We start from the raw sequence: 99,538 nt of genomic DNA, 5'->3' as shown, positions 1-99,538 counted from the left end.
CCATCTTTCTCGAATGATTTGGTAATGATAAACCCTTCTAATCCTGGTAAAGAAATGTTAGAATTCAATTGCACGCATCTCCTTTTTGTGGTTGTTTATTGGTCTAAACAAAGTTTAACAAAATTAGGAGATTGCGTGTTTTCTTATGCCCCGAAAAGTTATCAGAAAATTATTGGCATCCCAACATATATTTTAGAGCCAATATTTTTCAACGTATACATTTAAAGAAACAGCTGGCTGTTAAGAATTTTCTTGGCAGCTGTTTCTTTATGCCCCTCCCCCCTCTTATAGTCAATTCTTCGTATAAGACCTGTTTAAATTGTCGATTTTATAGTAAAATTATAATAAATTATGTTTATAAAAGGTGATTAATATGAAGGAAGTTAAGAGGCGAGAAATTGAATTATTAGCTAAAACTGCCTATGATAATGACGTACCGCTAAAGCTAGCAAAGGACTTACTTAAGACCGCTGAAAAGCTTTCATATGAAAATCACACACAAGGAAGTCGTGTGAAGGAATATCAAGATTTAATTTATTTTCATTCCAGAAATTAGGTGATATTATGCTATTCAAAAAAATAATTTTTGAAAATTATAAAACTTATTATGGTATTCAAGAAGTTGATTTATATATTCCTAAAGAAGTACGTGAGGAAGGTAAAAACATAATTCTTCTTGGTGGCTTGAACGGCGCTGGCAAAACAACAATACTTAAATCAATTCTTTACGTATTGTTTGGAGAACGTGGTATGAATGAACGCGAGTATAAACAGCTTCAATCTAATATCATCAATAACACCTTTTTTGATGAAGGTGGTCGAGAAAGTGCTGTTACACTTATTTTAGAAAGAGATGACGGTGAGGAATGGCAACTAAAGGTTAAGTGGTATTTTGATTCCAGGAAAAGAGTTTCTCATGAAGAACGTGATTTATTCGTTAGAAAGCCTGGCTCTAGTGTTAACAAACGTGCCAGAATCTTAAATCTGGAATCTTATAACAAGTTTATTGACAAAGTAATCCCCTATCATGCTGCCCCCTTCTTTATCTTTGATGGTGAAGAAATAAAGGATATTATTTTAAGACAAAACAGTAAGGATATGAGAGATGCTATTCACAAAATAACTGGTATGGAAGCTTATACGCAATTATTAAGTGATTTAAAATCGCTCAAATCTTCATATGAAAGAAAATTATCTAATTCCGTGAGTCATACTAAGCTCAATAAATACAATGAAGAATTGAAGGAAATTGATAGTACCTTAGAAAGAATGGAAAGCAAAAGAAACAAAGTCCTTTCTAAATATAAAGAATTTGAAGAAATACTTAATAACGTGAAAAAGGAACGAAACGAAAAAGTTCTTCAAAATTCCAAATCCCGTGAAACAATCGTTAAAAGACAATCCAAATTAGAAATGGAATTAAATATGGCTAAAGAGGAGTTTTCTACCTATTATAAAGAAAACGTACTTAATATTATTTTAGGAAATAAAATCAACAAGTTAAAGAAGCAAATAAAACTTGAAAATGAAATGAATAATAAAAGAATCTTACAGGAAAACTCGTTAACTCCTTACAGAGATTTTATGAGTCAATTATTAAGTGAGGAAATTGACCCCCCTTTAACGAATTCTCAGCTGGATCAGATCAAAAAAATTGGCGAGGAAATTTGGATTAGAGAGAACAACGTAGATAGCACCCCTGATAATACTGAAGAAATACATGACCTTTCAAATAAAGACTATGCTTATTTGACGAATTTGGCTATAAAGGATAAAGTTCACTTAACGAACTTGTTAAATAAAATTGAAAAAATTGAAGAACAACTTAGAAATCTTGAAATAGAGATTCGTGATGCACCAGAAACTGTTGATATTGAGGAAGAAAATAAGAAAATTGATTCTCTAACACAGCAAATTGGAGAGTTTAAACTTAGACTGAAAACCATTAATAAAAGGATAAAGAATGAGGAGTCTAAGAAATCAAATATAATGAATAAATTGACTCGTTTATCCGGTAAAGACGTGAATTTAGAGGATCTGCAAAAGCAGTACGAACTAACACAAAAAACAATTACTACAATGGGTCAATATTTAACAGACGTTACAAACATGAAAGCACAATACATCAAAGAAGAATTCTCAAAGATGCTAAAGCAATTATTTAGAAAACAGGATGAATTTGGTAAAATAGAATTTGACATTGACACATATACCATTCGTTTATATAACGATCGTATGCAAGAAATAAGCATTCAGGAACGTTCAGCTGGTGAAATGCAGATGATTTCTTCTGCTTTGATATGGGCATTAACAAAAGCATCGGATCTTTCCTTACCTATGGTAGTAGATACACCATTGGGGAGATTGGATAGCTATCATAGGAATCATCTAATCAACCATTATTACAAGGAACTTAGTGATCAAGTAATAATTTTATCAACCGACACAGAAATAACTGAAGAATATGTCAAACTTATGGAGGAGCACTCCTATAAACAATATATGTTGGACTATAATGAAGAAAAGAAATACACAGTAATCAGAGATGGTTACTTTGAATTTGTAAAGGATTGATAAAATGTCTAATAAAAGAATGCACCTATCTGCAAAAGGTAAAGAAATTTTGGACCTTTTATCGGAGAATATAGAAGTTGAACGTCCACAGGCAGTAAAAATAGCGCTTGCTAAAGGGCTTTCCATTTCAAATGGTCCTATTTTAGAAGACTATTCACAAGATAAAAATAAATGGACTATACCTGATAACATCATAAAGGATAAGGAATATTTATTATTTAAGCATTTAATTATAAACGAAATTGGTAGTCATTTAGCCGAAGATCAAATTAATAACCACATGCTAGCTTATATAGAAAAAGGACTTAGAGAGATTGAACAAATTATAAATAATAAATCTTCACTAGAAGACCTACGTATAGCAATTTTATAATTAAAATCCCCACTTTGAAGTGGGGATTTTTCACTTTAAATTCTTTCTGATAATGAACTAATATCTACAACTGTTATAGTAGGAGTAGATAGCGCTCCGTTTGGCTTTAATACTGGTCCGTGTACGATGCATTGTCCCTTTTTTAGATTTGCCAGCTTATTTTCCCAATATTTCTTTTCTTGGGCATCTTTAGACAAACTGGAAGCAATATTAGACAATTCTTGTTCAGGTGGTGAAAAGTAAACTTTCTGGGATGAATTTTGCAGTCTTGCTAACTCATCTGTACTTAACTGAGATTTAAGAAATTGAGTTGCATACCATCCTGACCATCCAAACTTTCTACCCTCGGTTAAAATTCTTGCTGATGGAGACTTTTCAGTATGATCGAGATTTTGAGCTTCGTCCATTATTACCGGCATAGGTTGGTCTTTGTTACCGTACTGAACGGAATAATTCCATAAATCCCAAAGAATAAATTCTGTAATCATTAATTGAACATCCCTTGGGAAACCGGTTAACTGAATAACAAAGATTTCACCGTTACTTTGAACGATATCTTTCCAGTTAATTGTATCTTTATTACTAAATGGATTTCGATCAATTAAAGGTCTAATCTGGGATAGAGCTGTTTTTGAATAATTTGATCCTTCCTCTTCTAATAACTCTTTTAATTTTACTAAATCCATTTCACTATCATACGATTCTAATCCTTTTAAGGTAGCATCATAAATTGCATTCAATTGTTGAATACCTAATGAGCTGTATACAGCAGAAAATACACTCTTTATTCTTTCAGCAACATCTGTATTTGACTCTGGTAGCTCAATTCCACCTATATCACGAGTATTTTTAATAAACGGATTGATAGGGAACTTTTCACTGTAAACAATTTTTTGCTGAATTCTGTCACCTAAGTATTCTACAAATTCAGGTTCTAACTGATTAGGTAGAAAACCTTCAGTATAATCAATGACAATGCTTGGTATACCAACTTTGGATTTCTCAAGTAATAAGCATTGCATAAAATATGTTTTTCCTTGTCCTGACTTACCTGAAATTAATAAGTGTCTATTTGCTAAGCCCTTATTTCCATACTCCCAATATATTTTCTGATTAGAATTTTCTGCATTCCCCAGAAGAATACGGACGTCCTCTAAGTTAAATTTAGCAGAGGACTCTTCCTCCCCTCCCCTATTCTCATCTGCATCGGCTTCAGTAATATCATTATTTTCAATAATATGATGAACATCAGTTATATCTTTACTTTTAGTTTCTTCATGAGTCTGTTCATGGGCTTCTTCGTCATATTCTGTTTGGACTGTCTGCGTACTTCGTTGATCTAACTTCTCTGGATCTTGGTCATCATTTTCAGAGTACATATAACCTTTAGATCCATCAGCCTGATATTGATAAGATAACATCTTCTCTTTTATAAAATCATTTGGTTTATGCTGAATCCAATTCTGCATTTTTTGAATATCCTGGACTAAACCTTCAAAACCATCCTGTTCAGTCAAATTAATTAATAAAATATCGTTGTCTAATAAAGCACTTCTGTGATAGGCATCCTTTTGGAAAGAAAGAATTGCTCCTTGACCTATATAATGATTCAAACTATTTGATATCGTGAATTTATCTTTTAGGATTTTTTCTATCACTTCATCTTTTAATTCATAGTCTTTTTCATTCCAAAAGTCACTTTGGTCTAATTTCTGGCAATTTGAGATGATTAATTGAGCAAAGAAATTCCTGTAAAATCTTCCTTGAAAACTTTCACCAGATTCACCAGTTAAGGTATCCATCAATAGTGTTTTTGTTTTAACAACTTGCTTTCTTGCCTTTTCAAGAACATCTCCCTTATTGATGCCTATTTTGACTTCTACAGGATAAAAGTGTAGAGCTAGGTTTCCATCGTTATTTTCGATGCCTATTAATAATAAATCATCGCTATGGCTACCTGTTACCCCTAAATTCTTAGCAGTAAATACACCGCCTGATTTATTGAGACTAACAGCACCAGCAACCCTTAAAATTTCTTCTAAAGATATTGGAATCCATAAAATATCTGGATGGTCAAGGTAAGACAATGAATATTTTATTGCTGATATTATGCTTAATTTTTCGCGATCTAAATATCCCTTACTGCCGATTATTCTTAATAACCATTCACCGTTAAATGTATTAAAAGCTTTTATTGTGTTTAAGACATTTTCATCTGAACCTTCAACATCCTTCTTTTTAAGAAACTCTTTTATTACAGCAAAATACTGATCAGATTTGTCTGTAACTGTTATAGCGTCGTACCTACTTGAAGATGAATATTGGTCACTATAATGAATTACAACAAGATTACCTTCATAATTGTTAAAATACTCTAAATCAATTGTAGGGTCTACAAAAGTAACCCAATAAGATGACTGAAAAATGGCCTCTAGAGTTCGTTCATCAGCTGTTGTTGTTCTGGAATAAATAGCTTCACCCTTACGATAACTGTCATTTCCCCCATTTCTTAAATTAGCTGCTAACTCATTTACATAGTAAGCTGTATGTGTTAACACATTTTGTTCTTCAATAAAATAGGCTTTTGTACCAAACCCACTTCTATAGTTATTCTCATCTTTCATTGAAGGTAAGCTCGAGTAAAGACCTTCAATAGCTATACCAGATTTCATGTCCTCCATAGGTTGAACAGCTTTTTTCTCTTGCGCCTCCATTTTATAAAAAGATATATGCGCATACCGATACTCTGAGCCTGGCTCTTGTTTAAAAAAGTAAAGTTTCTCCCTTATAATTCTTAAAATATCTTCAGAATCATATTTCTTCGTTGCTAATTTGATATTAAATGTTTCTTCAAATTGATCAACAGTTTCAGTACGTGCAAATAAGTCGAAAGCACTCTCTGAATATTTGTCTTTATACAGAGTAACTTCTATTGGCTTTAAATAGTCAATTCCTTCCTTGTCGACTTTAGAAATTAACCATTCAAGAATACCTCTTATAACCTCACGGTCATTGGCAATGTTTATCACATTTAATTTTAATGGAGCCTTTGAATTTTCGATAAATAAGTAGGAAAAATGATTTTCAAACTGTTTAATTTTATCATTTACAACTTTAGCTAAGTATTGATTTGCATCTGAGATGGATACTTGATTAACTGGTTTAAATGTTAACCATTCCATAGCAGCATGTTGGTGTTCTGGCTTAAATAAGTTTTCGTGTTCATCATATATAAATGGGACTAAGGCATCAGGGCTTAATCGATTGACAATACTACTATCAAGCTCTTCATTTCCAGTTAATTCATAATACTTAAGTTTAAAAGCAATCATAAGTGGATGAAATGGTGTAAAGAATATATTATCTTTTGCTTGAACAGTACCTAATTTGAAGAGATCTAGTCCCCTTTTCCCAGCAGCAACACCATTTTCAAAACCTTTAATTTCTTTCTGAAACTCTACAATATACTCATTTGCACGCTTTTTATAATCCTCAGTAACAGTACATAGGCTTGGAATGGAATTGTTGATCTTAAAGTAGTTAAGAAAGCGACTGAAAGCTTCTCTCAATTCCTCACTTAAATCCAAATCAACTGGAGTTAGTTGATCAGATTCAAACCATGCAGCTTTTAACCCTTGTTCAACAATTTGATTTTCCCATTCAAAATATGTTTGGTATTCTGAATGAAAATAAAACTCCCTATTTCCTAGAACTAATCGATTGTTTTCTTTTATCCATTGGATATCCTCGCCAGTTTCTCTTATTAGATTCCAGATTTTTTGACCATTAATTGGTGTAGACTCAGGTATCTCATTCTTTAAAAGAATAGGTACTGTAACATCTAGATATTTTAAATTAAAAAACAATTCATCATGATCATTAAATGCTTCTAGGGATGGAATTATTGATAACTTATGGTCATCAGTAAATAATATCTCCTGGTATTGTTCTTCAAGCTCAATACGCTTTTGTTCCAGACCATAACCTAAGGTTAACTTTTCATCCTCATAATTAATTTCTAAAGCCTCTAATTTTGTGTTTACAAGATATTTTGATTTGTAGTTATCCAAAATATCAGGATGTATCGGTAGTACTGATATAAAAAATTCGGCTCCTTGGGACGCTTTATTATCATGTTTATATGAAAACTTGAAAAATAATGGTTTATTATTATTTGTCTTGATATTAGCTTGAATATTTTTTTGCTTAACTTCAATATCAGCAAGTTTCTCATGAGCTTTTGAAACCTTTAAAAAATTAGATGATAAACTTTTAATATTTCCAACCAAATTAAACGTAGCTTGAACAGTAATTTCTTCTACGTGATCTGGATTGAAAATGACAATATGTCTTTTTCTTTTACCTGCCGTAGTCTCTTTTGATGGCTTATCCCAGTACTTCAACTTTTGAGCAATCTTCAAAGATTCAAACTCTACTTTTAACCTTTTATTTATTTCTTTATAATCTGTATGAAATTTATCTACTTTCGCAAATAAATTATCTTTCCAATCTTCTTTCTCTAATACTTTCGCTCCTTCAGGTGAGAACTTATTTTCTAAGTCCTCTTTATCAAGTCCAAACTCATGTATGTTATTAACGTAGCTAAATAACTCCCTGTTAAGATTAATTCTCTTATGCTGATCTTTACCTGAGAAAGTTGCGAGGTCCGGGTCTTTGAATAGGCCAAACTTATGGAATTCATCATCTTCAATTCCGCCCTTCTCAAGCGTTGTAAAAATATCCTCAAATTCAAAAAAAGTAACTTGTTGATAAGGTTGTTCACTCATTAAGTTTTCTAAATTATCTATTAGAATAATTTGATCCACTTTATCTAATTGACTATTTTCAATTTCAATTTTTAAATTGTTATATAAGGAATTAGGATGTAATGGCATCCCTTCTTTTTGAAGATCACTACTACCTCCCTGTATTGAATCTAATTGTTCTGATACAATACTGATTAATGAAGTGTTTTCCCAATCACCTTTCTGTTCACCTACTAAATTCCGTAGTGTAACCAAGAAGTCAGGTTTAACATTATCTGATGTAAAAGAAACAACTAATCGATGCTCACCAAAAGGTATTGCAAAAGTTTCATATTCTTCTCCAAGTTCATGCTTGTATTTAAATGGAATAACATTTCTTACATTACGTAGTGCGTTTGTTAAGTGTTCTACTTCAGATGATTGGTCAAGTTGTAGATAAAAACGGTCTCCAGGACCAATACCATTTTTCTCAAAGTAATCAATTAATAACGTTGAGATATAACTATAAAATTGGTTTGACATACTGTGCATCACCACTATCACTTTTTTTATCTAAAATATTTTGTTTATCAAATAATTTTATAACTTCCTTTTTTGAATAACGATCTAAGGCTATCCCTCTTTTTTCAAACTCAATAAATAAGTCATTTAATGGAATCCTTTCATTCTTAACAGAAACTGCTGTAATCAAAAGAAGAAAATCATGTTTAATATTAAGTACTTGACCAAGACTACCTCTATTTTTTATAAATTGGTTTGCACCTAGATCTTCAACATTTCCACCATATTTTGAAATAACGGTTGAACTCATACCTAGTTTTAAACAATCATGTAACTCTTCAAATGCTTCTCGTATGGTTGTAGATGAACTGTTATATTCATTTCCTCTCCACGCCATATACTCATGAATCCATTCTTTTAGTTCTACGAGAAACCTTCGTTCATCTAATTTACCTTGTTGTATTAAATTATATATTTCTGTATAAGTTAAAAGATCTATTGTTTCTTCATTTTTTATTTCATTTTCACTTACATTAGCTGCATTATGACTCAATTGTGACATTGTATGTATGTGTGGGAATAGATTATCAAGTTTTGCCTTTATATATTTAAAACTATCTATATCACCACTTGCTGATTTTCGCCTTTTACTTAAACTTTCCCACTCTAAGCTGAAATATAGAGGTTGTAATTCATTATAATTGGCCTCATTATATTGTTCGAATTTGAAAACTAACTGGTTAGCATACATAAAGACATAAAAATGTGTAAGTAAAGGAAAAGAAGTTAAAAAGTAGTCTTTATATTTGCTTAAATAAATAATATCTTCTTGATAAAGATTGGCTAATGGTTTTAATAATGGCTTATATTCTCTTTTTTTAGCAGGTGAGTCTTTTAGTAAATCCAATTGACTTAGAATTAATTCTGTTAATATATCCTCTGATTCTTTTTGGTTAAAAATACCTTTAACCTCTTCCTTATTTAATAACATTGTATCTTTCATAAATTGACCATATTTATTAAATTCGTTTTTGTTTTGCTTATCAACTGTAATTAAATTAAAAAGAAAAGGGTGGATAAGTTTTATGTCTTCCTTATTGAATAAGTATTGATCCAAGAAACGAATAAAATCGTATTGTTCCTCATCAGAATCAAATTCCACACTACGGGCTATATGTTCACTAAACACATTCTGTTCTTCAGACATAAAAAATTCATGACTTTTTAGAGCTGAAGAGTCTAATTCCAAATCACAAATTTTACGTATATATTCCCCTAATACTTTATTGAACCTACCTCTTAGTGCTCTTGTTCTCTTCGACAAAAAGGGTAAAACATCCATTGCTAATAGAACATCATGCTTCTTTTTTTCTCTTAATTGCTTATTCAAATAATCTTTATATAATTCAGGCATCCCTATTACTCCCTTTCAAAAACGAAAGATCCAAAATCATCCTTACTTATTGAATAATATCTTTGGTCAGCTTTGAAATAAACAAGCATTTCATCCTTCTTTTGACCAAATGACATAAGCTTATCGAGAAACTCCATAAACTTAATTGCGTCCTCTTCATCCTTTTTGTTCGGTCTATACCCTTCTTGGACTCTAGTCAAAAGATTGTATAATGGAAAATCAATATCTAGCTGAATTGTATTTTTATTATTTATATCTTGATATGCCAATATTATAGTCGGTTTAAATGTTTCAAGCACTTCATTTTCATTTGGATTTATATGGTCAATAGTTGGCTTTAAATTCATTTTTTGAGCTAATCTAAATTTATCTGATTCTTTATTTATATAAACATAATCCTTTTTAGGGGAACCTTTCCATTTAAAAATGGCCGTTTTAACTTCTTCATAAAATTCTTTTATCTTCTTCATTTGTCCTTTATTAAAATAATATAGGTTTTGTAAAAATTCTATATAGGTTTTATCCGAAACATTTTTTGCGAATGTCGCATTTGTTAAATATGTTAATCGAATAAAGGATTTTATAAAAATGGTAAATGAATATCCAATTAATGTATCTTTACCAACTAGAGGAGTTAACCATTTTTTAGCTATATCTGTTTTAATATTTTCGTCAATAATGGAATACCAATTGCTTAACGTATTTAAATTGATAACAAGGTCATCAATATATATTGACCTATAGTGAATTGGGTCAAGTTTAGAAATTGCATTCAATACATCAGAACGTTCACTTCTATCAAATAGTAAATTCGGTAAAGAATAGTTTAGGACGTCAAACTCAGACATTAAATCTACCTGGTCGATTTTGTCAGGTATCACAACATCAGCGATAAAATTCAAGAATGCTCTTGCAGATATAACCAGCTTTTCTTTAACTATACTTTCTATAATTAGCCATACAACCTGGTTTTGCACTATTTCATTTTGAAGTAATTTGTAATTTTCATGAACCATAGTGTGAATACCATTCTTTTCATCTTCTTTTAGGGCCAGATAAAATGGATTATCTTCATTCTTCATTGTAACCCTTTCCATTAACGTTGAATAGAAAGTCGATATGGGTCCATTATTAGTTAATTCAAATGATTGGTAGTCACCAAAACTTAGTATATCAAAGTTCTCATTACTGAAATGAGCAGAAATGCTCTGAGAAAACAAATTACTTTTAAATATAAATTCTTTAAGTCTTTCATAGGTATATCCTGAATGATTTGATGTTATAAAGTTATGTAACACACCCATGTTTATTGCCAAGATTATATGATCATTAGTTTCATCAATGAATTGATCCGAAAAACCGCTTAGGACTTCAGAAAGTGTTTCCATTGCATCTTTATTCGGGGAAAAACTTTCAGTTGCATCATTGAATATTTTATAATTTTTTACTAAATCTGGTTTTTTCTGTTTTAAATAAGCCAATAAGTGTGATTTACCATCCCCCACATTTCCGCATAAGAGGATCAATTTGCCTTTTTTACTTTCAAGGTTTTTTTCTAAGATTTTTTCAAGGTCTAATTGAACTTTACGATCAACATGTAAATAATCTTTGAAGTGACTAAAATGATTCGCATTTTCAATAGCTTCCTGTGAAGAATCCTTAAGTCTACGGATTTCCCTTAATAAGTAACTATGTCCTTGAGGTAAGTCTTTTCTTAATACCTGCATATTGTTAGTATTGTCTTCTTCATTTTGTTCCTCAGGAGTATCGCTATTCTCAGGAACATTATTTTCTCGTTCATTATTGACAAACTCTAATCCACCACTAGCAATTAATTGTTGTAATTGTTTTTTTACTAATTCTTGTACATTTTCTTGATTGTTTGGAGGTTTTGGTCTTTCATAAACTGGTATTGTTAATTGATTAGTCGTGTACACTTCGTAATACCAAATTGCAATATTGTACATTTCTTTATGTAATTTAAATGCATCTGCAAGTTCATTGTTCTCTCCTGGATGAGCTGCTTTATTCCCAGTAATTCTCACAGTGTCTAAAGATTTTTGAATGTTTCTATCTAAAGTACCATCCTTAGATAGATATGATATTTTTTCAAATAAACTTGATTTATAGGGAGCATCAATGTCATCTTCTTTTTCAAAAACGTCATTTACGATAATTTCAGCAAATTTTCTTGCTTCCACAATGGCACTGCTAGGAGAATCATATAATATTTTTTCCATATCATTTGCATATTGAGCAGCTTTTGTATTGATTTTCTCTAAAAAATCTATAAATTTACTCATAATACCACTCCGAAATTAATAATTTGAATACTATTTTATCATAAATTTATTTTACTTTTTAGACTGGTCTTAACATTAAGATACTTTCTACTTATAACATTAACTAAAACAATTGATTTCATAACATATGTCTGAAAAAGAGCTACATACTAAATTTCGTATAATCATGATAAATAGGAGACAGGATTTCCTATATATAATTAAGGTTAACCTAAGTAAAAATTTTAAAAAATCTTCTGTCCGTTAATTTAAGATCATTACATCACAAAGCTTTATAATACCTTTATCATAGCTATTTCAATTATGCTGATTTAGATCTGTTTTTGTATGCTAATTCTTGCATTAATACCAAAATTCACTCATGTACAAAGAAAAAATAAGAGACCAAATCATGTGCGATTTAGTCTCCTGGTTAGTATGCTATATCGTATGTTTCTCAATAGATTGACTATTCCCAAAATGTTCTGATTTTATCTGTACGATTTTTTGTACAAAAGTTATCCAGAAGACCCTATCCCCTCTGATAATGACCGCTCTTCCCGCCCTCTTTTTCCAATAAATAGGTGGGTCCCAATTCCATGCCTTTATCCATCGCTTTACACATATCATAAATGGTTAATCCAGTCACGCTGGCAGCTGTTAATGCCTCCATTTCAACGCCTGTGGAGCCTTTGGTTTTGACCGTTACATAAATTTCAATCAGTCCTGTTTCCGGAAATTCAAATTGGATGTCCAGTTTGGTCAGCATCAACGGATGGCACATTGGGATGAGATCTGAAGTTTTCTTTCCTCCCATAATGCCGGCAGTCTGGGCCACCGCCAGCACATCCCCTTTTTTCATATTGCCTTCCTGAACTGCCGCCCATACCTCTTCGTTCATTTTTACCTGTGAAAACGCAACGGCTGTGCGTCCGGTTTCTTGTTTTTCCGAAATATCGACCATATTCGCACGGCCCTGTTTATTAAAGTGTGTAAAACCTTCCAAGCGAAAAACCTCCTGTATGTATATTTCCCCATCTATTACCGGTCTGTTTTCCCAGCGTTTTGTGGCATATCTTGTCGCTATCATCAGTTAAAAGTACAGTCGACCCTAAATCCCATTAACCGCCACTAACAGGAGGAATAAAGGCAACAACATCCTGGTCATTTATCCATTCGTCCTTCGTTGCATATTCCTCATTAACCGCAATCATGGAATGAGACAGTTCACTTTTGGCCTGTGGATACTGTTCCTGAAGCCATTCCCGCAGCTGTCCTACCTGCCAGTTGGTTCCTTCATCGATTTGCATTTCCCGTTTGCCTGTTTTCTCAGCAAGTCCGGCAAAAAATAAGATTTTAACCATTCGTCTCCCCTCCATTCTCAGGTTTCCCTTCAGGATAAGCAACGGTTTCCTGCTGGTTGCCGACCCATGACTCTCCATCCGTCCAGAACTCCTTTTTCCAGATCGGAACCATCTGTTTAATCCGCTCAATACCATGACGGGAAGCCTCGTAGGATTCATTGCGGTGCGGGGTGGATACGGCCACAATCACAGCAATATCTGAAATTTCCATCCTTCCAATCCGGTGCTGAATCGTCACCCGTGCCCCCGGCCATTTCTCCTGTATTTCCGTGCCAATCTTCTGCAGCATCTTTTCCGCCATTTCCACATAAGCTTCATATTCCAAATACTGTGTCTGTTTATCTCCTGTCCATTCTCTGACCGTGCCAACAAAAAGATTCACAGCACCGGCCTTTGGATTTGTCACCTGCTGCATAGCTCGATCTATAGATAAAGGTGTTTCTGTTACGACAAAAGGCTTTTGAAAAACGTCCGTGGTCATCCTAATGTCCTCCCTTTTGAATCACTTTCTTATTCAGAAAATAACATACCTTCTGCTTTTCTTCTATCGAAAACGTCTCGTCTTCCCATAAGCAGTCCGAAAACCAGGTGATGCAGGCCACTACATTCGTAAGGCTTTGAAGTAAAGAAAGATCCTGTCTCTCTTTAAGCATCACAACTTTAGGAAAATCTGCTTTCTTAAACCCTTCCACAAAAATAAGGTCCACATCCTGATCCATTTGCTGAATCATTTCATCTAGGCTCATTGGTTGCTGCTTTACGATCGCGGATTTTTGCCGGGATGTGATAGCTGTTACATGAGCGCCGGCCTTGCTGTGCCGCCATGTATCCGTATATTCATGATCCATTTCAAACTCATGTCCATCATGCTTAATCGTTCCCACCCGGTAGCCTTTCTGTACAAAATAATCCACAAATAACTCCATCATGGTCGTTTTTCCGGCATTTTTGTAGCCGACTACCTGAATAACCTTGGTCAAGGCTCCCCCTCCTAACAGGACACATTACGATTGAATCGATTTAAACAGGAAAAAGGAATAAAGTTAGAAATACATAAAAAAGTACGGAATTGTATGTACAGCCCGAGCATCTATGCCGACATATTTATTCCTGCAAAACACCATGTATTACAAAAGAGTTCGACATAAAAAATTACGAGAATGTTCACTTTTTTTTCACTAACTATCGTTTCTTAAAAATCTTTTGTAAACGGAATTTATGGGGTAGGTAACGTGGGAACGGCTATTTCAACCTTTGCCGCTCCAATTATAGCTGAAGCCTTTGGCTGGCGCATGACCATTCGATTTTATTTAATCCTGTTAATTGTATTTGCATTACTAGTCTTCTTATTCGGAGATCGTAAGTAAGAAAAAAATGTAACGCCTTTAATGGAGCAGATTAAGAATGTTTACCGCAATAGTACACTTTGGTTCCTGAGTATCTCTACTTCCTGACATTTGGTTCATTTGTGGCGTTTACCGTTTATTTACCAAACTTCCTTGTTTCCCATTTTGGATTAACCGAAGTGGATGCAGGTATGCGTGAGAACTTTTATAAGGATATGTGGGAAGACATTCGGGAAAATGGCTTCTGGCAGGGAGAAATCTGGAACAAGCGTAAAAATGGTGAGATTTACCGAGAGTGGTTAACCATCAGTACCATTAAGGATGAAACTGGTAAAGAGAATTACTATGCAGGAATGTTTACGGAAATCCCGAAAAATCAATAAGAACGGAAGCACTATCCAGGCATGAATTGTTGTCTCACAGTCCTTTGAAAAGGGTCAGGAGGCAATGATTCATGTTTTTCTTTTCTTTAAATAAAATGATGAATCCAAAAGAGGTGCATACCTAAGACTGAGCTGTATAGAAGGAGAACAGATAGATATAAAAGCCGCCATTTCTTTAAAATAGCTTTCGTCATTCGATGCCCAATGAGAATTAGTAATAAGGATAGCCCAAGCTTCACCCCTGCGAAATAGAGCGGATGAGTAGTCCACAGTGCCTTCATGAGTGGATTTTGCTCTTCAATAACACCAGCGTACAACCCAAGAGACGTAAAACCCCCATCCAGAATATTTAAAATGGCGATCCCATATAAAAGACCCAAAAAATCACCCCTATCATCATATAAGGAAGTATGGGAAAAAAGACCAGTAAATAAACCTGGCATACCCGATGATGACGAGGTGACTTTAACACTTTAAAGCATGTGGGGACAGTCCCCAGATTATTTAAACGCTACCGCATCGATTTCCACGAGAACATCTTTAGGCAGCTTACTGACTTCTACAGTAGCTCTGGCCGGATAGGGCTCTTCCAGAAATTTGGCGTATGTATCGTTGATGGTTGGGAAGTCTTCCATGGACGTTGTGTAGATGGTAAACTTCACAACATTGGAAAAGCTAAGACCAGCCTCTGACAGGATCGCTTTGATATTTTTCATCACCTGCTCGGTCTGATTGACAATCCCGGTGGCAATTTCCCCATTTTCCGGATTTATCGGGATTTGCCCGGAAACATACAGAAAACCTCCAGCCTCCACTGCCTGTGAGTATGGTCCAATGGCCTGCGGTGCCTGATTCGTTTGAATTGCCTTCATTCTATCACTCTCCTAAAACTGGTATTATTCCAGTTATAACGCTAATTTTGAAAATTGTGAACCCCCCTGTATGGATAAAAGGGATTTTTGCGTCTATATATTTTAAATTTATCACGTATTAACTGGCCGTAATACGCCCACTTCAAGTCTTGAGGGTACCCCAAGAAGACTAAGTGGGGGATAAACGGCCAGTAAATTCCTGATAAGTTCAACTAACCATCAGTGGGGAATGGAGAAAACCCCCACTGATGGAAGTTTCACTTTATCGATTCCTGATTCTTCAAAACCCAAAATTCCTGATATACATCAGGAAGCATATGAACACAACATTCAATAACTAAAGCCTGGATAAAAACTTATCCAGGCATAATCATCACAAATGATTCAATCTCAAGACCAATCCTAATGCTCCTTATCCTGACCATCTACATACCGTCCGTAATCCGGCACAGCTATACGATCAAAATGTTCAACCAGATATTTCAGCTGTGAGGAAAGCTCCTCGCCGGACATCGGAATCCCATGTCCGGTAACAGCCACATTCGGTTTTAACTCTTCAAGCTTTCGTACAGACTCACGGGCTGCCTGCCAATCCGGAGTTAAATAACGAGGAGGACCACTGATTTCCTGCTCCTGAACCATAACCTTAAAGAGATTTTCCTGTTTTACCGTAACAAATGCATCACCAGCAATTAATGAGCGGTCCTGTTCACGGAAAAATGATACATGGCCCGGGCTATGTCCCGGTGTATGTACCCATTTCCACTCTTCAAGATGAGGAACACTGCCATCAGCTGGTAAGGCCTGCACATGATTCCCCAGATTCACGGGTTCATTTGGAAAATAAGGGGACATTTTCGCCACCATTCCGCCTTCAACTGTAGGATCAGGCTCAGGATAGCTTTTCTCTCCTGTTAAATATGGAATCTCAGCTTCATGGGCATAAACCGGCACATCCCAATGCTCCACCAGCTCCACTATCGCACCCACGTGATCAAAATGCCCATGCGTCAGAATGATTCCACGGGGAGCTTTATCCTCACCGAAGCGATTTTCCACTTCTTTAATAATATCATCTGCCGACCTCGGCATGCCGGCATCTACAAGCATCCAATTGTCTGTATCAGGCTCACCCAGAAACACCACATTCACTACTTGAATCGGAAAGCAGTAAATATCGGAAGTAACTGCCTGTCCGATCCCACTTGTAAGCGAGGTAACCGGAATAAAACGATGGTCATCACTATATTCCATTTCATCCTTCATTACATTTCCCTCCTTTTATAAAGTGAAACTTCCATCAGCGGGGTATTACCGACAGTTAATGCGTGATCAAGGACTATTTATAGTTTTTCTATTGAGGAAAAAAGTATAAATCATTTCTCGTTTTCAATGGCAAAAAAATAAACAGGAACCCATTCTCCGGCCCTGTTTCCATACAATAAAATTAAATTTTCTGAAGTTCTCCTGCATTCTGAATCTCTTCCGCACATTCATAGCATACTTTCTTTCCTTTAATATCAACCGTGTCCTTCACATTATCACATATGACGCAGGATTCATGTGAGCGGAATTTCTTCAGAACAATCATATCGTCATCCACAAAAATTTCGATCGGATCCTTAATGTTAATATCCATGGTCCTCCTTAATTCAATAGGGATCACGATACGTCCCAGCTCATCAACCTTTCTTACCAATCCAGAAGCTTTCATCTTTTTCAAATTCCTCCCATATTAAGTAATTTTTTTCTGTATATTTACCCATTTCTTTATAAGAGTAAACCACTAATTACATAGTTTATCAAAAAATTCAAACTTTTCCATTAACAGTTTGATTACAATTGTAAATTAAAGCCATTTACCTAGTTAAATTCGCCTAACAACCGAGAATTCATCCATGAAGATTTTCCTCTACCTATACATTTCGTTTAATGAATGACTTGATGTGGGGGTATTACCGGTCATTATTTTCATGTTAAAAAAGCGTACAAGATGACTTGTACGCCAACATCAGGATAATATCGATTGTAAGGCCTCATCCACATTGGTTGTCGGCTGCTGACAGGCAAAATGTTCACATACATACACGGTCGTCTTATCCTCAATTTGCTGGTATTCCCTCGCAAACGGGGCCACTTCGCCGATTTCCTCAGGTGATTCTCCAACAAGGACCGACACATCTGGCAAAAACGCTTTATTCAGCTCAGACAGAAGCCTCTCCCGGTGTTCATCTCCTTGGTTCCCGATAACGACAACCTCTTTCGTTGGAGTTTCAAATAATAACAAGCTTTGCAGGAAATATGTACTCCCAGTGGATGCCCCTTCAATGTCATCCTTAAAACTGTAGTACATCTCCTCCACTCGATCCAGCCACTCGATTTCACCTGTCAGATAGGCCATTTTTTGCAGCATCACTACCGCTACACTATTTCCGGACGGGATAGCTCCATCGTATACTTCTTTTTCCCTCGTCAATAAGGTCTCGCTATCATAGCCGGAAAAATAAAACGCTCCTTCCTCGTCATCCCAAAAGTATTCAAACAGATCCCGGACGATATCTTTGCCCTTCTGCAGATAAGCTAAATCAAAGGTGGCCTCATAAAGCTCAATATAAGCCCATAATAAAAAGGCATAATCATCAAGAAACCCTTTATTCTGTACCTCTCCATCACGATAACGAACCATTAACCGGCCATCTGCAAAAAGCTTCTTCTCCGCAAACTCCATGGCTGTTTGAGCAGCTTCTATATACTGTTTTCTTTCAAATACCTTTCCGGCCCGTGCAAGAGCAGCAATCATGAGGGCATTCCACGATGTCAATATTTTGTCATCCACATGTGGGTACACTCGCTGTTCTCTTTCCTCAAGCAGCTTCAACCGGGCGCCTTCCATTTCTTCCTGCAGTTCCTCCATCGTCATCTTATGGTTCGCTGCAATTCTCTTCCTGTTTACTCCAATCTGGTTTGGAATATTTTTTCCCTCAAAATTACCGGCTGGAGTAATATTATAAACTTGCGAAAAACGATCCCCGAGGTCATCTCCAAGCACATCAAAAATTTCTTCCTCTGTCCATGTATAGTACTTTCCTTCCTCACCTTCTGAATCAGCGTCAATCGCCGATAAGAAGGCTCCCTCTTTATTCCTCATTTCTCTTAGCACAAATTCAATGGTTTGCTCACTGATTTGTTTCCACCTGGGACTCTCCGTAAGCTGATAACCTTCTGTGTATGCCATGATTAATGTCGCCTGATCATACAGCATCTTCTCAAAATGGGGAACCAGCCATTTTTCATCGGTTGAATAACGGGTGAAACCAAAGCCGATATGGTCAAACAATCCCCCATCAGCCATTGATTTTAACGTTTTTTCGACCATTTGCCTGGCCGGGATCTTACCTGTCAGGTGATAATACTTCATTAAAAACATTAAGTTATGAGCCGACGGAAATTTTGGTGCTGCCCCAAAACCCCCATACTCTGGATCAAACATTCGCCCCAGCTGTTTATAGGCTTTATGTGTGTTATCAATCGTGAGCCGTTCCTTTGCCTTTTTCTGCTTCAATTTCTCGAAAGCATTCGTTACACTGTCCGTTACTTCCGCTATATGTTCCGGATCTTCCTTGAACTTCCGGTAGAGCTGTGTGATCACTTCTTTAAAACCCGGCATGCCATACTTGCTCTCTTTTGGAAAATATGTACCGGAATAAAATGGAATCTTATCCGGAGTTAAGAAAACACTGAGCGGCCAGCCCCCGTGTCCGGTCATCATCTGACAGACCTTCATGTAAATGGAATCCAAATCGGGCCGCTCCTCCCGATCCACTTTTATCGATACAAACCGCTCATTAAGCAGAGCTGCCATTTCCTCATCCTCAAAGGATTCATGCGCCATGACATGACACCAGTGGCAAGTCGAATAGCCAATGCTTAAAAACACAGGCTTTCCTTCCTTTTTTGCCTTTTCAAAAGCCTCCTCTCCCCATGGAAACCAGTTCACAGGGTTATAGGCATGCTGAAGTAAGTAGGGAGATTTTTCATCAATTAATCGATTGACTTTAGAGTTAGCGGTCATACGGCATCACCTCCTCATATTTTTCCCTGTTTTCAGTTTACCCTAAAAGACACGAAACAATCGAACCATTCATTCTGTATTCTGATTCCATTTACTGTTTAACAACGTTTTTCCTCCAGTATAGCCGCACTTAAAGGTTTAAAATTTTTCCATTGACGTACTCTAATAAACTTGTTATGATTCTTCTATTATTTTAATAGAATATAAACCTTGTATAAGTTCAGGAATAGGGCCTGAACGTCTCTACCAAGCTGCCGTAAATAGCTTGTCTACAAGGAATGGAAACGTAAGATGGAGTGAAATCTTCTATTCCTTGTAGACAACTTTGGCTGTTAGCGGCCAAAGTTTTTTCATATACTAAACGAAATGGAATGGGAGATGCAGACATCATGAAAAGCTTTTTTCAATTTGCAGAACGGAACACTTCATTTAAACAGGAATCCCTGGCAGGAATTACGACCTTTTTGTCTGTTGCGTATATTTTAGTTGTCAATCCGCTTATCCTGAGTCAGTCGGGAATGGATAAGGGAGCCGTCTTTACAGCTACAGCCCTGACAGCCATCATTGGTTCACTGCTTATCGGTTTACTTTCGAACTATCCGATTGCGATTGCGCCTAGTATGGGGCTGAATTCCTTCTTCACCTTTTCCGTTACGATTGGAATGGGAATAGAGTGGCCTGTGGCGTTAACAGGGGTTTTTATTGCCGGAATTATTTTTATGATCCTGAGCTTACTGAAAATCCGGGAAAAAATTATTAATGTCATTCCTCAGGATTTAAAGCATGCGGTTGCCTCGGGGATCGGTTTTTTTATTGCCTTTATCGGTTTGAAAAATGCCGGAATGGTTGTTTCTGATCCGGATACATTTGTCACGCTTGGGAACTTAACCTCCCCTATGACAGCCTTAGCTGTACTGGGCCTTGTTATAACCATATGGATGCTTGTAAGAGGCATCAATGGCGGGATTTTCTACGGAATGGTCATCACAACGGTCGTCGGGATGGTGTTCGGAATCATCAGCATGCCCTCCTCCATCGTAGGTGATGTTCCCAGTCTGGAGCCTACTTTCGGGGTTGTGTTCGGCCATTTAGATCAGATTCTCACCCCTGAATTACTGGCCGTCATTTTCACCTTTTTATTTGTGGCCTTTTTCGATACGGCCGGTGCGTTAATTGCCCTTACCAGTCAGGCAGGGATTATGAAGGATAATAAAATACCAAATGCAGGACGGGCCCTGCTTGCAGATTCATCTGCTGGTGCTATAGGAGCCATCCTGGGGACATCCACACCGGCAACGAGCGTCGAATCCTCAGCAGGAATTGCTGTAGGAGGACGGACAGGCTTTACATCCGTCATCATTGCTGCCTGCTTTGCTATTGCGCTGTTTTTCTCACCCATTCTGTCCGTCATTACATCGGAAGTAACAGCACCTGCTCTTATTATTGTAGGATCCCTCATGGCGATGGAAATCAGCAAAATCAATTGGAGTCAGCTTGAGGTGGTCATCCCATCCTTTATTACGATTATCATGATGCCTCTGACTTCAAGTGTGGCGACCGGTATCGCCCTAGGTTTTATCCTTTATCCATTAGCGATGGTGGCACAAAAACGCTTTAAGGAAGTTCATCCCATTATGTATGTGCTGTGCTTATTATTTACGTTTTACTTTATCTTTTTAGCCTAGGATATTAAGATACTTTATAAACTGGTTTATCGACAGGACAGGCTTAGCCCATATATATAAAGGATAAAGCGTCCAATTTTCCTCTTCATTAAAAAATAACCCCGTACCGCTTTTTATGTGGTTCGGGGTTATTTTCATGATTATTACCTGTTTTAAAAAGGTCTGACTGCCTGTTTTACAATTCCTTTTCCCCTTTTTGTCCATTAATAGAATAGCTGGCCGTAATATTCGCTGACAGGGAATGGGAAACAGAGCAATACTTATCTTTGGACAGCTGAATGGCTCTTACCACTTTATCCTCGGGTAAATCACCTTCCAGTGAATAATGAATATGAATATCAGTAAATTTTTTAGGATGATCATCTGCCCGTTCCCCTTCTACATCCATTTGAAAGGATTCAGGCTCGAGTCGCATTTTCTTCAGTATGGAAATAATATCAATACCGGTACATCCGGCAACAGCGTTCATTAAGAGTTCAGTCGGACGGGCTCCGCTATTGACGCCTCCCACCTCTTCTGCTGCATCCATTTTAATTTCATGACCGGACGGAGTCACCCCTGCAAAGGCCATGCGATCCGTCCATTGTATACTTGTTTTCATGGAAATCACCTCTTAAGTATAAAATTACATCTTACTATTTTCTTTATACAGTATTTTATCATTACCCCCAAACACTGACTACTTTGACGGGTTATGGAGCTGGCAGGTGTCATTTGTTAACACTTCTTCAGTTTTTTTGTATGACAATACAGATTTTGGGAAAAGTAAGGAGCAGGAGGTGATAAAATGGAAAAAAACAGGAATCGAAATCGCAACAACAACAACAACAACAACAATAACAACCAGGAATTGAATGTGGACGAAAACACAGAGTTTGCAAATGAAAATGATGCACGTGACATGCAGAATCGTAACAACCGTAACAACCGTAACAACAACAACAATAACAACTAAATAAACAACAAAGCGAAGTGGTTCAGCATTTTTACATAATTGCGGAACCACTTCGCTGCAAAAGAAAATTACGTCTCAATATGAAAGCCTTGAGAAACAATATTGGATGCAATTTCCTGCAATTCAATTTCATCTTCATTATATTCGACTTTAATTTCCCCGTCATCCGGATCGACCAGCACCCGTTCAACTCCGGATACATTCATTAGCAACTCTTCCAGCTCCTGAATATTTTCATGGGCTGTAGCTTCTTTAATGAAAAGCGTATTATGAGGCATAATGCACCCCTTTCTCTCTCTGCTTTATCCGCCAGTCACTTTTATCATACCCTGATATTAAAAAATCATTATAAAGTGAAACTTCCATAAGTGGGGGTATTACGGCCAGTTTATGCGTGATAAAAGTTCCCATGAACCTCATCGTATGCAAAAGGATGAAAAGAATGACTCACTCATTACATCTTCTTTTTATACCATAAAATATGAGTTCCGACTTAGATGTATAAAATTCATTAATTTCCACAAACTATGAACAAGCAATCAAACACTAAGGTGGTGAAGGATCAATGGGTATCTTCCAATCCATTAATGGGTGGAGAAAAAATCGCAGGGAAAAGAAACGGGCTCTTATGCAGGCGAAAGGCTTTTGTCCTGAGTGCCGTGGCAGAGGGTTCAATGTAGTCCCCTATAGTGAGGCCTATTATATTCCGCCATTGGATTGCATGGGGTGTGACGGAAGTGGTTTATATTCAGATTGGGAAAAAAATCAATACACATAAAAATGAACGGGTCTGCACCCGTTTTTTTATTCCAGCCTATACATAAGGCTCCCTGCTGAAGGGAGCCTTATATTTTGAGTTCAGTTCGCGAGCTCCGGAATCCTCCAAACCAGAAAATCACAACTGAACAATTGAAGCCTCAGCTGTTTCTTTAGTAACCACCGTATCCATAGCCTGCAGAAGCTCCAATAATAATCAGCAAAATAAACAGCACAACGATTAACGCAAAGCCTCCGCCATATCCATAACCACCGTAACTCATCATCTAGCCTCCTTTTATTATGTCTTTGACACTACACCTTATGCACTGGAATTTCTTCTTGTATAGGACACTTATGGAAATTAGAATGAGAGATCCCAAAATTTTCATTACAGTTTTCTGTCCACCTTACTAATTATTCAAATTATTCCAAACTTTCATACATGTTTGTCTTTTCCTCAACATATAAATCTAGTAAAATCGAAGTGTAAGCGTTTACTAGATTTGATCACAGGTTCATAATATTTTAAAAGGAGGGGTATGAAAATGAACGGGATTGTCTTAGCTGTTTTTGGCTTAATCATGTTTTTTCTAGGTTATCGTATTTATTCTAAATATCTGGCTGAGAAAATTTTTCGACTCAATCCCAACTATGTCACACCTGCGAACCGCTACAATGATGGTGTTGACTTTGTGCCCACAAACAAATGGGTTCTGTGGGGGCACCACTTTACGTCCGTTGCAGGTGCAGCACCGATTTTAGGACCTGCCATTGCCGTATATTGGGGCTGGCTCCCGGCTTTATTATGGGTAGTTCTGGGTACGATGTTTGCTGCAGGTGTTCACGATTTTGGAACTATTGTTTTGTCCGTAAGAAATAAAGGGCAGTCTGTGGGAACCCTGGCAAACAAACTAATTGGTCAGCGGGCCAAAATCTTATTCCTGTTTATTATTCTCTTACTGGTTCTCATGGTGAATGCCGTGTTTGCCTGGGTAATCGCCAATCTCTTTATATCCAATCCATCCAGTGTACTTTCTGTCTTTATTCAAATTCCTTTAGCTATATGGATCGGTTATCGTGTGTATAAAAGAAAAGGCGGTATGTTGATTCCATCCTTATTTGCGCTTGCTGCAATGTATGCAGCGGCTGTACTGGCAAGCTATGTCCCTGCTCTGCAAATTGATCTTGTCAGATACTTTGGCGGTGAGGGAGCGACTGGCCTATTTGGCATGAATGCAACCTCCTTGGCCTTTCTGGTATGGATTGTTATCCTGATGGTTTATGTGTATATTGCTTCAACGTTACCGGTCTGGAAGCTTTTGCAGCCTAGAGATTATATTAACTCCCACCAGCTGGTCGTTGGTTTATCCATCTTATACTTAGGGTTGCTGTTTACCCTTCCGCAGGTAACTGCACCTGCTACGAATGCCAATCCTGATACACCTTGGTTTCCTCTGCTGTTTATAACGATTGCATGCGGGGCAATTTCAGGTTTCCATGGATTAGTCTCTTCAGGTACAACCTCCAAACAGCTTAATAAAGAAACCGATGCACGACAGGTGGGTTACTTAGGAGCCATTGGCGAAGGGGCTCTTGCGCTCATTTCCATTATTGCCGTGGTTACCTTCTTCCCTACCTTAAGTGATTTTTCTGCCACCTATAGCGGATTTGAAGCAGCAAGTGAAACAGGCCTTGGGAACTTTGTCGCCGGGGCAGCCCAACTGGCAACCGGCATAGGTATACCGGAAACCGTAGCAGCCACCATTGTTTCCGTCATTGTCGTAAGTTTTGCCGCGACTACACTGGACTCATCTGTTCGTCTCATGCGGTATATCATTTCTGAATTAGGGGAAGAGTACAACATCCGCCCAATGACAAAAATGCATGTAGCTACCTCGATTGCTGTTGTATCCAGTACGGTCTTGACCCTGCTTCCTGAGGGATCAAGAGGATTTGGTTCAGGTGGATACTTACTCTGGCCGTTATTCGGAACATCTAATCAGCTGCTTGCCGGCATCAGTTTACTGTTAATTGCGATTTGGCTGAAACGACAGGGCCGCAATTACTGGCCAGCCATTATTCCAATGGTCTTCCTCATGTTTATGACCTTATGGGCGATGGCCCAGCAGGTAATTTTCGACTGGTCAGGTTATGGCGGAGGAGAGGCAAATATGCTGCTGTTTGTATTCGGAGCCATTATTCTGATCTTTGCCATTTGGATTATCCTGACCGCCATATCGGTTCTTTCCAGGAACCATAACACAGGAATACCGAATGATTAATACCAGAGCAAAGCCGCGCAGTCGATGTGCGGCTTTTCCCTCTTTGTTCTAACAGGTTTCAGGAGGGAAGGCAGCCCGAACTTATTCACGCATTAACCGGCCGTAATACCCCTTCTTCAAGTCTTAAGAGTAACCATCAGGGCTAAGGGGGGGATAAACGGCCAGTAAATTCCTGATACGTTCAACTAACCATCAGTGGGGGGATGGAAAACCCCTCCCCACTGATGGAAGTTTCACTTTATCGAAAGGAGACTGACGATGAAATCACTGAAGCGAATATTTGAACTGTACGACGAAATCCTGCGTCTCCCTCACAAACAGGAGGTTGCACGGGAGCTCCGTGATGAGGATGATCTCTTTTTACTGCTGCTTTATTCAGATATGTTAGGAATCCCGAATCCAGCCTTTTATTACACACTTGAGTTATACCCTTACATCATTGATCGCTTTCATGATTGGCATTTACGCATGGGTATGGAAAAATCACCTTTTGAGGGGATTCGCTGCTGCTAATAAGGATTTAATCCGCATACGTTCATTGGAGGGGATCACATGAATGAATTGCTGAAAAAACGGATCATTTTTGTCGGTGGCAAAGGTGGTGTCGGTAAATCCACTGCCTCTGCCGCCCTTGCTCTGGCCTTCTCTAAGAAAGAGGAAAAAACCTTAATTGTATCCACCGATCCTGCTCATAATCTTGGAGATATCTTCTATAAAAAAATAGACGATCAGCCGGTCAAAATTCGGGAACATCTCTGGGGCATGGAGATTCATCCGGAAAAGGAGTCAAAGAGATATATTGAATCGGTGAAGGACAACCTTAAAGGACTGGTCAAATCAAGAATGGTTGAAGAGGTTCACCGGCAAATTGATATGGCCAGTGCTTCTCCAGGTGCCGATGAAGCTGCTCTGTTTGATCGGATCGTGTCCATTATTTTAAATGAAGTCGATCATTTTGATAAAATTATTTTTGACACTGCACCGACCGGCCACACCATTCGTCTGCTGAGTCTGCCTGAGCTTATGACCGTATGGATGGAGGGCATGGTAGACAGACGAAAGAAAATCAATGATAATTATACTCAGTTGCTTAATGATGGAGAACCGGTGGAGGATCCCATTTTTGACGTTTTACAAACAAGGAAGGAAAAATTTATCAACGCACGGGACATCCTCTTAGATCCTTCAAAAACCGGTTTTACCTTTGTCCTGATTCCTGAACGTCTGCCCATACTCGAAACCCAAACAGCGGTAAAACAGCTGGATTCCTACCATCTGCACGTACGTACACTCATCGTCAATAAAGTACTGCCTGAACATGCCGATGGAGACTTTTTAAGGAAGAGAAGACAGCAGGAAGAAACCTATTTACAGGAAATCAGGAAGACATTCAAAAAACAGGATCTATTACATATTCCTTTATACGAAGAGGATGTCTCTGATATGGACAAATTAACACAATTCGCCAATCAGCTATGGCAGGAACTAAAGGGGGAAGCTTATCATGAAAGCAATCGTTCATAAAGAACAGGAAGGTCTCAACGGTCTGTTTTATGAGGACATGGATGAGCCGGAAGTAAACACCGGACAAGTCAAAATCAAACTGAAAACCGGGGGCATGAACCGTCGCGATGTCGCCCTGCTCCACCGGCATAAACCGGATCAGCCTCCACTCATTATGGGCTCGGATGGTGCAGGTGTTGTAGAGGCCGTCGGTGAGGGTGTCAAAAATGTAAAAGCCGGTGACGAAGTGGTTATCGATCCTTCCTTGGGCTGGCAGAAGAAAAGCGAGGCCCCACCTGAAGGATTTAAAATTCTCAATATGCCTGATCACGGAACGTTTGCCGAGTATATCACGATTCCGGCTGAAAACGTGGAAAAAAAACCGGAACATTTATCATGGACAGAGGCTGGTGTGCTTCCACTGGCAGCTCTAACCGGTTATCGTGCCCTCTTTACACGGGGTAAGGTACAATCAGGCGACACAGTGATGCTTCCCGGTATAGGAAGTGGCGTGCTGACTTATATTTTAATGTTTGCAAAAGCAGCCGGAGCCAGAGTCATCGTTACTTCCAGAAGTGAAGAGAAGCGGCAAAAGGCACTGGAGCTTGGAGCGGATGTCGCTATTCCAACAGAATCTGATTGGAAGGAAGAACTCAAGGATGAACGGGTCGATCTCTTGATTGAAAGCATTGGCCGGGCCACCTTTAACAAATCCCTTGGTATCATTCGCAAAGGCGGGACGATTGTAACCTTTGGTGCGACGACTGAGGATGAAGTAAACATCGACATCCGCAAATTTTTCTACGGGCAATTTAACCTGCTTGGCTCTACAATGGGCAGTCATGAAGAGTTTAAAGAAATGCTGGCCTTTGTGGAAAAGCATCAAATCAGACCTGTTGTAGACCGAATTTTTTCACTCCCTGATTATAAAGAGGCCTTCAGCTATTTACGTGATTCAAAAAACTTTGGAAAAATCGCCTTTGATATTCATTCATAAGTATAAAACCGGACCCAAATCCATGTGGTCCGGTTTTCTTTTTGGCTGCCCCGTATATTTTGGGAAAAAGTTTGAGATTATAAGAACATGACTATCCTTATAGGGGGAAGACCGATGGAAACCGAACATCATGTCCGATTAACCGCACCGGAAATATCCGGTTTATGGACACAATATATGTTTGACAGTATGTCCCAGCGCTTTTTCGAGTATGCCCTGGAACATATTGAGGACGAGGATATCCGAAGTTTATATAAAAAAGCTTTAGCCTTGTCTGAAAAACACCTGGCACATGTATCGGAGTTTTTTAGACAGGAAAATCACCCTACTCCTCAGGCATTTACAGAAGCTGATGTAAATAAAAAAGTACCCCCCCTATTCCAGGAGCCTTTTTACCTCCACTATTTATATATTATGTGTCTTCAGGGACTTACAGGGTATGGGTTGTCTGTAGGTACGTCGATTCGGTCTGATTTACGAAGCTATTTTATCCAGTGTAATACAGAGACGATGGAGCTGTTTGACCAGACTACACAAGCGATGCTTACGAAGGGCCTGTATAGTCGTCCACCAGTGGTAAACCAGGCAGAACAGGTCTCCTTTGTAACGGATCAGGGCTTTTTAACGGGCTGGTTTGGTCACCGTCGCCCCCTTACTTCCCTCGAAATCGGGGACATAACATTTAATATGTATAAAATGAACCTGCATATCGCATTAAAAATCGCCTTTGCCCAGACCTGTACGGATAAGCACGTTCGAAAAATCATTGAGCGGGGAATGCAGATTTCCAACAAACATACGGAAGTGTTTAAAAGTATATTTAATGAAGAAAAACTGAACTCTCCTATATCATTACAGGCACTCGTGACTGATTCAACCGAAGCTCCATTCTCTGATAAATACATGATGTATCAGATTCAGTATTCCACTCAGATTGCCATAGCTTTCTACGGAACAGCCATGAGCGTGAATGCAAGAAGAGATTTAGGGGCTCATTATACTCGCTTAACCGCTGAATTAGTGGCATTTGCTGAGGATTGTGCGAATCTGATGATTAAAAATGGATGGTTGGAGCAGCCGCCCATGGCGACAGACCGGGAAAAGATTGCTAAGAAAAAATGACAGATCCCTTTCGAATATAGACGGAAGCTCCCGCACTGTAGCCGGATGAGGTTTTTGATCTCTTACCTGCAAAGAGGTTAATCAATAAAAACGTCTTATGAAATGAGCGTTGAAGGGTAGCCATTTAACGCTCATTTCTTCGTTAGTTGTCTCATCTTCCCAACCCATTATATGGTCTTACTTCCCGACCTCACTATCTCCTAAAGCACTTTACTCCATCGAATTGGCTATTTCGATTAAATCATCCATTGTTACGTCAGAACCAGTTCCATCAGGGGGTTCTATCAGTGATAATTCATGATGATGACCATTTTCGTTTTCCCATCTCACACTTGATTCAGATACGTTAGCCTCCATTCCATTTTCCAAAGTAACGGTTTTACTACTTTTTTCATTCGCATACGATACATTTCCATACTTCGTGTTCAGTAATAAGTTTGAGCTGTCTCCTGCATATGTGAAAGTCGTCAAAATGATTTTGCCGTCAGGGTCATTTACAGGTTCACTTGTATAATCAAAATCAACAACGCGCATATTCTCGGGTAATTCTGCAGGGACTACTAAAGTCTCTCTAATTTCTTCAGGTAACTCTGCAACTTTATCCTGAACCTTCTCAGGATAATTAGAAATTGTCTCCTGAGATGGATTGGAGTCACTGGAGCAAGCTGACAGAATTCCAATAACGATCATGATTACAAAGGTTAGAGTTTGTTTCAAAGCCATCCCTCCTCCTTTTATGATTTGTTTAGTTATACGAACACAGGCAGCAATAAGTTTCCTTTCTGTACTAATCTTACTGGAATTTTATACCGATTGTTGACGTAATCCCAGGACTTGAAGCGGGAGGATTACGACTAGTTAATACATGATAATAAAAAAAGTAGTTCAGTCAGGGGATACAAATTCGTTTTGTCCTCCTGAACTGAACTACTTTCTTATCGAATGCTGACTTTTGATGATTTAATGCTTAGCCTGATAATGATCAAATGTATCAAGCGCAAGGGTAACCCCCTGAGAGAAGGATGCCCCTCCCCCAAGTGCCGCACTTACGGCAATGGTTTCCATAACCTCTTTCTCACTTGCCCCATGCTCCACAGCTCCTTTAGCGTGGTACATGATACAATACTCATCCTGGGAATAAATACTGATGCCAAGGGCCATGAGCTGTTTGTGCTTTTCAGACAACGCTCCTTCTTTAAAGCAGGCTTCGGTAAAATCGAAAAAGCCTTTCGTCATTTCAGGCAGACCCTTCTGCAGGCGGGTCGCGCCCTCCTTAAAATCCACAATAAGCTCCTCAATATAATCAATTTCCTCGTGATCATGGTCATGATGATGCTCATGATCATGCGTATGTTCACTCATATCGATCACCTCATATGTAAATGTTTGTACACTCTTAGCATACCTAATCTTCACCCAATCCATGCATTCCCCTGCTAATCCTTTAGCGCTTTAAAGGATGTGGGGACAGTCCCAAGTGTGATGCATATCATTACAAACCGTTATCATCTCAAGCATAATGAAGGTAGGGAAGAAATTGAATGACGCTCCAAATGGTAAGGAGCAGCTGATTCGCATCCTTGACCAAGGAGACTTTTTTGGAGAAATGTCGATTTTCTCTATATATGCATCGTTCAGACATTCAGGAATTAATGGTGAAGCACCCGGCCATTTCGTTAAAAATACTGAGGAATTCAGCAGACGTCTCGACCATACAGAGCATCTCGTGGAACAGCTAAGCTCACAGGATGTGGAGAACGCTTTACAGGACAAGAGAATGATCGAACAAACCGGACAACGAAAAATTAAAATTATTGATATAGATCAATTACAAGACAAAACGGAAGCCTGGTAATAGGGGTAATCAGGAAGTATTCCCCCCATAACATCAAGGCATTTTCCTGAACAAATCCTAATGAAAAGGGTGATGAACATGTTAAACATTCTTCTCGTCTACACGAGTATGGCAGGAAATACGGAAGAAATGGCAGATACAATTGCCGACACACTCAAAAAGCATAAGGACATTAACCTGACCTTCATGGATATTATAGATGAGGAACCGGAAAACCTCAGTCAATACGACGGAATTCTGATTGGCAGCTATACATAGAGGGGCGGCACGGTTCCGGCAAAAACAAAGGGCAAAAGCCAACCCCGGCTTTTGCCCTTTTGTTGCTTTATTTTACAAATTGATGGTTCTTCAAAAAGGAAATGATCCCGTCCATTAATCCCTCAGCCAGCGGTAAATCAGGATTCGAGTACGTATCCAGGTTTTCTGCCCGTTCCTCAGGCGCTCTTTTCAGCACATGATTCATTTCATTAATGATCAGAAGCTTTGAATTTTTGTGGGCCTCATGCAGGTTCTCCGCTTCTTTTTTCGCTACCTGAACATCATGCTCACCATTTATCACGAGCACAGGCATAGGAAGCTTTTGTATTTCTTCAACCGGATTGTATTGCATCCACGAAGACATGAAAGCCTGAACAGATGGACGGAAGGTGCTCTGGAGTGCCTGTGGAATATCCTCCACTTTTTCTCCCTGCTTTAACTGTTCAAGAATTTTTTCGCTTTCCTTCACTAAGTCATCGCTTAACCCATCCTGTAGCTGATCATAGAGCACTTCATCAATGCTCCGGCTTGCACCGGCAATAGAGATGAAGGTATCCACATCTGTATCGGCAGCAGCCAGCATGCCCACTAATGACCCCTGACTATGCCCGATGACACAGACATTTGAGAACTGTTCATCCTGGCTCAGCTTTTGAATCCAGGCCCTTGCATCAGTCACAAAGTCCTCGAATCGCAAGTCCTCTTCTGCTATCAGTGAATCCTGATTCTTGCCCACACCACGTTTGTCGTAACGCAGACTTGCTATCCCATTTTCAGCCAGACCCTCCGCAAGCATTTTCAGGCTATTATTTTTCCCCGGAATGGTCGGTGTGTTTCCGTTACGATCTGTTGGCCCGGATCCTGGAATAATCAGAACGACCGGGTGCGGACCCTTTGCACCATCCGGAAGCAGTAATTCCCCATTTAACTCTCCATTCGGGGTATCCACGCTCATGAATTGTCCCTCATCTTCTGCGGTCTCTTCTTTCCTGTCTTCCGTCTTTTCTAAAGTAAAAAGAAACGACTGCCCATTCTGACTAAAGGTGCCTTCAATAGACTCTGCGTTTTTCTCTCCATCAAAAGTAATCTTCTGTCCCTGCAGCTCCATTTGAAAAAATACCTGGGGCAAATCAATTGAAATATTGGATAGCGGATAATCCTTAACCCCTTGCACAGGGATGCTGATCGTTCCCGTCCAATCATCTTCATTGGAAAATGTAATGACAATCGGTAAAGGCCGGTCAGGAATCTGGATTTGTCCATCCCAGGTCCCCTCCAATTCCTTTTCCTGTTTCTTTTCATTCGAATCCTCTTCTTTTTGATCTTTACAGCCTGTTATAAAAAATGATGTTATAATTAACACGAAGCCGATAAATATTTTCCTTTTCATATGCTTGCCTCCATCATGTTAAAAACCTGATTATTAGTATGTGAGCCCATCATCCTTTCGATACGTCAGACAAGGAGTTAGGAGAAGCCATATAGAAATTAATAGAGGAGGCCTTCCATGTCTCCTGTAGACTCATTGCATTTTCCAAACCTAAACCAGGAAAGGTTATACTGGAAGAAAGGGTAGAATTTATGAAAAAACTTATATTTAGTATTGTTACAATTATTTTAATCCTGATCTTATCTATCTCTTTGTATAAATTTTTCGTTGTGAAAGATCCAGCAGATGAAGTATATCTCATTCCGGATGGATATGAAGGCTGTATAGGCATTTTTTATGATTTTAAAAACCAGGAACCATTACAAATAGAAAATAACACGATTACGTATCAAGTCCCTGATGACGGGATAATAAAAACTTCTTCTCCTGAGAATTTAGGCTGGGCTTATGAGGATCATTCCGGTTTTCGTCAAGTCGATTATTACTATGTGGACAATCAGGGTAATCGGAAACAGTTAAATCACGAAAAGTATATTCATTATGGAGGTAATGCAAGCACCAGCAGAACATTACCAGATGGAACTCACATTAATTTATCATTCAGTCACTTTTATGTAGGAAAAAAACCGGATAATTACTCTTTCAAAGGCTGCTTTCGTACAGATAAAGAATTGGAACAAGTATTAGATAAATAGGCCCGGCATCATTAAGATTGTTTACGCAGATGATCTGACTTAATAAACGCCTGGAACCCCAAGCGTTTACCTGTGTCGTCTTCATATATAGTCGATGATTGATTTTCACGTCATGCGTGTACTTTTAAAACGGCTTTAAAATCATAAGTGCAATGACGATTAAAAAGATAAAATTTTCCAATCTTTCATATCGAAACAACTCTTTTTCCATACGATAATAATCACTTGGAATCTCTTCTCCATCATATTCAACCAGCCACTGTTTTATTGGCTTGGATCTCGGCGACAGCAGCAGCGGACCAAAGGCCAGGGCAATTAAAAAGAGTATGAGGCTGAGCCAGTACCAGGCTTTTTCAAACAAGGACGTATTCATAAAGCCCATGGCAAGACCTGTAATTAAAAGCAACGTACCTCCAATCATCACAAAAGTATGTAATCGATTCCGTATAGCATAAGCGTGTCTTAATTCGGTCATGTTTTTCGCACTGGACACGACACGGATCATAACAAATCCCGGCCCCATACCAAGTATTGCTGAAAATACGTGAATGGTCACCAATAGCATATAGAATGACATCGTGATGCCTCCCCTTATTAAACTACGACATTATTATATCGCAATATAGGTTTAATAAGGGGTGATATGCATCACGCGATCAAGGCTGCTTACTTTGCCTCCAGTTCCTTCTGATGATCCAAGTGTTTTGTGCAGTTTAACAGCTGACACTCCCACTCGCCTTCCGTTCTCTCAAATATGGAGAAGGCTGTATTTTCGAAGCGTTCATCAAAATGTGGATTATCCAGTAAACCTTTAATAAGCATATTCAAGGTCGCTCCATGACTGACAAACAAGATACGTTTTCCCTCATAGGCCTGGCAAAACTCCTCGACACACGCAACACTTCTCTGGGTTACCGCTTCTGTTCCTTCACGCCCCAGGTCCAGCTCCCGCCAATTTTCACCGTACTTTTTCACTCTTTCCAATTCCGTTGTGCCCTCGATTTCTCCAAAGCCTCGTTCCTGAAGTCGAGCATCTTTTATGACGGAAAGCCCTGTATGGCGAGCCACAGCATTTGCTGTATCAGCGGCCCGGGACAGCGGACTTGTCACAATAAGGTCCCACTCCCCTTTTTGAAAACGGGTGGCCAGTACCTCAGCCTGTCTCTGTCCCACTTCATTTAATTGCACATCGGTTTGCCCCTGCGCTTTCCGCTCCACATTCCAATCTGTCAATCCATGCCTTATCAGTCCAATCGTTGTCATATGGCCCCTCTCCCCTATCATGAAAAAATATGAATGTTATTATTATACGATATTTCCGGTGAAAGAAAAATAGGAACATACCTGAATTTTCTGCCGACGATAAGGTCTATATTAATTTCACAAGGGTCCTTCCTCTGGCCTTCCCTTCCAATAAATCAGGCAGAACATCCGGTAGCTCCTCAAGTGTAACTTCCTGCTGAACAAAAGGCTCAAACGTATCTGGTTTAAAGTCTGCAGCCAGATGCGCCCATATCTGTCGCCTTATTTCCATTGGACAGTAAACCGAATCAATCCCCAGCAGGTTTACGCCTCTGAGAATGAAAGGAAAAACTGCTGTGGGTACTTTTGTCCCTGCCGTTAATCCACTGACGGCAACCGCACCACCGTATTGAATCTGACTTAACACGGATGCCAGAGGCTCGCCGCCCACAGGGTCAACAGCAGCCTGCCACGTCTGTTTGCCTAATGCCTTTATTTTCCCGTCAAACACATCGGTGCGGGAAATCACCTGATCTGCCCCTATTTGCTTTAAATACTCATGCTCAGAATCCTTGCCTGTACTTGCCTCCACTTCAAAGCCCAGGGATTGTAAAATGGAAATGGCAAAGCTCCCCACTCCTCCTGTAGCTCCTGTTACCAGTACCTTTCCTTTTTCAGGGGTAACCTGGTTCTCCAAAAGACGCTTTACAGACAGACCTGCCGTAAACCCTGCCGTTCCTAAAATCATCGCTTCTTTGAGAGAAAGGCCTTGAGGAAGGGGCACAATCCAGTCAGCAGGTATCCGCGCATACTCACTGTATCCCCCGGCATGTGAGACACCAATTTCATAGCTGGTGGCAATGACTTCATCCCCTTTCTGAAAGCGGGAATCCATGGATGATTCAACCACACCAGCCATGTCAATCCCCGGCACCATGGGATAGTTTCGAATGATGTTCCCATTAGGTATACCTGCCAGGCTATCCTTGTAATTCACCCCCGAATAATGCACACGGATAAGCACTTCTCCCTCAGGCAGATCCTCGATTGCCTGATTTTTAACGGTTAAAGAAAATTCATCCCCCTGCTTATCTGCAACTAATGATTGAAACGTAATGGTCATCATGAATCTCCTCCTTTTTATTACAATAAAAGCTTCTGGAGACAATCCTTCCAGAAGCTTTTTTTATAAAGTGTAGTCTTGTTGGGTTACCCCCAAAACTTGAGGTGGGCTTATTACGGCCAGTTAATAAGTGTTAAAACTTAATCCATCAAATCATTTTCATTATTAATGGCTTGTAAAACTTGTACTCTGCTATGGTCATCTTTAAAGTACTGAACCAGATTCGCAATCTTATCAATCGCTTCCCAGCTCAAATGATGTTCAATCCCTTCTACATCATCATAAATCTTATCCTTATGTACCCCAATGATTTCCAAAAATTCCTCCAGCAGATCATGGCGATAGACAAGAAGATGACCAAACTTTTCCCCTTTGGAGGTTAAATTCAAGCCTCGATAGCGTTCATAAACTAGATAGCCATCATCGCCGAGCTTTTGCACCATTTTCGTAACCGATGACGGCTGAACGGATAAGTTTTCCGCTATTTCAGATACTCTGGCATATCCTTTTCTATGTATCAATAAATAAATCTGTTCCATATAATCTTCCATACTCGGAGTCGTTCCACCCATTTCACAAAGCCCCTTACATCATACCTTTACCTAAATTATAGATGAAAACAACCATGATAACAACCGGGAAAAGGTGGGGAGAGCGGTTTGGCCATACGGCATAAACTAAATAAGCAAGTATGAACAAAGAAAAACGATGAACTGCTTAGGGCCGAATTGCATAACCTTAATCAGATTTGGAAATTTTAATATAACCATACCAGCGATTTATTTGATTGACAATTTTGGCAACTTGCTATATTTTAGTCTCAGGAAACTTTTTTATAGCTGTAAAAGTTTTACGCACAATTACCTAACCTGATTCATATATATTCATTGTGAATTATTTTTTTAGCTAGAAGTTTCCCTAAGGAAAGACTTGTTTAACAAATTTAATATGACGAACTGTAAAAATAAAACACCGACAGTAAGGGAGAGATGCATATGACAGAGAATGTCCTTCTAGCCCTCAGCTTGACATTGATGGCTGGGCTGTCTACGGGTATCGGAAGTGTCTTAGCTTTTTTTACATCAGACACGAATACTAAATTTTTATCCTTTGCCCTTGGTTTCTCTGCAGGGGTGATGATTTATGTTTCCTTTGTTGAAATTTTTGTAAAAGCGCAGGAAGCATTGATTGAAGCCCAGGGGGAAACGTTAGGAAATTGGATCACGGTGGGAGGCTTTTTTGGGGGAATTCTTCTAATCGCGTTGATTGACAAATTTATTCCTCAGCAGGGAAATCCCCATGAAATAAGAAAAGTAGAAGATATGAAAAAGGAACCGAAAATCATAAATGACCAATCTTCCTTACTCAAAATGGGATCTTTTACGGCCTTAGCCATTACGATTCATAACTTTCCTGAAGGGATCGCCACATTCACATCCGCACTCCAGGACCCCGGCTTAGGCATTGCGATTGCTATTGCGGTTGCCATTCATAATATCCCTGAAGGCATTGCCGTTTCCGTTCCGGTTTATTTCGCAACAGGAAGTAAGAAAAAGGCATTTAAGTTATCCTTTCTGTCAGGTTTATCTGAACCCTTGGGAGCCATCGCTGCTTACCTAATTTTAATGCCTTATTTAAATGATATGATGTTCGGGATCATCTTTGCTGCCGTTGCCGGAATTATGGTTTTCATCTCTCTTGATGAACTCTTGCCTGCTGCCAAAAAGTACGATGAAGCCCACCTTTCCATATATGGATTAATCGCTGGAATGGCTGTTATGGCTGTCAGTCTGCTGTTAGTCTTATAAAGTGAAACTTCCATCAGTGGGGGTTTTCTCCATTCCCCACGGATGGTTAGTTGAACTTATCAGGTTTTTACTGGCCGTTTATCCCCCACTTTGTCTTGTTGGGTTACCCTCAAAACTTGAAGTGGGGGTATTACGGCCAGTTAATACGTGATAACTTAAAGCTCAGGATGCGACTCATAACGATAGAGTCGCATCTTTTTTGTATTCTATCCATTATAATATGCAGTCATGATGGATATTCAGGAAAAGCCACGCCCAGGCTTTGTGCAAAAATTCAATGTATGAAATAATAGAGTAGTTAAAAAGGAGGATGAACATATGTCAGATTTTCAAAAAAATATGGAAAAATATGCAGAATTAGTGCTGCGTAAAGGGGTAAACCTTCAGAAAAATCAAGCACTGATGGTCAATGCCCCAACGGAAGCGGTCGAATTTGTCCGTGTCGTTGCGAAAAAAGCGTATGAGATCGGTGCAAAGGATATACATATGAATTGGACGGATGAAACGCTCACCCGGCTTAAATTTGAGCATGCACCAATGGAAACTCTTGAAACTGTTCCGCAATGGCGCGTGGACATGTATGATTACTATGCTGAGGATGGAGCCGCTGTTCTTTCCATTAAACCATCCAATCCTGACTTACTGAAAGGAATTGACCCAAGCCGTATTGCAGCTGCCAATAAAGCATCCGGAAATGCGATGCAAAACTTCCGCAGCTATACGATGAACGACCGCATAACCTGGTGTGTAGCAGCTGTTCCCGGCCAGGCATGGGCGCAGAAGGTCTTCCCTGGTGAATCACCAGAAACCGCTGTTGAAAAGCTGTGGGAGCAAATCTTTAAGATTACTCGGGCTGATCAGGAGGACCCAATCGATGCCTGGAACCAGCATAATCAGACATTGGCATCAGTCAGAGATTATCTAAATGAAAAACAATACGAAAAGCTTGTCTACAAAGCACCTGGTACCAATCTTGAAATTGCTTTACCTGAAGGCCATGTCTGGAAAGGCGGAGCATCACCGACTGAAAAGGGAACCATTTTCAACGCCAACATTCCGTCTGAAGAAGTCTTTACCATGCCTCATAAATATGGTGTAAATGGAACGGTTCGCAATACGAAGCCTCTCAATTATGGTGGCAATGTGATTGACGACTTCTCCATTACATTTAAAGATGGCAAAGCCGTTGATTTTTCTGCAGGTGAGGGCTATGAAACCCTGAAACATCTGCTGGAAACAGATGAAGGCGCGAAAAGACTCGGGGAGGTTGCTCTCGTTCCGCACGAATCACCGATTTCCCAGTCAGGCTTAATTTTCTTCAACACCCTTTATGACGAAAACGCATCCTGCCACCTCGCATTTGGAAAGGCCTATCCTACCAATATTAAAGGTGGATCAAACATGGATGACGACACCCTCGATCAAAGCGGCGTCAACAACAGCCTGGTCCATGTAGACTTTATGATGGGATCAGACAAGCTCGATGTTTACGGTGTCACTAAAGATGGCAAAGAAGAGCCCATTCTGAACCAAGGTTCATGGGCGATTAACCTGTAAAAGATCATAAGCTCCATCCTGCCCCAAGCCACAAAGAAACCACGTGTCCAACATTAAGGACGCGTGGTCTTTATTTACCTCCGAATTCCATACTCCATAATCTTCACATCTATCTTTGGGGTAAATTTTAATTCCGGATACATCTTCTCCCATTCTTTCCAGCTGAAGTTCCTATGTTCACTGTGGTATTCATTACCCAGGGCGAGTGGATCTATATTCAGTTCCTTCAGTTTCTTAAGAATGTCCTTCGCCTGTTTCTTCATCTGTTTTTCCATACTTTCTTCTATATTTTTCAATACTTTTTTCGTAATCTTACCTCCACGATACTCCCTGAGAATCCCTTTCTGTTTCACATCAATAATTAATTCCATATTCTTCCCAGACCCTTTAAATTGAATTGTTCTATCCGAGCTTATATTACTAACCGTTGCACTTTTTTTATCCCCACGATGAATGGGAAAGGTAGCGTTCTGAAAATCTCCAACCAGTGAATTGAAGGTGTAGGTTTGCTCATAGGGGATTTTTCCAACATAACGGTCATGATCCAATAAAGCAATGCCATCAATACTGACCATGTCCTCCACAGACAAATAAGGTAAATAGGGATCTGCTCCCTTTGAATACAGGGCATACACAAAAAGATGCAGATTCGTTTCAGGAATCGTTCCTCTGTCAATATTCTGCTCCAGCATATCAGACAGGTACATACCTGCATCATTATCCCAGTATTGACGAGTTAAAACCTCCTGTGTGGGGCCTTCTGTTATGGCCAATCTGGCTCTGGAACCGATACTCGGATCACGTACAAAAACATCCTTCAGCTTTTGAATCCCCTCCTTCGCCAATTCCTGATTAAATAAAATAACCTCGAGTTTCCCTGTAGCCAGTGGGCGGTTGGCTTCTGTGTTTAACTTAGCCGAATTTTCGCGCATCAGCATGGCTGTATCACTAAATATCTCTGTCATCACGGTTCCTTCAGCCTGAAAATTTGGAACCGCTATGGTCCCCTGAATTTTATTTCCTTCTGCTGGATCATAACCCACAGCGGTGACAAGAGAAATGTCATCAACAATTTGCCGTTCGATTCCACATCCTGCTGTAAGCAATACAACCGTAGAAAGGACGATTCCCAAAGCCAGTGCTCTCATTTGGATTTCCTCACTTTTTGATAAATAGTGTAAGCAATAAATAGAAATGGAATATAGACAAAAACCGTATAAAAACCCATTCGCGATACGTAATCACTTAATTTCATAATACGTTCATGTCCATTAATCAATGTATTGGCAATAAGTACGATGAGGAGGAAAACAATTACGGTTTTTCTTTGATTCACATGAAAAATACGTTTCATTCCCCGGGTGGCTGCCCACAGTGTAAGGGTCATATTAGGAAGGATAACCATTGCCCATGAGCTGATTCCGATATATTCAAAACGTTCCACAAAGGGCATCTCGATAATTTTCCAAATTCCAAGCGTCGGCCAAATAACCGTGCTAAGCTGCTCTTCATCATAAAAAACGAAGGCCACAATGGTTAAAGCTACGTAGATAAAAATCGTAAACATCACCCCAAAGTGCGCCCATTTATGAGCTTTCTCAGGATGTTTAATAAAAGGATAATAGATGAGCAGAGTAGAAAAACCTAAAAAGCTTAACGTCATTTCCTTTGTAGACAGCAATAAATCTTTAACCGAATGATTTAATACAGGCATTAAATTATGAAAATAGGCAAATTCCAAAGGGAACAGCAGCGTAAGCAGAAGATAAAGCGGGATCACCGTTCCCAGGAAGCATATGCCCGCCACAACCCGAAATCCCCCGTTAATCACATAATAAAAAAGTATGATAAATACAACCCCAAGATAGAGTACACTTATATGAGGAAACATCCACACTTGAATAATCTCAATATAAAGCCGAAGTGTAACTGCCGACAAAATCAGAAAATAAATTGAAATGAGAAATCCAAGCACCCCGCCAGCATATTTTCCAAAAAGGGTATTATGAATATCAAAAATGTCCTCATCCTGTTTCAGCATTTTAAAGCACATCCAGACAACGACATGGACTGCAATTCCAGCGATGATTACCGAAATCCATGCATCATAACTGGCATATTCAATGACGGCACTTTCAAAGCTTAAAATTCCGATCCCCACCTGAACCGAATGAACTAAAAAGAAAACTAAAAAGGACGATACTTTCAGGGTATCTGAAACGGGTTTACCCAACCTCCTCACCTCCTTGTCTATTATTCATCAATATCCTTCTTTTTCGTTGCTTTTTTATAGCTGTACTTCTCTGTTTGCTGTGTCTGAAGCTGTACCGGCCGCTTCGTATTTCTTGAAAACGGAAGGCGGATAATCGCATCCTTCATATCTTTTAGACGAGGAGGATAAATCGGTTCTAAAAAAGGTCTCCCTAAGGATGAAAGTCGCAGCAAGTGAGTGATTAAAAAACAGAAGCCGAGAACAACCCCCAGCATGCCAAATAAATAAGCAAAGATAAGAAATGGAAACCGAATCAGACGAATGGTATTGCTCATTTGATAGACCGGCGTTGTAAAGGAAGCCAAGGCCGCAAGCGCAATAAGGATTAACAGGACGTTACTTGTTAATCCGGCTTCAACTGACGCTGTTCCAATCACAATACCACCCACAATACCAATGGTTTGCCCGACCTTCGTAGGCAGTCTTGCCCCGGCCTCACGTAACAATTCAATCGTTAATTCCAAGAAGACCGCTTCCAGTATAGGCGGAAGCGGAACTACTTCCCTGGAGGTAATTAACGTACCCATTAAATCTTTCGGGATTAACTCATAATGATACGTCAAAGCAGCAACATATATCGGTGTCACCAGAATGGAGAAGATAACTGAAAAGAAACGGATAATTCGAAAAGCAGAGGCAATAAAAGGATTTAAAAAGTAGTCCTCAAATGATATAAAAAACTCAGTAAGATTGGCTGGTGCAATTAAGACATGGGGAGACCCGTCAGCCATGATGACGATTTTGCCCTCAGCCAAAACAGCTGCAGTGCGATCAGGTCTTTCTGTATCCAGCAACTGTGGAAATGGAGATTTTGGATTGTCGGCAATGATTTGTGTAATGTAGGAACTATCAATAAGGTGGTCAATATCGATATCTTCTACACGCTGCATGACTGTGTTGATGTTTTCCTCATTGGCTATTCCTTCAATATATAGCACCGCCACCTTTGACTTGGTCAATCTTCCAACCTTTACTTCCTTGATCATTAACTCCGGGATCGGTAAATGATGACGGACCAGATTTAAATTCGTGTCAATGGATTCGATAAATGCTTCCTTTGGTCCAATAACAGAAAATTCAACTTCTGGTACCGATACATTTCTCGTCTTCTTTAAAGGGGCATTGATGAGCAGACCCTGCTGATCATACTCATCCAGCCGGATCAGAATATAACCTCTTAACAATTTCGTTTGCATTTTTTTAACATCTTTTGTTGTCAGTACCTTTTCCACTGGAATGGATTCTTTAATCTCTTCCAGGGAATAATGCTTATACTCCTGTATATTTTCCAAAATATCTCTGTGAAGAATTTCTGTATCAATCAATGATTTATAAAAGGAAATCCAAATCTTCTGTTTTTTTATTGGCTCCTTAAAGTGCAAAAAATCATTCGATGTATTGCAGATATCTATGAGTTCAATAATATTTGAAGGCTCCAGGAGTGTATTGGATTGTTTTTTCTGTGCTGATTTCTTTTTCCCGAATAGTTTCATTGGCCAATCCTCACATTTTCCATCAGAATTCTGCAGTGGGTTGCTCTTCATATTTTGCCTGAACATGGCAGATTTATTCTTCAATGGTAAATGACAAAAAGAAAAGGCCACCTTCAATTTTTGAAGATAGCCTTTTTCTTTTACGCGTAAGCCTTTTGCCTGGCCTGATTCAGTTTTTCTCCCAAATATTTCGCCACTTCCAGCATTCCATATTGCTCTGCAACGGACTCTGCATCACTGTTGTAATTGGTATTGGTATTGATATCATAGGTATACAGATTTCCGCTTTTATCTTTAATAAACTCAATACCTGCTACCTGTATATTGTTGGCTGAAAGCACCTGCTCATATTGCTGCAAAACAGGGTGATCGAAGCCCTTTTGAATTTGGAACTTCGTCGGGGATGCCGGTTCTTCCCCTGCCGGACAGAATAAATCATCAATCGTGCAGGCATCGGCCGGACAAAGCTCAAAGCCCTCTGAAGTATCGACACGTACCGCATATAAAAACCTGCCACCAACAAATTCACAGCGGGTAATAAAGGATTCTGGTGATTCGATATATTCCTGAATCAGTGTAATACCGTCCACTGGCTCCTCAAAATCCTCACCTTCCACATATTCTTTCAATGCATCCACAGATTGAAAGAGCTGGACGCCAAGACCCTTTCCGGCACGGTTATGCTTGGTAATGAATTTCTGTCCTTCAAATGCCTCCGCCTTCCTGATTAACTCTTCTTTTCCAACCGCTGCGATGGTTTTGGGTGTTCGAACCCCGTGTTTTTCAAGCTCCAAATACTGAAGCACCTTGCTAACCTCTAATTGTAAGGCACGACTCCCATTTATGACCGTGCGTCCATAGGCTTCAAGCCATCCTATCACCGCGCTGGCCAGTTCAGGTGAATAACGATTTCCTCTCGTATGCGAGGAAGCACTCATCCGGTTATAAAAGATGCCCTCAGGGGGTTCCTCGGTCAAATCAATGGACCCGTGATCAAGCAGCCAGTCTTCATAGGGAATCTCCAACTCTTCCAATCTCTTAAATAAATGCTCCGTCCATTCTTCATTTTCATGGATGACATACACCTTACTCATCTAAACACTCCTTAAGATTAGTTTTGAACCTTTGCCCGTAATTCTTCTACCAGTGGCATAACCTGATTGGAAAATCGCTTCAGTTCCTCTAATTGCGGTGAACACTGTAATAACAGTAAGTCTACTCCGGCTTGCTCGTATTCTAAAATTCTCTCGGCAATCTGATCAGGAGTTCCGACAAGATTAGGCCGTAACCCACGATTGGAAACCGAATAATCCTGCAACTGAATCCTTTGCTCAAGCTCGGATTTGGAAGTGAAATCTTTAAAGCCTGCATATCCGCTCATATCCTCAACGGTCGTAATCCGTTCCAGTTCCTTCAGTGCCTCTTCTTCAGTATCCCGGCAAATGACATATGCTGCCATCCCAAATGATTGCAAGGGCTCCTTCCCTGCTGCTGTTCTGCGATTTTTCATATCCTGAATTTTACTGGCGACCTCATCTACCGTTCCTCCATGCATGACATACGCATCGCAGGCTGAGGAAATCACCTGCTTGCCTTTTTCACTCTCTCCCCCTGCATAAAGGACAGGGTTCGGCTTTTGCACAGGTTTAGGGGCCAGTTTCGCATCCTCTACCTGATAGAAGTCCCCATTATAGGAAAACGAATCTTCCGTCCACATTCCTTTAAGAATATCAAGAAATTCAGTTGTCCGGTCATAGCGTTCATCGTGTCTCGTGAAAGCCCCGCCGTATTGTCTGGACTCCCCTTCCCACCAGCCGGACACGATATTTAACGTAAAACGCCCCTTACTGATGTGATCAATATTGGCCGCCTGTTTTGCGGTCACTGCCGGATGATGAAACCCTGGCCGGACAGCCGTCATAATTTCGATTTTTTCCGTCACAGCAGCCAATGCCGCAGCTGTCGTCCAGGCTTCCAGTGAATCGTGCTCAATTCCTTTAATATCATTTAAATATAACTCAGCGATTAAGGTTGTATCATATCCCCACTTCTCTGCTGACTGAATCACTTCTTTTGCATAATCATAGGTAGGCGGCATCTGTTCATCCTTTACATTTCGAAGCCAGCCTCCAAAAATCGGTAACCAGAATCCATATTTCATGTTCTCCACTCCCTGTTGTGTTGTTATGTAAAAAATCAAAGGCGGAAGCGCCCGTTTAGCGACGTACGGACTGAACTGAACCGTAGGAGATAAAGGAAACACGACGAACAGCGTGAGTCGATGTTGACTTATCGGACGGAGGTGAAGGAAGTCACGCTAGTCGCTGGGCGCTGGAGCCGGACGTGGCCTCTCTTGTTTTCTAATCCACAAATAGCTTTTTTTATGATTTGCTGGATAAGAAAAAACTCTCTTCCAATAAGAAGAGAGTTGAAACCACTGTAATCGACTCGTCCTCTTATCTTTCAAGCACACTGACTTGATGGATTTGGCACAGTATTCTTTCAAAAAAGAACCTGCTGCCGAGGCTTCCAAGGGCCATTTCCCTCCACCTCTCTGGATAAGATTCCTATATAAAATTGTTAGAAAAATCATAAATCATAAAAGAAAAAATGTCAACCATACCAATTGGATTACTTCCCTAAAAGGAGTGAAAATTTTACCCCATTTCTTTTTAATATCATTAGAAATCAGGAGACAGCCGCTTACCCAAAAAAGCTTTTAAACGACTGCACCGTAGCTTCTCTGTTGATGGCTGCAATGGATGTAGTCAGTGGAATTCCTTTAGGACAGGATTGAACACAATTTTGCGAGTTTCCGCATTCTTCAAGTCCACCTTCTCCCATAAAGGCTTCCAAACGCTCTTCTTTATTCATTTCGCCTGTGGGATGTACATTTTTCAGACGAATCTGTGCAAATACGAAAGGTCCTAAAAAGTCAGTTTTTTCGTTCACGTTTGGACAGGCTTCAAGACAAACCCCACACGTGAAGCATTTGGATAACTCATAGGCCCATTGTCGGGTATTTTCATTCATGCGTGGACCCGGACCAATGTCATAGGTTCCATCAATCGGAATCCATGCCTTTACACGCTTTAACGCATCAAACATTTTCCCACGGTCGATAAATAAATCCCTTATAACCGGAAAGGTAGTCATTGGGGCAAGGGTAATCGGCTGCTCCAGCTGGTCAACCAATGTTGAACAGGCCTGTCTGGGCTTGCCATTAATCAGCATGGAGCAGGCCCCGCAAACCTCCTCTAAACAATTCATATCCCATTGCACAGGAGTGGTTTGCTTCCCATCCTTTGTCACCGGATTTTGCCGGATTTCCATCAGAACAGAAATAATGTTCATATTGGATCGATAAGGAATGGAAAACGTTTCTTCATAGGGCTCTGACTCAGGATGATCCTGACGGGTAATCCTGACCTCAATGTTATCCATGTCGCTTCCTCCTTGCAGAAAAAGTCGGTTTCACCAGCAAGAGAGGTAAATCGGCTTACTCGTGCCAGGTGCTTCCATCGTGGTCAACATCCAGATTTAAAGGTTCAATCCCTGCTTCTCTCCAGGCTTCCCATAACTCTTCAACCTGACGCTGTGAGCGAACAAACGCGATGCCACAATCTCCGCCACCTGCACCAGAGGATTTACCACTTCCTCCTATTTGCTCCGCTAACTCGGATAAACTTGCCAATATTGGTGTTTCTATTAGCATACCCACTTCTTTTCCTAATTTTACAAGGATGGCGCGATTTTTCTTTAAACTCTGTAAGGACAATGGAAGGTCATTTTCGTCAAAACCTCTGACCAGTCCTTTTACCGCCTCATGGCTTTCTTCCACGAAGGTATGGTAAATGTTTCGATGTTCCTGCTGTCCATGCTTCAGCTGTTTGATCATCGGCCCTGTTGAAGCCGCTTTTCCGGTCCACCCGGTACAGAGGCGAAGTCCATCGGGCGGATTTATAGAGCGAATGGATAAATACGGCCATGGCTGATCAACCAGAGCCCTGACAGAGGTCTGCTGCATTTGATCAAGGAGCCAGTCTGCCTGAAAAGCAGAATACTCGAGCCATCCCCCATAGGTTGATGCAGCTACATCAGCTCCGGATCCGCTCCCCTGCGTCTTAACATGGGCAAGCGTGGCAAGCTTAAAAATCAAATCCTTATTTACGTGAAAGGCATCCGTCTGCTTTTGGGCCAGCGCTAAAATGGACGATACCACAGAAACAACAACGGCGGCACTGGAACCAAGGCCGTATTTTTTACCCGAGGGATCATCGAGCTCACTTGTAACCGTTAGATGGAAGGGAGAAAGGTGTATGGATGCTTCATTCAGATAATCCTTCACAGCCATAATCGTATTTTGAACAAACCGTAATTTTTCATCGGTTTCACTGAATTCAATTGAATGGGAATTGGATACCCACGAAACCGTTTCAAAGCCTAAATCAGGAAGGGAAAATTTATATTGATTACTTGGTGTGATTTCTGCATAAACATAGCGGTTGACAGCGGCTACGATGGCATACTGATTCGGTTCCAGTACGGCATATTCACCTGCTATCATTAATTTTCCCGGGACTTTTATCTTGATGGGCAATGGAATTCCCTCTCTTTCAGATCACTTTAAGACCAGGCTTTTTTACAACTACAATCGATCTTTATCACGCATGAACTGGCCGTATTATCCCTTCTTCAAGTCTTGAGGGTAACCCAACAAGACTAAGTGGGGATAAACGTCCGGTAAATTCCTGATAAGTTCAACTAACCATCACTGGGGGATGGAGAATCCCCCAGTGATGGAAGTTTCTCTTTATATTCAATACCGGGACCAGGTCGACAGCCGTATATGCCTTTCACCATTTCCAGATTTTCCAGCTCATCCCGTATCTTCTGCTCGTCTTCCGGAAGACACAGAATTTTTACGTTAGGTCCTGCATCAATCGTATAATAAGCCTGTATTCCTTTATCTCTCAGATGCTGTACTTCTTCCATGACAGCCATTGTACTACTCTGCCAATAGGTAAATGGCGGATGGGAGCCCAGCATCGTTGCGTGCATTTTTAATGCATTGGCTTCGGCGACCTTTCCTAACCGCTCAAAGTCTTTCGTTCGTATCGCTGTTTTTATTTCTTTTAATTCATGGTCAACTGCTTCAAGCCACCCTGAATAAAACGGAGAGGTCTCCACTGTACGCTTCATCCCTTTACGGCTGGAGATCGGCTTTTCGTTTGATTCCAGCAGCACGGACAATACACGGACATCCCACTCCGTTTTACTCATAATCGGCACGGCATAGGAATCGGAACCATCAGTCCGGCTTCCTTTTTCCCATTCGGCAAATCCTCCAAAAACGGAACGGCACGCAGATCCTGATCCTTGACGGGCAAGGATGGAGAGGGTTTTCCTGTCCAAATCAAGACCCAGTGCCTTAGTTGAAGCTGCAGCCAAAGCGGCAAACCCTGATGCAGACGAAGCAAAACCTGCTGATGTCGGAACATGATTCACCGAACGAACGGCTGCATACATCTGTACACCGGCAAATTGTCTGATTCGGTCCAGATAGCTGGAAATTTTGGCAGACTCTGAATCGCTGGCGGTCTCCCCGTTAAAAATAAACGTATCTGTTTGTAAAGCCTCATCAAACTGAACTTCCGTGGTCGTATAAAAATGATCCAATGTGAGAGACAGACTGTTATTCATCGGTAAAATCAGTTCATCATTTCGCTTACCCCAATACTTAATAAGGGCAATGTTTGTATGTGCTTTCGCTACCGCCTTCATATTAAATCTCCTCTGCTTGCTTCATTCATCGATGCGGATTGGGACATTCCCAGGGTGAAAAACCATGTATCCTTTGCCCCAGCTGCTTTCAGGGAATCGGAAATACGCTCAGCATCCTCCATATTTTTAGCCAGGGCTACGATACAGCCCCCGCGTCCGCCACCTGTTAATTTTGCTCCCAATGCACCGGCATTCCGGGCACAGGTGACGAGCTCATTCAGGTTCCCATCACTGACGCCAAGCTTCATTAATTCCTCCTGGGCTTTGTTCAACAGTCCGCCTAATTTTTCCGGGCGTTCTCCGGCTAAAATGGATTTTGCCTTACGCGTCATGTCACCAATATATTTAATCGATTGCTTGGCTTTCTGGTAATGCTTTTCATATTTTTCCCGAACCGCTGTTACTGCTGCCCGTGTATCTCCAATTCGGCCTGAATCAGCCACAACCAGATTCAATGGTACTCCCATTTCGATCGGCTGAATGGCCTCCCCTTTCTTAAACCAAATAGGGACATCTCGTGACACACATTCCATATCAATTCCACTTGGATTCCCATGGGCGTATTTTTCAGCAATATCAACCAGATACATTAACATCTGGTGTGATAATGTCTTTTCAAAATAAGAAAAAAGGCTGCGTACGACCGAGGTAGCAATGGCCGCACTTGAACCCAGACCACGACCAATCGGAATCATGGATTTGATTGTAAAATGTATATCTTTTGCCGGTTTGGCTAAGAATTTTAACGATTCACGAATACATACAGCAATGCCCTCCAACCGGTCCGGAATCGTACCGAGCGGGCCATTATAAAAGTCACTGGATATGGTAATTTCACCAGCACCTTCTTGTACCGTTGATTTTACCATAAGTAATGGAAATGGAAGAGCAATCGCCGGCTCCCCATATACAACTGAATGTTCTCCAATTAAGATGAGTTTACTATGGGCAGTTCCCTCTCCCTTTATTTGAGAAGATGAACGCATAAACATCCCCCACTTCTATTCAATCAATTCTGTTTTTAAAATAACGTATTAACAATAAATGGTGCTGCATATAATGTCATAAACTGAACACCGTAGTTGACGCCTAACCGGTTAAGGACGCCTGCAACCAGTCCAATAAGCAGAACTCCGGCAACATTCAGCCAGCCTGCATCCATATAGGCGAGGAGAAGAACCAGCCCGAAAAACAAGCCCAGCATCGCCTCATGCGGAATACGCTTAAAGACAAAGCGGCAAATCTGCACCGCATACTTCACCGTTACAAAATACGTAATCAAAATCGCAATTCCGGCACCAATAATTGTCGCCCAAAAAAATTCAGACATTGATAAGATATGATGCAAATTATGGTCCTGTGTAAAAACTGGTGGTGCATTAAACAGTGCATGTCCAGGTCCAATAGCTGTTGGCGATAATGGAATGCCAAGTGCAATTAGTGGAATTAAAGTCCCGCTAATATAAGCCGCATTTGTTAAAGCATCCATCGATGAAATGGCACGTGCAGCCTTTTTGACCGGATCCTTAATCTTACTTGCCACAACCTCACCAATCATAATGGTCATACCCACAGGACTTAAGAAAAAGGTCCCCACACCTAATATGGAAGAAAAGAAGCTTGAAACCGTCTCATTTTTTGTCAGAATACGAAACGGATTCGGAAACCCCTTAATTTTTTTGCTGATTTTAAAGGAAATCTTCTTTGTATCGTGACGCGTTAATTTTGAACGTAAGTCACCATTTAACAATTCAAATAGGGTTAATATCACAGGACCAATAGTAATTCCTAAGAAAAAGGAGATAAATACCGTCGTATCCTCAGGAACAATCCCGACTCCCCAATATAAGTGACGCAGCCCTTGAATTAACAGAGCAAGCGGCAATATAGATACTAAGGCAAGCCACTTATTTTTAGTCATTAAGGCTAAAAAGATAGCTCCAAAAAAGAAAATGGGATCGGTATACTCCTTAATAACCTCCGAAAATTCGGAAAGAACATTTGCCAAAGCAAAACTGATAGGAATCGATACAATCGTTCCAATCACCGAGCCGGAAGCCATTTTTCTAATACTGGTATCCGCCAGTCCGTGTTTCTTCAAGACGAGGGCATGTTCTACCATTGGTGCCGACATCACCCCGCCTGGAATACCGGCAACAGCAACCGGAATCGAATCAGTTAATTTCTTGGCTACAATCGCTGCCATGAAGAACGTTAAAATAATCACAGGTTCAAATCCAGCCAGAACTAAAACAAGAGTTACGGGTGCTAAGACAGCTGTTTCATCTGTACCAGGTGCCACTCCGATTAATGTATAGAGTACAGATGCAATTCCAGCAACGAGCACCATCTGTAAAATTAAACTAATATCCATCATTGATCCTCTTCCCTTATCTCTTCAAATGTACGTTTTGGTTTAATAATAAAACTGCTGATGATAAATCCAAGCACGGCACCTGCCAGTCCATAAAATAAAGGTTCAGAGGCATTGTTTGGAGCAAGAAAATATCCTCCCAATGCTCCAGCCCCACAGATAAGAAGGGCAAGCCCTAAATCCTTTATATGTACAAGATCTTCCCATACTTCTATATTCTGCGGTTCATGGTTATGCTTTTTATTTCCTTTAGTCATACAAAAACCCCATCCTGTCAATTTGCATACGCTCAACTCCTCTATTATACACTCGTTTTTAGCCTGCGGTGGAAAAACCATTCATATTCATCGGCAACACCCCTGTTTGTCCACCTGTAAACAGCTGATTTACCTAAATGAAAAAGTACTCCTTATAGATGATAACTTTTTTTTGGCCAGAAAAAAAGAATGGTGCTTTTTTATTTACTATTGTTTATTTTCAAACGACTCCGCTCCTGGTGCTTTTTGTGGAAATTTTTTATAAAGTGTTGCCTTTCTGAATCATTTATTATATATTGATAGAAAGTTCTTAAGACAACTCCATAACGTACTTTTCTTATCCAGAGAGGTTGAGGGACTGGCCCGATGACACCTCAGCAACCAGCCTGTAACAGGCCCGGTGCTAATTCCAGTAAGGTAGTAGAATACCTTAAAGATAAGAAGAATGTTCCGTTGACAAAAAGAGCCTTCTTCTTATGAAGGCTCTTTTTTATTAAATTTTATGAAAGAAGGGATTTTCATGGTTCAAAGTCAAATAACACAATCAAAAACAAGGGTAAACCCTCCATTTCGGGCTGATCACGTCGGCAGTCTATTAAGGTCCGAGCGAATTAAACAGGGACGAATTCAAAAGGAAAAAGGTGAAATAAGCGCCGAACGTTTGAAAGAGATTGAAGACCAGGAAATCGCACGGATTGTAGAAAAGCAGAAGGAAATTGGCTTACAGGCCGTAACGGATGGAGAATTCCGCCGGGCCTGGTGGCATTTTGACTTCCTTGAAGGTCTGGATGGTGTAGAGGGCTATAATACGGGAGAAGGCATTCAGTTCCATGGAACCAAAACAAAAGCTCACGGCGTAAAAATTACTGACAGCATCGATTTCAGTGATCATCCAATGCTTGACCATTATAAATACGTACATAGTCTGGCCGGCAGCCACACCGCCAAAATGACGATTCCAAGCCCAAATATGCTTTGGTTCAGGGGAAAAAATAACACCCATTTTTACAAGGATGACGACGCTTTATTAACGGATTTAACCAAAGCTTATCAGAAAGCGATTCAGGCCTTCTACGATGCTGGCTGCCGTTATTTACAGCTGGATGATACGTCATGGTCCCTGTTTTTTAATGAAAAAGGCCGTGAAATGATTCGCTCACGTGGTCAGGAACCTGAGGAATTACAAAAGTACTTCGCCAAAACCATTAATAATTCCATCGCAAATCGCCCGGATGACCTACAGATTACCATGCACATTTGCCGTGGCAATTTCCAGTCCACCTGGGCTTCATCTGGAAGCTATGATGCCGCCTCTGAAACGATTTTTGGCGGACTCGATGTTGATGGGCTATTTTTAGAATATGACGATGAACGTTCAGGAGGATTTGATCCCCTGCGTTTTGTCCACCGCAATGATTTAAAGTTGGTACTTGGACTGATTACATCAAAATCCGGTAAGCTTGAGGAAGCAGACGACGTAAAACGCAGAATTGAACAGGCAGGTAAATATGTAAACCTTGACCAATTGTGTCTGAGTCCACAATGCGGGTTTGCATCGACAGAAGAAGGAAACCTGCTCACAGAGGAAGAACAATGGAATAAGCTCCGTCATGTCATTCAGATTGCTGAAGATGTGTGGAAATAGCAAGGTAAATTCGGAAAAGCGGAGGCGGCCGTTTAGGCCCGACGGCATAAGCAGAATATCCGGAGTGGCCGCTTTTGGCCATGGAGGGTATTCTGCTTATGACCGCTTGGGCCTGGGAGCCGCAGCTGGACATTAGAAGAGCGGAGGCGACTGATCAGGTCATGCGGGATAAGACGAAGACATGGAGTGGCATGGTTTTGGCCACGCAATGGCTTTGGCTTATATCCGCCTTGACCTAGGAGCCGCAGCTGGACAAGCGTGTGCTTCCGCTTTTTTTGCCTATTCTAATCCTCCCTTTTCTCCACAAATAACAGGATAAAAGTTGCTAAAGGACCGAGGAATAACGATAGTAAAAACCAGTTTAGACCCGTACGATTTTTTCCTTGCGCCAGCCCGGCATTAATCAAGGCTAGTGTACCCCATCCTACTACAAATTCATTTTCCATCTTTTAACACCTGCCATATAAGAACTAAAGGTTTCATCGTTAATTTGAGTATACATTATGAGAAACATCTTGTCTGCAGCACCTGTCTCTATGGCCGTCATCCTGATCAGTCCTCTTCACCTTTCGATTATGATTTATAAGCGAATGGTTATGATATGTACTGTATGAGGTCATCAACTTGAAGGAAAGGCTGATTCTGTTGTCCAAAATCAGAAGAAAAAAAGTCCTTAAAGAGATTATGCAAATCTTTATGATCACCATTGGAGCCATCATTGCAAGTATAGGTCTGGAATTATTTCTCGTTCCCAATGACATTTTGGACGGTGGAGTCATCGGACTATCGATTATTGCAGGTGCGATTACCAATTATCAGATGAGTGTGTTTATCATTTTATTTAATATTCCTTTTTTATTGATTGGCTTTCGCCGCATGGGAAGGAAATTTACGATGCATACACTGTATGGGATTGTTGTCCTCTCGATTTTCACGGCCATTATGCATCAATTCGAGCCTGTTACGGACGACTTATTCTTAGCCACGATTGTCGGCGCGGTGATTCTTGGAACAGGCGTCGGACTGGTGATTCGTACCGGCGGGGCACTGGATGGAACGGAAATTATCGCGATTTTATTCAGTAAGGAACGCCCGGTATCTGTAGGACAGCTGGTTATGATTATGAATTTTTTCATTTTTATTTTGGCTGCTTTACTTGTCTTCAGCTGGGAAACGGCTATGTATTCCATCATTACTTATTACATCGCCTTTAAAATGATTGATGTCGTTGTTGAAGGTATGGAGGAGCTCAAGTCTGTAACGATTATTTCCGACGTTCCGGATGAATTGGCAGATTCACTCATTCAGCAGTTGGGGCGTGGAATCACCTTTTTTCATGGAGAAGGGGTTTATACAAATGATCCCAAAAAGATCATTTACACCGTTGTCACCCGTATTGAATTGTCAATCGTTCGAAGCATTGCAAATGACATTGATCCTGAAGCGCTCATCGCCATTGAAAATGTAGCAGACGTCTCAGGAAGTAATTTCAAAAAAAGCACTCAATGAAAAACCTAACGGGTTCGGTTTTGGAGTGCAAAACACTAAAAACAATGTGAATAGACCCTTAAATGGTTAGGAATTAACACTGAAAATGACATATAAATTAACACTGAAAATGACATATAAATTAACAGTAAATTTAACACAATAAAAAGGAGCTTGGACAATCAAGCTCCTTTTCCTATGAATTTAAATGGCTTCTTCTTCAACTAAAGCCCTCGTTTGTGGAACAAAGCAATTTCACTCTCACTTTGATGACAAAGGAATAATACCTGAACTTATCAATAATCTTCCTTTGCACAACAATTCTCCCTTAAAGCCTATTTTATGTAATAACAAAAAAGATATTACCGCACCGCTTGTTCAACAATCGTGCCCTTTACTTTAATTGGAATGATAAAAGGGTTGTTATTTTACATCTTGTACTTCACAACCGAACCCGTTATAAAAAACCTGCAGGACTTCATTAAGGTCCTGCAGGTTTTTTATTTCTTACTTAAACCAGGTGGCATTTTCATCCATGTGAACAAAAGGAAGATCTGTATCTACTTCCCCATAAATGCGGTCCATGTTCAGATCATTTCCCGATACCCAATCTCCAAAGTCTATTTCTGCCGGCTCCTGATCACCGCCCAAAGCAAACCACGCTTTCTTTTCTTTTGGAAAGTAGGCTGAGGTATGAATGGTACCCGCCCAGTTTTTATATTGTTTTGAGAAAACTCCCCTATCCGTATCGTTCAGCAGACGGAAAGCATCATAGGAATTCTGAATGGTTGATTTCCCCTGCTCCATTGCCTCTAAACGCTTATAGGAGTCAACCAGGTGATGACGATTTTCCTGTTTCATCATTTCAAAATGGTTCGTACAGACCGTGGATTGACGCACCTCTGTTCCTCTCGGGGATGCCTCGACAACAAAGGCCTGTCCACCCTGATCATAGGCAATATAGCTAAAGGAATGGCGGTGTGGGATTTCCTTTAACATAGCCACAGCTTCTTCTATATTGGCGCAATTTTCAAGTACCATCCGGCCAATCATATGACAGATGAACCCTTCTCCCGGCTTTTTTCGATGCATGAAGTTATAACCTAATACCAGGCCTTTTTCATTGATTCCATCCGGACGCCCTGTAATTTTCTGCTGAGGACCCGCCGTCGCATAGCCATGATCCGTTGGCTGATAGAGTGCATACCGGCCCTCATAAGTCTTCGGATGATAATCATAATTACGAATAAAATAATTTTCCCCTGTCAAAATCGAACAGCCCGAACGAGCGTATGGCAAGCGATAACCACTGAATTCCATTAACACACGTTCTATCGGCCATTCCAAAGCATCCTGCAGACCAATGATTTCCTCCCAGATGCCAGGAGCAAAGCGGCGAATGGCATCCCTCGCTTCCTGTTCATCAACGGAAAATCGTGGTCTTCTCACCTTCCATTGCCGTTCCCGATTTTTTACGATTAAAGAATTCTTTAATTGCTCCCCCTGCATTCGTCCATAATCATAATGGGACCCGCGAAACTGAATGATATCACTGTAGATTTCCTTCATGGTTAAGAGCTCCTTTGCGGTTATTTTACTAATTACCAACAGACAAAAAACTCCCGCTTTTACCTGACGGGAGTTTTTCCTAATCCTGCTTACTTATTCGCAAAAAATTCTCTGGCAGCTTCCAGATATGGGACATCCTCGTCCAGCATATCATCCTCATGATAGATAGCTTCGACTGGACATACAGCTTCACAGGCTCCGCAATCAATGCAGATATCCGGATCTATATAAAACATGTCCTTTCCTTCTTCTATACAATCCACCGGGCACACTTCTACACATTCCCCGGACTTTTCCTCTTTACAAGGTGCAGTAATGACAAATGCCATTTTCAATTCCCCCATTCTTAGACGTAAAAGAATCTATATTCTTTCAGGAAATCTATCTGTAACACCGTAGATATCCCTTTTATGTAACAAATGTACATCTTATAAAACTCCATATTGAAGTCTTCCAATAATAAAAATATCATGATTTTTAAATAATAACAACTATTCTAATTATTCCCTGCGCCTTTGAGGATAAACCATAATCATCCTGTACATGATGAGATACAGCACCAGCAATGGAGCCCCATTAATCATGAACGTATATTCTACCGTATACTTTAATAAAACGTGTAAAAGTAAAGGTATGGTCAGTGCAAAAGCCGTCATTTTCCAAAGCTGCTGATATGCCAGTCTCCGTCTAAACAGCACCTTGATCAGATACGAAACACCCGCCAGCAGCGAAATCCCTGATACGGCTAAAAAAATGATTAAAAAAGGATATATGACAATTAATTGAAGTGCATACATGCTCCTTGGAATCTCTGCATCCTCAAAATGAATAATCATTTGTAAGACATCCGGAATAAAGAGGAGAAATAGAATCACACTGATATAAACAATGGTATTACGCATGGAAATACGATTTAACCGAAACAACGCTTTTTTCTCAGGTAGTAAGAAGCTGTTTTTTAAGGCTGTAAAAAACTCCACGACCAGAACCTCCTGCCCATAGCCATCTATCTTATATTTTATATGGATATTGGAAATCTGTCGAACAGTATCCGGTATAAAAATACAAAAAAGTCAGTCCCCCTTAAATATGTGGAAACTGACCGTATCGCGTTATTTATTCAGTTATGAAAGTATTTTTGCTTTAAAATTTTCTAGCGTTCTTTTTCGTAAACGGCCCATTGGTTTCTGCCCGATTCCTTTGATTTGTAAAGGGCATTATCTGCTTCCTTGAGGAGTTTCTCATACGTTTTTTCCTCTCCGTGATAATAGGAAATCCCAATACTCACTGTTGTGGTAATCGCATCTCCACTGGCCGAAACCTCAAAGGGCTGCTTCATTTCCTTCCGAATACGTTCACTGACTCTTATTGCGTCCTCTTTATCTTCAAGGTCAGGAAGAACGACTTGGAATTCATCTCCACCCATTCTCGAAACCGTATCCGTGTCACGGACCGAATTCTGTACCCGTCTCGCAACCTCTTTAATCACTTTATCCCCTGTATCATGTCCGTACCTATCGTTAATCTCTTTAAAATTATCACTGTCTAACATAAGGACGGCTGTAATCGTTCCTTTCCGCTTCGTTGTATTCATCGCAATTTCAACCTGGTGATGGAAAAAGGTGCGATTTGGCAGTCCTGTTAATTCATCGAACAGCGCCATATTCATTAATTCCTTTTCTTTCTCCTTCTGATTGGATATATCTCTTGAAATAAACACAACCTGGTCAACTTCTCCAGAAGCACTGAGAACAGGCCCCCCACGCGTATCAACCCAGACATACTCTCCATCTTTATTCAGACGCCGATATTCAAACTTAATACTTTGCTTATTTTCTATAATCATTGAAAAAGCATTTTGCACTTTAGCCATATCTTCAAGGTGAATAAAGGAAAGATAGGATTTCCCCGCAAAAAAGTCAGGGTGAATCCCTAAAATATCCTGATGGGCAGGGGAAGCATATTGGATGTAGCCGTCACGATTAACGACTCTAATCATATCATTGGAATGTTCCACAATCATCTGATACCGGTTTTCCGATTCTTTCAGTTGATCCTTTAATTCAATAATTTTTGCCACATCCTTATATACAGCCACTCCTCCAATCATCGTACCGTCTTCCATGATAGGAGAATAGGAGGACAGGACTTCGATGACACTGCCGTCCTTGGTTTTCCTCTGGGAACGATTGGCATCAATAACCTCCCCCTGCTTTAAGCGTCGGAAAAGGTTATCCAGTTCCGCCTTCTGGTTTTCAGGAATAATAGTCACTTCGGGATTATAAAAAACATCATCCCTTGTCCACCCAAACATGGTTGTAAAGGCCGGATTCACAGCCAGGTACTCTCCGTTCTCATCAAACATAAATACCGCATCTGCTACATGATTAAAAACCTTTTCCAGTTCTTCCTTTGTTCGTCTTAATTCTTTTTCCTGATTTTTTCTGTTGGTAATTTCCCGGGTGATGGCAATGACATGCTCACAATTGCCCTCCTCGTTAAAGATCGGGGTAACATTCGACTCTACCCACCCCTGCCTGACTTCAGCCTTATTTTCGTCTAAGGGAAATTTCAGCGGCGTTTCATAGGATATGGTTTCCTGATTTTGTATAGCCTCCTTATATTTCCCCGTAATCTTTTCTGCTGATGTTTCAGGCATGATTTCCTCTATTCTTTTACCATTGTAATCCTTTGGAAACTTAAGCAGATTCATGACCTGCTGATTCACCGTTACGTAACGGAAGGATTGATCCTTACCAACCGACACTAAAAAGACCATATCCGAAATACTATTAAAAATAACATCTAAGTATTTAGCATTTTTCAGATTTGTAATCATTCTTGCAGCTCCTCAATGTTATGGAATCCCTCTATATACAAAAAAAGATTATGACATAACCAGACTCCATTTACTACTTTTAAGCTCTTTTATATGGGATAAATGTTTACCAATTGATCCATATTATGGATGATTCAGGCAAAGACAATCTGGTCCTCCTGATTCAGCGAGGCATCTATATTTTTCGTTTCCTCCTGTAAAACGTATTTTTATCTTTCCAATTTTAATTCATTCTACCCACCGTTACCCTTTCAGAATGGACAATCAAATCTAAATATTGTTCTTTAATACAGAGAAATAAACAGACTTGTCTTCATATTGCCAAATTTTCTTATTTTTGGTACAATTAAATTCACCAGTTATTCTCCAGCGTTAATGATAACTACTCAACTCAGCAAAACTTCACACTTTTTATCCAATCAGTAAGGTACCAGGACTCCAAATATTAATCTAATCTTTTCCACTATTTGTTATTTTTGTTTTTCATTTTTCATAAGGTGTTAGGAATACTTTTCGAATGGAGGGAGTGAATGAAACAGATGATGCGAAAACAGAAAAATTTGTTTCTGAACTTAGAGGAAACCTGTCATCACTGTAACGGGAAAGGCTATGTGGAAGTGTTTTCGGATCGGTTTCGCGAAATTTTAGAGGACCTGGAACTGTTATACCCAACATTTGATCAGGCAATGGCCATTGCCCGTGACAAATACGAAGAGGAAATCAAGAAAGAAACCTGCCCAACCTGTAAGGGGAATAAGGTAATCCCCAACGATAATGGCCGATTACTAATATCCAACAAAGACATGATTGTGGAATTTCTGCAAAAACAGAAGCTCATTTAGAAAAGACCTCACTTAACTTTAAGTGAAGTCTTTCTGTGAATTCCGCTTTCTCCCGCTCCTTTTTTCCTTCCTTCCTACTTTTTACCTCTTATAAAATTAATCTATTAAAAAAACATCATTTGTGCCTTTTGAGGTGAATACTTTGAAAAAGAAAATCGCAATATCCTTCAGTGGTGGCAAGGACTCTATCCTTGCCTTAAATAGAATCATAGCATCTAATGAGTGGGATGTATGCTGCCTTGTTACGACCATTACAGAGGACAATGAACGCACCACCATGCATGGAGTCCGGGAAGCCCTGCTGGATGAACAGGCCTCTGCATTAAACATCCCTCTGCAAAAGGTTTACATCCCGAAAAATTGTTCAAATGACACATATGAAAAAATAATGAGCAGGATGATACAGGAGCTTATCATGGATGATGTAACACATATGATGTTTGGAGATATTCGACTTGAAGATATTAGAAAATACAGGGAAACCATGCTGAAGGATACTACCATCCAGCCTGTCTTTCCTATTTGGGGAGAAGATACTCGGCGATTAATCAATGAATTTCTTAATGAAGGCTATCAAACGATAGTCACCTGTACAGATGGACAACAGCTTGATTCAGCATTTACAGGAAGAGTGATCAACCGCTCATTTTTGAACGACCTTCCGTCACACGTGGATCCATGCGGCGAAAATGGTGAATTTCACACATTTGTATTTGATGGTCCACTCTTCAAGCACAAAATTCGCTTTCGCCCTGATGAAACATTAACCGTCCAAAAGGATTTGTTTAGTGGCAGGGACCGATTTTACTATGCAGACCTGGTGCCATGTATTTAAGTTTATGCCATTTGAACAGACCTCCCTTTTATATTAGGATATTTTTGTACCCTTATAAAAAACACTATATGAAAAAGGTGGGTAAAGCATGATTTTAAAAGAATGGCTGCAGGAATCCAGGTATACAGTCGTTTTTACAGGAGCAGGGATGTCAACAGAAAGTGGACTGCCTGATTTTCGTTCCTCCAGCGGGCTGTGGAAGCAAAAGGATCCAAGCCAAATCGCCAACACAAATGCCCTGAATGACAACGTGGAAGAGTTTATTGAGTTTTATCGGCAGCGGGTTCTTGGAGTAAAGGAATATCATCCGCATAAAGGACATTACATACTGGCTGAGTGGGAACAGCAGGGAAAGGTAAAGTCCATTATTACCCAAAATGTTGATGGATTTCATCAGGAGGCAGGCTCCACCCAGGTTGCTGAATTGCATGGAACTCTTCAAAAGCTCCATTGTCAATCCTGTGGCAGAGAATACAGCAGTGAGGAATATGTTGCCGAGGATTACTATTGTGTTGCATGCGAGGGAATTTTACGCCCTTCCATTGTTCTGTTTGGTGAGTCATTACCTCAGGAGGCGTTTCAGTTCGCCTATGAGGAAGCTGAAAAAGCGGAACTATTTATCGTTCTGGGCTCCTCTCTTTCTGTCACCCCGGCGAATCAATTTCCTTTAATCGCTAAAGATCACGGAGCAAAATTAGTGATTGTTAATCGGGATGAAACACCATTTGATTCCTATGCCGATCTGGTGATTCATGATAAAAAAATCGGTGAGGTTCTGGAAGAGCTTCATACGTAACCTCCTTCAGCCTTTGCGGAAAGCTCTTCTTTCCGCGTAAGGTACGCATTTAAAACAGACAAATACCTTTTCCCCCTCATCATTATAATAAATCGCAGGCTGCTCAGCTTTGTTTTTACAGATCGCACATGTTTTCGGTTTAAACAAACCTTTTAGCTTATTCCACATAAGGATCCTCCTTTTCCTTCCTCTTATTCTATCAAACCATAAAGAACACTGTTAATGATTCGCTGTTGTTTATATTTGGATGCTGAACCAGCGAATCATTGTAATATAAAGTTCAACTAACCATCAGTGGGGGTATTACAGACAGTTAATGCGTGATAAAAAGATGTTCCCTGTTCAATAGGAAACACCTTTTCATCGTATACCTGTATAGCTTTCGCTGCTTAATTCACCTTTTTATCCCCTTCCCAGTGCATTTCACGCAGGCGGTATTTTTGCAATTTTCCAGTCGCTGTTTTTGGCAAAGATTCGACAAACTGTACTTTTTTCGGGGCTTTGAAATGGGCCATATTTTCTCTGCAGTAAGTAATGATGTCATCTTCTGTAACATCTGCTTCCGGCTGTAAGACGACCATTGCCTTTGGGACCTCTCCCCACTTTTCATGCGGAATAGCAATCACTGCTGCTTCCCGTACTTCAGGATGCTTATAGAGAACCCCTTCAACTTCCGTGGAGGAAATGTTTTCCCCTCCCGAAATAATCATATCCTTTGCCCGATCCCGGATTTCAATATACCCATCCGGATGAGTGACGGCCAGATCGCCTGTATGAAACCAGCCATCTTTCAACGCTTCTTTCGTTTTTTCAGGGTTCTTGTAATAGCCTTCCATCACCACATTTCCCCTGGTGACAATTTCACCGAGCTCCTGTCCGTCCCATTTCACTTCCTCTCCATCCTGTCGTATCACCTTTGTTTCACCATTAAAGGCAAGCTCAATGCCCTGTCTTGCCTTAATCACTGCCTGTTCATCAGGAGTTTTAGTGTCAAATTCCTTTTTCCATTCGCAATATAAAATAAAGGGTGAGGTTTCTGTCAGGCCATACACATGAATCATGTTTAGGCCAAGTATCTCCTGGGCTTTATGAATTAATGCAGCTGCCGGCGGTGCACCGGCTGTAGCCATACGAGGCTTTGTCGGAATGTTCGCCTCCTTAGCTTTTGGCTCATTCACCAGCACATTAATAACGGTCGGAGCTCCACACAGCAAGGTAATGTGTTCTTTTTCAAACAACTCTAAAATGTAAGGCGGATCAACCTTGCGCAGAAACACATGTGTAGCACCCGCTCCGGTTATCGCCCAGACACCTCCCCACCCGTTTGCATGAAACATTGGGAGGGTATGAAGGTATACATCCTCATTCTTCACATCAAGATGATACATAAAATTCGCGGCATTGATATAATTGGCCCGATGTGTAAGCATCACACCCTTAGGCTTGGAAGTGGTACCGCTTGTATAGTTTACCGTCAGCAGCTGATTTTCATCGATGTCCACTTCCGGAAGTGTTGCATCTGAAGGAATTTCACTTATAAACGCTTCATAATCGGTTCCATTTAAGGAGGTGTGAAAGCCTTCTACCGAGACAATAATGATTTTCTCCAAAGAAAGGCTGGAAACAATCTGTTCAATCGGACCGGAAAATTCCTCATCTACAATTAACATCCTTGCATCACTGTGCTGAATAATGTACTCCAAATCCTCTGCCGACAGACGGTAATTCAACGGGACCATCGCAGCTCCCAGCTGACTGATTCCATAAAAGCACTCAAGCATATAATGAGTATTCGGAAGCATGACCGCCACATGATCTCCTTTTTGAATACCAGCTTGATGCAAGGCTTTGGATAATTGATCCGTACGTTCGGTAAATTCCCGATACGTAAATGTTTTCCTGTCATCAATCACCGCAATTTTTTCCGGATAATACTTCACGGCTCTTCTTTTCCAATCCAGTGGAGTTAATGAGGTTTTCATATCGATCTGCTCCTTTCTATGAATCTATCAGCCTATGACTGGGCTGTTTCACGTATGAAGTGACCTGAACCCAGCCAGGCAGACAGGGCAAAAATAAGGTAGAGTGCTTGGGTGGCATATTGCCCCTGAAGCAGTAATTGCATCCCTATCCCAATTCCTAATGCGGGTATCATAATCAGAAGGGTACGTGCAATTCGTTCAAAGCCTTTTTTATCAGGCAAGGGCCAGATTCTTGAGAAAAGCACGCCTATAGCTACACCTGTGGCGACAACAATTAAGATTTGCAGAATCACCACAGGGGTTGGAAAGGGCCAGCCTGACATATAATGTCCAATTAAATAAAATAATTCCACAAACAAGGTAATTCCGAGCACCTTTTTAACGGCCAGAATGTTCAGATGTGGGTGAAACAGATAAAATGCTATTAAAATGGTCAGAAAAAATAGAATGAGCATGATTATATCCTCCTTTCTTTCAAAATGTTAAAAAAGGCAGAGTCTATTCCTCCCCTGCAAAACAGGAAAAGGAATAGACTCTTTTTACTTTTCACCTGATTCCGATACTTTTGGTACCCGAATCTCCTCAACCATATCTGAAATCTCTTTTGGTGGGGCCTGCGTCATTCTGGAGATGACAAAAGAAACAACAAAGTTTAAAATCGCTCCGACCACTCCAATTCCGAGTGCATCGATCCCTAAGAAGCTATCCAAAATCTGAGTTTCCGTACCAAATACCTGAACGGATCTCATCAGTAAAATCATGGTAAGGGTAAAGGATAAACCAATGGCTATCCCCCATGTGGCCCCTTCCCGGTTCATGCGTTTATCAAATATTCCAAGTAATATCGCCGGGAACAGACTGGCAGCCCCTAAACCAAAGGCAAATGCCACCACTTCTCCTACAAACCCGGGTGGATTTATACCGAAATAGCCCGCAACGATAACGGCCAGGAAAATCATAATCCGTCCGATTTTCAGCCGCTGCTTTTCACTTGCTTGCGGTCTGAAAATCCGGTAGTACAAGTCATGTGAAACCGCACTGGACATGGCCAGAAGCAAACCTGAGGCTGTCGACAAGGCTGCAGCCAGACCACCGGCGGCGACCAGTGCAATAATAAATGGAGATAGTTCAGCTACTTCCGGGGTAGATAATACAATGATATCCGGGTCTATCGTTACCTCATTTGCTGGTGAGCCCTCTTCTGTAAAGTTCAGCATTCCGTCTCCATTTTTATCATTTAAGCCCAACAGACCGGTTTCTTCCCACTTGCTTACCCAGCTAATATCACGAACCTCAGTTATGGGCGCATCATTAAAAGTGTTAATTAAATTGTATTTAGCAAACACCCCTATGGCTGGTGCAACTGTATAAAGCAGGGCAATAAAGATTAACGCCCATCCGGCAGACCAGCGCGCGGAACGAACGTCTTTAACCGTGTAGAATCGGACAATGACGTGAGGAAGCCCCGCCGTACCCAGCATAAGTGCAAGTGTTACAGCAAACACATTCAGCCCAGACATATTCTGGAAGGGAGCCAGGTATTCATCCATACCAAGTTCAACCTGAAGTGTACTTAATCGTTCAGCAATATCGGAGAATGTTAAGCCTAATTGAGGAACAGGAATACCTGTTAATTGCAGGGAAATAGCAGCTGCTGGAATAATAATGGCTATAATTAAAACAAAGTATTGAATAACCTGTGTCCAAGTAATTCCTTTCATACCACCCAGTACAGCGAAGAAAGCAACAATCGCCATTCCGATGATGACACCGATTGTAATATCCACCTGTAAATAGCGGCTGAATACAATTCCTACACCACGCATTTGTCCGGCTACATAGGTTAATGAAATGAAAATCGTAGCTATTGCGGCAACCGCTCTCGTTTTATTGGAATAATATCGGTCCCCAATAAAATCAGGAACAGTATAACGGCCAAACTTCCTTAAGTATGGTGCCAATAACAGGGCAAGCAGTACATATCCACCTGTCCACCCCATTAAATAGATCGTTCCATCATACCCTAAGAATGAAATAAGGCCAGCCATGGAAATAAAGGATGCTGCTGACATCCAATCAGCTGCGATTGCAGCCCCATTAGCTACAGCAGGGATCTCTTTACCGGCAACAAAAAAGCTGCTTGTGTCTTTAACCTTTGCCCACCAGCCGATGTAAATGTAAATCGCAAAAGTTATTAGAACCAGGGTCAGGGTAATGACTTCCACATCTAAATTCATGACTCATCCCCCTTTGAATCCTTCTTTTCGGTAAGGATGACTTCTTCCACACCGTATTTCTTGTCAAGTCGGTCCATTCGAATAGCATAGGTAAAGACCAGGAAAATAAACACAACAATAGACCCTTGATGGGCAAACCAAAAAGATAATGGCACATCAAAGAAGTAAACATTGCTTAGCGGCTCGGCCAGGATGATGGCTGCAACAAGTGAAACGGAAGCCCAAATGATAAGTAAAGTCACAATTAATCGTATGTTCTTTTTCCAATACTCCCGCTGTTTCTGACTTAGCTGCTTATCACTCATTCCATTTCCCTCCTTATTCAGATTTTCTTCAGTTAATCATTCATTTAAGTACGTACTGATTTGTCCACCCCCTTTGTGTACTATAGTTATTTGGTTTGATTCATGAATATTCTTAAAAATGCAATCGTTTTCATAATTATTGTAAGTTTTTTACTTATAAACCTGTGACAAATGCGGAATAAGACTCCTTCTTAGTCCAGGTATCTATACAACAAACATCATGTGAACATAGGATATCGTAACTGGTGCAAAGGAGGTGTTTTTGAGTGAGTCAAGGAGGCTATGGAACTGGCTTTGCGTTAATTGTTGTTCTCTTTATTCTCCTGATCATCGTCGGTGCCAGTGGCTATGGCGGTGGATACGGAAGCTATGGTAACGGCGGTGGTTATGGGTATGGAGGCTTTGGAGGTGGATGGTGGTAAACCATTCCACTCTAAAGAGTCATCCTTCCTGATGGGACCAGAAAAAGGTCTGTAATTCCCTTCACTACAAAAAATGAGGATCGCCTATCCATCAGGACGATCCTCATTGATTTAAAATACAATTTATTTAGCCTGGTACTTCAGTCTTACGTTCAGACAAAGATTCCTCCTCACTCTTCTTCCCCCACCATGTGGCCAGGATTGGTCCGGAAATGTTATGCCACACGCTGAACAGAGCACTTGGGACCGCTGCAATAGGAGCAAAATGTAACTGCGCGAGTGTAGCACCAAGTCCTGAGTTTTGCATGCCAACTTCAATGGAAACGGCTTTTTGATCACTGAAGTCAAGTTTTAGCAATTTACCCAGCAAGTAACCAATCATAAGCCCAAGAACATTGTGCAGGACGACGATGCTGAAGATTAACAGCCCTGTAGTTACAATGGCTTCTGTATTGACTGCGACGACAGCAGATGCCACGGCAACAATACCAATAACTGAAACGAGCGGGAGCACGGCAATGCTTTTTTCCACTTGTCTGGAAAATAGAAGGCGTACAATAATTCCTAAAACAATGGGTACGAGGACGATTTGAACAATGGAAATGAACATGTCCATAAACGACACAGGCAGCCATTGACTGGCAAATAGCAATGTCAGTGCCGGAGTAAGGATTGGTGCCAGCAACGTAGAAACGGCGGTTACCGAAACGGACAGAGCTGTATTTCCCTTTGCCAGAAAGGTCATGACGTTCGAAGCTGTTCCACCCGGACAACAGCCTACTAAAATAATTCCTGCTGCTACCTCAGCCGGAACCTGAAACGCTGATGCAAGTCCGAATGCAAGCAGTGGCATAATTGTATATTGACCCAGAACCGCAAATAATACACTTTTTGGAGCCTTCAGGACACCTTTAAAATCCTCCAATTTCAGCGTCAGGCCCATACCAAACATAATGATTCCCAGTAATAAAGCAATGTGCGGGGCAATCCACGTAAACCCTTCTGGAAAAAAGAAACTTATTATACCGAAAAGAATGACCCAAATCGCAAACGTATTCCCCGCAAATTGACTAATCCTCTCTAAAATCTTCAACTTATTCACCCCTTTTAAATATGTATTTTTATATAATATAGTAAATTTTTATACATTTCAATGTTATTAGAAAATTTAATAAAATATTGGTGGAATTTGATGTAGAATTCGCTTCTGTGTATCCGCTCTTCTCCATGATAAAAAGAGGATTCCCGCATGCAAGCACAGGAATCCTCCCACCTTTATACAAGTACAGATGTTGTATTTTTCCCTGGATGATGGGCTGGCAACTGATTGCCCTGATGAAAGATCCGATCACGAAAGGTCTCCCCTTTATATTCTTTCTGAACGAGTCCTCTTTCCTGTAAAATCGGAACCACATACTCCACAAAATCCTTAAACGTCCCAGGGGTGATCGCATACGCAATATTAAAGCCATCCACACCCGCTTCTCTCACCCACTCTTCCATCGTATCTGCAACCTGTTCCGGTGATCCAACCGTAAATGCCCCCATTCCACCGATGCCGATGAAGTTTTTGATTTCCTCAACGGTCCATTGCTTATCGGGATCAATTTTGGTAAAACTCTCGACCATAGATTGAATGGCATCATTTTCAATATATTCCAGCACCTGATCCGAATCGTATTCAGATAAATCAATTCCAGTCCATCCACCAAATAGTGCGAGGGCACCTTCGTGACTGATATGATCCTGGTACTCCCGGAATTTAGTCCAGGCTTCATCCTCTGTTTTACCGACAATCGGCGTAAACATCGGCAGGATTTTGACTTCTTCAGGAGCGCGCCCTGCTTCTTTCACCTCCCCTCTTATTCTTTCAACTGTTTTTTTGGCTGCTTTAAGGGTCGGGGCTCCTATAAAAACAAGCTCTGCATTCCTGGAAGCAAACGCTCTTCCTTTTTTCGATGCACCTGCCTGATATAACACGGGAGTCCGCTGCGGTGAAGGTTCACTTAAATGAGCACCCGGCACCTGAAAATATTTTCCCTGATGGTGGATATCATGAACTTTATCAGGATCTGCAAACACGCCTTCTTCTTTATCAAGACGGACTGCCTCATCCTCCCAGCTTGCCTCCCAAAGCTTATAACACACCTGCAAAAAATCCCCTGCAATATCATACCGTTCGTCGTGTTTAATCTGATTTTCCATTCCCATATTCACCGCTGCACTTCTTAAATACGAGGTCACAATGTTCCAGCCCACACGTCCATTTGTCAGATGATCTAAGGTAGACATTTTCCTGGCAAAAGGATAGGGATGTTCATGAGTGACCGATGCCGTAACCGCAAAACCTAAATGCTCTGTGACAGCTGCCATTAAAGGAACCACAAGCATCGGATCATTGACCGGTGTTTGTGCGCCCTGTCGAACCGCAGCATCCCGTGAGCCCTGATAAACGTCATACGGACCGAGGACATCGGCCAGAAAGACACCGTCAAATCTCCCTCTTTCCAATAACTTGGCAAGTTCGATCCAGTATTCCTTATCCTTATACCGGTGGGATTCATCATCAGGATGAGTCCAGAGTCCAGGTGACTGATGACCAGCACAGCTCATGTCAAACGCATTTAAATAGATACGTTTATTCATCATAAAATCCTCCTGTTTTTTCAGTTTTCCCCTATGAAGAATAGGCCGTAATAGTCGTATCCCGCTTGATAATTTCAACAAAATAGTTTAATTGTTTTTTCGACCGCAACAGGATCTCCTCATCTACAATCGGGAGCTCCTGATACTTATTAATCTGATGATCTAAAAAATAAAGCCCTTTTAGGTTATGTGCTTTTAAAGTTGCCAAAACAGGCTTTAAACTGTATTCCAGCGCTAACAGATGTCCGGCACTGCCCCCTGTCATTACCGGCAGAACAGGGGTGGATTGAAAGACATCCTGTGGCAGCAGGTCCAACAGAGCTTTTAAAACACCGGAGTAGGCCCCCTTATAGACCGGCGAACCCACAATGACGCCTTTTGCATTTTGAATGAGTGCTGTGAGCTGCTGAATATCAACGCTGTCATATCGACCCTGAAACAGATCTTCCGAAGAAAAATCACGAACCGAAACAGAGGAAACTGAGAAATTTTCCTGTTCCAGTAACTGTCCTAAGTAGCTCACAACCCTATCTGAACGTGAAGGGTTAGAAGGACTGCCTGATAATAAAACAATTTTACTCATGTGCTCTTTCACCCTTTCCTGAAGTCGTTAGTTTTCGAATTCTGTTATAAGTCAATGCATCTTACCATTAGAAAACCCCCTTTTCTCTGAATGGAGAAAAGAGGGTGTATGTGCACGATCCACTCTTATCTCCCGAGATGAAACTCGCTGGATTTAGCACCTTTCTGACCATGTCAGAGGTTGCTGAAGCTTCACAGGGCCAGGTCCCTCCACTTCTCTGGATAAGAATTTATTTAATTTTAACTAACAGTTTATTGCAATAATTCAGATAAGTCAAGTAGGAATTCAGAAATTCTTTTAAAAGAATCTCTGCTTTTGTAAACCAAAAAAACGCTGAGACAAATCAGTCATTTGTCCCAGCGCTTATATAATGACATGATTAATTTGTAATATCAGTCTGAGGGCCGAAGATTTCAAAATGTATGTCCTCTTCAGACACTTCATACTGAGTAAGACTTTGGTAAATAGCCTTCATAAACCCTTTAGGTCCGCAGAAATAAAAGGCAGCATCATTGGTAGGAACAACAGATTTCAACCACTCATAATCCACATAACCCTTTTTATCATATTTGCCTTCATCTTCCTCTTCAGGACTATCATAGACAAAATAGGTGGTTACCTGTTTATAATCCCGATCAATGGAACGTACACGATCTCTCATCGCATGGAATTTACCGGATCTTGCTGCGTGTATAAAAATAACTTCGCGTTCCGGCTGCCATTCTACTACACTTTCCAGCATACTCATCATTGGTGTCAAACCGACGCCACCACTAAGAAGAACAAGCGGGCGCTGATCATCTGTATCAAGAACAAAATCACCTGAAGGAGCACTAATCGGAATGATATCTCCTTCTTCTACATGATCGTGTAAATAGTTTGATACCACGCCATCCGGATTTTCATCAAGAGCTTCTTCCCTTTTGACACTGATACGATAAACCCCTTCATTAGGAGCAATCGATAAACTGTACTGACGACGGTGGGTATAAGCTTCTCCCTCAATGTCAGCTTTTACTGTTATATATTGTCCAGGTTTAAAAGGTGGGAATGGATGGTTATCTGCAGGCTCCAGATAGAAGGATGTAATCACATCACTCTCTTTCACCTTTTGCTTCACTTTAAAGTTTCGGAAGCCGGTCCATCCACCAGGCTGATTCTCATCCTCCTGATACATTTGATCTTCAATGGAAATAAATACATTGGCAATCTCGCCATAAGCCTTTTCCCAGGCAGCAAGCACCTCATCCGTAGCTACTTCTTCCCCTAATACTTCCCGAATCGCCATTAACAGGTTTTCACCCACAATAGGATAATGCTCAGGTTTTATATTTAAACTTTTGTGCTTATGGGCAACAGGCTGAACAGCCGGCAAAATTTCTTCCAGATTATCAATATGTAGTGCAGCTGCATATACCATGTTTGCTAATGCTTTCGATTGGTCGCCTTTTCGTTGATTGGTCTGATTAAAAATATTTTTTAATTCAGGGTGATTTTCAAACATTCGCTCATAAAAACGCTTTGTAATTTCTGTTCCTCGTTCTTCTAATACAGGAACCGTTGATTTAACAATTTCCTTCGTTTGCTTATCTAATCCTGTTGCCGTTTCTGTATTCAATCAAAGCACTCCCCTTTTCAAAAAAGATGTATTTTGAATAAACCTTTTATTTTATTATTAATATAAGCACTATCTCAATAGGGTTAAGCCGGATTTGTGTTACAATATTGTGAAGCAATTAAATAAGGAGAATCATGTATGCAGCTCAAAAAGTACACCGATTATGCCCTGCGAGTCCTCATTTTCTGTGCAGCCAAAGAAGAAAATGAGTTATCAAGTATAAAAGAAATCTCTCAGACTTTTCATATATCCGATCATCATCTTAGAAAAATTGTCTATGAATTAAATAAGATAGAATTACTGGAAACGGTTCGGGGTCGTAACGGTGGAATCCGCCTGGCCAAACCAGCAAATGAAATCAATGTTGGAACGGTCGTACGCTATATGGAAAATGACTTCGCCTTACTTGAATGCTTTGACAAAGGAGCCGATCACTGTGTCATATCGCCGGCATGTAAGCTTAAGCATACCCTGCATGAGGCAATGAGGGCATTCTGGGAGGTCCTGCAGCAATATACCGTTCAGGACTTGGTTGTAAATGACAGTGAACTGCGTAAGTTAATGAATATTTAACAAAGAGGTTTCCTTGTTTCAGCAAACTTTTTTATGAGCCTGTCAAAACATCATTTATTTCATAGGCTCTTTTCGTTGCTGGAGAATGGTTATATTAATGGAGCCATGAACATCCCACTCGATGAATTACGTAATCGTCTGGATGAGCTGTCAAAAGATGAAACCCTTTATGTAAACTGTCAGGTTGGACTTCGTGATACGTAGCAACGCAAATTCTACAAAATAACGGCTTCCAGGCGAAAAACCTTGATGGTGGCTGGAAAACGTATTCCTCCGTATATAGTAAGTAAGTTCATTAAGTTCATTTCATTCGTGGTTTTCCTTTATCCTTTTCACGAATGAACCTGTAATACCAGGCAGGGTAAAGATATTGTCCCCTGCCTTTTCTATACATAGTAAATAACAAAAACTCTATCAGTCGAAAGCCCCCGGGATTTTGTTCAGGTCTGAGCAATCATCTTGAATACAGGAATAGCATTCCATAAAATAAGGAAAGAATAATGAAAAATAAACCTCTAAAGTGAGTGATGAATCCATGTCCGCGGATAATACGGCTATACGATTTGAACAAGTGAATTACTCTGATGATGGATTACATATTTTAAAAGACATCACCGGATCATTCCCTGAAGGAAAAATCACTACGTTAGTCGGGCCGTCCGGTGCTGGTAAGTCCACATTATTCACGCTATGTAACGGACTGAAATCACCGGATAATGGAGATATCTATATTTTGGACCGGCATATAAAAAACTACAACCCTGTTCATCTGCGTCAAAAGGTTGGCATCGCCCTGCAAAGTGCACCGATGATTAAAGGGAATGCTTATGATAATCTGAATTTACCCTTAGAACTGCAGGAACAGCAATTGTCTGAAGATCGGGCAAAGGAGTTACTCAAATTAGTCGGTCTGCCCGAGGATTATTTACATCGGAATACAAAGGATCTATCAGGCGGACAGCAGCAGAAGCTTTCCATCGCCCGAACCCTTGTCAATCAGCCGGAGATTTTACTGCTTGATGAAATCACGTCATCACTTGACCGTGTATCCCAGGAAGATATTGAAAAACTGATCGCGAGAATTAATGAAGTTTACCATACCACCATTATCTGGATCACTCATAACTTGCAGCAGGCCCTGGATGTTGGTCATTATACATGGGTGATGATGGAGGGCAAGGTCGTTGAAACCGGCCCCAGCGATTTACTCAATCACCCCCGTAATTCTGCTGTACAGCACTTTGTAAAGGGGGAAATTGAATGACTTACTTAACTTTATCGATTACGCTCATTTTTGTTGTCATTCCCCTTTTATTATCAAAAACCTTTAACCTGGGGCTGGAGAAAGATACAATCATCGCCGCCATTCGATCCATCATTCAATTGCTGGCGGTTGGATATGTGCTTCAATTTGTTTTTGATTCTGAGCATATGATCTATATTTTGCTCATGATTGCTCTTATGATTACAGCAGCTACACACAATGCCCAGAGAAAAGGTGCTTCTATTAAAGGAATCATCTGGAAGCTTGTCGTCACATTTATTTTCATTGAACTATTAACCCAGGGCATTTTATTGGGGCTGGATATAACCCCGGCAACGGCTCAATACATCATTCCTATTAGCGGAATGGTGATTGGAAACTCCATGGTGCTGGCGATCCTGTTTTTAAATCGTTTCACGTCTGAGATCACTAACCAGCAGGATCAGACCGAGCTGATCTTATCTTTGGGTGGAACGCCTAAACAAGCCATTCACAGGCAGCTGGTAACATCCATAAAAGCTAGTACCATTCCAACCATTGAAAGCCAGAAAACCATCGGCCTCGTCCAATTGCCCGGAATGATGAGCGGTCAGATTATCGCCGGGGCCGATCCCGTTCAGGCCGTCATGTTTCAGCTGCTTATCTTATTCCTTCTGCTAACCACGGCGGTTGTCACAAGTATTCTGCTTGGATATTTATCCTATCCAACCTTATTTAATGATCGGATGCAGTTTCTGGACGATCATCTGGAAGCGGACAATTAAAAATGAAAGCCCAACCTCTTGCTGGGGTTGGGCTTTTTGTTTGAATGAAGTTAAACTGATAGATGAGCATTTTTGACAGATAAACATCTCATTTTGACGGATAACTGCCTGGAATTGACATGGTTGTAAGAAAAACGACGGATACCCCGGTGGCAAATGGATAAAACGTGTAAATTGACCGATAAACATCTCACACATACGGATATCCATCACAAACAGACCGATATAATCCTTATACTGACTTATAAAAAAAACCAAGCGACAGATAAATCCCAGCAACAACCAAGCCCTAACGTATAAATTTCAATCCAGACGTGAATCATGTGCAAAATGACCGATAAAACCCGTAATCTGATTGATAAATCAGCCAATCAGATTGAATCCGTCCCACCAGCCCTCATGAAATCCAGCACGCCACCCTCTGCTCCGCCTCAAAACCATAAAAAAATAACCCCAAGCTCTAAGTTACTTGGAGTTAGCGAGTGATTCATTCGGTTATTATACCCAGGCACCCATACCGCCTTTAACATTGCTAATCTTATTGAAACCTTTTTTCTTAAGCATTTTAGCGGCTTTCATACTTCTCATTCCGCTTTGACAAACCACAACCACTTCTTTATCAGGATCAAGTTCACTCACTCGACCTGAAAGCTGCTGCAGTGGAATATTTTTAAATGGCTTTTTATGATTGGCCTTATATTCGCCAGGCGTACGAACATCAACAAATTGAACATTTTTATCCTTAAATTTATCCTTCGCCTGCTGTGAAGCAATATTGGTAATTCCTTTCACAGGCATAAAACGATTAATCAAAAGAAACGCTAATAAGATGAGTAATATCCATTGAATCATATCCATAATTCCTCTCCCTTTAATATTCGATTAGAAAAAGTCAGCCCAGATTTTAATCGCTGTTCCGAGAATAAGTACAGCTAAAATCCCCTGCAGAACTTTTGTGTTCATTTTTTGACCCGCTTTTGCACCGAGTGGTGAAGCGATAAGGCTTGCGATAATCATAATAATAGCAGGGATAAACAGGATCTGGCCTGTTAAAATTTTACCAGCTGTGGAACCAATTGATGAGATAAAGGTAATCGCTAATGAAGAGGCAATGGTCATTCTCGTTGGGATTTTAAAAACCACAAGCATGATTGGCACAAGAATAAATGCCCCAGCCGCTCCAACAATACCGGCTCCTACACCTACAATAAATGCGGCTCCTGCAGCTAACCACTTATTAAAGGTCACCTCATCCAGAGGAATATCATCGACACCTTTTTTCGGAATAAACATCATAATGGCTGCAACCGTAGCAAGGATTCCATAGACAAAGTTAATTCCGTCCTGACTCATAAATTGAGAGCCATATCCACCGATAAAACTCCCGATTAAAATACTTACACCCATATAAATAATGAGCTGTTTGTTTAAATAGCCGCCTTTTCGATAGGCCCATACACCAGCAATCATAGCAAACAATACCTGAATCGCACTTATTCCTGAAACCTCATGTGCTGTAAAGGCTGCAAATCCGAGCAATCCAGGAATATATAAAAGCATTGGATATTTAATAATGGACCCACCAATTCCTACCATTCCGGATAAAAAGGAACCGGCAAAGCCAATTAAAAATAGGGTAATCATGAAGAGTATACTGTATTCCATCGTCTGCCCCCTATCTCCTATTTCAATTGTTATCAGTAATGATACCTATTTCAATATTGAGAATCACCGCTTATTTTTAGTTTTGAGAAAGAGATTTTATAAAACCACGTATTAGCGGAGGAAATATACGTAGACTCCTGTGGGAGGAAGGCCTAGGTGAGACCCCGCAGTGCGATAGCACGAGGAGGCTCACCAGCCGCCCACGGCAAAGAAGACACTACGAAAATGACCAAAGGGAGTTTGAGTAGATGTCGCACTTGTGCCCTTGGGTGAAAGCGAAGTATATTTCCGCAGCGGCTATAATGCACCTTCTATAATTGCTATTTAGCATTAATATCTTCCCAAAACCTATTAACCTTTTTTAATCCAGAACTTCAGAACATCATCTTCTTCGGTACTATCAACAATTTCATGACTGCCGGACTTAGCCCATGCGGTCAGATCATTTTTAGCACCTTTATCTGTCGCATGAACCTCTAAAATTTCCCCAGCCTCCAATTCTTCAATCGCCTTTTTCGTTTTAACGATTGGCATTGGACAGGATAGACCTTTTGCATCTAATACTTTTGCTGCTTCCATTGTTTCTCCTCCTATCATTTAGCCTTCAACGGCACAACGGTTTGGTCCCGTCTCCATTTCTTTTTGTCTTTCTAATTCAGGACTGATTTTACCCATATTGGTTTTTCGAATATCTTCATAGTCATTAGGCTGTGGCGGCAGATTTTCTGTCACCATCTTACGGAATTCTTCTTCATCATCCACGTTTAAGCCTGAATTTTGATCATACAGATCGCCTAGTCTTGCGGATACCTGACCACCTTCACCAAGTTCTTCCGCAAAGGAGTAGTGAGCAGGAAGAACAATTAAGTCATCGGATAGTTCTTTGTAACGTGAATATAGGGTTTCACGAAGATCGCCCACCCAATCATCTGCAAGTCCTGCAAGGTCCGGACGACCAATAGATCTCACGAATAGAATATCTCCAGTCAGAAGGTACTGATCATCAATAATGAAAGATGTACTTCCCATTGTATGACCTGGAGAATATAACGGCTGAACCTTCACAGTTGTATTTCCAACTGTAATATCGTTTCCTTCTTCAAGTGGTGTGTAGTCAAAGGTTACTTCCGTTGCGTCCTTAGGTGGAAGATAATAGGTTGCACCTGCGTTATCCGCCAGCTTACGGCCACCTGAAATATGGTCTGCGTGCAGGTGGGTATCCAGAACATGCTTGATTTCCACACCTTTTTCCTTCGCGAAGTTTTCATAAATATCCGTCATACGGTTGGAATCAATGATGGCCGCTTCGCCATTCGATTCTACAAAGTAGGATAGGCAGCCCTTACCAAGACGAACAAATTGGTATAGAGCACCTCCATCGTTTAAATCAGCAATCTTGACTGGTTCTAAGTGTTCACTCCAGGCCTTCATTCCGCCCTCAAGACTGTATACATTTGTAAATCCTTCTTCTTCCATCATATCGGCAACCATTTCAGAAGAGCCACCCTTAGCACATAGGACAATGATTTCCTGATCTTTATCCAATTTGTCAGCAACAGGTTCCACTCCATCTAATAAATTGAAATAGGGTTCATTGATTACCTCTACGTTGCCGCCTTCTACTTTCCAATTATCAAATTCATCGGTATTTCGCACATCCAAAATCATCGTTTTTTCATGATTTGCGATTTTTTGGGCAAGTTCTTTCGTTGTGATTGATTTTGACAATTCCATTTCCCCCTTTTTTAGAATGTAAGTGTCATGTCAGCATCTTTAGCGAAATCAATAAATGAAGCTGCTCCGCCTACTTCTACACCATCGACAAATTGATCCTTATCAAGGTTCATAACGTCCATCGTCATTTGACAGCCTATCATTTTAACGTTCATTTCCTGCGCCATGCTCACTAGTTCTTCAATGGAAGGTACATTGGCATTTTTGAATCCTTCCTGGAAGTGTTCTTTTCCTTCAGGTAATGGAAGGTTCTTGTGTGCATCCTTGTGAATTAAATTCAGACCTTCAAATGTGAAGAATATTCCTACCTCTGCGTCAGAAGCTGCTCCTACAGATGCAATATTAAATACCTTATAAGCGTCGAAAAGTCCTCCGTTTGCTGCAATAATCGCGATTTTTGTGTTTGCCATAATAAATCTCCTCCTAAATATTAGTCTTGATTTTTTTCAGTTGGGCCTTCCCAGCTGGACATGCCCGGTACTACATTTTTCACGGATTTAAAACCTTTTTCTGCAAGCTTCTGTGCTGCCAGATCACTGCGATTCCCTGTACGGCAGATGATGTGCAGGTCCTCTTCAGGATCCATTTCATCGATATGTTCCTCAAGCTGATCCAATGGGATGTTTTTAGCTCCCGGAATATGACCAAAAGCATATTCAGCAGGCTCCCGAACATCGATGATTGAAATTTTTTCATCACCTTCTACCTTTTGGCGAAGATTTTCCAAATCCACTACATCTTCATGCTTTGTTTCTTCTTTCGATTCAGACTCACTGGCCTTCCGAATGTAGTGTTTAAGTACATCGCCTTCTTCAGTAGTTCCGAGGTAATGATGACCTGTATTATCTGCCCATGCCTTCATATCGGCAGTGGAGCCTTTATCCGTAGCCTGAACTTCAATGACTTGGCCAGGCCCAAGATTCGTAATCGCCTTTTTCGTTTTCACAATCGGCATCGGGCATGATAATCCTGTTGCATCTAAGGTTTCATTTGCTTGTATAGTCATTTATGAACCTCCTTAATTATTCCGTTTCATCTTCCCAGGCAAGCATTCCGCCGCTCATATTTGTTACATCAAAGCCTTCAGATTTCAAAATTTCACAGGCTCTGCCACTTCTGCCTCCAGAACGACAGACCATGTAGTAATGTTCATTTTTATCCAGCTCATTTAAACGATCTGGAATTTGACCCAGCGGAATATGTTTTGCACCAGGGATTTTTCCTTGTGCAACCTCATCATCTTCACGAACATCAATAACATTGACGTCCTCATCTGATCTTAATTTTTTTGCCAGTTCCTTTGGTTGAATTTCCTTCATGTTGATAACCTCCATACTCTATTAGTTTCATATACCCCTATTTCCAACATGGTTGATGGGACTAATGCACATCCAATTGTATAATACATATACAGGTAGGGGTATTTGTAACTCTATAAAAAATAGGGTTAACATCTTTTGTTTACCCTGTAAGAAAGGGTAATATACTGATTTTAAAATGTCAACCCATCTATTTATCACGTATTAACTGGCCGTAATCCCCCACTTAGTCTTGAGGGTAACCCAGCAAGGCTAAGTGGGGGATAAACGGTCAGTAAATTCCTGATAAGTTCAACTAACCATCAGTGAGGGATGAGAACCCCCCCCCACTGATGGAAGTCTCACTTTATCTGCTTTTTACAAGCAGGTTTACAGCTTCCTTTATAAGATCCTCAGAATTCTCTTCGCTATCTTTTTCCTCCCGAATACACTGCTCAAGATTCTTACTGACTATTAATGCAGCTGTTCGGTCAAGGGCATTTCTAACCGCGGACATTTGCGTCACAACATCCCGGCATTCTTTTTCTTCTTCCATCATTTTTAATAATCCCCGGACTTGTCCTTCAATTCGTTTCATCCGGTTCTTTGTCTGTGTGTCATATTCCACTGATATTTCCCCTTTCCAATCTTCAGCACGTTTCTATAATGAACGAAGGGATGCATCCTTTAATTATTCAAGTTTCTAATATTATCATACAAAATCAACAACCATTTGCCAATCCCTGCTTCATCAATGGATTGAAAAACAGTGTACGAACATCATATACCCCCGTCAGTATTCTGTCAACACCGTGATATTCTCTTTCCTGTATCAAAAAGCACTCTAGAATTCACTGCTTCCACGCCACCTTTTCTGTATAAACAGGAAGAAAAAACATACGTCCGATGGTATATAATATCCAGAAGAAAATATTCATTTTCCTTCTCCCTCTCACCAGCGCTAAAAGAGTCATAATAACCGTTAAAACTGCCAAGACAAACTGGCGATTGACCTTATAAAATCTGAGCAGTCGCTTCATAAATTGGCGAAGTTTGATCTGAATCGGTATAGGAACATTAAACGTCAATAGAAAGCAGATAGTTGTAAAAATCGAGAGTATAGTAGTTAATAACGGCCTTCGAAGTATCAGCAGACTAAACGTATACATTTTCGCATAGATCATCATCGACCAGCCAAAGTTCCAGCCATGATCAAAATAAATCATTTTCAGCTTATTACCGACCCATTCCACCATCAGGGATTGTATGGATTTTTTTGCAATATATATCCCTTTCATAAAAAGGTTTCCAGGAACACGGGCCAAAAAATACAGAACCATTAAAGGATTAATCAAAAATATATGGATTTTCCGAAGTGTCCCCGTACTTAAATATTTGTCTTTTAAATCCCACAACAGGTAATTTTTGCACAGAAAATAATATAGCCCATTAAATATGGTCACATAAATAAGGCTGGGATACACCTTTCCTAAGCAACGCCAGCTTCTTGCTTTTATATTTAAATATAGCAGCCATGAGATAAGCAAAAAATGCAAGGAGATCACTTCTTTCAAAAATTGTACTGATATAACTAAATGGAAATTCCTGCAATTAGTATCTCCCTGATTTCTGGTTATTATGTTAAAAAGTGGTCCATTCCATCGACACCAACTTTAATCTGCTCTTCTCCTTCCTATCCATACGCCGAGAAATACGAATATAACCGCTAAAAGTAGTCCAAGAACTATAATTACCCACATAGGTATAGAAAAAGTATTCGTTTCTTCTTCATCAGCATCTATGCTTTCTTCCATTTTTTCTGATTCTTTCCGATTGATGACAAGCTCCTTTTCATCGGTTATTTTTTTCCCATCATATACAGCTTCCAGAAATAATGTGTATTCCCCAGGTCCTAATGGAGAGCGATCCCACTTAATTGGAACGGCGGCCGACGTATTAGGTACCAAGCCGAATGATTCCATACCTCCATCTAATAAAACTTCTCCACTTGCAGCCTCAAGTCTGTAGGTAACACTAATATCTCTGACGATTCCTGTTGTGGGGTTCTGCATTTCAATAAGAAGCTCCGTACCACCTGCCGGGTAATCAAAGCGTACATCCCCAAAGGAAAAATCCGTTTCTGGTACTTGGTTAAAATCAATCTCTATCGGGATGGTATAGGTAAATTGATGTTTAATCACCACATTCGTCTCATTCTCTGTCATAGTCTGTGTATTGTCGGCTTGATCTATGGTTGAAACCTGTATGGCCCCTAACCATTGTCCCTCATGAACCCCTGATAAATCCACGGTAAAGGGTACAGATTTCGTCTCGTTAGCCTTCATGTCCACTTCTTTCTGCTGAAGATGCTTCTTCATGGACAATGACTTATTTAGCAGCTGATGTCTTTCTGTATCTTGTTCGTTGTACTGAATCCCCGTTGATTTCGCCGGGTTCGAATATGCATTTAGAGGGGTAAGTAATACAGTAACAGGCTGATCCGTTTGATTGGATACCTGAACCTGGAGCTGCACCCGTCTCCCTTCATTAAGCTCTAAATGATAATAACCCTTCACTCCCTGCTTCTGCTGATCAGGCAAAATCGGCTCTACCGTGATTGGGGCAGAATCGGCCTGAGCAACAATGGGAAAAATAATCATAAATATAAAAATAATCATGAATATTTGCCGCTTCAAACTCATCACCTCATCTAAGATAGCTTTCCCAAAAAAATAAAAACAACCATGATTTCTCATGGTTGTTTAAAGGGATACTTAAAATATTCAATTTTACAGACTTGGACCTGATGCCTGCAGGTTCCAGTTAATCGTTGTTGTATACGTACCTTTATAAGTTGTTCCAGGATTCAAGGATAACTTTAAAGCATCCGTATTAAAATTCAGGTCATACGTACCCATTCCATAATCAGGTAGGGCTTCTACTAAATCAACCTTTGAAGAATCACTATTATCTAAAGTATGAGTTCCTGCGTTTACCGCTACATTCTCAACAGATGATCCTGAATTTACTGCAGCTGTCAAGTTTGACTGATCTAATGTTAGAGACAGAGATTCAAATGGAAGTGGTTTCCCAAGAGTATCGGCTGTGTTATCCGTTAATTGAGCAGCTGATGCCTGAAGAATCCACCCAGCACCTGTGCCTCGAGCATCTTTAAGGGTTAATGGAGAAGTAAAAGTTGTAGTTAGTTCATCGGTTGTTCCTGTTAACGTTTTTGTATCAAAGGATGCTGTCGCAGGTAAGCTTGTCACATCCAAGCTTCCACTATCTAATTGTGTACTCGTTTCTGTGGTTGCTGCAAACACTGAATTTCCAAAAGCCAAAATACCAACCATCACAACTGGAGCTAATTTTTTAAATTTATTAAGCATTGAATTTCCTCCTAAAATATTATTTTGTGAAAAAATAATATGAAAGACTTCAATACTTGCAATCGATGTTCGTAGGCAGCCAGGAGGCATAGTTCACACTTACCTTAGTCTCACCAGCTTTACGAACTTACATTTCTGCAAGTCAGCCTCGCTTATTTTCTCTCACAAATTGATTATATGACGATTTTAGTAGAAAAGATAGCGGGAATGGATGGTAAACGAGGGCTATACTGGGGAAATTAGCAGACAGGGACCAGGCTCTGCCCCATTGACTTATGGTCGCCACTTCCTGTTTTGATTTACGTATAAGTCAATTTGTATAATTCCGTCATAATTTAGCATTCCTTACATTGAATGAAGTATATGGGTTTTTCATTTTACGAAATCAGAATATTACTTCAAAAATATCCAATAATCATATTTATGAGCAAAAGGCCCTGAACTAGAGTATTTCCTGTAATTTTGATAGACTAATAGAGACTGACATTTTTTCATTAATTTTGGAATAAGGAAGTGTGCGCTTTGGAACATCATACTGGACTTATGCTAGAAGGTGGAGGCATGAGATGTGCCTATACAGTTGGGGTGCTGGACTTTTTTATGGATAAAAACATCGAATTTCCCTATGTAGCTACTGCATCAGCAGGAGCTTTAATCGGAAGCTCATACATAACCGGACAAAGAGATCGCAATTATAAAATTCTGAAGGAGTTAGGAAAAAATCCTGAGTCCATTTCTTTTAAACGCATGTTCCAAAAGAGAGAATTATTTAATATGGAGTATATATTTGATAAAGTCCCCAACAAGATTGTACCTTTGGATTTTGAGGCCTTTACCCAGGCAAAATCACAATTTATTATTGGAACCACAGACATTAATACAGGAAAGCCTTTATATTATGATTCATTTAATGAGAAAGAGGATTTATTTACAATTATTCGAGCTTCCTGTTCACTGCCTGTTCTCTCCCAAAGTGTCCATTATGAAGGATTGGATCTTATGGATGGCGGGGTATCAAACCCTATTCCTATTCAACCTCTCATCGATCGTGGCATGAAAAAACATGTTGTGATTCTTACAAGAAATAAAGGCTATACCAAAAAAGCTACAAAGCTGAATTGGCTATACAAACGTCTTTTTAAAGACAAACCTGAATTAAGAAATCTCTTACAGAATCGTCATATTCTTTACAATCAGACCATGCATCAGTTAAGAGAGATGGAGAAACAAAATAAGGTATTTATAATGCAGCCTGAAGCACCTCTGGCAGCCAGTCGTATTGAAAAGAGTCATCAAAAGCTTGAACAGCTTTACATCCAGGGGTATCAGGAAGCAGAAAAGAATGCAGAAGCCTTACAAGCCTTTCTTTCCTCAGCAGATGAAAAAAAATCTGTCCCTTATATTGAAGAAAATGTACCCTCTTAAACCCGGAACTCCTCCATCACTTTATAAGAAGAGGCTGGGACAAAAGTTTTTTCACTAAAGAAAAATCCGAATTATGATAGGTGTAGAAATCTACCGCTACGGAAATATACTTCGCTAGGGTAGCCTGTCATTTGGTTTATGACAAAGCGGAAGACTAATGTCCCAACCTCTTTAATTTTTTATCGAAGCTTTGTTTTAAGCTCCTCCGTTGCCTTTTGGATATTTTCAGCTCCTGCTATTGCTGATATGACAGATACACCATCTGCTCCCGCTTCAATAACCTCTTGCGCATTTGCTGATGTTATGCCGCCAATTCCCACAATGGGTACGTTTATTTCCTGATTACGGAAATGTTTAATCAACTCTGGGCCCTGAGCCTTCTTGGCATCAGCTTTGGATGCGGTTGGAAAAATCGGCCCTATTCCCAGATAATCTGCCCCATCATGAATGGCCTGGTGGGCTTCATCTATTGTATGGGCTGAGACACCTAAAATTTTATTCCCCATTCTCCTGCGAACAAACCTTGCCGCTTCATCATCCTGACCTACATGGACCCCATCTGCATCTAATTCAATCGCAAGTTCCACATCATCATTAACCATAAAGGGAATTTCTGCATCTGCACAAACCCTTTGGAGCTTTTCTGCCAGTCGGTATTTTTCCCTGTCTTTAAGTGCAGCTTCCCCTTTTTCACGATATTGAAAGAGTGTAATCCCTCCGTCGATCGCCTGTTTCAGCACATCGACAGGATCGCGATTCCCACAATTCGCACTTCCCATAATAAAATATAAGGATAGATGCTCTTCAATCTTCTGCTGTTTCATGGCTGCACACCTCTTATCTGCTGCTTATAGGCCCAATGATTGGTCGGACCGTGACCTGCTCCAATTTCTAAAGGATGTTCGATGGCTGCCCGAATAAATGATTTTGCCTGAATGACAGCTTTGTCTAAATCATTTCCTCTGGCAAGCTCTGCTGCTATAGCGGATGAGAACGTGCATCCCGTTCCGTGGGTATGCCGGGTATTGATTCTTGGGGATGTAAGCTCCAAAAAGGTTTCCCCATCATAAAATAAATCGGTAACTTCAGCAGTCTCTTCATGACCACCCTTCATCACAACCGATACGGCCCCTGATTCAATGATTTGTCGGGCTGCTTCCTTTTTGTCATCCAACGATTGAATTTTACGGTTGGTAATGATTTCAGCTTCCGGCAAATTTGGCGTAACAACAGCGGCTAAAGGAATCAGCCTATTGACCAATGTTTCCACGGCTTCATCCTGTAACAGCTTTGCACCGCCTTTGGCTACCATCACTGGATCAACAACAAGATTCGGGAATTGATACTCCATAATTTTTTCACTCACCGCTTCAATCACTTCGCTTGAATGAAGCATGCCTGTTTTTACAGCATTCGTTCCAAGATCCTGACCAATGGCATCGATTTGATCGTTGATTCCTTCAATGGAAACCGGATATACCCCCTGTACTCCTAACGTATTTTGAGCAGTTACTGCTGTTAATGCAGACATTCCATATACACCTAGTTCCTGGAATGTTTTCAAATCAGCCTGTATACCTGCTCCCCCTCCACTATCAGAACCCGCAATGGTTAAGGCTTTAGATACGTTCATGGTGTCCCTCCTCTGTCAGATGTTGTATTTTTGCTAAGGATTCATCACTCTCTGTAAGTTTAGCCAGTTCATTTAAGAATTCCATTTGAAAGCGTCCAGGTTCATTCCAGGCACATTTTTCAGCTGCTTTCTCTGCCGCAATTCCATAAAAAGAAACACCGGCAGTAGCAGTTCCGACAATATCCCCGTCAACAGCAAGGAATGCACCAAGAACAGATGATAATAAGCACCCTGTTCCGGTCACTTGAGTAAGCAGCGGGTCACCATTTAAAACGGTACAGGTTCCCTTCCCATCTGAAATTACATCTGTTTCCCCTGTAATCACCACTGTACATTCAAATAATTGGGCTGCCTTCTGTGCTAATTCAATCGTGTTGGCTTCGGTATCTCCTCCATCTACACCTTTCATCCTTATCTGTTCGCCTGCTATATTGGAAATTTCACCAGCATTCCCACGAACAAGGGTGACATCAATCTCTTCTAATATTCTTTTTGCTGTTTGGGTACGATATGTTGTTGCACCCGCACCAACAGGATCCAGCACAACTGGTACTCCATGATCGTTTGCGGATTTACCTGCAATCAGCATGGCATCGACCTGATCTTTCGTTAAGGTTCCAATATTTAATACCACGGATCCGGATATCCGGGCCATTTCTGCGACTTCCTCTTTTGCATAAGCCATAACTGGAGAAGCCCCCAGAGCATACAGACCATTAGCCGTAAAATTGGTCACCACAACATTTGTAATATTATGGACTAAAGGCTGTTTCTCTCTTAAACTTGTAAGCTTTTCAAACATTCCTTTTCCTCCTTAATATTCAGGGAGCCACGCGTAATTTTTATCCATAAAAAAAACAGGCCACTATGGACCTGGTTTGTCTGTCAGTATACTTATAAAGAAGCTACTTCCCTACGCTGGCATGATCCAGATCAGGTCCTGAGGGTCAAAAAGTCTTCACGCTTTTTTCTCAGCCTGCCACACAGGCTCCCCTAGTAGAATGTATTTGATTATATAGTTTCATTGTAAAACGTTCTTTGCGGGAAATCAATCAATAATGACTTACTCATGCATATTTAGAAAGGGTATATCCGGCTCCAGTTGACCTTTAACTTTTTTCACATTTACTCTTTCTCCCTTTAACCATTTAGAGAAATCAAAAATCACAGGGTAACGATCCGCCCCTATGGCAAAGGCTGCCTTCATGTCTTCGGGAAAATAAGCAGCTGTGTGAAGCGTACCTGCCCATGCATCATATTTGGAGGAAAAAACTCCTTGATCTGAATCATTCATCATTCTGAAGGCCTGATAACCATCTTCCAGCTCTTCTCCCTTTGAAAGGATGTTCATTTTTCTTTCCCGGGACTCATCGGTGCGGTACCGATTTTCCTCCGTTATTAATTCAAAATGATTGGTGCTTATATTTGATTTCCGATAGGATACGCTTCTGGGAGAGGCCTCAACCACAACACGTTTCCCTGTAGAATCCAGCAATACATAATTAAACGAGTGGCGATGTGGGAGCTCCTTTAAAACTTGAATCCCCTCCTCCACATTCGCACAGGTTTCTAAAATGATTCGACCAATCATATTGCAAATAAAGCCATCCTCACCCTTTTTTCGATGAACAAAATTATAGCCCATCACCAGTCCTTTTTCATTCATACCATCCATACGTCCGGTAATTTGCATCGCAGGACCAAGTGTCGCATAGCCACCATCTGTCGGCTGATACAGCATATACCTTCCTTCATAGGAAACCGGATGACTGTCGTAATTACGGATCAGATAATCCTTCCCGGTAAAAATTGAACAACCGCTCTTTCCATATTCTAAATAATAGCCACCAAATTCACGGAGAGCCTCCTCCATGTTCATTTCCAGAGCATCAGCAAGACCATAAATTTCTTCCAAAACTCCCGGAATAAAAGTTTTGATTGCCGAAATCACCTGATCCTGGTCAATCTTAAAATGACGCTCTTTTTTAGACCCGAGCTGCTTTTCTCTTTTCGATAAAATTGGAGAATGCTTTAACCATTCCCCTTGCTGATAGCCAAAATCATAATGACTTCCTCTATATTGAAATATGTCTGTATATACTTGTTTCAACATTTATCCCTCATCTAATAAACTTTAATTACTCTAGTAGTTTACTTAATCTAAGCTTATAAGAAAAAGATTTTGCCTGATGTAAATAAAGGAATATACGTCTAAACCTGTCAAAAACAGAAGAACAAAAAACAGGCTGCAACCTCACAGCCTTTTCAGAATATATGCAAATACGCTATGTCTTGGATTCTCTGATGGTTTAAAATATAATCCCTTCAATGTTCTCTGAATCTATCGTTTTAACCTGGTTATCATTATTAAAATACGCCATTCTTTTAATTGGATCATAACGAACAAAATGAGATACAGGTATAATAGTCCCATTTACGAACAGACGGCGAACTGGATAATTCGGGGGCAGTGATTTTAATAATTGAACATAGGGATGTTCGTCCTTATACAAATCATCAATTTCCTGAAGCCTTTCATCATAGGATTGGAGCCGATGATCTGTTTGATTTTGATAGTCCTGCACCTCTGTATTAATATCCTGGATCTGTTGATTGACGAGCTCCATTTCCCCCCACATCCTTTTCTCATGCTGTTTAAGGTGCTGTAAGGAATGATCCATTTCCTGATATTTTTTTCTGTGTTCTCGTCTCATCACCTGCTGGCTCGATTTCTGTTCCTGAAGCTGTTCCTGCAGCCGATCATTCATTTTTTCATTTCGCTCAAAACGATCCAAAAAATGGTGCTCATTTAGTTGCTGCTTTCGAATGAGCTGCGTTAATTTTCTGGAAAAGTCTTTTTTTGTCCTTTCCTCAAGCTCTGTAAGCTGACCTACTTCATTTTGTAACTTGATGTGATCTTTTACGGAATGATTTAATGTTCTTCTTAAAGAGAAAACATTTCCAGCTATTTGCTGTAAAAGATGGTGATAGTTCTTAATCGACTTCTTCAAATGATGGATTTCCTTTCTTTGATTTTCACGCTCCTCCTCTTCCATATTGTGACAAAATAAATGTTGGTTTACAGACTCATTGCCGATGGACTGCAAAAATAATTTAGGTTTTCCCTGTGGATTGCGATCAGATGATTTTACAGCGACCACTCCTATCCCTCCTGATCTATCAATTATGTCATGAATTTACTTCATTTTATTGTATGGATAAACGTCCAGTGAATGAACGGGGCGGCTTTTATCAAAATGGTGAAAGAGCCTATCTGATCCCTTTTCATAATTTTTTAAATTAACTTTAAATTACAAATTTGTGTTATAATAAAGAAAACCATACAAACAGAGGGATGCGCTATGAATCTAAGAAACTTTTTTATTGGTCTGTCAGAAAACAAAATTATGAATGCGCTTGCAAAAAAGTATGGCCTGAAATTAGGGGCTCAGTCTGTCGTAGCTGGAACAAATGTGGAAGAAATGATTGAAAGCGTAAAACAGCTGAATGCGAAGGGAATTTCCTGCACGATTGACAGCTTAGGTGAATTTGTTTCTGAAAAAGAGTCAGCAATCCAAGCAAAAAATGAAATCTTAGAAGTCATTGAAGCGATTCATACCCATCATGTCGACGCACACATTTCTTTAAAACCAACGCAATTAGGTCAGGATATTGATAAACAGTTTTGTCTGGAAAATTTAAGAGAAATCGTAAGAAAGGCCGATCAATACGGTATTTTTGTTAATTTTGATATGGAGGATTACAATCATCTCCATTCAGCCTTCCAGCTTATCGACAGGCTTTCACAGGATTATACGAATATAGGAACGGTAATTCAGTCTTATTTTTACGAAGCACAGGACTATATAGAAAAATATAAGGACTACCGCTTACGCCTGGTAAAAGGAGCTTATAAAGAGTCTGAGGATGTTGCCTATCAGGATAAGGAAGAAATTGATCAAAATTTAATCAGTCTTATTGAATATCATTTGAAACACGGAAAATTCACATCCATTGCCACTCATGACCATCGGATTATTAACCATGTCAAAAACTTCACAGCCAAGTACAACATCCCTAAAGAAAAGTTTGAATTTCAAATGCTTTACGGTTTCCGGAATGATCTGCAGCTCCGGCTTACAAATGAAGGCTATAACTTCTGTACCTATGTCCCCTTTGGCACAGACTGGTATGGATATTTTATGAGACGATTAGCAGAACGCCCTCAGAACATTCAACTGGTGGCTAAACAAGTATTTAACAAAAAAACAAATACCATCCTCGGAATAGCAGCCGGAGCCTTTCTAATCGGCAGAATGAGCAAAAGAAAATAGCAAGTCTTTAAGGTGTTTACTAATTAGGTAAACACCTTTTTATAAAGCTATTGAAAGCGAAGTATATTCCCGCAGCGGTGATTAAGCTCTCACCAAGCATTAGTAAAAAATGTATGCATGATTAGCAAACAACCTCTCATATATATGAAACGATAAATGCATACGTGAATTGAGTGTATGATTTTTTAAACTTTAAAATGTAAGCGCTTACTCATAACGTATGCTAAAAACTTGATGAGGAGGGTGAAATATGAATTCCATTATTCTCACAGAGTTCATTTTGTACTTTGTTGTCATGATTGGTATTGCGTATTACACAAGTCGTACAAAGATGAATCACTCCGTATACTTGTTGGGTGGAAAGAAACTCCCGGGCTGGGCTCTGGCCTTTTCTGAACGAGCTACAGGGGAATCTGCCTGGCTCTTACTCGGGTTTACCGGCTTTGTGTTTACGACCGGACTGGCCGGAATTTGGGTAGCCATTGGGATTGCTGTCGGGATCATCTTTGCATGGATCTTTTTAGCCAGACGGTTTATGGATGAAACCGATAAGCATGGGGTTTTGACCTTACCTGATTACTTAGCCAGCAATTTTGGTGAAAAAGCCAATATGATTCGCTGGATAGCAAGTATTTTAATTGCAGGCTTTTTTATGTTTTATGTAGGTGCACAGCTTGCAGGAGCAGGAAAGCTGTTCTTTACCTCCTTCAATATGGACCATACTCTGGGGATTCTTTTAGCCACAATTGTTGTCCTTGGAATTGCCTTTTTTGGAGGATTTCTTTCTGTTGTATGGACGGATATGATCCAAAGCCTCATGATGTTAATCACTCTCTGCGTCCTTCCTATTATTGCTCTAATCTATGTTTCCACAAATGACCTGTCTATCAGTCAATCACTGGTAACCGCCGGGGATTCTTTTAATTCCTGGTTTGGTGGCACCACAGGTTTTGCCTTAGGGATTTTATTTTTTAATAACTTTTCCTGGTTTTTTGGATACTTAGGCGGACAGCCGCAGTTAAGCGCCCGTTTTATGGCCTTAAAAAACGAAAAAGAAGCAAAACAGGCGAGAAATGTAGCGATTATCTGGACCATTTTAGCCTACACGGGTGCCTTCCTCATTGGGCTTGCAGCGATTGCCATGTACAGCCAGGGAAGCTTTGCTGATGTAGAAACCATTTTACCTACCATGATTTTGGACTTAATGCCTCCGTGGATTGCGGGCTTACTTCTTGCTGGAATTTTAGCTGCCATCATTACTACGGCGAACTCCCAATTGATGGTGGTCACAAGTTCGGTCAGTGAAGATATTATTCACAAGGCTCTTGGACTTAAGCTCACTGATCAGCAGCTATTAAAAGTTTCCAGAATAACCGTACTTGTATCAGGAATTGTAGGGATGCTTATCGCGCTGACCTCAGAATCATTGGTTTACTTAATTGTCAGCTGGGCATGGGCTGGTGTCGGCGGTACATTATCTCCCGCTATTCTTATGACCTTTTTCTGGAAACGTTATTCAAGTACAGGAGTTATCGCAACGATCATTTCAGGATTTGTTTTCACAGTTTTGTGGATCAGCACTCCTCTTGACAGTATCATCACATCCCGCTTCTCTACTTTCTTTATCGCAGGCTTTTTCGGCATCCTTTTCAGTCTTTTATTTCCGGACAGGAAAACCAAACAGCAGGAGTAAACCGAAAAGGACTGATCCTGAATTTTTCTGGATCAGTCCTTTCACCCTCTGTTTTTTACGTTATCATTGTGAAAACGGCTTTCACTCCTTATACTATATTTAAGGAGTGAAAAACAATGAAATTAAACCGTTCTGGCACACCAAGCATCGCCTATTTTAAAGCCTATATGAAACTCGTCATGAACACTCGTATATGCTCATTGGAAGTCGCCAGAGAAGTGACCTTTGAAAACCTCTTTGAACGCGATCCTCTGTATTTAGGCGAACAGGCTTACCAAAACTTTCAGCGTGCACATCAGGAGCTCATGTCCTTATTTTCCCAAACTTTTTCAAACGATGATTAAATAGGGGTGAGATTCCCCCTTTTTCATGACTAATATATTCTTTTTGCTCCTTCGTAATAATCAGACCAATAAGAATTGTCCAGGGAATAAATAGCAATCCCTTTAGAGCTTGTCGCTGAAATCCATTCGTTATTTCCGATATAAAACCCGACATGGGTAACCTTGTCCGAATCTACTGAATAAAAAACTAAATCGCCAGGCTGTAATTCAGGCTGTGAAACAAACTCACCCTTTGTATAAAGCCCGGCTGATGTGTCCCGCGGCATATCCACTCCATGTTTATTAAACATATAATATACAAATCCTGAACAATCAAAGCCGGACGGTGTGGTTCCTCCCCACACATAAGGAACGCCCAAATAATTTTTCGTATCTGTAATCAGCTCCTGCTTAACAACTGCATGTTCGATCGCTTTTCTAGTTTCCTGATTTGCCGTACCTGTAATGTTTAATCCATAGTCACTTTGAAAATCCCGAATCGCTTCTTTTGTCGGACTATCATAGCTCCCTGTCATGGTTTGTACAGCGTAGTATCCTAACTTCTGGAGATTCTTCTGGATCTCTTCCAAATCTGTTTCCTTTCTTCCAGATGAAGAAACCTTTTGTGAAATGAGAGTGAAGTCATCCTCAGTTAAACTCACTGTGGCTGGAACAGTGCTTACGGACGCTTTTACTTTAGGATCATGTACTCCCATTTGAGGAATGGAAGACAGGATGATTCCACCAGCTATAACCTTAACTAACGTGCCTTTCATTACTGAATTCCTCTCCTTTATGAGTGATTGCAGTATGGGAATCATATCTGTTTACGGATGTTCCTCATTCATCCGCTTTTTATTATGAACCGCTATATTTCAATATTTCAGGAAAAATCCATTCATTAGCTTTTCCTGACAAAGACAAAACCCTCCTATAGTTTCATACAAATTTATAAAATCATTCCATTTCAGGTGATTTTTTTAAGGAAAACGACTAATAAGCATATATAAAATCCTAAATCCTGTATAATTTCACGCAATTGAAATTTATGATTTACTGAAAAACTTACATATATTTTTTTAATTTGGCATTTTTTAAAGGGAATATGAATAATAGTTGGTATCTATTTAAATACAGGGGGGAGTGTAAGCATGAAGAGAAGCTTACTTTTAATCTTTGTTTTTATCTTAGGTATACTATTGATCACTGCCTGTGGTACCAGTGAAACTTCAAATGGATCCGGGGCCGGCGGTGATAAGGATTCAACTGATGGGGAGGATCATCACTATGTTGTAGCGACCGAGCCAAATTTCCACCCATTTGAATTTATGAATACAGAGACAGGTGAAATGGAAGGCTTTGATATCGACCTAATGAACGCCATAGCCGAAGAAGCCGGCTTTACCGTTGAATTTGAAACCATGGAGTTTGATGGTGTGCTGGGCGGAATGCGTACAGGTAAATACCCTATGGCCATTTCCGGAATTTCCATAACGGAAGAACGGAAACAGGAAATTGATTTTTCCGATAAATACTTAGATTCAGGCCTCATTTTAGTTGTACCGGAAGACTCCGATATCCAATCCATCGATGATGTCGATGGCCTGAAAGTGGGTGCTCAGACCGGTGCCACGAGTGAAATTTACTTAAATGAAAATACAGATGCTGAAGTCTCAGCATTCCCTGAAATCGTAACGGCTTATCAGGATCTTCAACGCGGCCGTTTAGATGCCGTTCTATATGACTTGCCAAATGCACAGTATTACATTAAAGAAAACCCTGATACAGGCCTGAAAACCGTTGGGGATCTTTTACAGGGTGAACCCTATGGTATTGCTTTTCCAAAAGGATCTGATCTGGTTAAGCCGGTGAATGAGGCATTGGCTACCTTAAAGGAGAATGGCACCTATGCTGAAATTTATAAAAAATGGTTTGGTACCGAGCCACCGCAATAAGAACTTTAAAAAGCGTAACAGTGATGAGCTGTTACGCTTTTTCTATGATTCTATTCATGGTTTAATTTTTGAATAAATACATGTGTCTCTAAGACTTTTTCCATCAACAGATAATTCATCATTCCTGAGAATTCCCTCCAGTTTAAAATCTAATCTCTCGGGAATTGCACGGCTTTTATGATTTTTAGCATCACATTGGATTTCTATACGCCTAGCTTTCAACTCCCGAAAAGCCAAATTAGTAATTCCCTCTACAGCTTCTCTTACATAACCTCTGCCACTGTGATGTGTATGCACCCAGTAACCAATTTCAAATTTAGGGATATCCCAATCGATGTTATGTAAGCCTGAAGAACCCACAAATTCTCCAGTTTCCTTAAGAAAGATATGCAGTCGTAAATCCTCACGCCGTAAAAATTTTGTATATGCTTCCCGTATATTAATTTCTGTTTCTTCCTCACTCTGTTTATTCTGGGCAAATGGCAACCATTGTTTCAACTCATTTATGGATGCCTGAATCGCCGGGTAAACCGTCTTTCCGTCACCAGGTTCAGGCATTCGAATGAATAAGCGTTCGGTCTCAAACTCATGGGGAAAATCAAGCAGAATTGGATTCATCGTACACAACTCCCTTTAAAATGTGGACTTTACCTTCAAGTAGTTTAGTAGAAAGAATTTCAGTTAAATTAAATGTATCCTAACATAAATGAGGCAAGTCGAAAAGATAAAAAAAAAAAACGAGGACAACATCTTTTTATGTTTTATCCTCGTTTTCACCTTCAGTATCATCATCAACAGTTTCTTCCAGTTCCACATCCTCCAAATCCAGCCACGAAAGCATTTCTCCTACGACATTATTAATACGTTCATTCATCGTGTCTTCCCCATATTTTTTCTTCGCTTTTTCTATACTTTCAACAACATCATCACTGTATTGAATAATAGGTACATCATTTTCAATATTATTAAATAAATCAATGATTTCATCCAACGCTTTATCAAAACGCTTTTGTTCAAAATCTGTCGCCTTCATTTTTATCACCCAATAATAGGATAACCAAAAAAGGGATGGTCTAACAATTTCACTTGTTAAATGCTGGTCGATCCCCTTCTGCCTGTTCCTTTACGTTTACGCTGATGTTCTTTTTCACCTGAGTAGTCAGGATGACACCCGTGATAACAACCAGAGCACCTGCTGCCTGCATAAATGTGATTCGTTCACCCAGCCATAAAAAAGCGCCTGTCATGGTGACGACCGGCAGAAAATTTAAAAATATGGAAGCCTGCGAAGCACCAAGCTGATCAACAGCACGATTATAACAAAGCAATGCAATAAACGAAGGGAAAATTCCCAGATATAATAAGCCCGACCATAAATTTGCATGGGCAAGATCAGGAATTCCCGTGAGCATCCACTCCAGCATCACCAGAGGAAATAATACAATAACCGAAATCCCCGTCATCACCAAAAGAGCACCATAAGCAGGAAATTGATGCATATACCTTTTGACAAAAATAGAATAAATCGCCCAGCTAAAAATGGCCCCTATCATGATGGCATCACCAATGTTCCAGTTCAGGCCTGTAAGGGTACTTATTTTTCCACCCATAACCACCCACAGTGCCCCAACAAAGGATAAAACAATCCCCAGCCATTGAACCTTTCCCAAATGCTCTTTCAGGAAAATGGCGCTTAATATAACAGTCGCAACAGGAATGACGGTTTCCAATATGGATACTTTTGAAGCGGTAGTGAATTGTAATGATCCATAAATAAACGTATTAAAAAAAGTTATCCCGGTTAAGGTCATCACTAAAAAGGGTTTCTTATATTCCAGAAAGGTGCCGGTGTATTCCCTGGCACTTTTATACCCAATAGGAAATATAACTATAAATGCCACTAATAAGCGAAAAAACGCAATGGTGAATGGTGGTAATTCATTAATGGCTTTACCCGTCAGGATGTTCCCCGCATACATCAATACTACAAAAATCATAAGGAAATATGGATGCAAAGCCGTTTCCTCCCTTTTTCCATACATCAAAATCTGCTACTACATATAAATACTTTAACATATCTCATAGCGATTTGAGGCTGATATTAAAAAGGTAAGCAAGAAAAAGAAAAAGGACACATGAATATTTCATGCATCCTTAATTATATGTTTCAATCAATATACCTTCTAGCTCCGGCATACTCAGAAGAATAGTAGTCAGACTCAAAAACATCAATGATTTCTACAGTACTTGCTGTATTTGGTGAATGGATCATTTTACCGTTACCCATATACATTCCGACATGATGCACCCTTCCTTCACCTTCATTATAGGCAAAAAACAGTAAATCCCCCTTTTGGAGATCATCTCTCTCTACTGGTGTACCATGGGTGGCCTGTACGGAAGAATCTCTGGGAATCGTAATACCATGAGCTTTAAATATCGTATGAGTAAAGCCGGAACAATCAAAACCAAAGCCAGATGTTCCAGCCCATAAATAAGGTAAACCTAAGAATTTAAGTCCTGTATCCACTAAATTCTGTCCATCTGGTTTCTCAATATCCTCTTGTGAAGAATAAATGGAAACGGCATCAGGTGACATCCACTTTTTCCCGTCACTAGGCGTTGCTACCAGGATGGCATCTTTTGTTTCAGCAACTACAGGCAGTCTCGTGTTAAAACTGATTTCCTTGAATTTATCACTTCGATGTTTATCCTCAAATAGCCATGCAGTTGGATCTGTTACTTGGGCAAATTCTTTAATGTCCTTTAGGGTAGAAAAGCTTGCATCATTTGCTAATTGACTTTTTGGCATCCAGGCAGGATAACCTAAATCATTTTTAGGTGTTGGCTGTCCGTGTACCGCTACCTTGACCCAATCTCCCTGTTCTTCAAGAATCGTTACTTCCTGCCCATACAAAGCCTGGGTTTGGAGATTTCCTACAAGCCAGAGTTTTTGTTCATAAGACATGCCTGTCGTCCATTCCCACATGTCTACCGGGTTACCTATAGATGGAGCATCAACCGGTCTTGTTTCGTTAGGTTCTGACCAGAGAGTAGCCACTGAAACATCTACATATGCTGTCTGCCCTGTTTCCTCAGCTTGAACCTCTTCAGAAATACTAAACCCAAACATAACGAATACAGACATTAAACCTGCAAGACATGTTTGACAAAACTGTTTCATTACACCACACCTCCGAAAAGATTATGTTTGGATACCGATACCAGAAGCTTCCGGTAATTTGATTTTTCTCCCTTCGAACGTCATCCCTCCCTTAACAGGTTCATTAGACATCCACAGTGGGGCATCCAGATCGTAATGAGTAATATTTGGATGGGCTGCCGCAAGATGAGCTGCTGCGGTGACAGATACCACTGACTCCATCATACTTCCAATCATACAGGGAATCCCTGCTGCTTCACTTAAATCCGCAATTTGCCATGCATGTCTTATACCACCCATCTTCATCAATTTAATATTCAGCATATCTACAGCCTCCATCTCTAAAAGACGAAAGGCATCTGCTGGTGAGAATACACTTTCATCAGCCATAATAGGAGTTGTCACTCTATCCCGAATATATTTCAGACCTTCTATATCCCCGGCAGGAACAGGCTGTTCGATGAGCTCAATGCCCATTTGATCCTGCTCTAACTGCCGAATGATGTTTACAGCTTGTTTTTTACTCCATCCTTGATTGGCATCTAAACGTAATAAAATATCATCCCCAACAGCTTCATATATTCGCTGGATACGCTTGAAATCCAGTTTTTCATCATTCCCTACCTTCAATTTTAAGATAGCGAATCCCTCAGACACTCGCTTCAAAGCTTCTTTCTGCATCATTTCCGGTTGGTCAATACTCACTGTCATATCGGTTTCGAGGGAATGAATTTGACCCCCAAGAAGACTATATAAAGGAATATCATAATATTGACAATAAGCATCGTATAAGGCAATTTCAACGGCTGCTTTTGCACTCGAATTTCCCACACAGCTTTTTTCCATGTCTGTTATTACATGTGTTAGTTGTTGAATACCCTGATGTACCACAGCTGGCTTTAACGCTTGATTTATGATTTCTTGTATTCCATCCAGCGACTCACCTGTTATTTTGAGAGTCGAGGCTGCAGAGCCCCTGCCCCTTATTCCATTCTTCAATTCAATACATACATCAACTACATCAATTTGTGTCACCTTTCGAAGTGCTGTAATAAATGGCTGTTTTAATTTAATTGGCCGTTTTTCATAATGTAAGTCTATAATTTCCATTTCCAAGTATTAATCTCCTCTCTTACAAGAATGATAGAAGTTTGGCTACTAACAATCCATAGTAAGTACCCAGGAACGACCCACCTAACGCCATCAATACACCAATTGGAATTAACGATCTATGGTAAGCCCCAGCAAGTAATGGAGCTGATGCCATTCCACCGATATTGGCCAGACTGGAAACTCCCAGTGTGAACAGATCCAACTTGAATAACTTAGCAATCAACATCATAAGAAGACCATGGATCGCTAAAATCACAAAACCAGAAACGATGTATATTGGTGCTTGGAACAGTTGAGAAAAATCAGCGCGAGATGCAATTAAAGCAATCACGATATAAAGAAAAACGTTTGCTACATCCAAAGAACCTGGAACTTTAGAAATTTTAGTCATGGCTAATAAAATACCCACGATTGATACGATAAATATCGTCCAGGTAGTGGCATTGACCACTGTTCCAAATTCAGGGAGAAGTTCGGCAATAAAGGCTGCCAGAGATGAAATAAAGATTGCGAGTGATATTAACCCCATCAAATGGACAAATGATATGGATTTCCCCTTGTTTTCCTCATGTTCTTCCTTTAAATCCGCTGTAACTTCATCCAGATGGGAAGTATCAGCCTTTACCCATTTATTAAACAGTGCTGCAAATGGAACAAGCCAGAACATGATCATAACCCAAGTTGAATAGTTAACAGTATCCATAATTAATGCATAACCAAATATATTTTCAGGTACTTCTAATATCCCTTGGATGATAACCATATTGGCTGAACCACCAGTCCAACTACCTGCCAGTGCACCAAATGCCTGCCATGTCTCAGGAGCATAAAGTCCACGGAAAATTAAAAACGTAATGACAAAGCCAGCTACAATACTAAGAGAAGCTGCTACGTAACCAATAAGCATCTTAGGTCCCAGCTTTACGAGTTTTCGTAAATCACAGTTTAATAGCATTAATAAAATCAACATAGGTAATAATGCATTACGCACATTACTGTAGGTTGAATCAACCTCCTCAGATGCCCCAATAACACCAGTTGTTTTTAATAGAGCACCACCAAAATAGATAAGGACAATTCCCGGTACAAACTTAAAAAATTTGTTCTTGGTACTTGTTTCCAGGTAAGCTACCAAACCTGCCATGCCAATTATGACTCCCAAGTATAAAAAGCCAGTATCAATCATAAGTGCATTCCTCCCTTTAAACTTGTTTTTGATGCATATAAAAAACCCAACCAACAAGAAAAAATTCAAGTTGGCTGGGTTTTATCCACGTAATAGTAAGATAAAATAGCCTCCCTATACTTCCAGGGATTCCTTATATTTTAGTTGTGCTTGTTTATAAGCTACAATTAAAGCCTTTTGAGATGAACCATAATAACGTGTACGAATTTCCTCAGCGACTCCCTCTTCATCGAATATACTTTGACCAACGAAGATGCTTTGGATAAATCTTGAGGTAATATCCAATATAGAGGTACACTCTGCATCAATAATTCGATGATTTTTTGAATCTACCACAAACCCGACAAAAAAGCTGTGATAGTTCTTCATGATTGGGTTATTCCCTGGTGATTTAGCTTCCCCTACAATATAACACGTCTGTTTATCGTACACGCTTGTCACGCTCCGGACCATAGCATCTTCCGTACGGGGTACAAACTCGTTAAGGAATCTGCATCCGTTACGAAATGTCTATATTATCTGAATGTTAATACAAATTTTATCATCATATGTATTCGCTTTCAATAGGAAAAATTATTTATAGATTGTTCTCGTTTCAAGATTGTAGCATTAGATTATTGTAAGAATTTAGTATGATTATCGAGTATTCAGGGGTAGGTTAAAACTGAACATTTGGTGATTTATAATTGATTGATTTTGAATAGAATAGTCATCCTATCTAAACCGATAAAAAATCCTTAGAATCATATTGATTCTAAGGATTTTTTAATTGCCCAGCAGCGTCCTACTCTCGCAGGGGAAGAACCCCAACTACCATCGGCGCTGGAGAGCTTAACTACTGTGTTCGGAATGGGAACAGGT

101 protein-coding genes, 1 rRNA gene, 3 pseudogenes and 5 riboswitches are annotated in these 99,538 nt (G+C 40.3%); of the genes and pseudogenes, 33 read left to right on the top strand and 72 right to left on the bottom strand.

What is annotated here, in order from left to right; genetic code table 11:
* The 4 genes from ABD006_RS16950 to ABD006_RS16935 form a co-directional block, all read left to right on the top strand.
* The coding region (locus ABD006_RS16950; RefSeq protein WP_343843661.1) for a hypothetical protein at nucleotides 1-225 on the top strand (225 nt) is incomplete at its 5' end.
* A 148-nt stretch (nucleotides 226-373) separates the two neighbouring features.
* Entirely contained in the window at nucleotides 374-556 is a 183-nt protein-coding gene (locus ABD006_RS16945; RefSeq protein ID WP_343843659.1) for a DNA modification system-associated small protein, read from the top strand.
* A gap of 8 nt (nucleotides 557-564) precedes the next feature.
* Entirely contained in the window at nucleotides 565-2,574 is a 2,010-nt protein-coding gene (gene dndD / locus ABD006_RS16940; RefSeq protein ID WP_343843657.1) for a DNA sulfur modification protein DndD, read from the top strand.
* A 4-nt stretch (nucleotides 2,575-2,578) separates the two neighbouring features.
* Entirely contained in the window at nucleotides 2,579-2,947 is a 369-nt protein-coding gene (locus ABD006_RS16935) for a hypothetical protein (RefSeq protein ID WP_343843655.1), read from the top strand.
* A 35-nt stretch (nucleotides 2,948-2,982) separates the two neighbouring features.
* Here the strand turns inward: ABD006_RS16935 and dptH are convergent, their stop codons facing one another.
* The 7 genes from dptH to mobB all read right to left on the bottom strand — a co-directional run bounded on the left by dptH (nucleotide 2,983) and on the right by mobB (nucleotide 14,254).
* A complete protein-coding gene (gene dptH, locus ABD006_RS16930; RefSeq protein WP_343843653.1) occupies nucleotides 2,983-8,235 on the bottom strand; it encodes a DNA phosphorothioation-dependent restriction protein DptH in 5,253 nt (1,750 codons plus the stop codon).
* On the bottom strand, nucleotides 8,216-9,628 hold the full coding sequence (gene dptG, locus ABD006_RS16925) for a DNA phosphorothioation-dependent restriction protein DptG (RefSeq protein WP_343843651.1): 1,413 nt from the start codon (nucleotides 9,626-9,628) through the stop codon (nucleotides 8,216-8,218). Before dptG ends, dptH begins: the two co-directional genes overlap by 20 nt.
* Nucleotides 9,629-9,633: 5 nt before the next feature.
* Complete coding sequence (gene dptF, locus ABD006_RS16920; RefSeq protein WP_343843649.1) at nucleotides 9,634-11,931, bottom strand: DNA phosphorothioation-dependent restriction protein DptF; 2,298 nt, start codon at nucleotides 11,929-11,931, stop codon at nucleotides 9,634-9,636.
* A 511-nt stretch (nucleotides 11,932-12,442) separates the two neighbouring features.
* The gene (gene moaC, locus ABD006_RS16915) at nucleotides 12,443-12,916 is read right to left on the bottom strand and encodes a cyclic pyranopterin monophosphate synthase MoaC (protein WP_343843646.1); all 474 of its coding nucleotides are present in this window, start codon (nucleotides 12,914-12,916) and stop codon (nucleotides 12,443-12,445) included.
* 115 nt (nucleotides 12,917-13,031) lie between these two features.
* Nucleotides 13,032-13,274, bottom strand: a complete 243-nt coding sequence (gene moaD / locus ABD006_RS16910; RefSeq protein ID WP_343843644.1) for a molybdopterin converting factor subunit 1 — start codon at nucleotides 13,272-13,274, stop codon at nucleotides 13,032-13,034.
* A complete protein-coding gene (locus ABD006_RS16905) occupies nucleotides 13,267-13,755 on the bottom strand; it encodes a molybdenum cofactor biosynthesis protein MoaE (RefSeq protein WP_044156920.1) in 489 nt (162 codons plus the stop codon). Before ABD006_RS16905 ends, moaD begins: the two co-directional genes overlap by 8 nt.
* A 1-nt stretch (nucleotide 13,756) precedes the next feature.
* Nucleotides 13,757-14,254: a molybdopterin-guanine dinucleotide biosynthesis protein B gene (mobB, locus tag ABD006_RS16900; protein WP_343843642.1), complete on the bottom strand. Its 498-nt coding sequence runs from the start codon at nucleotides 14,252-14,254 to the stop codon at nucleotides 13,757-13,759.
* Nucleotides 14,255-14,476: 222 nt separating this feature from the next.
* On the opposite strand from mobB, the pseudogene ABD006_RS16895 reads away from it, so the two are divergent.
* Nucleotides 14,477-14,895: pseudogene (locus ABD006_RS16895) on the top strand (MFS transporter); the annotation flags it as partial.
* 194 nt (nucleotides 14,896-15,089) lie between these two features.
* On the opposite strand, the gene ABD006_RS16890 reads toward ABD006_RS16895, so the two are convergent.
* The 5 genes from ABD006_RS16890 to ABD006_RS16870 all read right to left on the bottom strand — a co-directional run bounded on the left by ABD006_RS16890 (nucleotide 15,090) and on the right by ABD006_RS16870 (nucleotide 19,947).
* The gene (locus tag ABD006_RS16890) at nucleotides 15,090-15,383 is read right to left on the bottom strand and encodes a DUF5658 family protein (protein ID WP_343843640.1); all 294 of its coding nucleotides are present in this window, start codon (nucleotides 15,381-15,383) and stop codon (nucleotides 15,090-15,092) included.
* 120 nt (nucleotides 15,384-15,503) lie between these two features.
* Nucleotides 15,504-15,875 (bottom strand): RidA family protein, encoded by a 372-nt coding sequence (locus ABD006_RS16885; protein WP_343843638.1) that lies wholly within the window; start codon nucleotides 15,873-15,875, stop codon nucleotides 15,504-15,506.
* Nucleotides 15,876-16,277: 402 nt separating this feature from the next.
* Entirely contained in the window at nucleotides 16,278-17,141 is an 864-nt protein-coding gene (locus ABD006_RS16880; RefSeq protein ID WP_343843636.1) for an MBL fold metallo-hydrolase, read from the bottom strand.
* Nucleotides 17,142-17,322: 181 nt separating this feature from the next.
* Nucleotides 17,323-17,589 (bottom strand): AbrB/MazE/SpoVT family DNA-binding domain-containing protein, encoded by a 267-nt coding sequence (locus ABD006_RS16875; protein ID WP_343843634.1) that lies wholly within the window; start codon nucleotides 17,587-17,589, stop codon nucleotides 17,323-17,325.
* A gap of 297 nt (nucleotides 17,590-17,886) precedes the next feature.
* Nucleotides 17,887-19,947 (bottom strand): thioredoxin domain-containing protein, encoded by a 2,061-nt coding sequence (locus ABD006_RS16870; RefSeq protein ID WP_343843632.1) that lies wholly within the window; start codon nucleotides 19,945-19,947, stop codon nucleotides 17,887-17,889.
* Nucleotides 19,948-20,137: 190 nt separating this feature from the next.
* A riboswitch (purine riboswitch) is annotated at nucleotides 20,138-20,239 on the top strand.
* Nucleotides 20,240-20,336: 97 nt separating this feature from the next.
* On the opposite strand from ABD006_RS16870, the gene ABD006_RS16865 reads away from it, so the two are divergent.
* Nucleotides 20,337-21,632 (top strand): NCS2 family permease, encoded by a 1,296-nt coding sequence (locus ABD006_RS16865; protein WP_343843629.1) that lies wholly within the window; start codon nucleotides 20,337-20,339, stop codon nucleotides 21,630-21,632.
* Between the two features lie 175 nt (nucleotides 21,633-21,807).
* Here the strand turns inward: ABD006_RS16865 and ABD006_RS16860 are convergent, their stop codons facing one another.
* Entirely contained in the window at nucleotides 21,808-22,233 is a 426-nt protein-coding gene (locus tag ABD006_RS16860) for an OsmC family protein (RefSeq protein WP_343843628.1), read from the bottom strand.
* Between the two features lie 186 nt (nucleotides 22,234-22,419).
* Between ABD006_RS16860 and ABD006_RS16855 the strand changes: the two genes are divergently transcribed.
* Nucleotides 22,420-22,587 (top strand): hypothetical protein, encoded by a 168-nt coding sequence (locus ABD006_RS16855; protein ID WP_343843627.1) that lies wholly within the window; start codon nucleotides 22,420-22,422, stop codon nucleotides 22,585-22,587.
* Between the two features lie 68 nt (nucleotides 22,588-22,655).
* Here ABD006_RS16855 and ABD006_RS16850 read toward each other — a convergent pair whose 3' ends face one another.
* Nucleotides 22,656-22,865, bottom strand: coding sequence for a heavy-metal-associated domain-containing protein (locus ABD006_RS16850; protein ID WP_343843626.1), 210 nt, complete (start codon nucleotides 22,863-22,865; stop codon nucleotides 22,656-22,658).
* Between the two features lie 287 nt (nucleotides 22,866-23,152).
* Here ABD006_RS16850 and ABD006_RS16845 point away from each other — a divergent pair, with 287 nt between their 5' ends.
* On the top strand, nucleotides 23,153-23,365 hold the full coding sequence (locus tag ABD006_RS16845; protein ID WP_343843624.1) for a methionine aminopeptidase: 213 nt from the start codon (nucleotides 23,153-23,155) through the stop codon (nucleotides 23,363-23,365).
* A gap of 151 nt (nucleotides 23,366-23,516) precedes the next feature.
* Here the strand turns inward: ABD006_RS16845 and ABD006_RS16840 are convergent, their stop codons facing one another.
* Complete coding sequence (locus tag ABD006_RS16840; RefSeq protein WP_304952207.1) at nucleotides 23,517-23,627, bottom strand: YjcZ family sporulation protein; 111 nt, start codon at nucleotides 23,625-23,627, stop codon at nucleotides 23,517-23,519.
* A gap of 264 nt (nucleotides 23,628-23,891) precedes the next feature.
* Between ABD006_RS16840 and ABD006_RS16835 the strand changes: the two genes are divergently transcribed.
* The 5 genes from ABD006_RS16835 (at nucleotide 23,892) to ABD006_RS16815 (ending at nucleotide 29,250) form a co-directional block, all read left to right on the top strand.
* Nucleotides 23,892-25,628, top strand: coding sequence for a carbon starvation CstA family protein (locus ABD006_RS16835; protein WP_343843620.1), 1,737 nt, complete (start codon nucleotides 23,892-23,894; stop codon nucleotides 25,626-25,628).
* Nucleotides 25,629-25,886: 258 nt separating this feature from the next.
* Nucleotides 25,887-26,141: a cory-CC-star protein gene (locus ABD006_RS16830; protein WP_343843618.1), complete on the top strand. Its 255-nt coding sequence runs from the start codon at nucleotides 25,887-25,889 to the stop codon at nucleotides 26,139-26,141.
* 39 nt (nucleotides 26,142-26,180) lie between these two features.
* On the top strand, nucleotides 26,181-27,152 hold the full coding sequence (locus tag ABD006_RS16825; RefSeq protein WP_343843616.1) for an ArsA family ATPase: 972 nt from the start codon (nucleotides 26,181-26,183) through the stop codon (nucleotides 27,150-27,152).
* Nucleotides 27,133-28,128 (top strand): zinc-binding dehydrogenase, encoded by a 996-nt coding sequence (locus ABD006_RS16820; protein WP_343843614.1) that lies wholly within the window; start codon nucleotides 27,133-27,135, stop codon nucleotides 28,126-28,128. The genes ABD006_RS16825 and ABD006_RS16820 overlap by 20 nt, the downstream gene beginning before the upstream one ends.
* 114 nt (nucleotides 28,129-28,242) lie before the next feature.
* Nucleotides 28,243-29,250 carry a DUF3231 family protein gene (locus ABD006_RS16815; protein ID WP_343843612.1) on the top strand — a complete coding sequence of 336 codons (1,008 nt, stop codon included), beginning with the start codon at nucleotides 28,243-28,245 and terminating at the stop codon, nucleotides 29,248-29,250.
* A 210-nt stretch (nucleotides 29,251-29,460) separates the two neighbouring features.
* Here ABD006_RS16815 and ABD006_RS16810 read toward each other — a convergent pair whose 3' ends face one another.
* Nucleotides 29,461-29,967 (bottom strand): hypothetical protein, encoded by a 507-nt coding sequence (locus tag ABD006_RS16810; protein ID WP_343843610.1) that lies wholly within the window; start codon nucleotides 29,965-29,967, stop codon nucleotides 29,461-29,463.
* A gap of 243 nt (nucleotides 29,968-30,210) precedes the next feature.
* The gene (locus ABD006_RS16805; RefSeq protein ID WP_343843608.1) at nucleotides 30,211-30,612 is read right to left on the bottom strand and encodes a carboxymuconolactone decarboxylase family protein; all 402 of its coding nucleotides are present in this window, start codon (nucleotides 30,610-30,612) and stop codon (nucleotides 30,211-30,213) included.
* Nucleotides 30,613-30,769: 157 nt separating this feature from the next.
* Between ABD006_RS16805 and ABD006_RS16800 the strand changes: the two genes are divergently transcribed.
* On the top strand, nucleotides 30,770-31,105 hold the full coding sequence (locus ABD006_RS16800; protein ID WP_343843605.1) for a hypothetical protein: 336 nt from the start codon (nucleotides 30,770-30,772) through the stop codon (nucleotides 31,103-31,105).
* Nucleotides 31,106-31,183: 78 nt separating this feature from the next.
* Nucleotides 31,184-31,363: a flavodoxin family protein gene (locus ABD006_RS16795; RefSeq protein ID WP_343843602.1), complete on the top strand. Its 180-nt coding sequence runs from the start codon at nucleotides 31,184-31,186 to the stop codon at nucleotides 31,361-31,363.
* A 67-nt stretch (nucleotides 31,364-31,430) separates the two neighbouring features.
* On the opposite strand, the gene ABD006_RS16790 is transcribed toward ABD006_RS16795, so the two are convergent.
* A complete protein-coding gene (locus ABD006_RS16790) occupies nucleotides 31,431-32,753 on the bottom strand; it encodes an alpha/beta hydrolase (protein ID WP_343843599.1) in 1,323 nt (440 codons plus the stop codon).
* Nucleotides 32,754-32,944: 191 nt separating this feature from the next.
* Between ABD006_RS16790 and ABD006_RS16785 the strand changes: the two genes are divergently transcribed.
* Nucleotides 32,945-33,448, top strand: coding sequence for a DUF6843 domain-containing protein (locus tag ABD006_RS16785; protein WP_343843596.1), 504 nt, complete (start codon nucleotides 32,945-32,947; stop codon nucleotides 33,446-33,448).
* 124 nt (nucleotides 33,449-33,572) lie between these two features.
* On the opposite strand, the gene ABD006_RS16780 is transcribed toward ABD006_RS16785, so the two are convergent.
* The 4 genes from ABD006_RS16780 to mntR all read right to left on the bottom strand — a co-directional run bounded on the left by ABD006_RS16780 (nucleotide 33,573) and on the right by mntR (nucleotide 36,385).
* Nucleotides 33,573-34,025, bottom strand: coding sequence for a DUF2269 family protein (locus ABD006_RS16780; protein ID WP_343843593.1), 453 nt, complete (start codon nucleotides 34,023-34,025; stop codon nucleotides 33,573-33,575).
* Between the two features lie 89 nt (nucleotides 34,026-34,114).
* Complete coding sequence (locus ABD006_RS16775) at nucleotides 34,115-34,711, bottom strand: histidine phosphatase family protein (protein WP_343843590.1); 597 nt, start codon at nucleotides 34,709-34,711, stop codon at nucleotides 34,115-34,117.
* Nucleotides 34,712-34,817: 106 nt separating this feature from the next.
* Complete coding sequence (locus ABD006_RS16770; RefSeq protein ID WP_343843678.1) at nucleotides 34,818-35,813, bottom strand: NADPH:quinone oxidoreductase family protein; 996 nt, start codon at nucleotides 35,811-35,813, stop codon at nucleotides 34,818-34,820.
* A 140-nt stretch (nucleotides 35,814-35,953) separates the two neighbouring features.
* Entirely contained in the window at nucleotides 35,954-36,385 is a 432-nt protein-coding gene (gene mntR / locus ABD006_RS16765; RefSeq protein WP_343843587.1) for a transcriptional regulator MntR, read from the bottom strand.
* A 423-nt stretch (nucleotides 36,386-36,808) separates the two neighbouring features.
* On the opposite strand from mntR, the gene zupT reads away from it, so the two are divergent.
* Nucleotides 36,809-37,621: a zinc transporter ZupT gene (gene zupT / locus ABD006_RS16760; protein ID WP_343843585.1), complete on the top strand. Its 813-nt coding sequence runs from the start codon at nucleotides 36,809-36,811 to the stop codon at nucleotides 37,619-37,621.
* A 318-nt stretch (nucleotides 37,622-37,939) separates the two neighbouring features.
* The gene (locus tag ABD006_RS16755) at nucleotides 37,940-39,178 is read left to right on the top strand and encodes an aminopeptidase (RefSeq protein WP_343843582.1); all 1,239 of its coding nucleotides are present in this window, start codon (nucleotides 37,940-37,942) and stop codon (nucleotides 39,176-39,178) included.
* 74 nt (nucleotides 39,179-39,252) lie between these two features.
* Here the strand turns inward: ABD006_RS16755 and ABD006_RS16750 are convergent, their stop codons facing one another.
* From ABD006_RS16750 to ABD006_RS16700, 11 genes are all read right to left on the bottom strand, one after another.
* Entirely contained in the window at nucleotides 39,253-40,326 is a 1,074-nt protein-coding gene (locus ABD006_RS16750; protein ID WP_343843580.1) for a Ger(x)C family spore germination protein, read from the bottom strand.
* The gene (locus tag ABD006_RS16745) at nucleotides 40,323-41,411 is read right to left on the bottom strand and encodes a GerAB/ArcD/ProY family transporter (RefSeq protein WP_343843578.1); all 1,089 of its coding nucleotides are present in this window, start codon (nucleotides 41,409-41,411) and stop codon (nucleotides 40,323-40,325) included. Before ABD006_RS16745 ends, ABD006_RS16750 begins: the two co-directional genes overlap by 4 nt.
* Before the next feature lie 20 nt (nucleotides 41,412-41,431).
* Nucleotides 41,432-42,943: a spore germination protein gene (locus ABD006_RS16740; protein ID WP_343843675.1), complete on the bottom strand. Its 1,512-nt coding sequence runs from the start codon at nucleotides 42,941-42,943 to the stop codon at nucleotides 41,432-41,434.
* A gap of 140 nt (nucleotides 42,944-43,083) precedes the next feature.
* The gene (locus tag ABD006_RS16735; RefSeq protein WP_343843575.1) at nucleotides 43,084-44,037 is read right to left on the bottom strand and encodes an ATP-grasp domain-containing protein; all 954 of its coding nucleotides are present in this window, start codon (nucleotides 44,035-44,037) and stop codon (nucleotides 43,084-43,086) included.
* Between the two features lie 17 nt (nucleotides 44,038-44,054).
* Complete coding sequence (locus ABD006_RS16730) at nucleotides 44,055-45,104, bottom strand: LLM class flavin-dependent oxidoreductase (RefSeq protein ID WP_343843572.1); 1,050 nt, start codon at nucleotides 45,102-45,104, stop codon at nucleotides 44,055-44,057.
* Nucleotides 45,105-45,396: 292 nt separating this feature from the next.
* Nucleotides 45,397-45,508: riboswitch (SAM riboswitch) on the bottom strand.
* A gap of 138 nt (nucleotides 45,509-45,646) precedes the next feature.
* Nucleotides 45,647-46,387, bottom strand: coding sequence for a succinate dehydrogenase iron-sulfur subunit (gene sdhB / locus ABD006_RS16725; protein WP_343843569.1), 741 nt, complete (start codon nucleotides 46,385-46,387; stop codon nucleotides 45,647-45,649).
* A gap of 55 nt (nucleotides 46,388-46,442) precedes the next feature.
* Nucleotides 46,443-47,543, bottom strand: a complete 1,101-nt coding sequence (locus ABD006_RS16720) for a phosphomevalonate kinase (protein WP_343843566.1) — start codon at nucleotides 47,541-47,543, stop codon at nucleotides 46,443-46,445.
* Between the two features lie 164 nt (nucleotides 47,544-47,707).
* Nucleotides 47,708-48,727 (bottom strand): diphosphomevalonate decarboxylase, encoded by a 1,020-nt coding sequence (gene mvaD, locus ABD006_RS16715; protein ID WP_343843563.1) that lies wholly within the window; start codon nucleotides 48,725-48,727, stop codon nucleotides 47,708-47,710.
* Nucleotides 48,724-49,713, bottom strand: coding sequence for a mevalonate kinase (mvk, locus tag ABD006_RS16710; RefSeq protein WP_343843560.1), 990 nt, complete (start codon nucleotides 49,711-49,713; stop codon nucleotides 48,724-48,726). The genes mvaD and mvk overlap by 4 nt, the downstream gene beginning before the upstream one ends.
* Nucleotides 49,714-49,748: 35 nt before the next feature.
* Nucleotides 49,749-51,101, bottom strand: a complete 1,353-nt coding sequence (locus tag ABD006_RS16705) for a tripartite tricarboxylate transporter permease (protein ID WP_343843558.1) — start codon at nucleotides 51,099-51,101, stop codon at nucleotides 49,749-49,751.
* Nucleotides 51,101-51,358 carry a hypothetical protein gene (locus tag ABD006_RS16700; protein WP_343843555.1) on the bottom strand — a complete coding sequence of 86 codons (258 nt, stop codon included), beginning with the start codon at nucleotides 51,356-51,358 and terminating at the stop codon, nucleotides 51,101-51,103. The genes ABD006_RS16705 and ABD006_RS16700 overlap by 1 nt, the downstream gene beginning before the upstream one ends.
* A 334-nt stretch (nucleotides 51,359-51,692) precedes the next feature.
* Nucleotides 51,693-51,801, top strand: a riboswitch (SAM riboswitch).
* A 77-nt stretch (nucleotides 51,802-51,878) separates the two neighbouring features.
* Between ABD006_RS16700 and ABD006_RS16695 the strand changes: the two genes are divergently transcribed.
* Nucleotides 51,879-53,003, top strand: coding sequence for a 5-methyltetrahydropteroyltriglutamate--homocysteine S-methyltransferase (locus ABD006_RS16695; protein WP_343843551.1), 1,125 nt, complete (start codon nucleotides 51,879-51,881; stop codon nucleotides 53,001-53,003).
* A gap of 284 nt (nucleotides 53,004-53,287) precedes the next feature.
* On the opposite strand, the gene ABD006_RS16690 is transcribed toward ABD006_RS16695, so the two are convergent.
* Nucleotides 53,288-53,449 (bottom strand): hypothetical protein, encoded by a 162-nt coding sequence (locus ABD006_RS16690; RefSeq protein WP_343843548.1) that lies wholly within the window; start codon nucleotides 53,447-53,449, stop codon nucleotides 53,288-53,290.
* Nucleotides 53,450-53,687: 238 nt separating this feature from the next.
* On the opposite strand from ABD006_RS16690, the gene ABD006_RS16685 reads away from it, so the two are divergent.
* A complete protein-coding gene (locus ABD006_RS16685; RefSeq protein WP_425542242.1) occupies nucleotides 53,688-54,512 on the top strand; it encodes a YitT family protein in 825 nt (274 codons plus the stop codon).
* Nucleotides 54,513-54,998: 486 nt separating this feature from the next.
* Here ABD006_RS16685 and ABD006_RS16680 read toward each other — a convergent pair whose 3' ends face one another.
* The 4 genes from ABD006_RS16680 to ABD006_RS16665 form a co-directional block, all read right to left on the bottom strand.
* Nucleotides 54,999-56,060 carry a C45 family autoproteolytic acyltransferase/hydrolase gene (locus ABD006_RS16680; protein WP_343843546.1) on the bottom strand — a complete coding sequence of 354 codons (1,062 nt, stop codon included), beginning with the start codon at nucleotides 56,058-56,060 and terminating at the stop codon, nucleotides 54,999-55,001.
* Between the two features lie 89 nt (nucleotides 56,061-56,149).
* Nucleotides 56,150-56,389: a ferredoxin family protein gene (locus ABD006_RS16675; protein ID WP_044156858.1), complete on the bottom strand. Its 240-nt coding sequence runs from the start codon at nucleotides 56,387-56,389 to the stop codon at nucleotides 56,150-56,152.
* Nucleotides 56,390-56,560: 171 nt separating this feature from the next.
* Entirely contained in the window at nucleotides 56,561-57,040 is a 480-nt protein-coding gene (locus ABD006_RS16670; protein WP_343843539.1) for a DUF1189 family protein, read from the bottom strand.
* Nucleotides 57,041-57,213: 173 nt separating this feature from the next.
* A complete protein-coding gene (locus ABD006_RS16665; RefSeq protein ID WP_343843537.1) occupies nucleotides 57,214-58,899 on the bottom strand; it encodes a diguanylate cyclase in 1,686 nt (561 codons plus the stop codon).
* A 530-nt stretch (nucleotides 58,900-59,429) separates the two neighbouring features.
* Here ABD006_RS16665 and ABD006_RS16660 point away from each other — a divergent pair.
* From ABD006_RS16660 to ABD006_RS16650, 3 genes are all read left to right on the top strand, one after another.
* Nucleotides 59,430-59,741, top strand: coding sequence for a hypothetical protein (locus tag ABD006_RS16660; RefSeq protein ID WP_343843534.1), 312 nt, complete (start codon nucleotides 59,430-59,432; stop codon nucleotides 59,739-59,741).
* A gap of 142 nt (nucleotides 59,742-59,883) precedes the next feature.
* On the top strand, nucleotides 59,884-60,576 hold the full coding sequence (locus ABD006_RS16655) for a Dph6-related ATP pyrophosphatase (protein ID WP_343843533.1): 693 nt from the start codon (nucleotides 59,884-59,886) through the stop codon (nucleotides 60,574-60,576).
* A 91-nt stretch (nucleotides 60,577-60,667) separates the two neighbouring features.
* On the top strand, nucleotides 60,668-61,372 hold the full coding sequence (locus ABD006_RS16650) for an NAD-dependent protein deacylase (RefSeq protein WP_343843670.1): 705 nt from the start codon (nucleotides 60,668-60,670) through the stop codon (nucleotides 61,370-61,372).
* Nucleotides 61,373-61,378: 6 nt separating this feature from the next.
* On the opposite strand, the gene ABD006_RS16645 is transcribed toward ABD006_RS16650, so the two are convergent.
* From ABD006_RS16645 to ABD006_RS16625, 5 genes are all read right to left on the bottom strand, one after another.
* Entirely contained in the window at nucleotides 61,379-61,540 is a 162-nt protein-coding gene (locus ABD006_RS16645) for a hypothetical protein (protein WP_343843530.1), read from the bottom strand.
* Nucleotides 61,541-61,761: 221 nt separating this feature from the next.
* Nucleotides 61,762-63,354: a long-chain-fatty-acid--CoA ligase gene (locus ABD006_RS16640; protein ID WP_343843527.1), complete on the bottom strand. Its 1,593-nt coding sequence runs from the start codon at nucleotides 63,352-63,354 to the stop codon at nucleotides 61,762-61,764.
* 32 nt (nucleotides 63,355-63,386) lie between these two features.
* On the bottom strand, nucleotides 63,387-63,809 hold the full coding sequence (locus ABD006_RS16635; protein ID WP_343843524.1) for a hypothetical protein: 423 nt from the start codon (nucleotides 63,807-63,809) through the stop codon (nucleotides 63,387-63,389).
* 84 nt (nucleotides 63,810-63,893) lie between these two features.
* Nucleotides 63,894-65,591: a sodium:solute symporter family protein gene (locus ABD006_RS16630; RefSeq protein ID WP_343843521.1), complete on the bottom strand. Its 1,698-nt coding sequence runs from the start codon at nucleotides 65,589-65,591 to the stop codon at nucleotides 63,894-63,896.
* Nucleotides 65,588-65,896: a DUF4212 domain-containing protein gene (locus tag ABD006_RS16625; RefSeq protein ID WP_343843518.1), complete on the bottom strand. Its 309-nt coding sequence runs from the start codon at nucleotides 65,894-65,896 to the stop codon at nucleotides 65,588-65,590. Before ABD006_RS16625 ends, ABD006_RS16630 begins: the two co-directional genes overlap by 4 nt.
* A gap of 266 nt (nucleotides 65,897-66,162) precedes the next feature.
* On the opposite strand from ABD006_RS16625, the pseudogene ABD006_RS16620 reads away from it, so the two are divergent.
* A pseudogene (locus ABD006_RS16620) lies at nucleotides 66,163-66,240 on the top strand (YjcZ family sporulation protein); the annotation flags it as partial.
* 205 nt (nucleotides 66,241-66,445) lie between these two features.
* On the opposite strand, the gene ABD006_RS16615 reads toward ABD006_RS16620, so the two are convergent.
* The 4 genes from ABD006_RS16615 to hmpA form a co-directional block, all read right to left on the bottom strand.
* Nucleotides 66,446-67,411 (bottom strand): bile acid:sodium symporter family protein, encoded by a 966-nt coding sequence (locus ABD006_RS16615; protein WP_343843515.1) that lies wholly within the window; start codon nucleotides 67,409-67,411, stop codon nucleotides 66,446-66,448.
* A gap of 182 nt (nucleotides 67,412-67,593) precedes the next feature.
* Nucleotides 67,594-68,967, bottom strand: coding sequence for an LLM class flavin-dependent oxidoreductase (locus ABD006_RS16610; protein WP_343843512.1), 1,374 nt, complete (start codon nucleotides 68,965-68,967; stop codon nucleotides 67,594-67,596).
* A gap of 28 nt (nucleotides 68,968-68,995) precedes the next feature.
* Nucleotides 68,996-69,547, bottom strand: coding sequence for an NADPH-dependent FMN reductase (gene ssuE / locus ABD006_RS16605; RefSeq protein WP_343843509.1), 552 nt, complete (start codon nucleotides 69,545-69,547; stop codon nucleotides 68,996-68,998).
* Nucleotides 69,548-69,669: 122 nt separating this feature from the next.
* A riboswitch (SAM riboswitch) is annotated at nucleotides 69,670-69,775 on the bottom strand.
* Nucleotides 69,776-69,926: 151 nt separating this feature from the next.
* The gene (gene hmpA / locus ABD006_RS16600) at nucleotides 69,927-71,165 is read right to left on the bottom strand and encodes an NO-inducible flavohemoprotein (RefSeq protein WP_343843506.1); all 1,239 of its coding nucleotides are present in this window, start codon (nucleotides 71,163-71,165) and stop codon (nucleotides 69,927-69,929) included.
* Nucleotides 71,166-71,303: 138 nt separating this feature from the next.
* On the opposite strand from hmpA, the gene ABD006_RS16595 reads away from it, so the two are divergent.
* The 4 genes and pseudogenes from ABD006_RS16595 to ABD006_RS16580 all read left to right on the top strand — a co-directional run bounded on the left by ABD006_RS16595 (nucleotide 71,304) and on the right by ABD006_RS16580 (nucleotide 73,766).
* Entirely contained in the window at nucleotides 71,304-71,738 is a 435-nt protein-coding gene (locus tag ABD006_RS16595) for an Rrf2 family transcriptional regulator (RefSeq protein ID WP_343843503.1), read from the top strand.
* Between the two features lie 81 nt (nucleotides 71,739-71,819).
* Nucleotides 71,820-72,028, top strand: a pseudogene (locus ABD006_RS16590) (rhodanese-like domain-containing protein); the annotation flags it as partial.
* Between the two features lie 245 nt (nucleotides 72,029-72,273).
* Nucleotides 72,274-73,002, top strand: a complete 729-nt coding sequence (locus ABD006_RS16585; RefSeq protein WP_343843667.1) for an ABC transporter ATP-binding protein — start codon at nucleotides 72,274-72,276, stop codon at nucleotides 73,000-73,002.
* Nucleotides 72,999-73,766 (top strand): ABC transporter permease, encoded by a 768-nt coding sequence (locus ABD006_RS16580; RefSeq protein ID WP_343843500.1) that lies wholly within the window; start codon nucleotides 72,999-73,001, stop codon nucleotides 73,764-73,766. The genes ABD006_RS16585 and ABD006_RS16580 overlap by 4 nt, the downstream gene beginning before the upstream one ends.
* A 498-nt stretch (nucleotides 73,767-74,264) precedes the next feature.
* Here the strand turns inward: ABD006_RS16580 and ABD006_RS16575 are convergent, their stop codons facing one another.
* The 11 genes from ABD006_RS16575 to ABD006_RS16525 all read right to left on the bottom strand — a co-directional run bounded on the left by ABD006_RS16575 (nucleotide 74,265) and on the right by ABD006_RS16525 (nucleotide 81,852).
* Nucleotides 74,265-74,624, bottom strand: coding sequence for a rhodanese-like domain-containing protein (locus ABD006_RS16575; RefSeq protein WP_343843498.1), 360 nt, complete (start codon nucleotides 74,622-74,624; stop codon nucleotides 74,265-74,267).
* A 24-nt stretch (nucleotides 74,625-74,648) separates the two neighbouring features.
* Nucleotides 74,649-75,431 carry a sulfite exporter TauE/SafE family protein gene (locus tag ABD006_RS16570; protein WP_343843496.1) on the bottom strand — a complete coding sequence of 261 codons (783 nt, stop codon included), beginning with the start codon at nucleotides 75,429-75,431 and terminating at the stop codon, nucleotides 74,649-74,651.
* A gap of 351 nt (nucleotides 75,432-75,782) precedes the next feature.
* Entirely contained in the window at nucleotides 75,783-76,010 is a 228-nt protein-coding gene (locus ABD006_RS16565) for a sulfurtransferase TusA family protein (protein WP_343843493.1), read from the bottom strand.
* 18 nt (nucleotides 76,011-76,028) lie between these two features.
* Complete coding sequence (locus tag ABD006_RS16560) at nucleotides 76,029-77,159, bottom strand: MBL fold metallo-hydrolase (RefSeq protein WP_343843491.1); 1,131 nt, start codon at nucleotides 77,157-77,159, stop codon at nucleotides 76,029-76,031.
* 17 nt (nucleotides 77,160-77,176) lie between these two features.
* Nucleotides 77,177-77,575 (bottom strand): DsrE/DsrF/DrsH-like family protein, encoded by a 399-nt coding sequence (locus tag ABD006_RS16555; RefSeq protein ID WP_343843488.1) that lies wholly within the window; start codon nucleotides 77,573-77,575, stop codon nucleotides 77,177-77,179.
* A gap of 20 nt (nucleotides 77,576-77,595) precedes the next feature.
* Entirely contained in the window at nucleotides 77,596-78,171 is a 576-nt protein-coding gene (locus ABD006_RS16550; protein WP_343843486.1) for a sulfurtransferase TusA family protein, read from the bottom strand.
* Nucleotides 78,172-78,187: 16 nt separating this feature from the next.
* On the bottom strand, nucleotides 78,188-78,484 hold the full coding sequence (locus ABD006_RS16545) for a rhodanese-like domain-containing protein (protein ID WP_343843483.1): 297 nt from the start codon (nucleotides 78,482-78,484) through the stop codon (nucleotides 78,188-78,190).
* 346 nt (nucleotides 78,485-78,830) lie between these two features.
* Complete coding sequence (locus ABD006_RS16540) at nucleotides 78,831-79,091, bottom strand: metal-sensitive transcriptional regulator (protein WP_343843480.1); 261 nt, start codon at nucleotides 79,089-79,091, stop codon at nucleotides 78,831-78,833.
* A 223-nt stretch (nucleotides 79,092-79,314) separates the two neighbouring features.
* On the bottom strand, nucleotides 79,315-79,761 hold the full coding sequence (locus ABD006_RS16535) for a hypothetical protein (RefSeq protein WP_343843477.1): 447 nt from the start codon (nucleotides 79,759-79,761) through the stop codon (nucleotides 79,315-79,317).
* Between the two features lie 375 nt (nucleotides 79,762-80,136).
* Complete coding sequence (locus tag ABD006_RS16530) at nucleotides 80,137-81,141, bottom strand: WxL protein peptidoglycan domain-containing protein (RefSeq protein WP_343843475.1); 1,005 nt, start codon at nucleotides 81,139-81,141, stop codon at nucleotides 80,137-80,139.
* A gap of 111 nt (nucleotides 81,142-81,252) precedes the next feature.
* The gene (locus ABD006_RS16525; RefSeq protein ID WP_343843472.1) at nucleotides 81,253-81,852 is read right to left on the bottom strand and encodes a WxL domain-containing protein; all 600 of its coding nucleotides are present in this window, start codon (nucleotides 81,850-81,852) and stop codon (nucleotides 81,253-81,255) included.
* Between the two features lie 522 nt (nucleotides 81,853-82,374).
* Here ABD006_RS16525 and ABD006_RS16520 point away from each other — a divergent pair.
* Nucleotides 82,375-83,277: a patatin-like phospholipase family protein gene (locus ABD006_RS16520; RefSeq protein WP_343843470.1), complete on the top strand. Its 903-nt coding sequence runs from the start codon at nucleotides 82,375-82,377 to the stop codon at nucleotides 83,275-83,277.
* Nucleotides 83,278-83,456: 179 nt separating this feature from the next.
* Here the strand turns inward: ABD006_RS16520 and thiE are convergent, their stop codons facing one another.
* The 5 genes from thiE to ABD006_RS16495 form a co-directional block, all read right to left on the bottom strand.
* Complete coding sequence (thiE, locus tag ABD006_RS16515) at nucleotides 83,457-84,101, bottom strand: thiamine phosphate synthase (protein WP_343843467.1); 645 nt, start codon at nucleotides 84,099-84,101, stop codon at nucleotides 83,457-83,459.
* The gene (gene thiD / locus ABD006_RS16510; protein ID WP_343843464.1) at nucleotides 84,098-84,910 is read right to left on the bottom strand and encodes a bifunctional hydroxymethylpyrimidine kinase/phosphomethylpyrimidine kinase; all 813 of its coding nucleotides are present in this window, start codon (nucleotides 84,908-84,910) and stop codon (nucleotides 84,098-84,100) included. The genes thiE and thiD overlap by 4 nt, the downstream gene beginning before the upstream one ends.
* Nucleotides 84,897-85,712 (bottom strand): hydroxyethylthiazole kinase, encoded by an 816-nt coding sequence (gene thiM / locus ABD006_RS16505; RefSeq protein ID WP_343843461.1) that lies wholly within the window; start codon nucleotides 85,710-85,712, stop codon nucleotides 84,897-84,899. Before thiM ends, thiD begins: the two co-directional genes overlap by 14 nt.
* A gap of 91 nt (nucleotides 85,713-85,803) precedes the next feature.
* Nucleotides 85,804-85,915: riboswitch (TPP riboswitch) on the bottom strand.
* Nucleotides 85,916-85,973: 58 nt separating this feature from the next.
* On the bottom strand, nucleotides 85,974-87,020 hold the full coding sequence (locus tag ABD006_RS16500; RefSeq protein ID WP_343843458.1) for a C45 family autoproteolytic acyltransferase/hydrolase: 1,047 nt from the start codon (nucleotides 87,018-87,020) through the stop codon (nucleotides 85,974-85,976).
* A gap of 199 nt (nucleotides 87,021-87,219) precedes the next feature.
* Entirely contained in the window at nucleotides 87,220-88,071 is an 852-nt protein-coding gene (locus ABD006_RS16495; RefSeq protein WP_343843455.1) for a hypothetical protein, read from the bottom strand.
* Between the two features lie 201 nt (nucleotides 88,072-88,272).
* On the opposite strand from ABD006_RS16495, the gene ABD006_RS16490 reads away from it, so the two are divergent.
* The 3 genes from ABD006_RS16490 to ABD006_RS16480 all read left to right on the top strand — a co-directional run bounded on the left by ABD006_RS16490 (nucleotide 88,273) and on the right by ABD006_RS16480 (nucleotide 91,281).
* Nucleotides 88,273-89,244, top strand: a complete 972-nt coding sequence (locus tag ABD006_RS16490) for a proline dehydrogenase family protein (protein WP_343843452.1) — start codon at nucleotides 88,273-88,275, stop codon at nucleotides 89,242-89,244.
* A gap of 250 nt (nucleotides 89,245-89,494) precedes the next feature.
* Nucleotides 89,495-90,937, top strand: a complete 1,443-nt coding sequence (locus tag ABD006_RS16485; RefSeq protein ID WP_343843449.1) for a sodium/proline symporter — start codon at nucleotides 89,495-89,497, stop codon at nucleotides 90,935-90,937.
* Between the two features lie 116 nt (nucleotides 90,938-91,053).
* Nucleotides 91,054-91,281, top strand: coding sequence for a hypothetical protein (locus ABD006_RS16480; protein WP_343843446.1), 228 nt, complete (start codon nucleotides 91,054-91,056; stop codon nucleotides 91,279-91,281).
* Nucleotides 91,282-91,310: 29 nt separating this feature from the next.
* Here ABD006_RS16480 and ABD006_RS16475 read toward each other — a convergent pair whose 3' ends face one another.
* Nucleotides 91,311-92,036, bottom strand: coding sequence for a C40 family peptidase (locus ABD006_RS16475; protein WP_343843444.1), 726 nt, complete (start codon nucleotides 92,034-92,036; stop codon nucleotides 91,311-91,313).
* A 375-nt stretch (nucleotides 92,037-92,411) separates the two neighbouring features.
* On the opposite strand from ABD006_RS16475, the gene ABD006_RS16470 reads away from it, so the two are divergent.
* On the top strand, nucleotides 92,412-93,215 hold the full coding sequence (locus ABD006_RS16470) for a transporter substrate-binding domain-containing protein (protein WP_343843441.1): 804 nt from the start codon (nucleotides 92,412-92,414) through the stop codon (nucleotides 93,213-93,215).
* 54 nt (nucleotides 93,216-93,269) lie between these two features.
* Here ABD006_RS16470 and ABD006_RS16465 read toward each other — a convergent pair whose 3' ends face one another.
* The 8 genes from ABD006_RS16465 to rrf all read right to left on the bottom strand — a co-directional run.
* Nucleotides 93,270-93,833, bottom strand: coding sequence for a GNAT family N-acetyltransferase (locus tag ABD006_RS16465; RefSeq protein ID WP_343843438.1), 564 nt, complete (start codon nucleotides 93,831-93,833; stop codon nucleotides 93,270-93,272).
* 136 nt (nucleotides 93,834-93,969) lie between these two features.
* On the bottom strand, nucleotides 93,970-94,248 hold the full coding sequence (locus ABD006_RS16460; protein ID WP_343843436.1) for a hypothetical protein: 279 nt from the start codon (nucleotides 94,246-94,248) through the stop codon (nucleotides 93,970-93,972).
* 49 nt (nucleotides 94,249-94,297) lie between these two features.
* Nucleotides 94,298-95,212 carry a DMT family transporter gene (locus tag ABD006_RS16455; protein ID WP_343843433.1) on the bottom strand — a complete coding sequence of 305 codons (915 nt, stop codon included), beginning with the start codon at nucleotides 95,210-95,212 and terminating at the stop codon, nucleotides 94,298-94,300.
* A 170-nt stretch (nucleotides 95,213-95,382) separates the two neighbouring features.
* The gene (locus ABD006_RS16450) at nucleotides 95,383-96,399 is read right to left on the bottom strand and encodes a C40 family peptidase (RefSeq protein WP_425542241.1); all 1,017 of its coding nucleotides are present in this window, start codon (nucleotides 96,397-96,399) and stop codon (nucleotides 95,383-95,385) included.
* Nucleotides 96,400-96,420: 21 nt separating this feature from the next.
* Nucleotides 96,421-97,488, bottom strand: a complete 1,068-nt coding sequence (locus ABD006_RS16445; RefSeq protein ID WP_343843663.1) for a dipeptide epimerase — start codon at nucleotides 97,486-97,488, stop codon at nucleotides 96,421-96,423.
* A 22-nt stretch (nucleotides 97,489-97,510) separates the two neighbouring features.
* On the bottom strand, nucleotides 97,511-98,677 hold the full coding sequence (locus ABD006_RS16440) for a DUF819 family protein (RefSeq protein ID WP_343843430.1): 1,167 nt from the start codon (nucleotides 98,675-98,677) through the stop codon (nucleotides 97,511-97,513).
* A gap of 114 nt (nucleotides 98,678-98,791) precedes the next feature.
* Nucleotides 98,792-99,130: a DUF3870 domain-containing protein gene (locus tag ABD006_RS16435; RefSeq protein WP_343843427.1), complete on the bottom strand. Its 339-nt coding sequence runs from the start codon at nucleotides 99,128-99,130 to the stop codon at nucleotides 98,792-98,794.
* 318 nt (nucleotides 99,131-99,448) lie between these two features.
* Nucleotides 99,449-99,538, bottom strand: a 5S ribosomal RNA gene (rrf, locus tag ABD006_RS16430); the annotation flags it as partial.

This window comes from Salinibacillus aidingensis, from assembly GCF_039522525.1.
GTDB lineage: Bacteria > Bacillota > Bacilli > Bacillales > Alkalibacillaceae > Salinibacillus > Salinibacillus aidingensis.
Note: the sequence above shows the minus strand (reverse complement) of the source record. Positions and strands in the feature narration are given on the sequence as shown.

Excerpts from the sequence above, each read along its gene's own strand:
- ABD006_RS16945 (WP_343843659.1), top strand. The coding sequence starts at position 374 with ATGAAGGAAGTTAAGAGGCGAGAAATTGAATTATTAGCTAAAACTGCC.
- dndD (WP_343843657.1), top strand. The coding sequence starts at position 565 with ATGCTATTCAAAAAAATAATTTTTGAAAATTATAAAACTTATTATGGT.
- ABD006_RS16935 (WP_343843655.1), top strand. The coding sequence starts at position 2,579 with ATGTCTAATAAAAGAATGCACCTATCTGCAAAAGGTAAAGAAATTTTG.
- dptH (WP_343843653.1), bottom strand. The coding sequence starts at position 8,235 with ATGTCAAACCAATTTTATAGTTATATCTCAACGTTATTAATTGATTAC.
- dptG (WP_343843651.1), bottom strand. The coding sequence starts at position 9,628 with ATGCCTGAATTATATAAAGATTATTTGAATAAGCAATTAAGAGAAAAA.
- dptF (WP_343843649.1), bottom strand. The coding sequence starts at position 11,931 with ATGAGTAAATTTATAGATTTTTTAGAGAAAATCAATACAAAAGCTGCT.
- moaD (WP_343843644.1), bottom strand. The coding sequence starts at position 13,274 with ATGGTTAAAATCTTATTTTTTGCCGGACTTGCTGAGAAAACAGGCAAA.
- ABD006_RS16905 (WP_044156920.1), bottom strand. The coding sequence starts at position 13,755 with ATGACCACGGACGTTTTTCAAAAGCCTTTTGTCGTAACAGAAACACCT.
- ABD006_RS16885 (WP_343843638.1), bottom strand. The coding sequence starts at position 15,875 with ATGAAGGCAATTCAAACGAATCAGGCACCGCAGGCCATTGGACCATAC.
- ABD006_RS16880 (WP_343843636.1), bottom strand. The coding sequence starts at position 17,141 with ATGAAGGATGAAATGGAATATAGTGATGACCATCGTTTTATTCCGGTT.
- ABD006_RS16875 (WP_343843634.1), bottom strand. The coding sequence starts at position 17,589 with ATGAAAGCTTCTGGATTGGTAAGAAAGGTTGATGAGCTGGGACGTATC.
- ABD006_RS16870 (WP_343843632.1), bottom strand. The coding sequence starts at position 19,947 with ATGACCGCTAACTCTAAAGTCAATCGATTAATTGATGAAAAATCTCCC.
- ABD006_RS16865 (WP_343843629.1), top strand. The coding sequence starts at position 20,337 with ATGAAAAGCTTTTTTCAATTTGCAGAACGGAACACTTCATTTAAACAG.
- ABD006_RS16860 (WP_343843628.1), bottom strand. The coding sequence starts at position 22,233 with ATGAAAACAAGTATACAATGGACGGATCGCATGGCCTTTGCAGGGGTG.
- ABD006_RS16855 (WP_343843627.1), top strand. The coding sequence starts at position 22,420 with ATGGAAAAAAACAGGAATCGAAATCGCAACAACAACAACAACAACAAC.
- ABD006_RS16850 (WP_343843626.1), bottom strand. The coding sequence starts at position 22,865 with ATGCCTCATAATACGCTTTTCATTAAAGAAGCTACAGCCCATGAAAAT.
- ABD006_RS16845 (WP_343843624.1), top strand. The coding sequence starts at position 23,153 with ATGGGTATCTTCCAATCCATTAATGGGTGGAGAAAAAATCGCAGGGAA.
- ABD006_RS16840 (WP_304952207.1), bottom strand. The coding sequence starts at position 23,627 with ATGAGTTACGGTGGTTATGGATATGGCGGAGGCTTTGCGTTAATCGTT.
- ABD006_RS16835 (WP_343843620.1), top strand. The coding sequence starts at position 23,892 with ATGAACGGGATTGTCTTAGCTGTTTTTGGCTTAATCATGTTTTTTCTA.
- ABD006_RS16830 (WP_343843618.1), top strand. The coding sequence starts at position 25,887 with ATGAAATCACTGAAGCGAATATTTGAACTGTACGACGAAATCCTGCGT.
- ABD006_RS16825 (WP_343843616.1), top strand. The coding sequence starts at position 26,181 with ATGAATGAATTGCTGAAAAAACGGATCATTTTTGTCGGTGGCAAAGGT.
- ABD006_RS16820 (WP_343843614.1), top strand. The coding sequence starts at position 27,133 with ATGAAAGCAATCGTTCATAAAGAACAGGAAGGTCTCAACGGTCTGTTT.
- ABD006_RS16815 (WP_343843612.1), top strand. The coding sequence starts at position 28,243 with ATGGAAACCGAACATCATGTCCGATTAACCGCACCGGAAATATCCGGT.
- ABD006_RS16805 (WP_343843608.1), bottom strand. The coding sequence starts at position 30,612 with ATGAGTGAACATACGCATGATCATGAGCATCATCATGACCATGATCAC.
- ABD006_RS16800 (WP_343843605.1), top strand. The coding sequence starts at position 30,770 with ATGAAGGTAGGGAAGAAATTGAATGACGCTCCAAATGGTAAGGAGCAG.
- ABD006_RS16795 (WP_343843602.1), top strand. The coding sequence starts at position 31,184 with ATGTTAAACATTCTTCTCGTCTACACGAGTATGGCAGGAAATACGGAA.
- ABD006_RS16790 (WP_343843599.1), bottom strand. The coding sequence starts at position 32,753 with ATGAAAAGGAAAATATTTATCGGCTTCGTGTTAATTATAACATCATTT.
- ABD006_RS16785 (WP_343843596.1), top strand. The coding sequence starts at position 32,945 with ATGAAAAAACTTATATTTAGTATTGTTACAATTATTTTAATCCTGATC.
- ABD006_RS16780 (WP_343843593.1), bottom strand. The coding sequence starts at position 34,025 with ATGTCATTCTATATGCTATTGGTGACCATTCACGTATTTTCAGCAATA.
- ABD006_RS16775 (WP_343843590.1), bottom strand. The coding sequence starts at position 34,711 with ATGACAACGATTGGACTGATAAGGCATGGATTGACAGATTGGAATGTG.
- ABD006_RS16770 (WP_343843678.1), bottom strand. The coding sequence starts at position 35,813 with ATGACCATTACGTTTCAATCATTAGTTGCAGATAAGCAGGGGGATGAA.
- mntR (WP_343843587.1), bottom strand. The coding sequence starts at position 36,385 with ATGGGTGGAACGACTCCGAGTATGGAAGATTATATGGAACAGATTTAT.
- zupT (WP_343843585.1), top strand. The coding sequence starts at position 36,809 with ATGACAGAGAATGTCCTTCTAGCCCTCAGCTTGACATTGATGGCTGGG.
- ABD006_RS16755 (WP_343843582.1), top strand. The coding sequence starts at position 37,940 with ATGTCAGATTTTCAAAAAAATATGGAAAAATATGCAGAATTAGTGCTG.
- ABD006_RS16750 (WP_343843580.1), bottom strand. The coding sequence starts at position 40,326 with ATGAGAGCACTGGCTTTGGGAATCGTCCTTTCTACGGTTGTATTGCTT.
- ABD006_RS16740 (WP_343843675.1), bottom strand. The coding sequence starts at position 42,943 with ATGAAACTATTCGGGAAAAAGAAATCAGCACAGAAAAAACAATCCAAT.
- ABD006_RS16735 (WP_343843575.1), bottom strand. The coding sequence starts at position 44,037 with ATGAGTAAGGTGTATGTCATCCATGAAAATGAAGAATGGACGGAGCAT.
- ABD006_RS16730 (WP_343843572.1), bottom strand. The coding sequence starts at position 45,104 with ATGAAATATGGATTCTGGTTACCGATTTTTGGAGGCTGGCTTCGAAAT.
- sdhB (WP_343843569.1), bottom strand. The coding sequence starts at position 46,387 with ATGGATAACATTGAGGTCAGGATTACCCGTCAGGATCATCCTGAGTCA.
- mvaD (WP_343843563.1), bottom strand. The coding sequence starts at position 48,727 with ATGAAGGCGGTAGCGAAAGCACATACAAACATTGCCCTTATTAAGTAT.
- mvk (WP_343843560.1), bottom strand. The coding sequence starts at position 49,713 with ATGCGTTCATCTTCTCAAATAAAGGGAGAGGGAACTGCCCATAGTAAA.
- ABD006_RS16705 (WP_343843558.1), bottom strand. The coding sequence starts at position 51,101 with ATGGATATTAGTTTAATTTTACAGATGGTGCTCGTTGCTGGAATTGCA.
- ABD006_RS16700 (WP_343843555.1), bottom strand. The coding sequence starts at position 51,358 with ATGACTAAAGGAAATAAAAAGCATAACCATGAACCGCAGAATATAGAA.
- ABD006_RS16695 (WP_343843551.1), top strand. The coding sequence starts at position 51,879 with ATGGTTCAAAGTCAAATAACACAATCAAAAACAAGGGTAAACCCTCCA.
- ABD006_RS16690 (WP_343843548.1), bottom strand. The coding sequence starts at position 53,449 with ATGGAAAATGAATTTGTAGTAGGATGGGGTACACTAGCCTTGATTAAT.
- ABD006_RS16685 (WP_425542242.1), top strand. The coding sequence starts at position 53,688 with ATGCAAATCTTTATGATCACCATTGGAGCCATCATTGCAAGTATAGGT.
- ABD006_RS16680 (WP_343843546.1), bottom strand. The coding sequence starts at position 56,060 with ATGAAGGAAATCTACAGTGATATCATTCAGTTTCGCGGGTCCCATTAT.
- ABD006_RS16675 (WP_044156858.1), bottom strand. The coding sequence starts at position 56,389 with ATGGCATTTGTCATTACTGCACCTTGTAAAGAGGAAAAGTCCGGGGAA.
- ABD006_RS16665 (WP_343843537.1), bottom strand. The coding sequence starts at position 58,899 with ATGATTACAAATCTGAAAAATGCTAAATACTTAGATGTTATTTTTAAT.
- ABD006_RS16660 (WP_343843534.1), top strand. The coding sequence starts at position 59,430 with ATGAAACAGATGATGCGAAAACAGAAAAATTTGTTTCTGAACTTAGAG.
- ABD006_RS16645 (WP_343843530.1), bottom strand. The coding sequence starts at position 61,540 with ATGTGGAATAAGCTAAAAGGTTTGTTTAAACCGAAAACATGTGCGATC.
- ABD006_RS16640 (WP_343843527.1), bottom strand. The coding sequence starts at position 63,354 with ATGAAAACCTCATTAACTCCACTGGATTGGAAAAGAAGAGCCGTGAAG.
- ABD006_RS16635 (WP_343843524.1), bottom strand. The coding sequence starts at position 63,809 with ATGCTCATTCTATTTTTTCTGACCATTTTAATAGCATTTTATCTGTTT.
- ABD006_RS16630 (WP_343843521.1), bottom strand. The coding sequence starts at position 65,591 with ATGAATTTAGATGTGGAAGTCATTACCCTGACCCTGGTTCTAATAACT.
- ABD006_RS16625 (WP_343843518.1), bottom strand. The coding sequence starts at position 65,896 with ATGAGTGATAAGCAGCTAAGTCAGAAACAGCGGGAGTATTGGAAAAAG.
- ABD006_RS16610 (WP_343843512.1), bottom strand. The coding sequence starts at position 68,967 with ATGATGAATAAACGTATCTATTTAAATGCGTTTGACATGAGCTGTGCT.
- ssuE (WP_343843509.1), bottom strand. The coding sequence starts at position 69,547 with ATGAGTAAAATTGTTTTATTATCAGGCAGTCCTTCTAACCCTTCACGT.
- ABD006_RS16595 (WP_343843503.1), top strand. The coding sequence starts at position 71,304 with ATGCAGCTCAAAAAGTACACCGATTATGCCCTGCGAGTCCTCATTTTC.
- ABD006_RS16585 (WP_343843667.1), top strand. The coding sequence starts at position 72,274 with ATGTCCGCGGATAATACGGCTATACGATTTGAACAAGTGAATTACTCT.
- ABD006_RS16580 (WP_343843500.1), top strand. The coding sequence starts at position 72,999 with ATGACTTACTTAACTTTATCGATTACGCTCATTTTTGTTGTCATTCCC.
- ABD006_RS16575 (WP_343843498.1), bottom strand. The coding sequence starts at position 74,624 with ATGGATATGATTCAATGGATATTACTCATCTTATTAGCGTTTCTTTTG.
- ABD006_RS16570 (WP_343843496.1), bottom strand. The coding sequence starts at position 75,431 with ATGGAATACAGTATACTCTTCATGATTACCCTATTTTTAATTGGCTTT.
- ABD006_RS16565 (WP_343843493.1), bottom strand. The coding sequence starts at position 76,010 with ATGGAAGCAGCAAAAGTATTAGATGCAAAAGGTCTATCCTGTCCAATG.
- ABD006_RS16555 (WP_343843488.1), bottom strand. The coding sequence starts at position 77,575 with ATGGCAAACACAAAAATCGCGATTATTGCAGCAAACGGAGGACTTTTC.
- ABD006_RS16550 (WP_343843486.1), bottom strand. The coding sequence starts at position 78,171 with ATGACTATACAAGCAAATGAAACCTTAGATGCAACAGGATTATCATGC.
- ABD006_RS16545 (WP_343843483.1), bottom strand. The coding sequence starts at position 78,484 with ATGAAGGAAATTCAACCAAAGGAACTGGCAAAAAAATTAAGATCAGAT.
- ABD006_RS16535 (WP_343843477.1), bottom strand. The coding sequence starts at position 79,761 with ATGAAAGGGATATATATTGCAAAAAAATCCATACAATCCCTGATGGTG.
- ABD006_RS16530 (WP_343843475.1), bottom strand. The coding sequence starts at position 81,141 with ATGATTATTTTTATATTTATGATTATTTTTCCCATTGTTGCTCAGGCC.
- ABD006_RS16525 (WP_343843472.1), bottom strand. The coding sequence starts at position 81,852 with ATGCTTAATAAATTTAAAAAATTAGCTCCAGTTGTGATGGTTGGTATT.
- thiE (WP_343843467.1), bottom strand. The coding sequence starts at position 84,101 with ATGAAACAGCAGAAGATTGAAGAGCATCTATCCTTATATTTTATTATG.
- thiD (WP_343843464.1), bottom strand. The coding sequence starts at position 84,910 with ATGAACGTATCTAAAGCCTTAACCATTGCGGGTTCTGATAGTGGAGGG.
- thiM (WP_343843461.1), bottom strand. The coding sequence starts at position 85,712 with ATGTTTGAAAAGCTTACAAGTTTAAGAGAGAAACAGCCTTTAGTCCAT.
- ABD006_RS16490 (WP_343843452.1), top strand. The coding sequence starts at position 88,273 with ATGAATCTAAGAAACTTTTTTATTGGTCTGTCAGAAAACAAAATTATG.
- ABD006_RS16485 (WP_343843449.1), top strand. The coding sequence starts at position 89,495 with ATGAATTCCATTATTCTCACAGAGTTCATTTTGTACTTTGTTGTCATG.
- ABD006_RS16480 (WP_343843446.1), top strand. The coding sequence starts at position 91,054 with ATGAAATTAAACCGTTCTGGCACACCAAGCATCGCCTATTTTAAAGCC.
- ABD006_RS16475 (WP_343843444.1), bottom strand. The coding sequence starts at position 92,036 with ATGAAAGGCACGTTAGTTAAGGTTATAGCTGGTGGAATCATCCTGTCT.
- ABD006_RS16470 (WP_343843441.1), top strand. The coding sequence starts at position 92,412 with ATGAAGAGAAGCTTACTTTTAATCTTTGTTTTTATCTTAGGTATACTA.
- ABD006_RS16465 (WP_343843438.1), bottom strand. The coding sequence starts at position 93,833 with ATGAATCCAATTCTGCTTGATTTTCCCCATGAGTTTGAGACCGAACGC.
- ABD006_RS16460 (WP_343843436.1), bottom strand. The coding sequence starts at position 94,248 with ATGAAGGCGACAGATTTTGAACAAAAGCGTTTTGATAAAGCGTTGGAT.
- ABD006_RS16455 (WP_343843433.1), bottom strand. The coding sequence starts at position 95,212 with ATGATTTTTGTAGTATTGATGTATGCGGGGAACATCCTGACGGGTAAA.
- ABD006_RS16450 (WP_425542241.1), bottom strand. The coding sequence starts at position 96,399 with ATGAAACAGTTTTGTCAAACATGTCTTGCAGGTTTAATGTCTGTATTC.
- ABD006_RS16445 (WP_343843663.1), bottom strand. The coding sequence starts at position 97,488 with ATGGAAATTATAGACTTACATTATGAAAAACGGCCAATTAAATTAAAA.
- ABD006_RS16440 (WP_343843430.1), bottom strand. The coding sequence starts at position 98,677 with ATGATTGATACTGGCTTTTTATACTTGGGAGTCATAATTGGCATGGCA.
- ABD006_RS16435 (WP_343843427.1), bottom strand. The coding sequence starts at position 99,130 with ATGGTCCGGAGCGTGACAAGCGTGTACGATAAACAGACGTGTTATATT.